Below are 112,064 nucleotides of genomic sequence, written 5' to 3'. Positions count from 1 at the left end.
CGCCGCAGCACTGCGCGCGGAGCTGTTCGCGGCCGGCTCGTCCCTGCACCCCGTGGAAGCCGCGCCGCCGACGGTTGTGACGAACCGGACGAACGGTGCTGCGCCCCGGAGCGTGACACTGGACGGGAGCGGTGAGCAGCACGCCACGACGGGGTCGGTCCGCTGGAGCGTCCCGCTGCACATCAGCGTCAGCCTCGACGACGACGCCCTGCACCCCCGGGTCGAATCGCCCGCTGCGGGACCGGCACAGCAGGCGATCACCCCCTCGTACGTGGGGTTGCCGGCCGGAATCGGAAGCATCGACGGTCAGTCGCCCGCCGCACGGGACCTGGCAGCCGCCATGGTCAACCTCGCGGCCTTCCGTGGCCGCCCCTACTTCGACGAGGCCGAGGACCTGATGGCGCGCGACGCCTACTACGCGGGCATTCACGTGGGCAACCCCACGAGCCTGCGCCTCGCGCTCACCGAGCACCTGGAGTCCACGCACCAGCGCCGGCCGTCGTACAAGCCGATGCGTCTGCTCTACCCGTGGGTGGACCTGCACCCCGACGAAAAGCTCCACAGCATCTACTCGGACAAGGGCTTCACTCCCCAAGAACTCATGGAGGCCGACGCGGCGGTGGAGGCCGCCCGCATCGGACGCTGGCAGGAGTTCATGCTCCACGAGAGTGCACCCGGCCGGGAGGCCATCGAAGCCGAGCTCGCCCTCCTGGAGGCGTCGCTGCCCTTCAACTGCGAACACGTCGTGCCCCAGTCCTGGTTCGACCAGAAGGAACCGATGCGTGGGGACCTGCATCATCTCTTCGCCTGCGAGTCGACGTGCAACAGCTTCCGCGGAAACATCCCCTATTTCGACTTCCCGGACTTCAACGAGGTCATTCAGCACGACTGCGGACGCCGGGATCCGGGAAAGTTCGAACCCTTCAAAGGCAAGGGGCCGGTCGCCAGGGCAACGCTCTACTTCTTGCTCCGCTACCCCCGCAAGATCGGCGACGAGGCCCGCGAACTCCAGCGGACCGGCCTCGAGACGCTGCTGAACTGGCACAGGGACCATCCGGTGGGCATCTACGAGCAGCACCGCAACGCGGCGATAGCCGAGATGCAAGGCAACCGCAATCCGCTGATAGACCACCCGGAGTGGGCCGAGGAGATCGACTTCGCAGGTGCCTGGCCCTGAGCCGGCGGTCTCGTCCGGTACGTCCCTCCCGCCCGTCCATTCCTCGCGCCCCTCGCGCCGGCTCCTCGTGGAGGAGCCGGCGCGAGGGATGAGACGGGCCGACGAACGGCCGTTACTCGGGACCTCCGCAGGAGGGGGCGATCCTTGCCCACTCGCGCTCACCGGCGATGAAGGATTCGACGACACCGTTGCTCATGCTGAACCTGATGACCCTGCCCGCGAACTTCGCAGCGACTGGCGCGAAAACGAGCTCCTCACCGCCGTGGTCGGGGGTCGTAGCGGCGATCTCTCCGCCGTAGGTACGGAGCACATCGTCTCGAGCGCTGCCGATGTGGACGCCCGAGCGCGTCGAGATCTTCGTCGCCGGTCGCATCACATAGATCGCGACGAGGCGGTCGGACGTGAAGCGCAGGAGGAGTCCCTCCGGCGCTCCTTCCACGCTGAAGTCCGTACAGACCCTTCGCCCTTCCTTTCCGGGGATCAGGGAGCCGATCGCCTTCGCCGCGTCGGCGCGGCTCATACCCAGCTTGAGAGGACCCATTCCGTTGACGGTGACGGGCTGGTGCCTCAGGTCGACCGCCGCGCCACGGTCCTCCGGACGCACATCGACCACGTGTGTGGTGAAGCGCCCGTCCCCCCACGTCCAGGTGACGTGGCGGAGCGTTGAGGGTCCACTCGCATGACTGTCTTCGGGTTCGTAGAACTTGACATCAGCGGCGATCCGCCCGTCCTTGACCACCAACGATTTCGGCTGATATTGGGGCGGCAATTCAGGGGTCTCAAAGGTGGCCGTACGGCCTATCTCACCACCACTGCCGGTGCGGTAGATGCGCAGTTCCTGCGAGAAGAAATTGCCCGGCTGCGGAGAACAACGGAAAAGCACAGCGGTCACTCCGCCGAGACGCGGCAAGCTGCCCTGGGCGATCTTCTGCACCTCGACGTCCCAGCGGTCGAAACCGCCGATATCGCCACCGCTCACGACCCCCTTGCCCTTGCGCATCTGCACCTTGACCGGATTTTCGACTACCTGGTCACAAGTGAGGTCGTACTTGCGATTCTCCCAGTCGACCGCTCTGTACGCCAAGGAGTTCGAGTACGCTTCAGGCCCCGGGACGTCACCGTGCCCCGGGGTGCGAGATGCCGCCGCTGCAGACGGCTCGGCAGCCAGCACAGAAGCCGCGACAAGAACGTAAACCACGCCCATGACGAGAGACGCGAACCGCCAAGAGGAACCCCACATGGAAATCGAACCCCTCTGAATCGCAAGGTCTGGCGTGGGTCACCCGACCCGGCCTGCTGGACCCCGCAGGCCGGTCACGTCTTGGTGTAGAAGCAGTCCCATGCGTCCTCGACGGTCTTCCCGTACACGTTGAACACGCGGTCGAGAGCGGACTCGTCGAACTGCCATGCGCAGACCCGATCCATGGGGATTCCCTCGAGCCTCGTCTTGGACGAGTTTGCGCAGAACCACCTGTAGGCCGGGTACCGATAGTTTTGGGTCCCCACCAACTGAAGCCCCCTGGACCCGCACCATCCCTTGAGGTCGGGAATCCCTGCGTACGAGCCGTAGTCTGCACATTGCCAGGCCGTGTAGGTACGTCCCATGGTGGCCAGTCGATCGGTTACCCGTTTGTCGCGGTAGGTGTCTTGGCAGGCCTGTGCCACAGAATTGTGAATGTCTTCACGCAAAGGGAACGTCTGCAAGCTCCCGTCTTCATTGACACAGCGTATGGAGTACGCGTCGCTCCCGATCAAAGTAACGCCCCGAGCATAGCCCTGCTCCTTGCAGGCGGCGTCGAATGTCTGCTTCGACATCGGGCGGAGCACGTCCGGATCCGGCTCCTTCACTGCCGAAGCAGCGGAGCCCTCCGGCATGGAGGCCGGCGTGGCCGATACGGGTGGGGGAAAAGTGAAAAAGAGGGCCAGAACGATGCCCGCGGTCAGTGACGAAGCGCGTCCACGCATGGTGACTCCCGACATGATGGTGGAATCACAGAATGGTTTCTCTCGCCCGCCAACCAGCACGGCATCTCACCACCAACCCTAGGGTGCATTGAACGAGCACGCATCCGCGTGGGGGCCCGTTGCTCTCGCCGCGACCCGCAGTGCCCCGTCGTCGAGCCGCCCGGGTGTGCGGCCACGACGCGGAAAGGTACTCCACAATTGACAGTTGGAGTCTGCCGGCGGCAGAGCCGGTGGATGATGACCGGACATGGCCGGAGCCCGTGCAAGGACGCGCCCGTGTCCGCAGCCCGAGCGGCCGGGCGGACGGTGGCTGCGGGCTGCCGTGTTCACGCTGTTCAGCTCGGTGTTGGCCGTCGTGGGCCATCGTCTGGCCTCGGGGGACCCGATCCCCTGGCAGCGGGCGGCGGGCGGCGCGGCGGTCGCCTTCACCCTGTCGTGGCTCGTCACGCGCACGCCCCGGCCCTGGTGGCACGTGGTCGCAGCGACCGGCGCCGCGCAACTCATGCTGCACCGGGCCCTGTTCGTGCAGCATCCGGTGTTTCACGGCCACGCCGAAGCCCACGGCACGTGGGCGATGGCGGCGGCCCACGGCATGGCCACCTGTGCGATGGCCCTGCTCATATACCACGCGGATCAGGCGCTCAGCCGTCTGCCCGAGACGGTGGACCGGTGGATCCAGAGGGCCGTCGCCGCTGCCGCCGCCGGCTTCGGCGCCCTCGGCCGACCCTGGCCGAGGCCGCGACCGCGGACCGCGCCCGTGCCGCGCAGCGGTCTTGCCGTGCGACGGGCGGTCGCGACGACGCTCTGTCACACGGTGGTGCGTCGGGGGCCTCCTGCCGCGTAGGCAGGAGACGTTCCCCCCGATCCGCTCGTACCGAGAGGTTCCTCCCCCATGACCGGAACACAACGCCTTCCTCGTCTGCGCAGCCTGGGGCTGGCGGCCGTCGGCGCCCTGGTGGTCCTCAGCATCACCGCCGGGCCGGCCGCCGCGCACGCCGGGGTCACCGCCTCCGACCCCCGCGCCCTCGCCGAGAACGTCACGCTCTCCTTCACCTCCGAAGCGGAGTCGGACTCCGCAGGCATCGCGGAGCTGCGGGTGGTGCTCCCGAAGGGCATCGCACCGGACGCCGTGGCCCTGAAGGACGCCCCCGAGGGGTGGAAGCTGACGGCCACCCCGGACGGGTACAGCATCGGTGGCACGGCCCTGGCCACCGGCACCGATGCCGAGTACAGCATCACGGTGCGTCAGCTCCCCGACGAGAAGGCCTTGGTCTTCAAGACGCTGGAGACCTACGGCGACGGCAAGGTCTCCCGCTGGATCGAGGTGCCCACGAACGGGGAGAAGGTCGACAACCCGGCACCCGTACTCGAACTGAAGGCGGCGGCCCCCGGGGCCAAGGCGATCGCCCCGAGCCCGTCACCGACGCCGACACCGACACCGACACCGACGCCGTCGTCGAACGCCGTCCCGTCCGAACAACCGTCGACAGCAGCTCCCTCCGCCCCCGATGCTGCCGCGAACAAGGCGGCGACGAACGCGAAGGCGGCGGGCAGCAGTACCGGAGCCGGAGCCGTCCTCGGCGTGGTCGCGGCCGTTCTGGTGCTGGCCGCCGGCGGCGCCTTCTGGTGGCTGCGCCGGGGCCGCAGCCGGGCCTGACCGGAGCGGCAGGGGCGGGTGCACGGCCCCCGCTGGGCACCCGCCCCTGCCCCTGCCGCCCAGTACCGTGCCGTGCCGTGCCGTGCCGTGCCATACGGTGCCACCGGCCCGTTCCGGGTCACCGCCGTACGCGCCGGAGCCAGACCCCGAACAACCGGGGCAATGTACAGGGGAGAACGCCCGAACCGAACCTCCGGTTCCCGGCTTTAGCCGAAGTTGCGCACCCGGCCCGGTGCACCGTCCACCAGCACTATCGTCCGCATCTCGTCGTCCGTTCGAGCCCCTTCGGAGTCCGCCGTGTCACCTCCGTGAGCCGCACCGTACGACCGCCCCTCCGCACGATCGAGTCCCGGGTGGCGATGGCCCCCCGCTCACGACCGCCACACCGGAGACCGCCCGTCATGCACACAAGATCACCAGGATCACCTCCTGCCAGGAAGCCGCTGACCGTCCTGGTACTGGTCGCCTCCGTCCTCGCCCTGCTGTTCGGCGGGGCCGCACCCGCCCTCGCGCACACCGCCCTCAGCGGTTCCGATCCCGCCGACGGAAGCGTCCTCGAGACGCCGCCCCGCCAGGTCACGCTCACGTTCACCGAGTCGGTCAGCTTCCCCGACGCCGCACTCAGGGTCCTGTCACCGGCGAACGAGCGCGTGAACCCCCGCCCGGCGCAGCATGCCGACGGCAAGGGGAACACGGCCCGGGTCGAGCTGGCCGACAAACTGCCCGAGGGCACCTACACGGTGGCCTGGCGGGTCATCTCCGCCGACGGCCACCCGATCTCCGGCGCGTTCACCTTCTCCATCGGCAAGCCCTCCGGGACCGCCGTCACGGTGGCCACCGGCTCACCGGACGACACGGCAGTCGGTCGCCTCTACGGCTTCTTCCGCTACGTCGCCTACAGCGGCCTCGCCCTCCTCGTGGGAGCGGCCGCGTTCATCCTCGTGTGCTGGCCGGCGGCAGCCGCGCTCCGCCCGGTACGGCGGCTGCTCGCCGGCGGGTGGGCGACCCTGGCCGTGGCCACCGTGGCCCTGCTCCTGCTGCGCGGCCCCTACGAGACGGCGGGCCCGCTGACCTCGGCGTTCGACCTGACCCAACTGGGCCGGACCTCCACGGCGAAGCCCGGAGTGGCGCTGACCGCCCGGCTCGTGCTGCTGCTCGCGGCCGCTGCGGTGATGCGGTGGCACCCGGCCGTGCGACCCGCCCGCGACGACGACGGATCGCAGCCGCCGGACTTCGGCGTACGGGTCCGCCTGGCCGGGGGGGTGCTCGCCCTGGGGCTGGCCTTCACCTGGGCCACTGCCGAACACGCCTCCGCCGGGCCCCAGGTACCACTCGCCATGCCGGTCGCCGCGCTCCATCTGGTGGCCATGGGCGTGTGGTTGGGCGGCCTGATCACGCTGGTGATCGCCCTACGGGACCGGGGGCCCGGCAGCCGCCCGCTCCCCGCGCCCGCGGTGGGCCTCTTCTCGACGCTGGCCTTCCGCGCGATCGCCGTTCTGGTCGGGACCGGGGTGTACCAGTCCTGGCGGCAGGTCGGTTCATGGGAGGCGCTGGCCACCACCTCGTACGGCAAGACCCTCGTCGTGAAGGTCGCCGCGGTGGTCCTCGTCCTGTACGTGGCGTCGTACTCCCGCCGGTGGACCGCCCGCCTCCTCCGTGAACCCGTACCCGCCGAGGAGGGCCAGACGACGCCCGTGACCGAAGAGGTGCGCGTGGCACAGTTGGTCGGCGCGTCCGGTCCCCCGGAGGCGACAGCCGGGAGCAGCGCTCCCGATGCCCCCGTCGAAGGACAGTCGGGCGACGGCTCGGCGGGGCCTTCGACCGTCGAGGAGAGCGAACGGCACCGGCGCGGCCTGCGCCGCACCGTCGCGGCCGAAGCCGTGCTCGGCGTGGTGGTCCTGGCGATCACCACCTTGCTGACCGGCACCCAGCCCAGCCGCGCAGCGACGGCCGAGTCCGCATCGGTCGCCGTCGGGCAGGAACCGCAGGCGAAAGTGGTCACCGTCCCGTTCGACATGGGGACGGCCAACCACCGCGGCCAGGTCCAGATCACCCTGGCTCCCGGTCGCGTCGGCGAGAACACGGTCGAAGCCGTGGTGTTCAGCGCGGACGGCGGCCTTGCCACCGTTCCCGAACTCCGCCTCACGCTCACCCAGCGCGAGCTGGGAATCGGCCCGCTCGACGCCAAGCTCACGAACCAGAAGGGGTACTGGGCCACCTACGACCTGCGGGTGCCCATGCCCGGCGAGTGGACCCTCGACATCACGGTGCGCACCACCGAAATCGACCAGGTCACCGTGCACGGGACCGTGCGCATCACGTAGCCGCCCCGCAGGTGGTGACGGCGTGCAGCCGACGAACCTGCGCCCCATCACCCCTGCACCGGCCACGAGAGGGAACCCGATGGACCAACCGCCCCGGCCGGCTCCTACCCTCGAGCCCGCATCGCGGCTACGTCGCGTGTTCGTCACGCCCGTCCTGGCCACCGCCTGTGCGCTGTTGACCGCCGGTTGCGGCGAAGGCAGCGGGGAGCCCGGGGCGGGCGGCGCAACCCCGCGCGTCACGACCGCCCCGTCCAAGACCGTGCAGCAACTGGCGTCCGCGGTCGGCTGTACGGCTGAGATCACGGTGCGGGCCGCCGACTACCGCCAAGCCACGTGCAAGACCGCCGAGGCGGACCACGTGTTCGTGGACTTCGACACCTCCGACGGACAGCGCGCCTGGCTGGACCACGCGAAGATGTACGGCGGGGTCTACCTGGTCGGCGACCGCTGGGCGCTCTCGGCGAAGTCCAAGGAGTACATGGAGTCCCTGCGGGCCACGCTGGGCGGAACGGTCGAGGAGCGGGGTGCCTCCGGCGCTGCTCCGCCCCCGAGCGGCCCGTAGCCGGCCGGCGGGTCACCGACGGGGCCCGGCCGCCCGCACGCCGGCTCGGAACGGGTCCCGGAGCGGTGGGAAACCGTTGGCGACGACGGCGCGGTGGATGACAAGGTGCGGTGCATGACGCCGCAGCATCAGATCCGCGCGGACTACGACGCCCGTACCATCGTGGTCTACCAGGCGTACCCGTCCGCGATCGCCGACGCCGCGCTACGGGCGGGGCGCTTCGTCACGCCGTTCTCGTTCCAGCGGATGACGTGGATCAAGCCCTCCTTCCTGTGGCTGATGCATCGCAGCAACTGGGCGCGCAAGCCGGGGCAGGAGCGCGTCCTCGCCGTGCGAATGACGCGGGAAGGCTGGGAACGGGCTCTGTCAGAGGCGGTACATACGACCGCGGACCCGAAGGCTGTGGCCGGGGCCGCCGTACACCTTCAGTGGGACCCCGAGCGCTCGGCGCGTGGAGCGGCTCTGAACCACTACAGCATCCAGGTCGGTATCGGTCGCCAGCTGATCCGCACGTTCGCCGAGGACTGGGTCGTCGGCATCACGGACCTCACCCCACAGGTCCGCAAGGCCGCAACGCTCGTCCGAAACGGACGCGCCGCGCAGGCTCAGCGCTTTCTGCCCGCAGAGCGCGTCTACCCGATGAGCCGGAGCATGGAAGAACGCCTTTCCCCCGATCACACGAGGTGAACGGCGTTCCTTTCAGGGGGTTGCGGGGCGCGCCGGCGCAGGAATGCGGCGGCACCGGTCAGGACGACGGCAAGGCTCGCCAGCACGCAGACGAGCACGTTGATGGACATTCCGACGTACTCCACCGTTGAGCCGTCGGAGTAGCTGCAGGCGTTGCGCAGGGGCCAGTACTCCTGATGCGTGCCTGCCCATTCGGCACCGGAGGCGTTCCGGTCCTCGCACAACTCCGGGAACGGGCCGCCCAACGTGACGGAGTACCAGCCGTAGCAGTACACGGCGACGGCCGAAGAAGAGAAAGTCAGAGCGAGAACCGCACAGAGTTTGGCCAGGGCCAGGGGTGGGTTCTTCAGCAGCAGGACGGTGATCACGATGCCCGCTCCCGCGGCGGCCACACCGAGGAGCAGCAGTGCGCCCATCAACGGCACCAACACCGTGCCCCCTTGTCTTCGTTCGTCTCAAACGCGCTGGTCTGAGCCGTATCCACGTGCATAAGTCAGTGGAGCCTTGCGGTGGTTGATCCTACAGGCTGGGACCGCCGGGCTGCGAGGAAAAGGCTGGTCGGGGACACGGGGCCGCCGGCGCTTCCATCAACCCGGCTTCCAGTACGCCCTGTTGGGGCATGCGTCCAACGGTCCGGGCTTCCGGGATCACGTGCTGATTTCTTAGCATCAGAGGCCAATATCTCTCTTGACTGTCGTCCGGACGACTACAAAGGACCGCATCGAACCGAACCCGGCACCGACGGGGTGATGAACCCGTCGTCGGAATATGGCGAAGGCGGTGATGTGCATGCGTGAATGCAGCAGGATTCAAGCGATTGCGGTCAGATCGGCCATGGGAAGCCCGAGTTCAGGAACTCTCTCCCGATAGGCCGGCCATGCTGATACCGATGCTGTTTTCCCCCGCGCTCGCCTCTGCCGACGAATACCGATCCCTGACGTCGACCATCCGGTCGAAGGCGCAAGATGCGCAGGGATTCTTCGGCGGAGCCGCGCGCAAGGAGGGCGAAATGCCCTTCCTTCCCCTCCACGTCCAACTGCGTGGTCTGTTCATCGAGCTCTACATCGAGCTCCGCCCACGCAATACGAGCCTCCGGATTGCTGGATTCCGGAACATCTTCGAGAACGGTCAGGCCCCGCCGGAAGCGTACGTCCGCCACGTGCGGGACGCCTCCGCGCCGCCGGGCCTGCGCCGAACGGAGGCCCTGCCGTTCGGCGGGGGCCGTGCCGACCTGGAGAAGGCCGCTGCGGTCCGGCGTTCGGGGATCCTTCTCGGGCGCCGGCCCCTCGGTGACGCGGTCGTCCGGCTGCACCAGAACCGCGATCCGCGGAGCACCGCCCACGGCTTGCTCGTGCTCTCGGAAATGCTCTGCGAGGCCGCGCGGTACCCCGCCCTGGCCGATGCGATGTCACGCATCTGGATGACCGGGGGACGACTGTAGTCCGCACCGGTCGTCCGACCTTCACACACCGCCCGTGCACCAGCACGTTCCGGCGCGCAGGGGCGGGAGCTGCGGGTCGCAGCGCGGCAGGAGCGGGTCTGGGGTGCCGGGGGGACCGTCGATCGGCGGTCCCCCCGGCTCTCCCGGCTCCCCCGGGATGCGGCGGACCCGGGTCCCGCCCGCTACGCCGGTGCGGGACCGGCACCCCGGCCGAGAACGTACGCACCGCCGCGCCGTACTGAGCCCCCCTGGACCACTGACCCGTCAGCCCGGTGTCAGGTGGCAGGCCAGGACGCGGCCGCCGGCGGTGCCCAGGAGGAGGCGTCCGGGGCCGGCGACGGTCAGGGCGGTGGGGATGACGGGGACGCCGCGCACGTGGACGTGGCCCCGGGCGCGGAGCGTGCCGGTCTTCGCGTCCAGGGCGATCATTTCGCCGCCCCTCAGGGCCACGAGGACCGTGTCGGTGGCGGGATCGATGTCGAGCGCGGTCGCCGTGTGGTCGACGCGGAACACCCACCGGGGGGTGCCCGAGGAGTCCTCGCCGATCGAACGACGGGTCACGAACCCTTGCTTCGGCTCGCCCACGTGCCCGTCGTACCGGACGGTGGCCATCACCAGGTCGCTCTCCCCGGTCCACACGCCGGGGCCGCCGGAGTGGGTCTCGCCGGGCTCCCAGGACCAGGGGAAGAGGCGTCGGATCCGTTCGACGTCGGGCCGTACGAGGCGTGTCGGGTCGGTGGTGCGGTCGGGGTCGACCACGGCCAACCACGGCTCCTCGTCCACGGGTTCGCACACGGGGCAGTCGCAGCCGCACGGGCAGTCCTCGTCGTCGTCCCAGGGGCAGTCGCAGGCGCAGGGGGGTCGCGGCAGGTACCGGAAGACCGCGCGGGGGCCGTGCCGGAACCGGCTCCAGGCCCGTTCCCCGTAGTCCGCGGGCATCGGCACGAGCAGGGGGCCTTCGGCGGTCGCGACGAGTGCGGCCGCCCCGGGGACGGTGTGCCGTTCGAGTGCGGAGCCGTCGGTCAGGGCGATCCGGAGGAACGCCCCGCCCTGCCTGAGCGAAGGGGCGCTGGCCTCCACCCAGGCGCAGGACCCGTCGGCGTCGGCGACCGCGAGCCGGCCGCCGCCCAGGTCGGGATCGGCGGGCACCGACCACCGGCGGTCGCCTCCCGGTGACCAGCGCTCCAGCAGGGCGTGGTCACCGGTGAGCAGGACGTCCCCGTCCGGCAGGACGGTCAGGGAGCGGATCTCGCCGGGTGGCGGCCCGTCCGGATGACCGGGCGCTGCGACGGGGTCGGGCAGGGGGGCCGGGACGCGGGGGCCGCGCAGGTCCTCGTGCCCCAGGGAACGGGCGGGGACGGCCCGCCAGTCGGGTCGGGTGAGGTCCACGCGGTGGCCTTCGGACCGGGCGGCCGGGTCCTGCCAATCGTCGTACGGGGCGAGGAGCAGTCGCAGGGTGTGGGCGTCAGTCCACTCCAGGGAACGGACTTCTCGGCAGCAGTCGTCCGCGAAGAGGTGCTTTCGCTCCCCCGACGCGAGGTCGAGGAGGACGAGCTCGCCCTCGAAGAAGTAGCCGCCGTCGTACGAGCCGGTGCCGAGGACCAGCAGCGGCAGGGTGGGGTGGAAGGCCGCCGCCCGCAGGGGCCAGCGCGTTCGGAGCCACTGCTGGGCCCGGACGTCATCTGCGGGGTCGAGGGCTTCGGCTCCCCTGACGGGCGCGGCGTAGACACCGATCGGGTACCCGTCTTCCCTGTCGGTCGGACCGTGGCCGCCGATGACCACGGGTGTGCCGGCGGGAGCCGGAACGGTGAGGACGGACCGACCGAACTCGGCGCGGGGACGATCGGCGAGAATCCGATCAACGGTGAGGGGGAAGATCACCAGGTCCAGCTTCCCCACTCCGGAGCGAACGGGCAAGGGCATTTGCGGGCTCCGGAGGGGTGCGGAGGGGGCCGGCCCCACACCAGAGCAGTGGGTGAGGGGGGGCGATCCGGCTCAGGTGTGGGTGCCGAGCCCGAACCCCAGTGCTCGCCGGGCCGTCGAGGGCTCCTCCTCGGGCGGGGCGGCCGGAGTCGGGTCCTCGATGGCCCGCTCGGCAGCCGTGCGGCCGCGTACGGCGCGCTGCTCCTGGTCCTCGCGGAGGGGAACCGGTCCGTGCCCGAGGGGGCGGCGCCTTGTGCTCATCACCGAAGTGTCGCAGCCCGCCTGATGAACCGTCCGGGGAGGGCCTCATTCGTGGTCGCGCAGGGAGAAGGTCGGGACCTCTTCGCGGGTCGGGTGGTTCGGCAGCGGAGCCGGTAGGAAACCCGGTGGCCGCCGTCCGCGTGCGTACGGGATGCTGCCCGGGTGAGAGGTCGAGACGAAGCGGTCCGGATGGTTGAGGAAGAACTGGAACGCAGCCACCGGCGGGAGCTGTCGGTCGGGCTGGACCCGATGCGCATGGCCGTGTCGCACGTGGAGCGGCACGAGCTGGCGTGGATCGTCTCCTGGACGACCGAGGAGTGCCTGCGCACCGGGAATCCGGACTTCAGGCCGGGCGGGAACGGGCCGTACCTCGTTGACCGCATCGACGGGAGCCTGCACCAGATCGGTGTCGTGTCCGCAATGACCGACGCGTGGGAGGCCGACTACCGGGCCCGTATCCGGGGGCAGGTCACACGGACCGCCGTGGACGATCTGCACGATGAGGTCCGGGCGGCGGCGAACACGCGCGGGAGGGTTCACGCCATGGTCGTCCTGCGCCGAAGGGTGCCGGTCCTCACCCACGACCAGATCGTCGAGTACGCGATCGCCTTGCATGAGGGCGATGCTCCGGCGCACCTCGTGGACATCGCCACCGGAGAGTTGGTGCCGCCCACCGACCCGGCTTCGTCCGTCATCACCCTGCGCGGAGCCGAGCACCGTCGAGCGCCTTGACCGCCGCAGCGCCGCGCTGCGGACGACGGCCGCTTCGACCGCCGCCGCCGCTGGGGCTCAGACCGATGGAGGCGGCTCCGTGCCGGCCGCCGGTGACGGCGCCGATTCCGCAACGGAGCCCGGCTGCAACCCGAAGCCGCTCGCAGCGCGGGACGACCCGGTAGCGCGGACGCGTTGCCGCCTGAAAGCCGGGACGCCCAACAGTCCGAAGCCGAGGGCCGCCGCTACGAGATGGCCGATGGTGGTGAAGTCCGGCAGCGGACCGGTCCATTCGGCACCACCGAGGGGCCATGCGAGAACGAAGGCGGCCCATGGGAGGCGGCCCCGGCGCGGCAGGGCGAGCGTGCCGATCGCCAGCACGGTCTGGGCTCCGTAGCTGACCCCGTAGTCCAAGGCCTGCCGGACGGCCGTCGGATACCAACCGTGCCGCAGCCCAACGGTGATGACGACTGCGGTGAGCAGCGTGGCCGCGACGTGCCCGCCCAGGAAGACGGCTGCGGCCCGCACCTTCCCCCACCGGTGCTCCACCCAGGCCAGGCAGCAGCAGACCCCCAGACCCAAGGTGATCAAGGTGCCCACGAAGTCGGTCGAAGTGACGTCCGTGAGCGTACCGTCGAAGAACAGCGCGCTGCCGAACAGTGCGGGCAACGGATGGTCCCGCAGGTTGTCCAGGTTGGTGCTGAGGTAGCCCAACACGGTGGCCGCCCGATCGGCGGACAGGCCGTACCCGACCCAGGCGTGACTGACCAGGAGCAGGCAGACGTAGGCGAGGGTCAGCGGCGCGCGGCGCGGGTACCCCCGCACGGCGCGGAGCAGTCCGCCCAGAGGACCCGACGGTGGCTGAGAGTTCATACCGCGGCATTCTCCAGGTCGAGTGGGAGGTGGGGGCCGGCGGGTGCCGGCAGCCATCGCGACCGGAGTCGCATCACCGGCCCTCGCCTCCGGGAAGCCCTCCCCCACGTCAGTCCTCCAGGCGGGACAGCCAGGTGGTGAGCAGTGTTTCGAGCACCGCCGCCTCCTGCGGCGTCACGAGGTCCAGTAGGCGGCGTTCGTTGCGCATGTGGTCGGTGAACGCCCGGTCCACGAGGTCGCGCCCGGCCGAGGTGAGGGCGACGATCCGGCCGCGCTGATCGTCGTCGGAGCGCCGCCGGGTGACGAGCCCGGACCGTTCCAGGCGGTCGATCCGCTTCGTCATCGCACCGGTGGTGACCATGGTGTGCGCGGCGAGCTCGCCCGGCGCCCGCTCAAAGGGCTCACCCGCCCGGCGCAGGGCGCACAGGACGTCGAACTCCCCTTCGCTGAGGCCGTAGCGGTCGTAGACGAGGTCGAGTTCTGCGCCGAGCCGGTCGGCGAGGCGGTGCAATCGGCCGATCACGCCCTGTGGGCCGACATCGAGGTCAGGCCGTTCGCGGCGCCAGTCGGCCTGGATCCGGGCCACCCGGTCCGCGGGTGGGCCGTGCTCTACGGTCGACACGTTTGCTTCCATGGAAGCTATATTACCTTCCATGGAAGCGAATATGCGCGGGGTGGCGCTGACGGCCGTGGCGCCGGTGGCCTGGGGGGCCAATTACTTCGTCACCCACGAATTCCTACCGGCGGACCACCCGCTGTACGGAGCCGCCCTGCGAGCGCTGCCGGCCGGCCTGGTCCTGCTGGCGTGGTCCCGCCAACGGCCGCACGGTGCGTGGTGGGGGCGGTCCGCCGTGCTCGGGCTGCTCAACGTGGGCGTGTTCTTCTTCCTCGTCTTCACCGCCTCCCAGCTGCTACCGACGAGCGTGGCCTCGACCGTCATGGCGGTCTCCCCCTTGACCATGATGCTCGCCGCCTGGCCCCTGGTCGCCGAGCGGCCCAGCATCGCCCACCTGGCGGGCGCCGTGATCGGGCTGGGAGGGGTGTGCCTCATGCTGCTCGGGAGTGCGGGCGCGATCAGCGTGCCGGGCGTCCTGGCCTCGGCCGCCGCGGTACTGGTGTCATCCGTCGGCCACGTCCTGGCCAAGCGGTGGAACACCAGCGCCGCCGGAGGCGGAGTGCTCGCCTCAACCGCTTGGCAGCTCACCGCTGGAGGCCTGCTCCTGCTGCCGGTGGCCGTAGCCGTGGAGGGCGCCCCGCCACCGGTGTCCCCGTCGTCCCTCCTCGCGTTCTGCTACGTCGGCCTGGTCGCCACCGCGCTGGCCTTCACGGCCTGGTTCGCCGGCCTGCGCCGCCTGCCCGCCGGGACGGTCGGTCTGATAGGGCTGCTCAACCCGGTCACCGGTGTACTGCTCGGGACGGCGGTCGCCGGGGAGGTGCTGACGGGCCGGCAGCTGTGCGGACTGGCACTCGTACTGGGCGGAGTCGCTCTGGGCCGGCCCCCGGGCCAGAGCCGACGCGCAACCCGCCCCGACCGGGCGACCCGGGTCGCCCGGAAGCGGTCACCCCGCTGATCGCGCGCCGGCGGGCCCGGGACCGCCGCTGCGCGCCACGCCGCCCCCTCCTTCGCGGCGTCAGAGTTCGGGCACGAGCAGGGTCAGGCGCAGCACGGCAGCCAGGGCCAGTAGTACCGGCAGGGCGGTCCACCACCTGTGCAACCACTCGGCCTTCGCGCACACCCACGTGAGCAGGGCCGTCACGAGGGCCAGGGCCAGTGCCAGGCCTGCTGCGATGTTGGAGTGGGCGACGGTCTCGCTGTCCCAGGGTCCGGCCGGCTCCGCCGCGTAGGCGAGCAGCAGGAGATAGCCGGTCACCAGACTGCCCAGGGCCAGAAGGACGGCGCCCGTGCCGACGCCGATACCACGGGAGGCGCTCGGTGGGTGCCGCTCATGGCCTTCGTCTCCTTCACCGCGGCGCGCTGGGTGCGCGTTCACCAAGTGGCCTTGACCATCGTTTCGATTGCGGGGTTGTAGATTTTGACGCTGCCGTGATCCTTGAACCGTTCGGTGCGCCAGGCGATGAATGCCGTAGCCAGCCGCTCCGCTTTCTCCTTGTCCGCGGAGCCCGTGTCATGAAGCTCGTGGTCGAGCCCGGTGACGATCCGTACGTCCATTGCGGAGTCATAGCCGTGCACGAACACATCGAAGAAGATGGTCGTGAGGTCTTTGGTGGCTTCATTCCCCAGTAAGAACCTGTGAAATTCCTTCGTGGTTCCACTGGGTTCCTTCCCCGGCAGCGCGCGGGGCGTCTCCAGGTAGGCAGCCGAAGGTTTGCCGCCCGGTCCGCCTTCGGCGGCATCGCAGCCGAGCAGAGCGACGAAGGAGAGGGCGATGACGGCTGACGCCGCCCCGTGCCGGCCACGGCGACTGCGCCGTGCCGACCGTTCCCCTCGTACCGAGGGAGTCGTGCGCGGGTAGGTGGCGTTCATGGGCTTCCCTTCCTTGACGGCTACTCCCGGAGGAGGACCGCACGCGCGCAGGGAGGGTTGCGTTCACTCTCCACCGGACGTCCGGCGGGCTCGGCGCCGCGATGGCCGACACCCAACGTCCGACGCCCAACGTCCGACCTCTGACGTCCGACCTCCGACGTCCATTCATATCGGCTGCCCAAAAGGTGATTTCGGGCCACGGGGTCACCGCAATGCGAAGCAGGACCAATAGCGCGCCGCTACAATTCGATCATGGGACCCCTGAAACCGAATCTCATTGAACTCATAGTCTGCCTCATCACCTTCTCCGTGGTCTTCGCCGCTCTGGCCAAGGTCCTCCTTCCGAGGATCAACAAGACCCTCGCCGAGCGCGAAGAGGCCACCACGGGCAGGCTCGAGCGGGCCGAAACGGTCCAGCGGGAGGCGCAGCGCGTTCGGACGGAGTACCAGGCGGAGTTGAGCGCCGCCCGTCACGAGGCCTCGCAGATCCGCCAGGCCGCGCACGAGGAGGGCATCGCCCTGCTCGCCGCCGTTCGCTCGGAGGGGCAAAGGGTGCGCGAGGAAATGGTCGCCGCGGCCACCGTGCAACTGGAGGCCGACCGCGTGATCGCCGAGGCAGAGCTCCGCGAGCACGTCCTCGGGCTGGCCACCGAGCTGGCCGGGCGCATCATCGGCGAACCGCTCAGCGACGTCGAGCGCGCCCGCGCCGTGGCCGACGCGTTCTTCGCCGAGGTAGAGGCCGACGCCAAGGGCTGAGCTCGATCGGGGCAGTTCCCGCGCACCGGGGGGCGATCGTCGCAGCGACCCCCTGGACCCTCACCGAGCCACCGCCGTAGCCCGCGGGGGGCGCTGACACTCGGGCCCGGTCGGCGCTCCCACCGATCTAGAGTGGGGGTCCCGAGCGGAGAGGTTGGCCATGACGAACCGTCACGCGGTGGTGGTCGGAGCCGGAATCGGCGGCCTCACGGCCGCCGTCGCACTGCACCGCCGGGGCTGGCACGTCACCGTCTGCGAACGCGCCCCCGAACCCCCCGTCACCGGGGCCGGCATCGGCCTCGCCCCCAACGCCCTGCGCGCGCTCGACGCCGTCGGCGTCGACGTGTCCCGCGCGATCGGCGGTGCCGTACCCGCGGCGATGGGCGTGCGCCGCCCCGACGGCCGGTGGCTCACCCGGACCGGCACCGCGGACATGGCGGCCCGCTACGGCATGGCGCCCCTCGCCGTCCCGCGCCGGGCCCTCACCGCCACCCTCGCCGCCGCGCTGCCGCCATCGGCCCTGCGATACGGCACCGAGGTGACCGGCGTCGACGGTGCCGAGGGCCGTCCGGCGGTCCGTACGGCGGCGGGCCCGGACCTTCCGGCCGATCTGGTCGTCGCCGCCGACGGCATCCACAGTCCGCTGCGCCGCGCGCACTTCCCCGCGCACCCCGGACTGCACTACATCGGTGAGACGGCCTGGCGGACCATCGTGGACGCCCCGGACCTGCGGATACCGGCGATGAGCGAGACGTGGGGGCGGGGGGAGCGGTTCGGGGTGACCCCGCTCGTGGACGGCCGCTACTACCTCTACGCCACCGCGGTCGTCCCGCCGGACACCCGCTTCGCCGACCCGCGCACCGAACTGCGGCAGCGCTTCGGCTCGTGGCACGACCCCATTCCGGCCCTGCTGGAACGCGTCGGGCGCCAGGGCGCCGCCGACGTCCTGCGGAACGACCTCTACGATCTGGCCGCCCCGCTGCCGTACCTGCACCACGGCCGGATCGCCTGGCTCGGCGACGCGGCCCACGCCATGGCCCCCAACCTCGGCCAGGGCGGCTGCCAGGCCATCGAGGACGCGGTGGTCCTCGCCCATCTGTTGCCCGCCGGGGAGCGCGGTGCCGGCGGGGACGGTGCCGTCGTGGCCGCCCTCGCCGCGTACACCGCCGCACGCCGCGCCCGCACCGATGCCGTGCGGCTTCGTGCCCGCCGCGTCGGCCGCCTGGGCGTCCTGCGCAATCCGGTCGTGGTGGCCGTCCGCGATCTCGCGTTCCGCGCCACCCCGGCCCGGCTGGCCCTGCGCGGCATGGACGACCTCTTCAACGGGTTCCGCCTCCCCGCGTAGCGCTGGGGCGGGCCGGGACGGCCTTAAGGGGCGGTGCGGGCCGGGAAGGAGAAGCCGTAGCCCTGCTCGGTGAGCCAGGGCAGGTACTCCTTCAGCGCTGCGACGGTCTCGCTGCGGTCGCCGCCCCCGTCGTGGAAGAGGACCGTCGGCTGCTGGGGGAGCTTGCCCTCCACGGCGGAGAGGATGGCCTTCAGGCCCGGCCTGCTCCAGTCCTTGGGATCGACGCTCCAGCCCAGCGGCCGCATCCCGCTCGCGGCGGCGATCGCGCGGCTGTCCGGGGTGAAGGCTCCGCCCGGCGCACGGTAGTAGGTGACCGGGACTCCCGGAACGGCCTTCTCGATCATGGCCTTGCCGTCGAGGATCTGCTGCCGCTGGTAGGCGACGGGCTTGTGGTCCATCGTGACGTCGTGATCGACGGAGTGGTCGCACAGCTGGTGACCGTCGGCGGCGACCGCACGCACCAGCTCCGGATACTTCTGCGCCTTGGTGCCGATCATGCAGAAAGTGGCCTTGACGTGGTTCTTCCGCAGCGTCTCCAGGACCTGGGGCGTCCAGCGGGGGTCCGGACCGTCGTCGATGGTGATCGCGACCTGGCGGCCCGCACCCTGCGCCAGCCGGGAGATCCCCAGCGGGACCCCGGAGGCGCCCTGGGCGGCGCCGGGGGCGGTGCCCTGGGCCTTGCCCGCGGTTCCGGCCGGCGCGGAGTGGCCGGAAGGGGGCGCGTCCGGCGTACGGACCACCGAGCCGTCGGTGGCGGCGTACGCCGGGGTGCCGGCTGCCGCCAGGAGGCCGACGAGGGCGGCCGCAGCGACGTACCCCGCCCGTCGACGACGTGCGGAACTGGTGGTGATGCGCATGGACGTGCTCTTCCTTTGCCCTCAGCCCCCGGATCTCGCTGGTCGGTCCAGGCTAGGTCATCCGTTCGGAGCCCCTCCTCGACCAAATGGCCCGTTTTGTGTGGTTTAGCGCACACCGATCCCCCGGCGAGGGGCCGACGACCTCGCAGCGCCAACGGCTGTGGCGGCTTCCGCACTGCCGCACCGCGTGTGAGCAGTTTCACGGCCCGCCGCCGCTGCAGGGCCGCGGGGACCTCCTCCCGGTCCCGCAGCGCGGCGCCCCGCAGCGGCCGCCCCCGGCCGCCTACGGCACCGTCGCGGCTCCGCAGTACTTCCTGACGAGCGCGTACGAGGCGATGCGGTCAGCGAGGTCGTAGACGGGCGTGGCCAGCATCAGCTCGTCCGCCCCGGTCTCGGCGGCCAGGTGCGCGAGCCGCGGCACGACGGTCTCGGGCGTGCCGACGGCCTGCTGGGCGCGGAAGCCCGCCAGCGCCTGCCGCTCCTGCTCCGTGAAGGGGTGGGTGGCCGCCTGCGCGGGAGTGGGGAAGGGCATCTGGCTCTCCCCCTTCAGGAGCCCGGCCTTGACGACGTTCATCGGCCCCGCACGCCGGACCGCTTCCTCCTCCGTCTCCGCGCACACCGTCTCCACGCACAGCAGCACCCGGGGCCGCTCGCACCAGCGGGACGGGGCGAACGCGGACCGGTAACGCTCCAGAGCCGCAAGGGTGTTGTCCGGCCGGATGTGGTGCGCGACGGCGACCGGCAGGCCGAGTTCCGCGGCGAGCGCGGCCCCCGCGGTACTGGAGACCAACAGCCACGGCTCCGGCAGCGGACCCAGCGCCACCTCGTCCACCAGGAACGAAAGGATCGCGGCCACGTCGGACCGGTACTCGGCATCCGTCGCCGGGTCGGCACCGCGGCGCAGCGCCCGCGCGGTGGCGTCGTCGAACGTGCCGGGACCGCGGCCGATGCCCAGGTCGATGCGGTCCTCGTGCAGGGCGGCCAGCGTGCCGAACTGCTCCGCCAGCGTGATGGGGGCGTGGTTGGGGGCCAGTACCCCGCCCGAACCGAGACGAATGGTCGAGGTCGACGCGGCGGCGTGCGCCGTCAGTACGACCGGTGGGAACGCGCCGATCGCGGGAGAGTGGTGATGCTCCGCGTACCAGATGCGGTGGTAGCCAAGGTCCTCCACTCCGCGGGCGAAGGCCGTGGTGTCCCGCAAGGTGTCCGCGGCTCGGGTGCCCGTCTGCACCATCGCGACTTCCAGCGCTGAAAGGGGTATGTCGAGCATGGCGTCAGCATAGGGAGCGCGGGTGGCGGCGCGGGCGAGCGTGATCGTTTTCGAGCCACGCCGCCACGCCGCCACGACCGAAGTCACCGCAGCCGGAGTCACCGCAACAGAAGTCGCCGCAACAGGAGTTACCGCAAACCAAGTCGATACTGCGGCTCAGTGCCCCTTGAGCAGGGCGCAGACGAAGTTCTCCTGCACGGTGCGCAGTCGGGCCAGCAGCGCGGGCTTGTTGCCCTTGCTGGTCTGGGTGTTGATCGAGAAGGTCAGCGACCGGGTGCCGTCGGGCGTGGTGGCGGCGAGCTGGGTGTACCCGGGGAAGTTCCCGGTGTGGCCGTAGAGCACTCCGCAGCGGGTGGTGTACTGGAAGATCGCCAGCCCGGCGGCGTTGGTGCCGGGTCCGGCCGGCTCCGAGGAGTCGCCGGGACGGAAGGTCAGTTGCTCCTTGCGGGTCTGCGGCGACAGCAGGGCGGGACCGCCGTAGGCACGGATGAAGGTGCCCAGTTCCCTCGGGGTGGAGACGATCCCGCCGGAGGCCCAGACGCCGGAGGCGCCCACGGCCTCGCTGATGTCCTCCGGTTCGGCGGGCGGCTGGACGTCGTAGCCGTGCAGGTACGGACGCGGGAGCCGGTAGCCCAGGGGCAGGCTGGTGCGGCGCAGCCCCAGCGGGCGGTACACGAGCTCCTTGAGGAGGTCCTCGTAGCTGCGGTGGGTGACGGCCTCGGCCATCAGCGCGACGGCGATGTTGTCCGAGTTGGAGTACTCGTACAGGGAGCCGGGGACGAAGCGCAGCGGCTCGTCGGCCACGAAGTCGAGGAGGGTGCGCGGGTCGAACACGTGGCGCGGGTCGGCGGTGAGGATCTCCAGGAACCCGGGGTCGGCCGAATAGTCCGGCAGGCCGCTCGTGTGCTGGAGGAGCTGGCGCAGCGTCACCGCGTGCCAGGCCTCGGGCTGGTCGGGCAGGAGCTCGCCGATGGTGTCGTCGAGGGAGAGCCGGCCCTGGTCGACGAGCCGGAGGGCGACGGCCCCGCTGAACGCCTTGGCGATGCTGGCGATGCGCATGTGGTCGTCGGGGTGCGGTGCGCGGCCGGTCTCGATGTCGCCGACACCGGCCGTGTACACCTCCGCGCGGTCGCCCCGGGTGAGCACGGCGATCGCCCCGGGAGGGCCGTCCTCCTGGGCGACCAGCCGGTCGAGTTGCCGCTGGAGGCCCTTGTCGTGACGCTGGCGGCCGTCGCCCGGTTGCGGGTCACCGGCAGCCTGCGCGGGCTGTAGGAGCCCTCCGAGTGCGGCAGCGGTCAGCACGGCGGCGGACAGCCCGGTGCGGAGACGGCTTCGGCGGGCGCGGGCACGGGCGCGGGCGCGGGCACGGGTCGGCATGTACGTGGCTCCTGGTCTGCGCGGGGACGGCCGGGGCGGGCGGCACCCGGCCCGGCCCAGCAGTAGCAGCCCGAGCGGCCCGCCGCGTCCGAGGCGCGCGCCGCGACCCCCCGGTTGGCTGCGTAAGTCACCATCGGACTCGGGTGGAATGCCGTACCCGGGTTTCCGCGCCGAACGCCCCGGGTTCGGTTTCCGGTCGTGACCACGAAGCGGGCTGGCACGCTCTTCGCAGCATGACACCAAGCAAATTGCGCGAAGCCCGCCCACCGGGAGGCGGGCCTTACGCCTGCCCGTGCTGCCGCTTCTTGACCCTCGTTGCCCCGAAGACCGGCAGTCGGTGGCCCGCGGCGACGACGGCGCGTGGTGGAGCGCGGCCCGGCAGGTCCTGCCCGCGGCCGGTGGAACGGACGGGTGAAGCCCGTTCGGTGCGAGGTGCGCACGACAGCTGTTCCCGCCCCCGCAGGGGTGGTCCCGGCGCGGGCCGAGCCCGCCGGAAGGACGGCTTCCGGGCACGGTCATAATCTCGCCATGAACATGCTTGCCGTACGGGCGTTCTTGGCGGCCCTGCTCGTGGGAACCGGCCTGAGCGGGTGTTCCTTCCTTCCCCACTTCGAGACGTGCGAGGGAACGGGTGCGGCCGTGGCCGAGCTCGACCGGCTGCCCGCGCTGGAGCTGCATCCGAAGGGGGCCGCCTCCGTGGACGGCGCTCCGTGGACCGGGGCGCATTGCGTCGACGACACCGCGGGCGCCTGGCTCACCGCGGAGCGGTTCTACGCGTACGGCGGGACCAGGAACGAAGTGCTGGAGTACTACGGCCGGGAGGCATCGGCGGCGGGATGGCGTCCGGTGGACGACCTGGACATGGGGTCCGACGGCCGGTTCGTCCTCTTCTGCTTCGAATCCGCCGACCGGCCGAGCCTCACCCTCTCCTTCACCTCGCCCGAGACGCTCCGCGAGTTCCACGGGACGCAACCGCACCCGGCGGAACTGCTCGGGGTGGACGCCAGGACCTGGTACACGTGGTCCACCGAGGCGACAGCCGACGGTTCACGCATGGACTGCTACTAGCGAGCGCATCGAGTCGTGATCATCGGATGGTCCTGGTGAGGTCTTTGATCCAGATCATCGAGGCGTGCAGGTGGAGACGAGACTGGCGAGGTAGCTGTCGGGAGTCTTGCCGTATCGGGAGTCTTGTCGTATCGGGTGTCTCACCGTCCCGGTTCCGGCCTCCTGGTACGTCACGCTCCGGGGCGGGTGAGGCACGTGGAGCCGACGTGAGCCGACCGGTGCACTGATGTCCGGGCGGGGACTCATGGGACACGGCCCGGCACCCGGCTCAGGTTCCGGGGAGGATACGGCGCGTTTCGTAGGCCCACATCGCGATCTCGACCCGGTTGCGGGCGCCGAGTTTGGCCATCAGGCTGGCCAGATGCGTCTTCACCGTGCTGAGGCTGATGTGCAGCGCGTCGGCGATCTCGGTGTTGGTCAGCCCGCGAGCGACGGCGAGGAGCACCTGCTCCTCGCGGGCGGTGACGGGGGAGACCGGCTGGGCCACGGGCCGGCCGGCGGGCAGGTCCGCGAATGCCTGGAGCAGACGGACGGTGACGCTGGGCGCGATGAGCGCCTCACCGTCGGACGCCGACCGTACCGCCTGCGCCAGAAGGTCCGGTCCCGTGTCCTTGAGGAGGAATCCGCGGGCGCCGGCACGCAGTGAGCCGTAGACGTACTCGTCGAGGTCGAACGTGGTGATGACGACCACGGCCAGCGGGTCGGCGACGCCCGGGCCGGCGATCAGCCGGGTGGCCTCGAGCCCGTCGAGTACGGGCATGCGGATGTCGAACAGGCAGACGTCGGGGCGTAGTTCGCGGGCCAGACGTACCGCTTCCCGCCCGTCGGCGGCCTCGCCGACCACCTCGATGCCGGGCTGGGCGTTCAACATGATCCGCAACCCGGTGCGGATGATCGTCTGGTCGTCAGCGACGAGGACGCGAATGGACACCGCTCTCGCTCCTCGCTCTCGGCAGTTCGGCGTCGACATGCCAGCCCCGGTCGGTACCCGGGCCGGCTCGTAGTGTGCCGCCGAGCAGCGTCGCGCGCTCGCGCAATCCGGTAAGTCCGTATCCGTCGCGACCCCGGCCGGTGCGCCGGCCGTTGTCGCGCACGCTCACCCGTACCGCGTGCCGTTCCGCGGCGACCCGAACGACGAGCTCGGTCGCGTCGACCGCATGGCGCAGCACGTTGGTCACCGACTCCTGCACGATCCGGTAGACGGCCGCGTCCACGGCCGGGGGCAGCGCGTCCAGTTCGCCGTCGAGCCCCAGGTCGACCCTGAGGCGACCACCCGGGGTGCGCACCAGGCGCTCCAGATCCGCGACTCCGGCAGGCGGCGCCAGCTCGGCGCCGACCCCGCGGTCGCGCAGCGCGGCGACCATGGCGCGCATTTCCTCCAGCGTCCGCGCCCCTTCCTCCTCGACCCCCTCCAGCGCCTCGACGGCGGCGGACGGGTCGGTGCCCGCGAGCACCCGGCCCGCCTGGGCGATGATCACCATGGCCGACACGTGGTGGGCCACCGTGTCGTGCAGTTCCCGGGCGAGCTGCTCGCGCTCGCCGGAGCGCACCTGCTCCAACTGCCGCTCGCGAGCGGTCACACGGAACCGCACGGCAGCCCCGACCACGCCGGGCAGCAGCAGGAAGACGACGCCCACGACGTTCTCGACGACCGGGGTCTCGTCCGTGACGGAACACAGCACGCCGGCCGCGAGGATCACCGCGCCGCCCAGCACGACCTCGCGCCCCGATCCCCACCGGGGCAGCGCGTACACCAGTACGAGCACGACCGCGCCGCTGTACAGGCCGACGGGCTCGCGCGGTGCGGCGACGAGCGAGGCCGCCTGAAGCAGGATCACCGAGCCGAACGCCAGCGTGACCATCGCCAGTGGGCGGGTCCGGCGCCACAGGGGCAGGAAGCACAGCCATACGGCGAACACCACCGCCACCGGCCGCCACACGACGTTCTCGCGCAGGGTGGCCTCCAGCGCCACACCGGCGAGGCCCGCGGCGAGCAGCGCCCAGTCCCGCCGCACCCGGGCGGGCGCGGCGGGCGGCCGGGGTTCGGTCCACAGGGTTCGCAGGTCGTCTCGGAGCACGGTTCTCAGCTTAGGGACCGCGGCGTGCCGCGCATCGGCCGAAAGGACGGGTCGTCACTCCGCCCCGGGACCGACGGATCCGCGGCCCGCGGGCCGATGCCGCGGAGCGCCGTGGCGACGAACCTCGACACCGGCGGCCGTACAAGAACGGCCGACGAGGTGGTTGGAGGACCCGATGCTCTCGAAAGCCCTGTTGCGCCTGGGTGGGGGCGCCGCCCGCCATCCCTGGCGGGTGATCGCGGCATGGCTGATCGCCGCCACGCTTGCCGTCCTCGCCGCCGTCGCCTTCGGCGGGCGGACCGCGGACTCGATGACCGCTCCGGGGCTGGACTCCGGGCGGGCCGCGGAACTGATCGAGCGGGCCGGCACCGGCCAGGAGGGGATGACCGCCCAAGTGGTCGTCACCCCCCGCGACGACGGTGCGACGTTCCTCGACGACGACCGCGCGCGCACCGCTCTCACGCGGCTGCAGACCGAGGTGAAGCGGCTGCCGCACGTGCTCGGCACGAGCGATCCGGCGGAAACGCTCAACGCACGCGGGGACACCGCCGTGCGAGGCGGCCTTGTCTCGGCCGACGGGCGGATCGCAGTCGTCCGGGTGCAGTACCCCGACCAGAGCCGGCTGTCGGCCGAAGACCTCGACGCCCTCGTCGGTCTCGGCGACCGGCTCCGCGCCGAGCTGCCGCTGCGCATCGAGATGGGCGGGAGCCTCTTCTACGCCTTCTCCGACCCCGACGGCGGCGCGAGCGAGCTGATCGGCCTCCTCGCCGCGGCCGCGATCCTGTTCTTGGCGTTCGGTTCGCTCGTCGCCGCCGCGCTGCCGATCGGCATGGCGGTCTTCGGGCTGACCATCGGAGTTGCCACGATGACGGTACTGGCGGGGGTGACGGACGTCCCGACCTTCGCGCCCGTCCTGGGCAGCATGGTCGGGCTCGGAGTGGGCATCGACTACGCGCTGTTCGTGCTCGCCAGGCACCGGGAGTACCTCGCGCGCGGGCTCGATCCCCACGAGGCGGCGGGGCGAGCGGTGGCCACGGCGGGGAGGCCCGTGGTCTTCGCCGGCGGCGTCGTCGTCGTATCGATCCTCGGCCTGGCGGTCGCGAACGTGCCGTTCATGACGGTGGGCGGACTCGCCGTTTCGATCGTCGTTCTGACCATGGTGGTCGCGTCGGTGACGCTTCTGCCGGCCTTCCTCGGCGCTGCCGGCCCACGCCTGGCCCGGGCCGGCCGGATCGGCCGGGCTCTACAGACCGGGAAGCCGGGCCGACTCGCACGGCGGCGGGAGACGGTGGCGGGCGCCGCTCCCGCCGCCGGGTGGCGTCGCTGGATCGGGCACGTCAGCCGGCACCCGGTGCTGTACGCGGTCGGCGCGGCGGGGCTGCTGCTGACCGCGACGCTGCCCGTGCTCGGCCTGCGCGTCGGCCTGCCCGACGACGGCTCACTGCCCCACGGCCGTACCGAGCGCCGCGCCTACGACCTCGTCGCCGAGGGGTTCGGCCCGGGCACCAACGGTCCCCTCGTCATCGCCGCGGACCCCGCCGGTGATCCGGGAGTGCTGGACCGACTCGTCGGGGCGGTCGCGGCGGATCCGGGCATCGCATCCGTCGCGCCGACGCACATCGATCGGGCCACCGGCATCGCGACCCTCGTGGTGTTCCCGACCACCAGCCCTCAGGACAAGGCCACGGCCGACACCATCGCCCGGCTGCGCACCGGCGTGCTGCCCACGGCGATCGGGCACGGCCCGGCCAGGGCCCACGTCGGCGGCGCCACCGCGAGCCTGTCCGATGTGGGCCAACGCACCAGCCAACGCCTGCCGGTGCTCGTCGCCACCGTGCTGGCGATGTCGTTCCTGCTGCTGATGCTGGTCTTCCGCTCGATACTCGTACCGCTCAAGGCGGTACTGCTGAACCTGCTGAGCATCGGCGCGGCCTACGGCATCATGGTCGCGGTCTTCCAGTGGGGCTGGGGAGGCGCACTCATCGGGCTGGAAGCGACGGTTCCGATCGTGTCGTTCATCCCGATGTTCCTCTTCGCCATCCTGTTCGGCCTGTCGATGGACTACGAGGTGTTCCTCCTCTCCCGCGTACGCGAGGAGTACCTGCGCACCGGCGACAACGGCACGGCGATCGTTGAGGGCGTCTCGCGCACCGCCCGGATCATCACCTCGGCCGCCCTCATCATGGTGGCGGTCTTCCTGTCCTTCGCCGTCGCCGAGGACCCCTCCACCAAAATGTTCGGGCTCGGCCTGGCCACCGCGATCTTCATCGACGCCACGGTCGTACGCATGGTGCTGGTACCGGCGACCATGACACTCCTCGGCCGGACCAACTGGTGGCTGCCGAGGTGGCTGGACCGGATGCTTCCCCGCGGCCCGGTCGGCACCGACGACACCGACGACACCGACGCGGAATCCACGGGTGAGGCCCCGGGGCCACGGCTGGTTGACCGTTGACTCAACTCCTACCCGCCCTTGGCGTCCGGCACCTCGGCGCGTCACCTAGGAGCATGTCGAGTCGTGATCATCGGGTGGTCCTGGTGAGGTCCTTGATCCAGATCATCGAGGCGCGCAGGTGGAGACCGGCGAGGTAGCTGTCGGGAGTCTCGTCCCCCACCAACCGGGCCCCTCCGCGAAAGCGCGGAATCCGCTGCACGATTCCGGAGCCTGCCGGCCAGGCCGCCCACCGCAAATGGCGAGGGAAGGCCGGCGGGCGGCCTCCGGCCTTCGACCGCGAGGGCTACGAGGCCCGGCATGCGGTCGAGTGCGGGATCGACCGGCTCAAGCGCCATCGGGTCGTCACCACCAGGTTCGACCAACTCGCGGTCCGCTTCGAGGCCACCGGCCCGATCACAGCCATCCACGAGTGGCTCTGACCTTGCTCGCCGTGCTCGGTCGGAGCGAAATCCGGTATCGCTGCAGGAAGCCGGGGCTTTAGCCTGCGGCCCATGCATCAGCCTCGAAGGCGCGACCGGCGCCCGGCTCGCCGCGTGTCGTCAGAGCCGGCCCGGCGGCAGCCGTTCCGACTCCCTGACGTGGGTGCCGATGTGGTCCTCGTCGGCTACTTCTCCGCGAAACAGAAGGACTTCGAAACACTCATGGCGTCGGCAGCCACAGAACTGGCAGCGCACGGCGCTCGGGTCGTCGCGCAGATCGTGCAACGACGGGGCGTCTCGGACGGCGGGGTCCGGAAGATGGGTCTGCCCTACTCCTCGCGAACCCTGCTGACCTACGGGAAGGTCCGCGAGGTGGCTCTGGTGTGTGAGCGAGCCAACGCTGACGCGGTGATCTTCGTCGCCTCCTTGACGGAGCGCCAGCAGCGCACGCTGACACACATGCTTGGCCACCCCGCCGTGAGTCTCTCTGACATCCTCACTGCCCACTGACGGCCCACTCGGAACGGGCTCCTGAAACGGACCCTAGGCCGCGGTGTCCGCGGACGGCGCCGGCTCCGCGGTCCGGGCGGACAACTCGGGCTGCGCCGGCGGCACGGCCCGGAGGTGCTGGGCGGCCTCGGCTGCGGTGTAGGCGGAGGCGAAGGTGAACGCGCGCGGGGACGGCCCGTGCACCCGCAGGTCGGCCAGCCGCTCCAGGGCTTCGGCGATGGTCGGCCGGTGCCCGGCGGGGACCCACCAGAGCACCAGGTGCGCCTGGACGTGCCGCGCGAACCATTCACGGCGCCGGCGCATCACTTCCAGGTGCCCGCTGCGGTAGGAGAAGTCCCATAGGGCCTCCTGGGTCTGCCACACCGACAGGTTGACGACGACGTCCTCCCCCGCCGGGCGCAGGCCGGTGGCGTCGGCCGCCCCCTCCTCGACGAGGCGCCACACGAAGCCGGGCGCGCCGTCGGCGGCGGCGTTGACCGGATCGAGCATCTCGACGAACGGCGCCATGCGCGGGTCGTCGAAGGGGTGGAGGAGCGTGGCGACGTTGAGCTGGGCGAGGTGGGTGGCATGCACGGATGCGGTCATGGCCTCATCCCAGCACGGCCACCTTTCTATGTCAATCATCGTTGTTTTTAGAACTCTCGATCACCACGCAGCACTCCCCGGGCCGGGCGTCCATGCGGGGGCGGACGGGACCGTCCGTACCGAACAGCCCTTCCAGCAGTGCGAGGTTCATGCCGCAGACGAGCGGCGGGAAGTGTTCGGCGACGGCGTGGAAGGGGCAGTTGCGCATGCGGACGACGCGCGGGGCCGTCCCGGTCACCGCCCCGGCACCTACGGCGCCCTGGGCACCCTCCGCCCCCTCACTGCCTTCCAGGTACGGTTCGTAGCCCCGGCCGGCCAGCATCTCCACGGCCTCCTCGAGCCCGGCACAGGGCGCCGCCGAACCCCTCAGGGCCTCGCCTCTGCGACTCGCGGTCGCGCGCAGCACTGCGTCCAGTCCCGCCTGCTCGGCGGCTTCGGCGAGCAACTCGGCGGCGGTGAGGTAGTCGCGGGCGGGCAACGACACCGACCGCTCGGCCCGCGCCCGCGTGTACACCTTGGCCGGACGGCCAGCACCCGGACCCGAGCGACCCGTCAGGCGGCGGCTGCCGCTCTCCAGCAGCCCGGCCTCGGTCAGCCTGTCCAGGTGGTGCGCGGCGAGGGTGCGCGCCACCCCGGCCGCCTCGGCGGCCTCGTTGCGGCCGACCTCCCGGCCCTGTGCCGCCACGTACTCGTACAGGCGGCGCCGCACCGGATCCTGCAACATCGCGATCGCATCGATATCCTTCACGCGACCATTCTAGGAACAACGCAGATTGGAAATAGAAAGGCGGGACCCGCCCTCGCCGGTGCGTCCGGCGACGGTCAGCCGGACCGGCGCCGTCGCCGGTGGCCGCGGCAGGCGCAGACCCGGACCGCCGGGCGTGATCGAGCCGAGGACGCTCGCGCGCCGGGCGCCCGTGCACGCGGGGACGGTGCCCGGCAGACCGTGCGCGGTGAGCCAGCCCAGAACGGCGAAGGCGTAGGCCTCCTTCGCCCCCGCGGGCAGGCCGAGTGCGTCCGAGGACCGCACCACGCACCCGCCGACCGCGCCGGCCCCATCGGCCCCGTCGGCCCCTCGGCCCCGCCGGCCCCGCCGGCCGCGCGCAGCTCTTCCCGCAGCCAGTCCATCAGCACCGGGTTGCGCGTTCCTCCGCCCGACGCGATCACCTCGGTCGCCCCGAAGGGCCTGATCGCGTCGGCGACGGTCCGGGCCGTGAGGCGGGTCAGCGTGGCGACGACGTCCTCGGCGGGCAGCGGCCCGCACGAGTCCAGCGCCGAGCGCAGGTACGGCAGGTGGAAGTGTTCCTTGCCCGTCGTCTTCGGCGCGGGTAGGGCGTAGTACGGGTCGTCGAGCAGCCTGCGCAGCAGTGGCGGGTGGACCGCGCCCCGCGCGGCGAGCGCCCCGCCCGCGTCCATCGCGTACGGCCGGCCCGAGGCGTCGTGCCCGGCCAGCGCGCGCACCGCCGCGTCGATCAGCGCGTTGGCGGGGCCGGTGTCGAAGGCCAGCGGTTCGCCTCCGGTCCCCTCCGCCCCGCCCGGCAGGACCGTCACGTTGCCGATCCCGCCCAGGTTGAGTGCGACCGGCACCCCGGGGCGTCCCCGCAGCCACATCACGTCGACGACGCTGACGAGCGGCGCACCTTGACCCCCGGCCGCCACGTCGCGGGTACGGAAGCCGGAGACGACGGGTCGGCCGGTCGCCTCGGCGATCCAGGCCGCCTCGCCGATCTGGAGCGTGCCGTGCACCCGGCCGTCCTCGGCCCAGTGGAAGACCGTCTGCCCGTGCGACGCCACCAGGTCGGCCCGCCCGCCGCACAGCTCCTCGTCCGCCCGCACCGCCGCCGCGGCGAAGGCCTGTCCGATGCGGGTGTCGAGCCGGCACACCGTGGCCAGGTCCGCCCCGGCGGGCGGCAGGGCCCCGGCCAGGTCCGCCCGCAGATCGTCGTCGTAGACCGTGCTGATCGTCCCCAGGGGCGTGAGCACCAGTGTGTCGCCGTCGAGGGAAAGGTCGGCGGCGGCCGCGTCGATCGCGTCGTACGACGTGCCGGACATCAGCCCGACCACGCGCAGGGCGCTCACCGCAGCGCCCGATCGTGGTCGTCGCCGCGCAGCGTCAACAGCGCGGCGACGCTGACCGCAGAGGTCGCCGCGGCGTAGTACCCGGGGACGTCGACGTTCCCCGTCCGCGCGACCACCTCGGTGATGACCAGTCCCGCACAGCCCGAGAACACGGCGTTGGACAGCGCGTACGCCAGTCCGAGTCCGGTGCAGCGCACCCTGGCCGGGAACATCTCGGCCAGCATCGCGGGTCCCGGACCCGCCATCAGGCCGACGCCGGCGCCCGCGGCGAACAGCGCCGCTCCCTTCGCGTACCCCGGCGCGCCCGGGTCCTGCACCAGGTGTAGCAGCGGGAGCGCGAGCACGGCCACCAGCAGGGCCCCCGCCACCATCACCGTCCGGCGGCCGATCCGGTCGCTCAGCCCGCCGGCGGGCAGGATGGACGCGGCGAACCCCAGGTTCGCCAGGACGGTGCCGAGCAGTGCCTGCTGGAAGGTGGTACCGAGCGTGCTCTGCAAGTAGGAGGGCATGACCACCAGGAAGGTGTAGCCGGCCGCCGACCAGCCCATCATCCGCCCGATGCCCAGCACCACGGCCCGGGCCGTCTCCCCGGGGCGCGGCCGCGGCCCGTCTTCGGGCCCGGCGCCGCCCTCGGCGCGGGCGGGCGGCGCGTCCGGGGGCAACCGCAGCCGCAGCCGCAGCGCGACGAGCCCCAGCGGCAGGGTCAGCAGGAACGGCACCCGCCAGCCCCACCCGTGCAGCTGCGACGCGCTCAGTACGCACGCCAGGACCACCGCCACGGCCGCGCCCGCGAGCAGGCCGAGCGCGACCGTGAACGACTGCCAGGCCCCGTACCGCCCCCGGCGGCCCGGTGGTGCGCATTCCGTCATCACCGAAACCGCCCCGCCGAACTCCCCGCCGGCCGAAAGCCCTTGCAGGATCCGCAGCAGCGTCAGGAGCCACGGCGCGGCCGCACCGATCGAGGCGTACGTCGGCAACAGACCGATCATGGCCGTGGCGCCGGTCATCAGACAGACGACCACGACGAGCGCGGGCCGGCGTCCCACCCGGTCGCCGAACCGCCCGAACACCGCGGCCCCGACCGGCCGGAAGAAGAACGCCAGGGCGAACGACGCGTACGCCTTGACGAGCCCCTCCACCTCGCTGCCGCCCTCCGGAGTGAAGAACTGCGCCGCGATGACGGTGGCGAAGTAGCCGTAGATCCCGAACTCGTACCACTCGATGAAGTTGCCGACGGATCCCGCCACCAGCGCCCGGCGCGCGTCGTCCGGCCGGACCGTCGCAGGAGGCCGCACCGGACCGGGGACGGGTGTGGTCATGGATCAAGCGTGCTGACCCGCGGGCGGCTCCACAAGTGACGTCCGCCATCTGCCGTACGCCGCCCCCGTCAGGGGTCAGGCGCGCCGGGCGCCCACCAGCCGGAAGGCGACGAACAGGGCGCCGCCGGCCAGGACCAGGGCCAGCGAGCTCTCGATGAGCTGGGTCGGCCAGTAGTGCGAGACCGGGTGGAAGTCCACGTACCAGCCGGTCACGTCCATGTCCGCCGGGCATCCGGTCCGGTTGTGGCTCTGCTCGAAGCAGGCGTACTCGGGCAGGCGCTCACCGGTGGAGGTGAGCAGCCCTGTGTCCATCATCAGGGCGGAGGCCGGCATGAGTTTCAACTGGTTCCCCTCCAGCGGCCCCGTGCCGGTCTGCACGGGGAGGAGCGACCATCGCAGCGCGCCGAGGCACAGCAGCACCAGGCTGGTGAGCATCCCGGTGAGCGCCATGGCCACCAGCGTCCGCCGGACCAGCTGGCCGACCAGGACGCCGAGGGCCACGCCGAGCAGGCAGTAGGCGGCGAGCACCGGGCCGGAGGCCTCGTACGTCCCGCGGTCCGCCCAGTGGAGCTGGTGGGTGCCGGCCACCCGCGCCCAGCCGAGGCGGTAGACCCCGGTGAGGGCGACCGCGCCGAGGACCGACACGACTGCCGCCACCAGGACCTTCGAGCCGAGCCAGGCCCTCGGGGTGGTCGACTGGGTGAGGGCGAGCCGCCAGGTGCCGCTCTCCAGTTCGCGGGCCGTCATCGGGCCGGCCACGAAGGCCCCCACCAGCAAGGGCAGGAAGAACAGGCCCGTACCCGCGTGCCCCACGAGGAGGCGCAGCAGCTCGTAGCCGTTTTCCGGCCACGCTTCGCCCGCCTGGTCGGAGTTCGGGCCCTCGGCCCAGCAGCGCAGGGCGACCACGGCGACGAGGGCGACGGCAGCGACGGTGGGCACCGCCCAGAGCACGTGCCGGTGCTGGCGGGCGGCGACCCAGTACGGACCCTTCAGCATCGTGCCGCTCATGCCCGCACCCCCGTCGTGGTGAGGGAGTCCTCGGTGGTGAAAGACGGGGCATCGGGGGACCGCAGATGGGCGAGCAGGATTTCCTCCAGGGTCGGGTGCTCCGTCTGCCAGACCCCGTCGTCGACGGGCCCGCGCAGCCGCACGAGGGCGGTGAGCTGCCGACCGGTCGTACGGGACTCGACGACGGTGTGGGCGGCGAGTCGGGCGGAGGCGGTGGCGGGGCCGGTGAGCAGCCGGTGGGCCTCGCTCACCACGTCGATGGGGCCGCTCAGGCGGATCCGGCCGCGGTCGACGAGCAGGAGGTGGTCGGCAGGCGCCCTCCAGCTCGGTCAGGATGTGCGAGGACATCACCAGGGACGTGCCGTTGTCGGCGGCATCGGCCATCAGGGTGCCCATGAGCTCGCGCCGGGCGAGCGGGTCGAGGTCGGCCATCGGCTCGTCGAGGAGCAGCAGGTCGGGGCGCTTGCCGAGGGCCAGGGCCAGGGCGACGCGGGTGCGCTGCCCGCCGGAGAGGGTACGGATCTTGGTACGCGGGTCGAGCTCCCCGGCCTCGACGATCCGCTCCGCCGTCGCCGCGTCCCAGCGCGCCGGGTTGAGCTCGCGGCCCATCCGCAGGGTCTCGCCGACGGTGAACTGCGGGTAGAGGGGCTTGTTCTGCCCGAGGTACGCGAGCGTCTCGCGCGGCACGGTGCGCAGGGTGCCCTCCGTGGGGAGCGCGAGGCCGGCGGCGAGGCCTAACAGGGAGGATTTCCCGGCGCCGTTGGGCCCGACGAGCGCGCACACCCGGCCTGCGGGGAGGCGGAAGGAGCAGTCGCGCAGCGCCCAGCCTCCCCGCCGTCCGTGGCGCAGCCCGAGGCCCTCCGCCTCGATCACGGTTTCCGTCATGCTTCGCCGTCCCCCTTGAAGTGTTGTTCCAGTACGGATGTGAAGAGTGCGGCCACGTCGTCGCGCTCCAAGCCGGCGTCCCGGGCCCGCTGCGCCCAGTCGGCGAGTTCGCCGCGCAGCGGGGACTCGGCCGGGGCGCTGCCCAGGGACTTGCGGATGAAGGTGCCCAGCCCCCGCTTCGCCTCGACGAGGCCTTCGCGTTCCAGTTCTCGGTAGGCCTTGAGGACGGTGTTCGGGTTGATCGCGGTGGCCTCCACGACCTCCCGCGCCGTCGGCAGCTTGTCGCCCGGCTCCAGCAGGCCGAGGCGCAGGGCCTGCTTGGTCTGCTGGACGATCTGGACGTACGTGGCGATGCCGCTGCGCCGGTCGATACGGTATTCCAGCACGCTTTGCACCACCCTTTCACTAGGTAAGTAGTGAAAGGGTGGTGCAGGGGCGGGACCGCTGTCAACTCAGCATGGAATCAGGACCGCTCGTCCCTCGTCCCGTCCTTCAGCCACAGCGGGTGCTCCCGCTCCGCCCAAGGGCGCTCGACGGACCCCGTACGCATGCCCCTGCGCGCCTCCGGGTCGGCGAGCGCCATCCTGATGTGCCCGGCCAGTACCACCCCCACGGCGAGGGCCAGCCAGTCGTGCACGAAGGTGGCGCTGGTGCGCCAGATCAGCGGTGTCAGGTGGGTGAACCACATCAGCAGACCGGTCGCCAGCATCACCAGGACAGCGCCAGCGATCCACGACGCGTAGACCTTCTGACCGGCGTTGAACTTCCCCGCCGGCCGGGACCCGCGCCGGCGGTCGCGCCGGCGCACCGCGCGCAGCCACGTCCTGTCGTGTGGTCCGAAGCGGTTCAACCTGCGCAGATCGGCCCGGAAGGCGGGCGAGGCGAGACCGGCCAGGAACGGCGCGGGCAGCAGGACGCCGGCCCATACGTGGACCGTCACCACGAGATGCCTGCGGCCGACCAGTTCCGCGAGCTGCGGTACGTACAGAGCGGCCGCCGTCGCCACGCACAGCAGGGTCAGTGCGGCGGTCGTGCGGTGGACCCAGCGCTCGGCACGGGTGAACCTGGCGACCCGTCGTGCCGGTTCAGACGGTGGGGGTGTCACTGCGCCCGTTGGACCCGCCGACCCAGGCGTCGACGTCATAGCCGAGCTCCTCCCAGTAGCCGGGTCGCACCTCGGACGTGACGGTGATCCCGGAGAGCCATTTCGCAGACTTGTAGAAGTACATCGGCGCGACGTAGAGCCGGACCGGACCGCCGTGCGCGTGGCTGACCGGCTCGTCCTGCATCTGCAGGCAGACCAGCACGTCGTCGCGCCGGGCCTGCGGGAGGGTGAGGCTCTCGCTGTACGTGCCGTCGAAGCAGGTGAAGCGGACCGCCTTGGCCTCGGGACCGACTCCGGCGGCGTCCAGCAACAGGGACAGCCTGACGCCGGCGAAGGGGGTCTCGGGGACCCGCCAGCCGGTGACGCACTGCACGTCCCGCACGACCCGGTCCTGTGGCAGGGCGCGCAGGTCGTCGAGGGTGTACGTCGCAGGGCGCTCGACCAGACCGTCCACGGTGAGCCGGTAGTTCTGCTCGTTCTTCCGCGGTACGGAGGTGGCGACCGAGTAGTAGCGGAAGCCGCCGCCGTTGGGGAGCAGCCCGGTGAGCCCGGTCGGGTCCTTGTCCGAGGCGGCTCCGAGGAAGGCCTCGATCCCGCGCTGTGCGTACGGTGCGGCAACGAGGCCCCCGGCGCCGAGCCCGAGCATGCCGAGCACCAGCCGGCGACCGACGGGGGTGCCCTCGAAGTCGGGGTGGTCTGTCGTCACCCCTCGATTCCAGCACCCCGGGGTGCGGGACACCAGGCTGACCGGCGTGACGTCAGACTTCCGTCACAGATCAGGGGCGGGACGGATCAGGGGCGGGCTCCCGGCAGGCGCCCTACCGGGCCCGGCGGGTTTCGGGGAGGATGACCCGGCGCACCGGAGGTCACCGCGGCAGTGGCCCCCGCCCGGTCCCGACCGCGATCCGGAGGTCCCAGTGGCTTGGCACGACGACCAGGCGCGGCGTGACGAGCTGTACCGCGACCCCTATCCGCTCTACGACCGTGCGCGCCGGACCGAGGGGCTGCTGTACGTCCCCGAGTTCGACGCGTGGCTGGTGGCGCGCGACCAGGACGTGCGGGAGGTGCTGCTGCGCGCGGAGGACTTCTCCTCGGCCCAGGCCCTGCTGCCGGACGTACCGCTCTCGGAGGCGGCGCTCGGCGTCCTGCCACGGGGGTTCGGCCCCCGGCCCACCGTCGTGTCCAGCGACGGCGCGGCCCACCGTCGGCACCGGGCCCCGCTGAACCGGGGGCTGTCCGCCTCCCGGGTGGCAGCGCTCCTGCCGTACGCCCGGACGTGCGCGGAGGAGCTGGTCGACGCCTTCGCGGCGGACGGGTCCGCGGAGTTGGTGGAGGCGTACGCCCGGCGGTTGCCCGGGATGGTGGTCGGACGGCTGATCGGGCTGGACCCCGCCGCCGTGCACGGCGGCTACCGGGCCGAGGAGCTGCTGTTCCGCCCGCTGTCGCCACAGGGGCAGGTGGCCGCCGCCGAGGACGTGGTCGCGCTCCAGCACCTGCTGGACGGGTACGTCCGCGAGCGGCGCGAGCGCCCCCGGGCCGACATGTGCTCGACCATGGTGGCCGCCCTGGCCCCCGGCGACGCCGAGCTCACCCTCGAGCAGCGCCACGAGCTGGTGACGAGCCTGCAGAACCTGCTGATCGCCGGGTTCCTCACCACGAGCGCCCTCATCGGCACCATGCTGCTGCACCTGCTCGGCGACCGGCGGCAGTGGCGGACGCTCCGCGCCGATCCGTCCCTGGTCCCGGCGGCGGTGGAGGAGGCCGTCCGCCACGACACCGCCATCCAGGCCTTCCGGCGGACCACCACCCTGCCGGTGACGCTCGCCGGGACGAAGCTGCCCGCGGCGGCCACCGTGCTGGTGGCGTTCGGCTCGGCCAACCGCGATGAGCGACGGTACGAGCGCGCCGGAGAGTTCGACATCACCCGCCCCGGGAACCGGCAGCACCTCGCCTTCGGGTACGGGGCCCACGGCTGCCCCGGTTCCCAACTGGCCCGCGAGCAGCTCCGCCTGACCCTCGAGCTGTTACTCCGCCGCATGCCGGGGCTGCGACTGGACCAGGACCGTCCGCGGCCGCAGATGCGGCCCACGCTGATCCACCGCTCACCACAGGCCCTGTACGTCACCTGGTGACGCCGCGCCGGGCGCCGGGCGCCGGGACGAGGGCGGGCTCGGCCGCTCGTTGCGTGTTGTTGCCGGAGTGTGGCGGTCCCGTGGCAGGGTTCGCGCGCCCCTGGTCGGGGCGTCCCCCGGTGCCTAGCATCCCCGGCACGGCAACGGCGTCCCCCGCCGCGCCTTCCTCCCCCTCCGCCAAGGACCAGGTCCGCCACGAGTGTTCCCCTCTCCCTCGATGTCAGCCAGGCGCACCCACGGCTGTCCGAGCTGACCGTCGTCGACGTCCGTACTCCGGCCGAGTTCGCGTCCGGCCACCTGCCCGACGCCGTCAACGTCCCCCTCGACCGACTCACGCGGAGCCTGCCGGAACTGCGGAGTGCCGCCGAACACAGGCCCTGCTCGTGGTGTGCGCCTCCGGTGCCCGTTCCGAAAACGCCGCCGGAACCCTGGTCTCGCGCGGCATCCCCGCGTCGAGCCTCACGGGCGGCACCCAGGCCTGGACCGCCGACGGCCACGTCCTGCACTATCCCGACTATCCCGACGGCTCCCGGAAGCGGGCCGTCTGGGCGATGGAACGCCAGGTCCGCTTCACCGCGGGCGTCGGTGTGCTGCTCGGCCTGGCCCTCGGGCTGCTCCTCCACCCCGCCCTCGCGCTGCTGTCCGCGGCGATCGGGGGCGGCCTGGTCTTCTCCGCGCTCACCCGTACCTGCGGGATGGCGGTCGTACTCGGCAGGCTGCCCTTCAACCGCCGGGGAGCCGGGAGCCCCCCGTGAGCGCGCGCCGCTCCGCAGGTACCGGTCCCTGCGGAGCAACCCCGCAGGGGCCCACGACGTCCTCACTCACGTACAGGACGCGCCGCCCGAGAGACGGTGCGCGTACCACTGAGAGGACCACGTGATGAGTGAGAAGGCCCGGCGCCTGTTCGACGCCCTCGACCTCGACCAGGACGGCACCTTGACCCGCGCCGAGGTCATCGGTGCCCTGCGCTCCAAGGGTCCGACCCTCGCGGCGCAGGGAGCCATCCCCTTCTGGGGCGTCGGAGACACCCACGACTCCTCCGCGCTGTTCGACGCGGCCGACCAGAACGGCGACCGCGTGCTGACGTTCGAGGAGTTCTCGGCCGTCGTCAATCGACGCTTCGGCTGGTAGCGGCACGTCCGCGGCCGGGGCCCGTAGCGGAAGACGGGGACCGGGCGTGGTCGGCGCCCTCGCGGTCCTCGACGCCGCGGCCCGAGCCGTCAACTCGCGCATTCGGCCGAGCGCTCCGGGGCGGGACCGGTCCCGGCATTGGGTACCCTCGCGGTTGACTTCGTGGCGCCGGAAGGTGCTGGACCGCCGCAACCAGAGACGGGTCCCCATGGGCAGCGCACCTTCCGCCGATTTCTTCCAGCCGCTCCGGGCGGACGACCCGGCCGTCGTGGGCGGCTACCGCCTGGCGGCCGTGCTGGGCGCCGGCGGCATGGGCAAGGTCTACCTCTCGTACACGCCGGGCGGCCGGCCGATCGCCCTCAAGGTGATCCGGCCCGAGTTCGGCGGGGACCCCGAATTCCGGCGGCGCTTCCAGCAGGAGGTGCGGGCCGCGGAACGGGTCCAGGGGCTCTACACCGCACCGGTCATCGACTCGGACACCGAGGGCGCCCAGCCCTGGCTGGCCACGGCCTACGTACCGGGCCCCTCGCTCGCCCACGCCGTGGCCCGGCACGGCGCGCTGCCGGTGCGCAGCGTGCTGTTGCTGACCGTCGGGGTCGCCGAGGCGCTGCACGTCATCCACGGCGCGGGCATCGTCCACCGGGACCTGAAGCCCGCCAACGTGCTGCTCGCCTCCGACGGGCCGCGCGTCATCGACTTCGGCATCGCCCGGGCCGCCGACTCCACGGCCCTGACGAGCACCGGCGTCAGCGTCGGCACCCCCGCGTTCATGGCGCCCGAACAGGCCTCGGCCGGCACGGTCACCCCGGCCACCGACGTCTTCGCCCTCGGGCAGATCGCGGCCTTCAGCGCGATCGGGGCGTCCGTCTTCGGCGACGGGCCCTCGCACGCGGTGCTCTACCGGATCGTGCACGAGGACCCCGACCTCAGCGCCCTGCCCGAGCAGCTGCGGCCGGTCGTGACCCGCTGCCTCAGCCGTGACCCCGGCGACCGGCCGACCCTGACCGAGATCATCGAGCTGTGCAACGCGGCCTCGGAGGTCCCGCTGCGCCAGGGCGGGGACTGGCTGCCGCGGGCCGTCGCCGGTTCCCTCACGGAGCGGCTACGGCTGCCCGCTCCGATGCCGGATCCAGCTCCGGCTCCGGCTCCGGCTCCGGCTCCGGCTCCGGCTCCGGCTCCGGCTCCGGCTCCGACCGAGGTTTCGCCGCAGCCCCCGGCTGCGGTACCCGCCGCGCCCGGGTACACGCCGACCGATGTGGCCGCCGCGCCGACGCAGGCAGCTCCGAGGGCCGTGCCGCCGGGCTACCGGACGCCGCCCCGTACGCACGGCCTTCGTACCCGCAGCCCTCGTACCCGCAGCCCTCGTACCCGCAGCCCTCGTACCCGCAGCCCTCGTACGCTCCCGGCCACAGCACGCCGCCGCCGTTCCACGCCCAGGGCTTCGTTCCCGGTCCGCCCGCTCCCCCACGTCCCAAGCGGACGGGACTGATCGTCATCGGGGCGGTAGCGGCGGCGGTCGTCGGGCTGGTCATCCTCCGGTCCCTGCTGCCTGACGGCTCCGACAAGGGCGGCGGCGACAAGGCTTCGGGCGCCGCGCAGAAGCGGCCCGACCCGCAGCCGGTCTCGTACCAGGGCATCGAGGTGCCCCAGAACCACCAGGTGATGTTCGCCGACAACCCGCCGCGCCCGGCCGAGGAGCCGACCGGCGCCGGGGTGCTCTACGGGCACGCCGACCTCTTCTACTACCGGGACACGCTGTTCGGGGACGAGAAGTTCGGCACCACGAACGGCAAGCTCGTCCTGCTGAACAACTCCGAGAAGGGCTCCCTGGAAACCTGCCGTGCCGTGACCCGCTTCACCGAGAAGATCGGCCTCGACCAGCTCACGGACGGGTCGCAGGTCTGCGTGCTGAGCAAGGCCGGCCACATCACGCTGGCGACCTTCCGCGGTAGGTCGGGCGTGAAGGAAGAGACCCGGTTCATCACCGTCGACCTGACGGTCTGGCGCAACGCCGAGGCCGCGGCGAAGGGCTAGGCCGTCTCTTTCGGATCTTGCCGGGCCCGCGACGCCCGGCACCGCACCTCGCCGCGTTGTCGGGGCGCCCGAGTACGTCCAGTACAGGTGCGCACCTCCGCCTTGCGATGCACGGCACCGGACGCCGCGGGCTCGGCCGACAAGATCCGAAAGAGACGACCTAGGTGTGTTGTCCGGCCGATCGCGCGAGCGGTCCGTCCGGCATGATGCCCGGGTGAGCAACATCGTTACGTTCTTCGTGGCTCCGGACGACACCGCGGCCGCTCTGGTCCTACAGACCGGCCCGGCACACGCATCCGAGTCGGTCTCCTTCGGCAACTTCGACCCCGAGGAGGCCGTCGTCGAATGGGAGGGCCTTCTCGCCGGCGGCAGCTTCGAGGAACTCGTCGAAGCCGGCGAGCCGCGCATCGTCGCCGGCGAGGACGACGGCGGACGTGTCGTCTTCGCCCTCTCGCCCGGCCTGTCCGCCGCACTCGCGGACGCCGAACCGTCCGGGTTGCGTGACATCGCTGCCTCGTGGGTCCGGCTCCGTGCGGCGGACGGCGAGTTCATCGACACGGAGATCGCCGACCAAATCGTGGGCGACCTGGCGGCTCTCGTCAGCGGCGCCCGTCGTCAGGACCGGGGCGTCTACTGCTGGGTCGCGTAGGAGTTCACGTCCGCAAGCAAGGGGCCACGGCCGCTGCGGTGTTGGTGCCTTCGGGCGGTGCCTTCGCCTCGACACCCGCCCCGGCCCCGCACAACGGGCTGCCGCATCGGAGAAGATGGGTCCCTTGAAGATCGGCAACGAGGAAGGGTGTCCACCGTGCGGGACATAGCGCGTCACGAGGTCGGCGAGGAGCGGACGGGTCGAGCCCTGGAGGACATCGACGGGCGGACCTTCGGCCGCTGGCACCGGCTTCGCTACGACGTCCTCTCCATCAAGGGGATCCAGGAGACGGGCGCCGAACTCCTGGACCACGTCGGCGCCCTCACCCTCCAGGATCCGCAACTGGAGGGCGCGCAGGGCCGGCTGGCCCTGCGGACCGCGGCGGAGTGCGCGCTCGGTGCCCTGACGCTCGGAACGTGCCCCGGCGGGGACTACGAGGTCTTCTTCCCCCTCATCGGCGAGGAGCTCAGCAGCGAGGACTTCGACTTCGGCGACTCGGTCGACCAGGCACCCACGGCACAGGTCTGGGTGGACGCCTTCACCCTGAGCGTGATCACCGGCCTCGTCTGGGAACAGGCCCGGGTGATCGGTCCCCTGCTGAAGACCGATTACGCGCCGATGTTCCACGCCGGACTGCCCTACTCGTCCCTGAGCTCGGTCTCCGACCCGGCTGAACTCGCCGAGATGGACGCGCTCTGCGCCTACCTCCACCTGGTGGAGACGACCAGGTCGCCCTGGGTCGCGTCCGGGGTGCCGCCCCTGCGCAAACCCGACGCGGAGGAGCGCGCCGCGGCCGCCGCGCGGCTCGACGGGGCGGGCGCGCTGACCGCCGACCAGCGGCTGCTGCGCGTACTCCTCGACGACGACCAGCCCGCGTTCGAGCAGGCCCTGACCAACCGTCTCCTCGAACACCGCGACGGCGCCGGTCCGGATGCCGCGCCGAGGACGCTGCTGCCGGTCACGGCCGTCGCCCTGGCCGCCCTCGCCGTACAGGCACACGGCTGGGAACTGAACGTGCGCTCCGGCTACCTGCCGGCGGACCTGCTGCGCGCCCCGGGCGAGTAGGGCCGACCGGGCCTCGCCCTGGTCGAACAGGGGTCGAACAGGGACAGTTGGGCTCCGGGGTGCGGCCGCTCGCGGCGCACGACGATCCGGGTACCGGCTGGGTAGCCGCTTGGATCGACCATGCCGGTCAGCTCGGACGAGGCCGGGCAGGACGCGTCCTGCGACCAGGGCGACGGGCATCCCCTCACCGATCTCGGCTGGCCTGCATCCAGGCGACCTCCCGAGCCGAAGCACGGGCCGCTTGCAGCGAAGCCAGTGCCCGCTCGTCGATGTTGGCGAGCAACCGCCGGGCCGTCGGTGTCGAGGCGACCGGGCCGAACACCTCGGCCCGGTCCCGCAGCACGGCCAGGTCCGCGATGGGCTCGCCGCCGTCGGCGAGCATCACCGCCAGGTCGGTGGCGATCCGTCCCGGATCACGTCCGGTCCCGCGTGGTCGAGATCCGCCAGCAACCGTGCTCCGGCATCACCAACGGCCCCCACCCCAGCAGCCGCCGCACCCGGGCGAAGCGGCGAGGTCAGCTCCGGGCATGCAAGGCGTGCGAGAGCGCACTCATGCTGATGTCGATGACCGTGCGGAGCTGCTTCTGGCTCGCCCTGGTCTTGCTCATCACGGCCAGCGACTGGTTGACCGCCGTTATGTGAACCGCGAAGTCGTCGGCATCGCCTTCGGTCAACTGCGCGGCGTTCAAGGCGGTCCGCAGCCGCGCACGCTGAAGGTCCAGAGCTTCGAGCGCGCGTGCGGCGATGGTGGGGCTGAGCGCCGGTGCCGCCATCGCGGTCTGGGCGATCAGGCAGCCATCAGGAACGTCAGGGTCGCTGATGCGCTGCAGAGTGACCTCGAAGAACGCCCGTACCGCCTGGAGCGGTTCCTCGGACGCGCATGACAGCGCCTGGTCGTACCTGTTTCCGTACCGCGCGGCGTAGCGGTCCAGGCAGCGCAGGTAGAGCGAGTCTTTGTCGCCGAACGAGGAGTAGATGGAACTGCGGTTCAATCCGGTCGCCCTCGAGAGGTCGTCGAGAGACGTGTCGGCATATCCGGCCCGCCAGAACTGGACCATCGCCGCATCGAGCGCGATGCCCACGTCGAACTGCTTCTTCCCGGCCATCACGCATGCACCTCGTTCTAGTACCAGCCGTCGTGGCCCTACCCATCCTATCTTGAACTGATCAGTTCAAGATGAAGTGGGCTCACACCATGATCGACGACGCCGTGGCCCCGAGCCGCTCCTGCGACCAGAACCCGGTCCCCGGGTTGCCGCTGTACGACCTTGCGGGTTTCACTCACCGCTGGGTCGACGCGGAAGGAATCCGACTTCATGCCGTGGAAGGCGGCCGGCCAGCCGGCCCCACCGTCGTCCTGCTCGCCGGATTCCCGCAGACCTGGTGGGCTTGGCGAAAGGTGATGCCGGGTCTTGCGGAGCGATTCCACGTGATCGCGATCGACCTGCCGGGGCAGGGCCACTCCGACCGCCCTCAAGGGGGCTACGACACGCACACCGTCGCTTCGCGCGTCCAGGCCGCGCTGACCGCGCTCAACGTGCCGAAGTACTGGCTCGTCGCCCACGACATCGGGGCCTGGGTTGCCTTCTCGCTGGCCCTGAAGTACGAAGAGCGCCTGCATGGTGTCGCCCTGCTTGACGCCGGCATTCCCGGAATCACCCTCCCGGGCTCCGTCCCAACGGACCCCGACCAGGCCTGGAAGACCTGGCACTTCGCCTTCCACTTGGTGCCCGAACTGCCCGAGACCCTGCTCACCGGCCGCGAGCGTGACTACGTCGGCTGGTTCTTGAAGGTCAAAGCCCTGTCCCCGAACACCTTCGACGGCGCCGAGATCGACCATTACGCCGCCGCCATCGCGGCCGAGGGAGGGCTTTCAGCGTCTCTCGCCTACTACCGCGACGCCGCGGAATCAGCGCGTAAGAATCATGACGCCCTCGAACGGGGACACTTGACCGTCCCGGTCCTGGGAATCTCCAGCTCCCACGGCTCGATCCCCGACATGGCCGCCTCGGTCAGTCCGTGGGCAGAGAACGCGACCGGTGTCGTCATCCCACGAGCCGGACACTTCATTCCCGACGAGCAGCCCGACGCAACTGTGGACGCGTTGACCGCGTTCATCGATCGCGAGCGCGTCGAGTAGTTCGCGACGCGCCGGTCAGTGCGGTGACGTCGGCGCGATCAGCCGGCAGCCGCGCCCCGGCATGACCCACCGCTCCTGCACCGTCGGCGGAGACATAACGCCAGGGACGCGAACCGATGCCCTTCCTGCACGGAGAAAGTGCCTTCCAGCCGGACCGAAAGAACCCCTCGACAAGGTTCATCGCCCCAGATCAGAAGGCACTTTCGCGTTCTCGGCCGCCAACCGGCCTCATGTCAACCGAAACGGCGACGTCAGTCCTGGTGGACGACGGCCACGGCGGCCGGGAGTACGGCGGGGCGGTCGAGGAACGCGAGCACGGCCCGCTTCTCCGGGAGGTACACCTCGGGCAGGTCGATCTCCGGGAGGGTGATCTCGCCCTGTCGGACGAAGCCGAGCCGGTTCAGCAGGGCAAGCGCCTTGGCGTTGGAGGCGTCGGGTTCGGCCACCGCGCGCAGGACGGCCGGGTCGCGGAAGGCGAACCGAATGAGCGACCCGATCAGGGTCCTGCTGAATCCGGGCCGGGGCCGGCCCGCCGCCGGGGCCAGCATCAGGTGGACGCCGATGTCGCCCTCGCGCGCCTCGTAGCAGTAGCTGACCCGGTCCTCGGTGGGCTCGTACGTCTGGAAGAGCGCCACGGGCTCGTCGTCCAGCCGGACCATGTACGCGTGGTGCGTGTCGCGGCGGTCCACGTCCTCGTAGATCTCCTGGACCAGTTCCCGGCTGGCGCCGTTCATGCCCCAGAACTGCGCGCGCTCCTCGACGACCCAGGAGTGCAGCACGGCGGAGTCCGCTACGGGGTCGACCGAGGTGAAGCGGACCGTACCGAAACCCTCGACGGTCTCGGTCAGGACGTCCGCGCGCGGGGAGACGAGGGGAGTGGACTCGGGTCTCATACGGGTTCCGTTTCTGCTCGGTCGGCAAGGAGCGGCGAGGGCGGGGAGCACTCGCACGACCCGAAGATTAGGGTGCCCTAACTATAGACGCCCCTAGAAGGGGCTCCGGAGGGACCCCGTACTTTTCCCCGGGTCGCCCTCCGGGCCGTCCCGGCCGCCGGACATCAGCCCGCCTGCACGTCCTCGCAGCCGCTGTCCACGGCCGCTTGGGGCGGACTGGTCAGGGCCTCCTGCCAGTGCTCCCGTTCCCCGGCGACGCCCCGTCGGGCCGGCTCGGCGTACCACGCCCACGCCGCGGTGCCTTCGGTGCCCGCAGTGCCCACAGTGCCCGCAGTCGATCCGGACTGGACCGCGATGACGTACTGGCGGCCGGGCTCCAGCACCGCGTTGCGGTCCGGGTCCTCCGTGGCGTACCGGCCCGGGGTGCCGCCGTTCTTCACGCCCTGCGTGACGCGGAGGACGTCACCGAACTCGCCCTTGAGGGGTTCCAAGGTCTTCACCCGGGTCGTCAGGTAGGCGCTGCCCCCGTCCTCCCGGTAGCTGGTGTTCTCGACGGCCTCGACGACGGCCACGGCCTTGGACTGCGCCGCGACGACCTCGTCGCGGCCGAGGTCGGGGCCGCACACGGCGTGCACGGTCCCGGCCTCCTGGGCGGCGACCATCCGGCGGGTGGCAGCGTCGTAGGTGTCCATGCGCGCCTTGTTGCAGCGGATCAGGTCCGTGGCCGCCGGATCTCGCCGTCGTCGACCGAGCTGTCCTCACGCGTCTCGGTGGCGTCGCTGCCGGACTTCGCGGTGCACGGCGCCGGCGGGGCGGCGTGCACCCGGGCCGGGGCGGGGGCGACGAGCAGCACGGCGGCGAGGGCCGCCGGACCTGCCAACAGGGTGCGCATCCCATCAGCGCTAGGGCAGCCCCGGCCCAGGACGATCGTTTCACCGCGGCGAGCGGGCGACGGAGGGTACCGGCGCCCTGGCCGGCAGGAGGCTGATCGTCATTTAAGATTCAAGGCGGCCGTTGGGCTGCGGCTCGTCGCTCTGCGCGGCAGCTGCGGAACGGCCGGGCCGACCGGTCAAGGAGACCAGCCCGAGTCAGGGCCCTGGTCCGGACGGCGACCACATGACGCTGATCATGAAGATCCCGGGGAATCGCGTGACCGCCGGCGTGCGTCTCAGTGGTGTGGGGCGCACGGCCCACCCGCCCACGAACAGAAGACCCCCAGGGAGAAGTGAGGTATGCCAGTGATCTGCGTCGGAGGCATGATCGGCATCGGCAAGACGAGTGTGGCGGAGCTGCTCGCCAAGGAGCTGGGCAGCGACGTCTTCTACGAGAGCGTGGATGACAATCCGATCCTCCCGCTCTTCTACACGGCGAGCCCCGAAGAGATCCAGGCGAAGCGCTACCCCTTCCTGCTCCAGCTCTACTTCCTGCAGACGCGGTTCGCCTCGATCAAGGAGGCGTACAAGCAGGGGGACAACGTCCTCGACCGGTCCATCTACGAGGACTGGTACTTCGCCAAGGTCAATCACGACCTGGGCCGGATCAGCTCCCTCGAAATGCAGGTGTACGAGGGGCTGCTGGGCGAGATGATGCGCGAGATCGACGGCCTGCCGTACCGCAAGGCACCCGATCTCATGGTCTACCTCAAGGCGGACTTCGAGACGGTGCTGCACCGCATCGGGCTGCGGGGCCGCGGCTTCGAACAGGACGAGAGCCTCGTCGAGTACTACCGGACGCTGTGGTCCGGCTACGACGACTGGGTGCACAAGTACTACTCGGCCAGCGAGGTCCTCGTCATCGACATGAACCACACGGATGTGGTGAACAACCCCGAGGACGCGGCCCGCGTGGTGCAGGAAGTCAAGGACACCCTGGCGGCGGTCGCACACCGGCGCTGAGCTCGCGAGCTCCGTTCACGGTCCGCCGTCGAACGGAGCTCGTACTTGGTCGAGGGCTCCCCGGTGCACCGCGCAGGCTCCGGGCGACGGCCCCGGGCGACGGTCCCGGGGCGAGCGGTTCGTACAAGACCGGTGCCGCCCGGGCGCCGGACACTGCGGTCATGACCCAGTCCAGCGAAACCCCCGGCCCCCGCCGTCAGCCCTCCGCGCCTCCCGCACCTCCCGGAGCCGCCGGGTCCGGGCCCCGCGACACCGCGCACGCGGTCCGAGCGTTCACACCCGCCGCGGGCCGCTTCGCCCCCACCAGCCTCTACGACCCCGTAGCCGCCCTGGTGCGCGAGCGGCTCTGGCGCGGCCTGTTGGCCATGCACGTGGCTCCGCGGCCGGAAGAGGTGATCGTCGACGTCGGCTGCGGCACCGGCTCCCAGGCCCTGCTCCTGCACCGCATCGAACCCGCCGCCCACATCATCGGCATCGACCCGGACCCCCGCATCCTGACCGTCGCCCGCCGCAAGGCCCGGGCCGCGGGCGCACCCATCGACTGGCGCCAGGGCATGGGCGACGAACTGGCGGACCGACTCGGCGCGGGCAGCGCGGACACCGCCGTCTCCAGCCTCGTCCTCCACCAGTGCCCGCTGCCGATGAAACGGGCGATCCTGGCCGCACTGCACACCGTGCTGCGGCCCGGCGGCCGGCTGGTCCTGGCCGACTACGGCCTCCAGCGCACCCGTCTGATGCGCACCGCGTTCCGCGTCGTCCAGCTCGCCGACGGTCGGGCCGACACCCAGCCCAACGCCGACGGCATCCTGCCCTCCCTCATCACCGAGGCCGGATTCGACCGGGTCCGCGAGGCCGAGGTCGTCTCAACCGTCACCGGGTCCATTTCGGTGTACGTCGCCCGGCGCGCCGGCGGCTGACGCCGACGACACCTGCATCACCCGCAGCACGGCCGCCGGAGTCATCCCGATCATCTCCCGCATCCGGCGGGTGAGGTGGGCCTGATCGGCGAAGCCTCCGGCGGCCGCGGCCTCGACCGGGCTGCGCCCCTCCCCCAGGGCCTCCGCGCTCCGGCGCAGCTTCAGCCAGATGCGCCGCCGCGCCAGCGGCATGCCCAGCTGCTGCCGGGCCAGGGCTCGAAGCCGCTGCGGCGACAGCCCCACCCGGGCCGCGACCAGCTCCATCGGGACCGGCTCCTCCTCGCCCGCCCGCCCCTCCAGCAGGGCCCCCGCGGCGAGCAGCCGCGGGTCCAGCCCGGTCGAGGGCAGCGCCGCCGCCCGACCGAGCTCGGCCTCGTCGAGCCGGCGCAGCTCGGGCACCGCCACGATCCCCGAACCGGAACCACACCGCCCGCGCAACCGGTCGGCCAAGGCCGAGTGCGGCTCGACGAAGACGGTGAGCAGGTCCCCCGCCGACAGCATCCGGTGCGCGGTCATGGGCGGGACGAGCAGCGCCGCTCCCCGCACGACCCTGCCGTCCGCCCCGGCGAGCGCCGCCTCGCCCCGGGGCGCCAGGACGAGCTGGAAGGCGGCGTGCCGATGGACGGACCCTCCGGGCGACACCCCCCGGTACCACGCGTACCCCTCCCCCACCCCGAATCCCGGCCCCAACTCCCGTCCCGCACCCCGCATCTGACCGTCCCCCGTCCCCATGCGCCCAGGGTGCCAGAGTCTGCGCCCACGCCCGGGTCCGATGGCGGGCACCCCTACGAGCGCGCCCGCCGTCTCCAAGTCCTTGCCGGGGCGGTCGAACTCGTCGACGATGCTTCCAAGCCACGGCCTTCCGGATCCCACCGGACCGGGCCGGGCAGGGGAGAACAGGGGAAACAGTGACAACGAACAGCACGCACTGCATTCCGAAGAAGCGCCCGATGGCCGCGGCGGCACTCATTCCGCTCTTCGTGCTCGCCGGGCTGCTACTGGGCCCTGCGGCAACCGCCTCGGCGGCCGCTCCGGCGGTCCGCCAGGCCCCGGCCGCCGCGGCGCTCCCGCAGAGCGGTCTCCTCGCCGGCGCCGGCGTGGCAACCGGTCTCCAGGCACCGACGTCGTCCCAGGTCCGGGCCACCACCGGGAGCAAGAAGGGCAAGAAGAGCAAGAAGAAGAGCGGGCTGTTCAAGAAGCTCTTGATCGTCGTGGTCGTCGTGGTCGTGCTGCTCGTCGTCCTGTACGTGGTCCGCCGGGCCCTGCGCCGCAGGTCCGCCTAGGAACGGCTCCTGCACGCTTCGGAAGTCCGCGCCGGCAGCGCTACGGCAGCGCGAGCACCCGATCGAAACCGCCCGGTAGTCGCCGTGCTCCGAGTGCCGGCGGTCCGCTGCCCCCAGTGCCGTGAGGCGTCCGTGGTGGTTGAGCGCATCAAGGGCGGCGGTGAACGTCCGCTGCCCCTGCCCCTCGGCGGCGTACTCCAGCACCGCAGGTCCTCGACCCAGCCACCCCGCGCGTGTCTCCGGCGTGTGCGCGCAACGGCCGGAGGACGTCGGCGACGTCCGGCTGCCGTGGTTCGCCCGGGGGATGGCCCCGACCTGCACGTCCCGGTAGGGCGCGACGAGCCGCTCCACGGATCCGGGCAGGGCGCGCGGGTCCCCGAGCCGGTCGACGTACGGGGCCACCGTGTGCCTGCACCGCCAGCAGATGCGCAGCCTTGCAGCCCACGTCGTCGTCCGGGTCGGCCAGCAGCCCGGCCGCCGGGGCAGGACGGCTGCTGCCACGGAGGGCCGGGACCACAGCGGTCGCCACGCCTCGTCCAGCGCGCAGCGCCGCCCGCGGATCCAGAGGGGCTGCGGCGATCACGGCCGCCACCCGCAGCACCGGGTCCTCGCCGGGGAGGAGACCGTCCGGCGCGGCCCGCACTTCGGCGTCCGTCGACTCCGAGGGTGCCTCGTGAGCGGCGGCCCGGCCCAGCGCCAACAACAGGGCCCTCGGACCGAGAGGTCCGTCTCCACGTGCCACCGCTCCAGCAGGGGTCCGGTCCGGTCGGCGATCAGCCGTGGCGCGGCGCGCCGTACCAGGATCCCCGTCGTCGAACAGGCTCCGGATGCGGGGCGGTTGCTGCCACCAGGCCCCCGCCCGTGCGGAGTCAGCCTCACCACCCCCGCTCCCGTCCCCGCCCTCCCCGTCCCCGCCACCGTCGCAGGCCAAGCACGTCAGCAGATCGACCGGTCCGGGCGGGCGACCGTACCAGGGTCGAGGGCCAGGTCCACCAGGAACGCAGCGCGGCCGTGCCGGCTCGCCGCGCGTCAGTCGTCGACCGGGCGGGGCAGCCGGCGGAGTTCGACCAGGGCAACCGCGATCTTCACTGCGGTGGAGATCGTCAGGGCCTGGAGGAACGGCATGCCCGTCAGCCACAGGGCCACCATCATGACCGTGAGCACCAGGAACGCCGGGATCAAATTGGTCCGCGTGATCGCGGCCCGCAGGTGTCCGGCTCGGCTCCGTTGCTGGTCCACCGTATCGATCGGGCGTGCGGCGACGCCCTCTTCTTTCGCATGCGGCATGGACTGCTGCCCTTCCTCGTTCTTGTTTCCCGAAAAGAGCCTCGGGTCCGCCCCGGCGGACCGCCACTGCTGCCACCCGCCCCGCCGCCATCCGACGTACGGGTTCACCTCACCGGCCCAGGTCCGCGGCGTCGCGCCTCCCCGCCGGACCGGGGCAGGGGCAGGGGCCGGGGGCCTCGGCGAGGAGCGGGTGCGCGCCCAGTAGCCTTGCGATCATGATCATGAATCAGTGCCGTGCGACGACGAAGCAGGGCGGGCGGTGCCAGATCGAGGCGCGACCGTCGGGTCTGTGCCACACGCATGATCCAGTGGTGCGGTGCCGGGTACTGAACGCCAAGGGCAAGCCCTGCGCGATCGCGACGGGTGGCGGTCCGTGCGACCGGCACGGGGGAGGACGACAGGCTTCCGTCGAAGCGGCCCTGGAATGGGTCACGCTCTACGAGTCGGCCGGAGCCGATCCCCTCTTCCCGGTCGAGGAGAACTCCTCGACCCCCGAGGCCGCGACTGCCGAAGAGCTGGTTCGGACCCGGTTGTCGCTGGCGTTCGTGGCCCGCACCATCAATCTCGGCTGAGCCCCACGACGGTCGGGGCGTGCTGCGGAGCGGCGTAGGGTCGTTGACGAGGTGCTGCCACCGAACGGGGGTTCGGGCAGGGGGAAAAAAGTGGGTCGACGGACCCACGGCGCGACAACGGGGGGAGACCGACGTGGCACTGGACATGACGGAACAGCCGGAGGCGGCCCGGTACCGGGCCCGGCACGAGCGGATGCTTGCGCTGGGCTGGACACTGCTGGGACTGGTACTGCTGGGGCTCTCCACTGCGGTGGGCAGCCTGATCACGGGTCAGATAGCCGAGGAGGAGGCGTTCCTGGGAGCCCGGCCGTGTGCCGAAGCGGAGGCGGAGGCGGTGGCGGAGGCGGAGGCGGTGGCGGAGGCGGTGCGCGGGACGGACGACTGCCTGCGCACGATCCGCGCCACCGTCCGCTCCGCTCAGGACGCCAAGAGCGGCCCCAAGGGCGCGGACGTCTTCCGGGTGCGGCTGCAGGCCCCCGTTCCGACTCCCGCCGATCGACCGTTCGATCTCCGTTCGAACGGCGACCTGGCGCATCTCGTCAAGCCCGGCGGAGAGGTGGAGGTCACCACCTGGCGGGACGTCCAGGTCTCCGTGCGCCAGGGCGGAACCAGCGAGACGCTCCCCGGGCTGCCCGACGAGGCCACCATGTACGTCGGGCTCACGCTGATCTGCGTCTGGACGACGGCGCTGGCCTTCATCGCCGCGTTCGGCAGTGCCCGCAGGGCCCGCTGCCACGCCACCGGGCGCCCCGTCACACCACGGGTCGACTTCGGCTGGGCGAAAGGCCTGTCCATCGTGGTCCTACCCATGGTCGTGTCGTACTTCTCCCTCACGCTCTGGGACGCTTGGACGGCAGCGGCCATGACGGTGGCCATCTGGGCACTCATCGCGTTCCCCGCCACGTTCGCCGCGCTGCGATGGGACCGTGACCGGTGAAGCGCCACCCCGCCGGGCCGCACTCGAACCCGAAGGCCGTGCACGACTCCACCGCTGCCCTGGAAGACATGTGGTTGCGCGGGGTCGCGGCCAACGCGGGAGCCCCGGCCGACGTCCTGCTGCGACTGCTGGACCCTGCCGCCGGGGAGGCCCGGCGGATCCTGTGCGAGCAGCGCTCCCTCCCCCAGGAGGTCATGGACGCGGCGATCGCGCATCCGGACGCCGGGGTGCGCCGGTCCTTCGCCCGCAACCCCCACGTCCCACCGGCCCAGCGCGCCCGTCTGGTCGAGGACCCCCACTCCCTCGTCCGCGCGCAGGTCGCCTCGGGACCCCGCCCGCGCCCGCGCCAGCCCCGGCCGCTGCCCGACGACGCCCTCGCCTTCCTGCTGACCGCCGAGGACGGCGGCGAATCCGGGCACCTCACGGCCAACGAGATCGCGTGGGAGCTCGTGTCCTCGTACCAGATGCCCCCTTCCTTCCGGCACCGGATGTTGGGGCACGCACACCCCGCACTGCGGGCCCTCGCGACCGACCTCTGGTCAGGGCTCACCCCCGAGCAGCGGAACGCGCTGCTGGCCGACCCCCACCCAGACGTCCGGGCGCGCGCCGAACACCATGTGCGGACGGCGGACCCCGCGGCCATGGAGGCGGAGCTTCCGGAAAGGGCCTGCCACCATCGGTGGTCGATCCTCAACAACTACGCGCTGTCGGACGCCGTCGTCGAGGCCTGCCTGGCCGATCCGGAGAGCCGGTGGTGCCTCGCCGGCAACCCGTACACGCCCCGCTACGCCCTGGTCCGGCTCGCCCGTGACGTGGACCCCGCGGTCCGCGTACGCGTCGCCGCCCGGGCCGACCTCGATCCCGCACTGTGGGCGGAGCTCGCCGAGGACCCCGACGCACGGGTGCGCACCCGTACGCGGGTACAGCCGCTCCCCCGCACCCGGGCACAGTGCGAGGCCGTCGACCACGAGATGGGCGAGGGCCCGCTCGAATGTTGCTGTCTGATCCTGGAACCGTACGAGACGCCGGACCCGGACTGGTACCGGGCGTGCGCGACGTCCGAGGAGGTGGTGCTGCGCCTGGCGGCCGCCCGCTGCCCCGCGCTCCCCGCCGACCTGGTACGACGGCTGGCGCGGGACCCGGACGAGGAGGTGCGTCACCGGCTGGCCTCCTGGCATCCGCTGGCCCCGGCCGCGATCGTCCTCGCGGCTTTCGTCGCCCGCCCCGACCAACGCCCCCATCTGCTGGCGCAGTCCCGGTTGCCGCGGACCGGGCTGGCCCACCTGCTCGGGCACGAGGACCCGGAGGTACGGGCGCTGGCGGCCGCCGATCCGACCGGACGGGCTCCCGCGGAACTGCTGACGGACCCGGACGAGCACGTCCGCCGGGCGGCCGCGGCCAACCCGCTCTTCTCCCCGGACACCCTGGAGACGCTGCTCCAGGACCCGGCGACGGCCGAAGGCGCGGCGGCCAACCCGGGGCTGGCGGGCGCACGGTTGCACGCCTTGCTGGACTCCGCCCGGCTGCCGCGCTGACCGACCGCCACGATGGCGGTCGGGGCCGGGAGGGGCCAGCCGTCAGGAGGACGTCGGCCCTTGGGCGCGCACGCCGAGGGCCGCGACGGCGGCCACCATCCGGTCCCAGAACGAACCGGTCTCCAGGGTCACGGCCACGCGCGCGTTGTCCGGGCGGCCCGTGGAGCGGTGCAGGTCCACCACGGTGGCGCCGCGCGTGTACCGGCCGTGCAACTCCACGGCGACATGGGCGTCCACGCAGTGCACCAGCCCGGGATCGATGACCCGGGCCACTGCTACGGGGTCGTGCAGCGGTGGGCTGGAGAACCCCCACAACTCGCGGTACGTGGACCCGAAATAGGTCAGCAGGTCCGCGCAGATCTGGCCGAGGGGCGTACCCAGGGCCACGAAGCGGGCCACCACGTCGGGGGTGGCCAGTGCCTGGTGCGTGACGTTGAGCCCGCACATGGTGACCGGCACCCCAGAGCGGAAGACGATGTCGGCGGCTTCCGGGTCGGTGAGGACGTTGAACTCGGCGGCCGGGGTCCGGTTGCCGCGCTCCGTCGAACCGCCCATCAGGACGATCTCGCGGATGCGGGAGGCGTCCTCGGGGTACCGCATCAGCAGCAGGGCGATGTTGGTCAGCGGCGCGGTCGGAACCAGGGTGACGGGCTCGGGGTGCTCGGCCAGCAGTCGGTGGATGAGGTCCACGGCGTGCTCCGGGACCACGTCCACGGTGGGAGCCGGGAACATCGGCCCGTCCAGTCCGCTGACCCCGTGCACGTCGGCGGCCACATCCAGCGGCTGGACGAGCGGCCGGTCGCAACCGGCTGCGACGGGGACGTCCGTGATCCCGGCGACCGTGCAGACCCGGCGGGCGTTGAGCGTGGTCTTGTCGAGGGTCTGGTTGCCCGCGACCGTGGTGACGGCCAGCAGGTCCACCGCCGGGTCCCCGGCGGCCAGCATGATCGCGAGGGCGTCGTCATGTCCGGGATCGCAGTCGATGATGATCGGGACGGGCACGTCACTCCTGGCGCTGGGGGCGTGGGCTTCCAGTGTGCCGCCGGGCCGGCGCCCTGACCACACTCCGTCCGGGCGACGCGGGAACGGAGGAGGCCTCGACCCCGGCCTGATGTGGTCGTGCGACGGGTCCGGTCCGGCGTTGCCGGTCAGTTCTCGCGCCGGGCGGCTCCTCGGGACGCGGCGGGGCCAGCTGCGCGTGGCTGCGGCAGCGTCGCCTCCGGAGTCGACGGTGTGGGACCGCTGCGGCGCAGCCACAGGAGGGATCCCGCCAGCAGGGCGGTACCTCCCAGCAGCCAGGGCACCGGTCCTGGCCGCAGGGCCCCGATGACCAGGCCGGTGAGCGCTCCCACCAGTTGCAGGGCGAGGGACTGGACGGACAGCGCGGTGGCCCGGCCGGCACGGGTGACACGGCGGTGCAGGATGTCGTTCTGGTTCGGTCCCGCCGCGCCGAGTCCGAGGTAGACCAGGCCGTAGCCGGCGGCCGAGAGCACCAGGGCGGCCGCTCCGGTGGACGTCGCCGTGGCGCCGAGCAGGAGCAGCCCGCTCGCTCCGGCGCCGAGGCTCACCATGACCGCACGCTCACCGCCGCCCGCCAGTCGGGCGGTCAGCGGCGCGAGCTGGCTGCCAAAACCGGAGCAGATGAATCCAGCGCAGGCCAGTACGGCGAAGAGCACCGCCCCCGACTCCGACGCGCCCGTGACGGCCGCAGCACGTCCCGGCACGAGCAGTTCGATCGCGACCAGCGCGCTGCCGGCCGCACCCGCGCTGAGGAACACCCGGCGGACCAGCGCGTCCCGACCGCCCAGACGCAGTCCGTCCACGACGGTGGCCGGGATGCCCCAGAGTACGCCGCGCAGGGCGGCCGGCGGTCGGGGCGGCTCGGACAGCGCGGTCAAGACGTACAGCACGAAGGCGATCTCGACCGCCGCGCCCAGCAACAGCGGGACGGACAGGGGCACTACCAGCCCGGACGAGGCTTCGGTCAGCCGAGCACCGAGGTCGGGGCCGACTCCGAGCAGCCAGGGAAGGGCGCCGCCGAGCAGGGTTCCCCCGGCGAGTGCGGCGGAGGTCGCGGAGGAGCCGCCGGCCAGGCCGGGGCGCAGATCGGCGTCGGGCCCGGAATCCGCGTGGACGGTGTCGACGTACCAGGCTTCGGCCGGCCCGCTGGACAGGGCGCGGCCGGCGCCCATCAGCACCATGCCCAGCGCGAGCAGCCAGGGCGCGGAGCCGAGCCCTACGAGGACCAGGGCGGTCAGGTTCAGCAGGCCGGCGGCCACCAGGACGACGCGGCGTCCCAGGACGTCGGCCAGTCCTCCGGTGGGCAGTTCCAGTGCTGCGGCCGTCAGCGAGTGCGCGGCGAACAGGCCCGCGATCGTCGCCATGGTCATGCCGCGCTCGGTCAGCAGCAGGATCAGGGGGGCGAGGCTCAGACCCAGTGGCAGCCAGAAGAGCGCGCAGACCGTGACGTAGCGGCGGCGTGCGGTGGGTGTGTCCAGCGGCCTGGTCATGACGGGTCCTCGGCGTCCGCCGGCGTCGCCGTGGACGTGGACGTGGACGTGGGCGTCGGCGTCGGTGCCGATGCCGATGCCGATGCCGATGCCGATGTGGTGCCCTGGACGTGCGGCTCCGCGGCGGGGTCACGTGGCGCGAGGGCCAGCCCTGCCATGAGGAGGACGACCTGCGCCGCGCGGGCATCCCCTGCGTCGCGGGCGGTCAGTTCTTCGAGCTTGAGGTCGAACGCCTCCCGGAGTTCGGTGAGCGACTCGGGTGTCAGACGGGGCATCAGGTCACTGATCCCGGAGGGCCCCACCCACTCCTGCGGCATCCGTCCGTCGGCGACGTCTGCCTCGTGCCGGACGAGAGAAGCCTCCAGGTGCTCGATCTGAGCCCTGCGGGACAGGCTGAGCAAGGCGCGGCTGCCCGGGGAGGATTCCATCGCCTCGTTGCTCCAGGCGGTCACAGAGTGCACCGCCCGCCAGCGTCGCTCCCGGCCGTCGCGGTGCTCGGCCTCGGCGACGAACGCGTACTTCGCCAGGACCCGCAGGTGATAGCTGGTGGAAGCGGACGACTCGCCGGTGCTGACCCCGAGCTCGCTCGCGGTGGCCGGGCCGTCCTGCCGCAACAGCCCGAGCAGCCGGATGCGCAACGGGTGCGTGAGGGCCTTCAGGGCTGCGGCGTCCCGCTCGGGGTCGAGTACGCGTCTCTGCTCTTCGCTGACCATGCAGGGAGGCTAGGGCCCCTCAGGAGCTTTCCAAAAGTATTTTTGCAGAACTTCTTTGGGAAATGGCCGATCTGCCGCAGTCACAGATGCCGGACCCCCGCCCCGGAGGACGGGAACGGGCCGCCACCCCGCCCGGAAGGTGGGGCCGCGCCCGGGAACTACCGGTACGACTGGGCGCGGCGAGACTGATGCTCGTCGACGGCGCGACCTTCCTCGACCCGGCCCCGGCAGCGTTCGAGCGATGCTCGCGCGGTGGACCACCCAAGCGCCGCACCGCGCTGACCGTCCCGGAGTTGGACCGGGTCGTTCCTGTCGTCCACCAGTGGGTAACGGAGGTTCGGCCGCTTTTCGCGCCAGGAAGCCATCCCGCGCTGTGCGACATCCTCGGTTGCGGCGGCCAGGAGTTGATCGAGGTGACCGTCGTCCAACAGGCCGTGCGCAAGACCTCCTGCCGGCACCGCAGGTTCCCACCGGGACGCCGACGGCACTGCTCGGCATGGTCGATCGGGTGGCGCCGCAGAAGGCACCGTTCTGGCTCCACCAGCACATCCAGCGCCACCCGGACGCCTTGACCAGCGGCAGCCCCATGCTGCCCGCAGCCATGTTCCGCTTGCTGACGGGGCTGGAGACGCACGGGGCCGAGCGGCGAGCCGCGGTGCTCCCACTGCTACGCCCGCCCCACACGCCGGTGCGCAAGCGGTGGCGAACTGCGCCCCACCAAGGCCAGGACAGACATCGGCCCCGTACGCGCCAGCTGTTACCGCTACCCCAAGCGCGAATGCGGAGGCCCGGGCCCGGGACGGACAGCCGGATTGGTGCGCCACCTGCGAGCCCCGCCTCGTGGCGACGTGCTCACGCTGGGGACGCGAGCGGCCGTGCCTCCGCGCACGGTCTGAGCGGCCGGTATGCCGCAGCTGTCGCGATCGTCCGGAGGCAACCTGCGTCCGGTGCAGTCCGTTGCGCCGATTCACGGCGCGTTGGCCTATGGGGCCCGTCTGCCCAAGCCGGTACACGGACGTCTGCGCTCACCCTGCGGAATGCGCCGCGTGTCAACAGCGCCGCCCGCCTATCGGCCACGATGCACGACGCCAGCCCGCCTGTGCGAACGATTTGGCCCGCTTGATGGCCCGCGTCGGTCTTGCCGCGCAGGACAACCGGCTGCAATGGCTCGCGGGTTCAGGGTCAGCTCAGTTTCACCTGCGGGCGTTCGCAGCCTCCGACGCACCTGCCGAGGAATGGCGCACGCCAGGAATGGGCGATCTCCGTCAGTACTACTTGCCGATGACCTTGCCGGTCCACTGGCCGGCGGCACGCTGCATCAGGGCCTCGTTGCTCAGGACCTGGGTCCCGGGGAGGGCGGTCATGCCGATGTCACCGGCCGGCGCCGCACCGTTGTGGGAGCCGACGGTGTTGTCGTGGCCGGCGTTGAAGACGTCGTCACCGGCCACCTGGCTCAGGTCGCCGAAGACGATCGAGTACGTGTTGCTGACCGGCGCGTAGACGGTGAAGGCGTCGTCGGCGGAGGCAGCGGATGCGGCGGAGGCGGCGGATACGCCCGCCAAAAGGATGCCACCGGCGGCGAGAGCGGTCAGGACGCAACGGATCGATCGCACGGGTACTGCCTTTCGTGGAAGGTGGTCGAGCAGTGCGAAGGTAGGCCGCCCTGCGCGGTGGGACCCCGTACCGGCCGCCGTACGGCCCGAGTCCATCCGTACGGCGCAGCCCCACCGGGGCGTCGGGGGCCGGGGCGCACGGGGTGGCCCGGCGGGCGCTGTCCGGCAGATCACGCTGCGGGGTCGGGGGTCCGGAGGTCATAGAGGTACGAGCGGTCGTTCTTGAAGCTGCGCCAGACGGTGGCCGGGGGTTCGGGCTCGTCGGCGTGACCGTCCAGGGGACGGGCGGTGACGAGGCCGTCGGAGACCTCGCAGTGCCAGCCGTCGGTCGGCGACCAGACGCACCACACCTTCCCGTCCGTCCGGCGGAAGGCGGGGCGGCCGTTGCGCTCGCCGTCCCGCTCGAAGTGGTAGCGGAGCCCGTCGAGGTGGCGCACGAAGGTGAAGGATGAGAGTGCCGTCATGGTTTCCGCACTATAGGGGGGCGCGGGTGCCGGAACTCCCGCTTCGGGAAAGCGTCTTGGGGCTGCCCCGAGGGAGGCGAGGGCGGACATCCGCAGGTTCGCGGGAGCCACTGCGTCAGGTTCTCTCGACCTGGTACTCGCTCTACTCGGCGGTCTGCGGTACGGAGCCGCCGGGCTGCTGATCGACCACGACCGGGTCACCGGCGAAGGTGGCCCGATCCTCACGAGGCGGAGGAGACCGGCCCGGCGCGTCGTCGGCCGGGCCCCGCGAGGTCGTTCAGTACAGCAAGATGCGGGTGACGATCACCCGGGGTGGGACCGCGTCCTTGGCGATCACGTACTCGACGATGCCCAGCGCCCCGTCTTCGCCGAGCGGCAGGAGCCGGCATTCCGGCCAGTCTTTCGCCGCTGTGCTTGCGGCGACGAGTCCTCGGGTCTCACCGATCTCCACCATCGCGGCCACGATCGGGCCGATGGCCCAGGGCGGCAGCGTCGGATCGACCATGAAGGCGGTGACGTCCTCGGACAACACGCACGGCAAGCCCTCCGAGCCGTCGTCGAAGGCCTCACTCAACGGGCAGTCCCGCCGCCCGTCGCCGGTCGAGCATGTCCTGCACGCCGATCGTAGGAATCGTCCCCGCGAGTGCGGCCTCGACCCGGCGCTGCCGGCCCGGATCGGATTCGAGCATCGCACGACCCCACCAGCGCAGCAGTACGCCCTTCGCCTCCTCGGGCCGGGCGGCCAGGAGTTCGGCGTAGAACTCCTTCGCGGCCTCCGGCGTCAGCGCGTCGGCGATGCCCCTCGCATTGCGCGGGACCCGCTCGGGCTCGTGCCGGTGAATCGGCTGTGCGGTCATCGCCCGCCCCTTTCCTTCTGCTCAGAGTCTGCCCTGCCGGCGCCCGCGCGGTCGACCGCCCGGGCGGTATCGGTGTCCTTCTGGCAGCCGGCCCGGGTGCGCCGACCAGGCGTCGCGTGGTGGACGTTCGTCCACAGAGACCGGTGCGAAGGTCGAGTCCGGCGTACGGTCGATCGACCGGCCGAGCCCCACCCGGCAGGGCCGGTCCTCCTCGACGTCTGACCCGAACGGGAGCCCGCCGATGCGCCTCTACGCACAGACTCCAGCACGTCGGAACCGCCAGATCCTCGCGGACCTCATCGCCGTGGTCCTGATCGCCGTGGCCGTGAGGTTCGCCCTGGCCGTGCACGGAGCCATTATGCTGCTGGCCGAGCCGGGCCGAAGGGTCGAGAGCTCGGGCGACAGCCTCGCCAACGAGCTCGACAACGCCGGCGACGCGGCATCGAACGTGCCGTTCGTCGGCGACCTCCTGAAGAAGCCGCTCCAGTCGGCCGCCGACGCCAGTTCCGGGATCGCCGACGCCGGGCAGTCGCTCCAGGACGCCGTCAGCCAGGTGGCCACCTTGACCACGCTGGCTCTGATCGTGGTCCCGGTGGCCGTCGTACTACTGCTGTGGCTCCCCGCACGCCTGCGCTGGATCCGACGCAGCGTCACCATGCGGCGCATCCTCGACGCACCCGGAGGCGCCGACCTGCTCGCCCTGCGCGCCCTCACCGGCCGCCTGGGCGACCTCGCGGCGCTCCCCGCGCCTCCAGGCGGTCTGGCTGACGCGTGGCGGCGCGGGGACCAGCAAGTCATCGCCGACCTCTCCGAGGTCGCCCTCAGGCGGGCCGGCTTGCGGCCCTGACCGGCGAAGAAGACCGGCGTCAGGCGCGGGGGTGTCCCGTGAGGGAACGGAGGCGGCGGTGTTCGAGGGCTGCGGCGAGGGCGTAGGCGCCGCCGCCCGCGACGGCCAGGACCCAGTAGAGGCCGGGCGCGGTGAGCGAGAGGGCCGCGGTGGAGATCAGGGCGAGCCAGATGCCGAGGCCGTAGTGCAGCAGGTTGCGGCGTACGGCGCCCTCGGCGAGGTAGAGCAGCCCGACGATCAGGCCGGATCCGGCGGGCCAGAGGACGGACTGGAGTTCCGGCTGGTCGAACACGGAGCTGAGGCCGGTGATGGCGAGGAACAGGGCGGTGAAGGCGGCGATCCAGGCGGCGCCGAGCAGCTTGCCGGAGAGGATCTCCGGTGGGGTGGCTCCTCGCTGCGCCCGCAGGGCGGCGGCGGTGGTCAGGACGATGCCGGTCGCGAGCCCGCCTCCGAGGAGCGTCGTAGGCAGCCAGCCGGGCAGGTCGAGCAAGGGGGCGGCGCCCTGGGAGACTGCGGCGGCGCCGTGGCCGAGTAGGTAGGCGAGTCCGAAGCTGAGGTAGGCCGCGCGGTTGTCGACCTCGCGCGGGCGACCGGTGGGGTGGGCACGGGCGGTGGGCGGCGAAACGGTTGCGGGGCTGGACAAGGTGGAGACCTCCATCGGGGGCGGGGGGCGGCGAGCGACTGGCCGTCGACGCCGGACCTCTGGTCGACGGTGAGCACGGACGTCGCTGCCGGTTCCCGTCGGTTCTTGTCGACTGTTGTCGGCTGTCGGTTGTCGGTTGTCGGTTGTCGGTTGTCGGCTCTTGGTACGGATCAGGAGGCGGGTGCGCGGTCGGCCGCCAGGCCCTGTTGGGGCGGTGCAGGGGATGCGGGCGTAGGGGGCGGGGCGACGCCGCGGCGGCCTGAGCGGCCGGACGCGCAGGTGAGTGGCACGGCGAGGAGTGCGGTGGCGGCGAGGACCGCGGCGGAGACCGTGAAGGCGGCCCGGTATCCCGCGGTGAGTGCTTCCAGTGGGGGCTGGCCGGTGGCCGCGTGGGCGGTGACCGAGCCGGCCAGGGTGGCGAGGGCGGCGAGTCCGATCGCGCCGCCGACCTGTCGGGTGGTGTTCACGAGCCCGCCGGCGAGCCCCGCGTCCTGCCGCGGCACTCCGTCCACGGCGAGCGCGGTGAGCTGGACGAAGGCGATGCTCAGACCCAGTCCGACCAGGACGCTCGGCCCGAAGACATCGACCAGGTAGCTCCCGTCCGCCCGCGTCCACGACAACCACAACAGGCCGGCGGCCTCGGCGAGCAGGCCCGCGGTGAGGGTCGCCGTGGCGCCGATGCGGCCCGAGATGCGCGGTGCCACCACCGCGCCGAGCATGTTCGCCACGGCGAGCGGGAGTTGGCCCGCCCCGGTGGCCAGCGGGCCCGCTCCGAGGACCTGTTGCTGGTAGAGCGGCAGGAAGAAGAACAGGGCGATCCATACGGACCCCAGCAGCGCCATCAGCAGGTTGCCCGCGGCGACCCGGCCGGTCGCGAACAGCCTGGGCGGGATCAGGGCGTCCGGCCGGCGGCGTTCGACCAGAGCGAAGAGCGCGAGCAGCACGACGGCCCCCAGGAGGGCGGTCAGCACCCCGGCGTCCGTCCAGCCGGCGCCGCGTGCGGTGGTCAGTGCCCACACCAGACAGGTCAGGGCGAGGGTGACGGTCGCGGTGCCCAGCAGATCGAACCGCCCGGATCCACGGTCCGCGGCCCGGGGCACGAGCGTCACCACGGCGAGGAGGACCAGCACCGTCCCGAGCGCGACGGCGTGGAAAACCCAGGGCCAGCCCCACGCCTGGGTGAGCACACCGCCCAGCAGCACGCCGCCCGCTCCCCCGGCGCCGGAAACGGCGCCCCACACGCCCAGGGCCCTGCCGCGGCCGGGGCCGGGAGGGAACAGGTTCATCGCGAGGGCGAGCGCGGCGGGGGCGACGGCTGCGGCGCCGACGCCCTGCACGGCGCGGGCGGCGATCAGCAGGCCCGGAGAGCCGGCCAGCCCCGCAGCCAGCGAGGCCCCCGCGAACACCGCGAGGCCGGCGAGCAGCACCCGGCGGCGACCGAGCAGGTCACCTGCCCGGCCCCCGGCCAGCAGCAGCGCGCCGAACGCCAGGCCGTAGGCGTTGACCACCCAGGTGGTTCCGCCGTCCGACAGGCCCACTCCGGACCGGATCTGCGGGAGCGCCACGTTCACGATCGAGGTGGCCAGCATCACGGTGAACTGCGCTGCGGCCAGGGCCGCGAGTGCGGCCCCTTGCCGGGGTGGGGCGGCGGGCCCGTCCTTCGTACGTCCAAGGTTCATGACGCACAGACTCGACGTGGACGGTGTCCACTCTCCATGCCCGGCGGGGGCGTTGACGGTTCAGTCCTGTCCGCCCCTGTCCACTCGTCGTGCACCGGCGCGCGCCGTCGGGGCGGTCGTCAACGGCTGGCACTACGGCGGGGACGGCATGCACCGGCCCCGCCGCAGTTTCGATGGCCCGAACGGGCTCCGGTCGCTCAGCCGACGCGTTCGATGCGTGCCCGCCGGATCAGGTTCTTGCCCGGTTCCCGCACCGTGTCGAACGCCGCGTTGTTCAGCAGCACGCAGCTACCCGACGGGCCGTTCACCGTCACGGTCGTCGACTGACCGTTGTCAAGATTGGTCACCTTCAACTTCGTCCCCACCGGGAACGTCCCACTGGACGCCGCCGGCGCACCCGCCTCACCCGACAACGTCACCGTCGACCCCTGACACACCACCTCACCGGTCGCCGGCGGCACCTGCACACCCGCCCCACCCGACGCACCCGCCGCAGGAGCAGCAGGGGCGGCAGGGGCGGCCGCGGCACCACCGCCACCGTCCACCCGCTCGATACGCGCCCGCCGGATCAAGTTCTTCCCCGGCTCCCGCACCTTCTCGAACGCCGCATTGTTCAGCAGCACACAACTACCCGACGGACCGCTCACCGCCACCGTCGTCGACTGACCGTTGTCAAGATTGGTCACCTTCAACTTCGTCCCCACCGGGAACGTCCCACTCGACGCCGCCGGCGCACCCGCCTCACCCGACAACGTCACCGTCGACCCCTGACACACCACCTCACCGGTCGCCGGCGGCACCTGCACACCCGCCCCACCCGACGCACCCGCCGCAGGAGCAGCAGGGGCGGCAGGGGCGGCCGCGGCACCACCGCCACCGTCCACCCGCTCGATACGCGCCCGCCGGATCAAGTTCTTCCCCGGCTCCCGCACCTTCTCGAACGCCGCATTGTTCAGCAGCACACAACTACCCGACGGACCGCTCACCGCCACCGTCGTCGACTGACCGTTGTCAAGATTGGTCACCTTCAACTTCGTCCCCACCGGGAACGTCCCACTCGACGCCGCCGGCGCACCCGCCTCACCCGACAACGTCACCGTCGACCCCTGACACACCACCTCACCGGTCGCCGGCGGCACCTGCACACCCGCCCCACCCGACGCACCCGCCGCAGGAGCAGCAGGGGCGGCAGGGGCGGCCGCGGCACCACCGCCACCGTCCACCCGCTCGATACGCGCCCGCCGGATCAAGTTCTTCCCCGGCTCCCGCACCTTCTCGAACGCCGCATTGTTCAGCAGCACACAACTACCCGACGGACCGCTCACCGCCACCGTCGTCGACTGACCGTTGTCAAGATTGGTCACCTTCAACTTCGTCCCCACCGGGAACGTCCCACTCGACGCCGCCGGCGCACCCGCCTCACCCGACAACGTCACCGTCGACCCCTTGCAGACGACGTCGGGGACGGCGGCGTTGCCGATCGCCACCGTGGCGGCGACCCCGCCGATCACCAGGGCTCCCGCGACGGCAGAGAGCACGAACTTCTTCTTGAGACTCATGGTCCGTTTCCTGGACACCTGACACTCCTCGATCCGATGGACGTTGCCCCCCTGACGTCCTGCATACGGCCGACTTCCCGGACGAGTTCAGACCTGTTGCCTTTTTACGAAACAGACCGTGATGAGGTTTGGGGCGCTGCGCCGCGACCCACCCCGGGGCGCGTGACTCAGGGAACTACGTGCAAAGAAGCAGGTCACGGCCCCAAAACTGAGAGGGGTCGATAGGTGTGGGGCACTCCTACCGCCGGGCTTGATCGACGCGGGGCGCGGGGACCACAGGCACGTTTAAGGTTCAGTTGATCTGCCCTTAACCCTGGTAGGGCGCCGCCGAGTTCGCGTGCGCGACGCATACGCGGGCCTTCGAAGCGAGTGATGCGGAGGTGCTCACGAGCACGGCGAATGGTGACGCTGCGTATATCCAGGCACTGGTTTCCGTCGAACAACAGTAGTCTTCGATCATGGCCCTGCGACCTGAAGAGTTCTACGCCCGCGCACGTGCCGCTGCGGATGACGAGCGCCGGCTCCCACTGGCCCGCATGACGGGGTGGGAGATCAGTCCGTTCGAGCCGGACGGCCTGCGCGTCGCGCCGCTGCACCCGCCGGTCCTGCCCGAACCCGCGCGGCACGGCGAGGATCCGTCGGACTGCAACGCGTGCCGCAACTGGGACGAAGGGATCTGGCTCAACGACCACTGGCGACTCACCCGCATCACGGGGGTCGGTGTGCCGCTGGTGCTGATGCTGCATCCGCGCGATCACTTCGACCTGGCGGACCTGTCAGACGAACTGGCGGCCGAACTGGGGGTGCTCACCACCCACATCGCCCGCCATGTGCAGGCTCTGCCGAACATCGCGCGGGCCCACGTCCATCGCCTCGGAGACGGTGGCGCCCATCTGCACGTCTGGTTCTTCGCCCGCCCCGAGGGACAAGCCCAGCTGTACGGATCGTGGATGGTGGTGTGGGACGACTTGCTGCCGGAGTACCCGGCGGACGTGGCCGACGCGGACGCGGCCGTCGTGGCGGACGCGTTGGTCGCCTCCTACGGGGGCCGTCGGTCGGCCGTCGACGAACCGTCGCAGGCCTGATCCACCGGGCCGCCGACGTCCCGTCGCGTTCCGTGACGGAAGGAGCGGTCGGCGGCCCGCCCGCGGCGGGCCCGCGGCCTGCGCGAACGTAACTGCTCTTGAAGCAAACGATCGCCCGGGAGCCACGGGCTCGCCCCACGACACGACGTTGCCGCTGGAACCCGGTCACGGCCGACTTAAACCGCGTGGCCCCGCCCGACGTACGGGGCGTTCGCCACCCGGGTGGCAGGCTCGGCCGTCACCCGGCCCCGGAGCCGAGATGCAAGAGCGCCCCGCGCGGCGCCTTCGGATTCCGCAACGTCGACGACCAGCGGCTACGGTCGCGCCACATCACCACCCGGCGAGCCTGCGGACACCTCCGCACCGCGCACCGCCCGCCGCGCACCGAGCACCGCCCGCCGCCCGCCGCGCACCGCCGAAGACGCCCGTACGGACCTCCGCATCCCTGCGGGACCGTGTCGGGCCAGCATCATCGTTTCTTCCCTTCCACCCCTGTGACCTGCAAGGTAACCGCATTCCACGTACGAGTGACTTGGTCGGGATTCGGTGGTTTTGGGGTACCGACTTCGGGATCATGGTGCCGGTTGGCACATGACGCCGGCATGAGGCCCTCGTCATGTGCATCCTGCCCCGCGCCCGTTTCGCGCCGCCCGTCGCGGCCTCACCGGTGACGCGGCTCGACCGCACCACGAATCAGAGGAGCCGGACCACATGTCCATGCCTGTTGTGAGCATCTGGGACAACACCATCCCGGGCGCCCAGCCCCACCACCCGAGGGCATCCGCGTGGGACGCCGTCTGGCCCTTCACCGGGGGAACCGCCTGGGTCTTCTACAGCAACCCGACCCAGACCCGGGTCAAGAAGCCGGTGATCCTCGCCGACGGATTCTCCTCCGGGAAGAGCGACCCCGACGCCCTGTGGAACGGCCTGGAGAACGGCGAGTACCCCTTCATCTCCAAGCTGCGGGAGGCCGGCTTCGACCTGGTCCTCCTGGGCTTCGACGAGCGGTCCGCGTCCATCATCGACAACGCCGCCGTGGCGATCCAGTGCATCGAAAAGGCGATCGCCGACCGCGAAGGGCGGGCCAAGCTGACGGTCGGCGGGTTCAGCATGGGAGGGCTGGTCACCCGGTACGCCCTCGCCAAGATGCACCACGACGAGGCCGATTCCCACGAGACCGCCACCTACCTCTCCTACGACACCCCGCACCGTGGCGCCTGGCTGCCCATCTCGGTTCAGGCGTTCGCGCACTTCGTGAAGGACAACTGGGGCGACCTCCCGGGATTCGGCGAGCTCCTCGGCAGCTTCTCGCGGATGGTCAACAGCCCGGCCGCCCGGGAGCTGCTGCGCTGGCACATCGAGACCGTCTCCGCGGAGGCCCGCCAGGACCGGGCCCGCACCGACTTCCTCGCGGAACTGGAGCGGGTCGGCAGCTGGCCCCCCGGCGTGCGACGGCTCGGGGTCGCCAACGGCACGGGCACCGGTGCCGGGAACAACATCCCGGCCGGCGTGACGGCGATGCGCACCACCGGTGCGGAGCTGACGGGCACCCGCCTGGACACGCAGGACACCGGAGAGCAGGTCGTCGCCGTCCTGAAGAAGAAGGGGGACGCCGAGATCCCGATCACCACCCGCGGTCTGCCCGACATCGACGGCGCTCCGGGCGGACTGTTCCCCGAAGCCCTGAACCTGCCGGGCCGGCCCGCCAACTTCGGAACCGCCGCCATGCTGGCCGGGCTCCTCGAGGGCGAGCCGGCGGAACTCACGTACAACGCGACCACGTTCGTTCCGAGCGTGAGTGCCGTGGCGGCCGGCGAGATCGACGACCGTGACGTGCTCCACAGCAAGATCGACCCCGACAGCAGCGAGCTCGACTACTTCATCTGTGCGAGCGACAACCAGGGACACACGGTCATCACCGTGGAACTCGGTGAGTGGATCATCGAGAAGCTCCAGGCCCCCTGACCCGCTGCCGCCACGATGAGCTGATCCCGGCCCCGCCCCACCGGCGGGGCCGGGAGCGTTACCGGCCGGGCCCGCGGCGGTGCCGACCGCTTGACCGATGGACCTGCGGCAACGTAACTTCGAGCGGACCGGACCGTGAACTGATGGAAGGAGGCGGAGTCGGATGTCGATCATCTCCGAACTGCACCGCCCCGCCCATCAGATCGCCTGGACTCCGGGTCTCGTAGCACACGGCTGCTGAACAGCCCTCTTCTCCGGCGTGCCCGTCTGTGGCCCCGGCATCTTTCGATTTCTCACACCGCCTGCGGCACGTCGTCGCGTGCCGAGTCGCGCCCCGGGGTTCTCCCGAGTTGCGCCAGCGAAATAGAAAGCCCCTGAAATGGCTACTAGCATAATCAGCTCGACCATGCACCGAAATGAGGATGTGCCATGGTAGCGGCGCGGATCACGGTCAACGGGAAAGAAACACCGCTTTCACCGGCTGCACCGCACACCACGGTGCTGGATCTCCTGCGCGAGCGCGGCCTCACCGGTACCAAGGAGGGCTGTGCCGAGGGTGAGTGCGGCGCCTGTTCGGTCCTGGTGGCCCGTCCCGGCGTGAACAAGCCCACCGACTGGGTGGCGGTCAACGCCTGTCTGGTGCCGGCCGCGGCACTCGACGGCCAGGAGATCATCACCTCCGAAGGTCTCGCCACGGTCGGCGAACCCGGTACGCCGCCCACGCTGCACCCGGTGCAGCAGGAGATGGCGGTCCGCGGCGGTTCCCAATGCGGTTACTGCACACCGGGGTTCATCTGCAGCATGGCCTCCGAGTACTACCGGCCCGACCGCTGCGCGCACGCGGAGCCTGCCGACGGCGCCGACGCCCACGCCCACGCCGACGCCGAGCACGGTCCGAACGGCTTCGATCTGCACTCGCTGAGCGGCAACCTGTGCCGCTGCACCGGCTACCGACCGATTCGCGATGCCGCCTTCGCCGTCGGTGCACCCACCGAGGACGACCCCCTGGCACTGCGTCGCGAGCAGTCCCCGCCCGAGCCCGCCGCCACCGTCTACACCCAGGACGACAGCACGTTCCTGCGGCCCGGCACCCTCGCCGAAGCGCTCGAGCTGCTGCGCGAGCGGCCCGAGGCCGTGGTGGTCGCCGGTAGCACCGACTGGGGCGTGGAGGTCAACATCCGCTCCCGCCGCGCCCATTGCGTGGTCGCCGTCGACCGGCTGCCCGAACTGCGGTCGCTGGACGTCGCATCCGACTACGTCGAGATCGGGGCGGCGCAGACGCTCACCGAGATCGAACGCCGCCTCGACGGTAGCGTCCCGCTGCTGGCAGAGCTGTTCCCGCAGTTCGCTTCCCGGCTCATCCGCAACAGCGCCACCCTCGGCGGCAATCTCGGTACCGGCTCCCCCATCGGTGACAGCCCGCCGGTGCTGCTCGCCCTCGAGGCGTCGCTGCTGCTCGCCGATGTCGATGGTGAGCGCGAGGTCCCGCTGGCCGACTACTTCACCGGCTACCGGCAGAGCGTGCGCCGTCCCGGCGAGCTGATCCGCGCGGTGCGCATCCCGCTGCCGCTGTCGCAGGTCACGGCCTTCCACAAGATCGCCAAGCGGCGCTTCGACGACATCTCCAGCGTGGCGATCGCCTTCGCGCTCGACATCGAGGGCGGGATCGTCCGCAAGGCACGCATCGGTCTGGGCGGTGTGGCCGCCACCCCGATCCGCGCCCTGAGCACCGAGGCCGCCCTGGAGGGCAGGGCATGGACGGCGGAGACCGCCCGGGCCGCGGCCCGGGTGCTGCGGGGCGAGGGCACGCCGATGAGCGATCACCGCGCCAGTTCCGTCTACCGTTCCGCCATGCTCGGCCAGAGCCTGCTGAAGCTGCACGCGCACACCACCGAGGCGGTGTCTTCATGAGCCATTTGTCCGAGCGTCCCGAGAAGCCTGTGGTCGGCCTCTCCATGCCGCACGAGAGTGCCGTGCTGCACGTCACCGGCGCCGCGCTCTACACCGATGACCTGGTGTACCGCACCAAGGACACGCTGCACGCCTACCCGGTCCAGGTCATGAAGACCCGGGGCAGGATCACCGCGCTGCGTACCGAGCCCGCGCTGGCCGTGCCCGGTGTGGTCCGCGTGCTGACCGTCGCCGACGTGCCCGGCGTCAACGACGCGGGCATGAAGCACGACGAGCCCCTCTTCCCCGACGAGGTCATGTTCCACGGCCACGCGGTCGCCTGGGTGCTCGGCGAGACCCTGGAGGCGGCCCGGCTCGGTGCGGCGGCCGTCGAGGTGGAACTCGACGAACTGCCCTCCGTGATCACGCTGAAGGAAGCGATCGCGGCCGAGAGCTTCCACGGCGCCCGGCCCGTGATGGTGACCGGTGACGTCGACGCCGGCTTCGCCGACTCGGCGCACGTGTTCACCGGCGAGTTCCAGTTCTCCGACCAGGAGCACTTCTACCTGGAGACGCACGCCGCGCTGGCCTACATCGACGAGGCCGAGCAGGTGTTCATCCAGAGCAGCACCCAGCACCCCTCGGAGACCCAGGAGATCGTGGCGCACGTCCTCGGTCTGCACAGCCACGAGGTGACCGTGCAGTGCCTGCGGATGGGCGGCGGCTTCGGCGGCAAGGAGATGCAGCCGCACGGCTTCGCGGCCATCGCCGCGCTCGGTGCCAAGCTCACCGGCCGGCCGGTCCGGGTACGGCTCAACCGCACCCAGGACCTGACCATGTCGGGCAAGCGGCACGGGTTCCACGCCGACTGGAAGATCGGCTTCGACGCCGACGGCCGCATCCAGGCGCTGGACGCCACGCTGACCGCGGACGGCGGCTGGAGCCTGGACCTGTCGGAGCCGGTCTGCGCCCGTGCGCTGTGCCACATCGACAACACGTACTGGATCCCCAACGCGCGGGTCGCCGGTCGCATCGCCAAGACCAACAAGGTCTCCAACACGGCCTTCCGCGGCTTCGGCGGACCGCAGGGCATGCTGGTGATCGAGGACATCCTGGGCCGGGTCGCACCGCTGCTCGGCCTGGACCCGATGGAACTGCGGAAGCGCAACTTCTACCAGCCGGGTCTCGGTCAGTCGACGCCCTACGGCCAGCCGGTCCCGCAGGCGGAACGTATCGCCGGTGTCTGGCAGCAGGTCGAGGACAACGGCGGCGTCGCCGACCGCAAGCGCGAGATCGCGGCCTTCAACGCCGCGCACCCGCACACCAAGCGGGCGCTCGCGATCACCGGCATCAAGTTCGGCATCTCGTTCAACCTCACGGCCTTCAACCAGGCCGGCGCCCTGGTGCTGATCTACAAGGATGGCTCCGTCCTGATCAACCACGGCGGCACCGAGATGGGTCAGGGCCTGCACACCAAGATGCTGCAGGTGGCCGCGACCACGCTGGGCATCCCGCTGCACAAGGTGCGGCTGGCTCCCACGCGCACCGACAAGGTGCCCAACACCTCTGCCACTGCCGCCAGTTCCGGGGCGGACCTCAACGGTGGCGCGGTGAAGAACGCGTGCGAGCAGCTGCGCGCGCGGCTGCTTCAGGTGGCCGCCAGCCAGCTGGGTTCGAACGCCTCGGACGTGCGCATCGTCGACGGTGTCGCCCGCACCCTGGGCAGCGACAAGGAGCTGGCCTGGGACGACCTGGTGCACACCGCGTACTTCCAGCGCGTTCAGCTGTCGGCGGCCGGCTACTACCGGACCGAGGGGCTGCACTGGGACGCGAAGGCCTTCAGGGGCTCGCCGTTCAAGTACTTCTCCTACGGCGCCGCCGCGGCCGAGGTCGAGGTGGACGGCTTCACCGGCGCGTACCGCATCCGCCGGGTGGACATCGTGCACGACGTCGGCGACAGCCTGTCCCCGATGATCGACATCGGTCAGGTCGAGGGCGGCTTCGTGCAGGGTGCGGGCTGGCTGACGCTGGAGGACATGCGCTGGGACACCAGCGACGGGCCGAACCGCGGCCGGCTGCTGACCCAGGCCGCGAGCACCTACAAGCTGCCGAGCTTCTCGGAGATGCCCGCCGAGTTCAACGTCACGCTCATGGAGAACGCCACCGAAGAGGGCGCGGTGTACGGGTCCAAGGCGGTCGGTGAGCCTCCGCTGATGCTGGCGTTCTGTGTGCGCGAAGCACTGCGGCAGGCCGCCGCGGCGTTCGGGCCCGCCGGGGTCAGTGTGGAACTCGCCGCCCCCGCGACCCCGGAAGCGGTCTACTGGGCGATCGAATCGGCCCGCGAGAAGAACGACGACGTGCGGGGCGGAAGCGGCCGCGCTCCGGGCGGCAGTGAGATCCGTACCGACACAAGCGCTTTGAGCAATGCCTGACATGACCTGGATCGCCGCGGTCACGCGGTTGCGAGCACGCCGGGAGCCCGGCGTGCTCGTGACCGTCGCGACCGTGCGCGGCCACGCGCCCCGTGGGGCCGGTGCCAAACTCGTCGTGGGACAGACCGAGACCTGGGGGTCGATCGGCGGCGGCAACATCGAGGCCGTCGCCATCGACCGGGCCCGCCAGCTGAACGTCGAGCCCGATCCCGAGCCGGAACTGATGGAGTTCGCCCTCAACGACAAGGTCATCGGCCCCCACGGCGTGCAGTGCTGCGGCGGCGCCGTCAGCCTGCTCCTCGAGCCCCTGCCGGTGGTCCAGGCGGTGGCCGTCTTCGGCGTCGGGCACGTCGGACTGGAGCTGGCCCGCATCCTGGCCCGCCACAACCTCGATCTGCACCTGATCGACACCCGGTCCGACATGCTCACCGAGGAACGACTCGGTGTGCTCGCGGATGCGGTGGCGCAGATCCACGTGCACCACGCACCGCTGCTTCCGGAGGAGGTGCTCGCGGAGCTGCCGCCCGGCGCCCACGTCCTGATCATGACCCACGATCACGCCGAGGACGCCGCGCTGTGCGACGCCGCCCTGCGCACCGCCGGTCTCGGCTCGATCGGGTTGATCGGCTCGGCCGCCAAATGGGTGCGGTTCCGCAAGCGCCTGGCCACCGAGGGCGGCCACGACGCCGCCACGATCGACCGGATCAAGACCCCGATCGGCATGACCGAGATCACCGGCAAGGAACCTGCCACGATCGCGGTGAGCGTGGCGGCGGACCTGCTCCGGACCTTCGAGCAGGACCGCCCCGGGGCACTGCCGAACACGGTTGCCGAGGCCCCCAAGGCCCCGACGGCCCCTGAGGTCCGCGAGGTCCCCGGGGTCCGTGAGGTCCCGAAGGCCCCCGCGGTCCGCGAGGTCCCCGGGGTCCGCGTACGCTCCGGTATCCGCTAGGACGCTGCTTCCGGATCGAGCCTGGACCGGCCCGATCCGGAAGAGGCGGCCTCGTGCGGGAAGCTGCCCGGGCGGGCTCGGCAGCGGCTCAGCGGTTTCGGCGGTTTCGGCGGCGGCGGACAACCGCATGGCTGTGTCAGTGGGTTCCTCTACGGTGCCCGGCATGATGCATTGGATACACGGCGCGCTCCCGCACCACGAGGAGACCAACGTCGTCTTCTTCCGAGGGTTGCCCCTGGATGCGCTCGTGCGAGGACTCCTCGGTCAGCGGCGCATGCCACTCGCGTACGGCAAGGGAACCGGCTGGGGGCTGATGATGCACGACATGCTCAGTTGGGACAGCGGCGATTACGGCCTCGCCCACTACCGGCGGCTGTGCCCGGACGGCGGCGAACTCGTCGTCTTCGTGACCGAGCCGTGCCGGGCGAAGGCCCACGGTCCCTGGTTCGAGTACTACCGCGACGGGAGCCTGATCACCGGCTTCAGCTTCGAGAATCCATCCGGCGGAGTGGGCGAGGAGCCCGATCTGCTGCTGCCCGTCCTCATGGCGGCGAATCTGGTCGGGCCGACGGCAGACCTTGACAGGGATGACAACGAGGAACGAACGGTGCAGGCGATCACCGACTTCTTCTCCTTGCCCGAACTCGAAATGCCTTGACCGAGGGTTCCAGAAGACTTGTGCGCGACGCACGCGTCATCGTTTCAGCAACACCCTTGTGAGGTGGTGCAGTTGCCGGCACCTGCGACAACGGTCCGCTCCGCGCGCCCGGCTCTTCCCCGGGCAGGACGAGCTACTGGAGACTCCAGCGGTGCGGATGCTCGGGATCGTTGGGACAGGCGAACACGTTGAGCTCGCCGCAGCGGCCCACGGTGACCGCCGTGGGAGTGGCGCTCCGGTGGGTGGGCTGGTTCCGGTCCTCCAGCGGTCTCCAGCTGCCGCTGCCGCCGTCCCATTCCGAGCTGTCGATGGTCAGCAGCAGGCGCATCGGTGTCGTGCAGGTCGGACAGTCCATGGGGTACGGGTCGGTGGCGTGCCAGGAGGCGAAGCCGCCCACGCGCCAACCGGGCGGGACGGACAAGTCGTACTGGTACCCGAGCGGCTCCGGCGCACTTGCGTCCGCCGCATGCTCGACTCCCGCCTCAAGGGCGTCCTCCCAGGCGTCGATCCGGGCGCACAGCCCCTCGGGCAGAAGGCCGGCGAACGGGTAGGTGACCACCTGCTCCGGGTGCAGCACGCAGGGCTCGGGCACGAAGCGATCAGATCCGACGACCAGGGGGCGCGGCGGCGCGGTCAGCACCTCGCCGACCTCCCACGACCGCCGCCAGCGCAGGTACAGCTCCAGTTCGTACCGGCCCGGACCGTGCGCGTCGAAGGGGCACCAGAAGATTTGGAGCAGATCGCTGTCGCCCGGACCCGTCGGTAGGTCGGGCACGTCCCGCCGATACAGCTGCGCGAGGCCGATCATCGGCAGCGGGTCGGTCTCGGACGCCCCGGGGATCCGGTGCTCCCGGTCCAGCTCGCCCAGGAGCTCGCGTTCCTCGTCCGTCGGGCCGGGAGTCTGCTCGCGGGCCCATGCGGAAGCCAGGAGCTGCCGTTGGCGACGGATGTCAGCCGGGCGTCGACCGCGCCCACGGCCGTGCGCCTCGGCGCACACCGGCCACGGCTCGTCCGTCGGCCACAGCATGGGACCGCCCACGGAACTGGCCGAAGGGGCCGGCCTGCCCGGCCGCGGATGGAGCCGCGTCGTCGTCCCCCGGAGGGTGGCCAGTTCCGGGAAGAGCACCTCGACGTCAACGGGGCGCGGGGGCGTGGTCCTCGTCATGGACGCGACCTTAGCTACCGGAAGTCCTCGCCGCCGCAGCGACCGGGGTGGCCCGGCCCCCAAAAGGTGCCCAATCCTGTTCGTGCCTCGGCCGCGTTCCGTGGTGGAGAAGGTCGGAACGGGTTGGCCGGTGCGGCGCATCCCCCGTGAGAGCTACCAGGGTTGTCCATCGGCGGGTGATTCGCGGACGTCTCCGGATTCCTAGCGTGGTCGTCAGGTCGCCGCCGGTGCGACCACCGCCACAGGGGAGGCCATCATGAGCACGACATCCACGGCGAAGCACGAAGCGGACCCCGGTCCGGACACCGAGCCGGTTGGTCGGGGCGGCCGTTTCGGCAGGATCCTGCGCTCCCCGCTCGGCTGGACGGTGACCGGCCTGCTCGGGGTCGGGCTGGTCGCGAGCGTGACCGCGACGGGGCCCGGTCCGGTGCCGGTGCTGGGTGCGGCCGCCGCGGTGGCCGTGTACGCGCTGGTGATGCGCCGGCTCGCGGGGCGTGCAGCGCCGGAGATCGCCCGGCCCGGCGCGCTGCGCGAGGCGCTGCTCGGCGGTGGGATCGGTCTGGGCTTCATCCTCGTGTCCCTGCTGCTGATCTCGTTGTTCGGGGGCTATTCCTTCTCCTGGGCCGGGAAGAGCTTGCTTCCGGTCGTCGGGTCCGCGGTCATGGTGCAGATCGGTACCGCGGTCACCGAGGAGCTGATGTTCCGCGGCCTGTTCCTGCAGGGCCTGGAGCAGCGGTGGGGCAGCCGGATCGCCATCGCGGTGACCGCGGTGTTCTTCGGTGCCGCCCATCTGGGCGGGGCGGGGGCCGGCCCGTGGAGCGCGCTGGCGATCGCTCTGCAGGCGGGTGTGATGCTCGGCGCCGCGTACTTGTGGCGGCGTAGCATCTGGTTCGTCGCGGGCCTGCACTTCGCGTGGAACACCGTTCAGCAGCTGGCCGGTGTTCCGGTCTCCGGGCACACCCCCGAGGGCCTGTTCACGGTGGAGGCCCACGGCTCGTCGCTACTGACCGGCGGTATCTTCGGTCTGGAGGCATCGGTCGTACCCATCCTCCTCAGCGTGCTGATCACCGTCCCGATGTTCGTCCTCGCCCGCCGGGTCGGTAACCTGCTGCCCCGGCAGCGGGCCCGGCACTAACACAGACCGACCGAAGGATACGGAAGTGACGTCCCGTCAGCCGCCTTGGGGCCTCTCACGGCTCCGGGCGCCGCTCAACTGGTGGAGGGAAGGGGCCGCGTCCTTCCAGGACGGCGTCCTGGCCCTGGTCCTCGCGCTGCTCGCCTTCGCACCGACCCTGTCGAACATCGGCGCGCAGATCGGCGATCTGCCCGAGGTGCCGGCGAGCGTGCTGAGCATCGCGCTGACCCTGGCCCAGACCCTGCCGCTGGCGGCCCGGCGCCGGTGGCCCGCCGTCTGTCTGGCCGTCGTCGCCGCTGCGTTCGCCACGCACCAGGCGCTGGGCTTCGCGACGACGTTCGGCAGCGTGGGCCTGTACGTCGCGCTGTACTCGGCCGGCGCCCATCAGGTCCGCTTCCGCCGGAGCACGGCGGCCGCAGCGAGTGCGGGCTACGTCGCCCTGGCCCTCGTCCTGAACCGTCTCGGCTCACCGCTGGGCATCGCGGACTTTTCCGCGTTCTATCTGACTCTGGCTGCGATCTGGCTGGTGGGGAGCAACGTGCGCGTGCGCAGGGCGCAAGAGGCGGAGCGGCGGCGGCTGGCCGCCGAGGTGGCCACGGCGGCCGAACGGGCCCGGATCGCCCGTGAGTTGCACGACGTGGTCACCCACCACGTGACGGCCATGGTGGTCCAGGCCGACGCGGCACAGTTCCTGATCGCTTCCGCGCCGGAGCGGGCCGAAGAGGGGCTGGTGGCCGTCAGCGACACCGGGCGGCGGGCGCTGAGGGAGCTGCGGTACCTGCTCGGCGTGCTGGAGGCGACCGGCGAGAGCGCGGCCGGAGAGGCGGCGCGTGCGGAACGCGCCCCGACCCTGGGGCGGGTGACGGACCTCGTCGAAGGGGCCCGCAGGTCCGGCCAGCCGGTCGAGTTCAACGAGCGGGGCGAGCGGTGGCCGCAGCCGGTGGACGTGGAACTGGCCGCCTACCGGGTGGTGCAGGAGGCGCTCACCAACGCGATGAAGTACGCGGCCGGGCAGCCGACACGGGTCTCGGTCCACCACGGCGGGGAACGCATCGTGATCACGGTGGTCACCGACGGATCCGCCGGCTCCCCGCAGGCCGCACCAGTACCGCACGGGCCGGGACCGCAGGGCGGGCGAGGTCTTGCCGGCCTGCGCGCCCGGGTGCGGATGCTCGATGGTCAACTGGAGGCCGGACCCCGGCCCGAGGGCGGATTCGAGGTCCGCGCCACGATTCCCACCGAACCCGTGCAGGAGTAGCCCCGTGAGCCAGAGCGACGCGCCGCCGCCGCCGATCCGCGTACTCGTCTGCGACGACCAGGCACTGGTGCGCACCGGCTACGTGACCATCTTCTCCGCGCAGCCCGACATGGAGGTCGTCGGCGAGGCCGAGAACGGGCACGAGGCGGTCCAGGCCGCGCGGCGGCTGCGTCCCGACGTGGTCGTGATGGACATCCGAATGCCCCTGCTCGACGGCATCCAGGCCACCTCGCAACTGGCCGGACCCGGTGCCGAGGACCCGCCGAAGGTCCTGGTCGTCACCACCTTCAACGTCGACGCGTACGTGTACGACGCCCTCAGGGCCGGAGCGAGCGGCTTCCTCCTCAAGGACGCACCCCCGGTCGAGCTGGTGGGCGGGATCCGGACGGTGGCCCGGGGCGAGGCCCTGCTCGCGCCCGCGGTCACCCGCCACCTCATCGGCCACTTCGCCGAGCACATCCGCCCCACCAACCCCGAAGGCGAGAAGGTCGTCAAGGCGCTGACACCGCGCGAGCTGGAGGTGTTCCAGCAGGTGGCCGAGGGCCTGTCGAACGCGGAGATCGCCGAAGCCCTCTTCATCGCCCCGGAAACCGTCAAGACCTACGTCTCACGGATCCTGGCCAAACTCGGCCTGCGCGACCGGGTCCAGGCGGTCGTCCTGGCCCACCGCGCCGGACTGGTGTCCGGCACCGCCTGACCGCCCGGCCCGGACCCGCCTGGAGCCCGATCCTCCTCAGAGGCCTGAATCGTCGGTCAGAGCAGCCGCGGTCAAGGTGAGGTGCTGGACCAGGAGCGCGGCTGCGGTGTCTGCGTCGCGGGCCAGCGCCGCCTCCTCCAGCCTGCGATGCTCCATGGCGCCGTCCCGGTCGGGGTTGCGGTGCGCCGACCAACGGCGGGCCAGCTCACTCGCGGTCCACAGGCGGTCGAAGGTCTCCAGCAGTGCGCTGTTGCCACACCCCTCCAGCAAGGTGCGGTGGAAGGCCCTGTGAGCCTCCGCCCACGCGCTCGTGTAGTACTCGCTCTCCTGCGGCACGTACGCCGGAGTGCGCACCAGACGATGGTGGGCGGCCCGCACGCGGGCTTCCCAGTCGACGTCGCCGCGTTCGATGGACATGCGCAGTACGACCGGTTCGACGGTCCGGCGGGCTTCCGCGATCTCCTGCCAGCGGCGGTCGGAGAAGGACGGGACCGCGAAACCGCGGTTGGGCAGCCGGTCGGCGAGCCCCTCGCCGACCACCCGCACGAGCGCCTCGCGCACCACGGCCAAGCTCACGCCCTGCTCCTTGGCAAGGTCCTGCGGCTTGAGGGGGGCGCCGGGAGAGTGGTCCCCGCGCATGATCGCGTCGCGCAGGTGCGCGTAGACCTGCTCGGAAAGCATCTGCTTCCCCGGCGGGGTGGAGGAAGGCGCCGTCTGAATCATGAGCCCATCCTAGACGATCCACTAAATAATCGATTATTAGTGTTACTGTCGATTCAGTAGCTGCTGATGACAACCCCTCGTCCAGAAAGGAACGACCGCCGCTCCCGCCGACGACCCTTCGCCCGTCTCCCCGAGAGCGCCGACGCCACCGGAACCGGCTCACAAGTGCTCGAGGGTGCCTACCAGTTGTCCAACGACGCCCGCGTGGCCCGCTACATCGGCGCAGCCCCGCCGGCCGGACACGACCCGCACCGTTCCTCGCCACAGGCGTCCGCCTGACAGCGCCTCCCGACTCCCCGGAGACACCACCGCCATGCACCTGGACGACCTTCCCGACTCCGCCCTCCTCGGCGACGGCCCGATGGACCTGAACGCCGTCCGTGACGTCAGCCGCGTCGTCAGCGCCGCCCACCTGTTCATCTACCTTGCCCCCGAGAGCGCCGAGGAGGCCGCCGGACTCGGCGTGACCGACCGCGGGCCGGCGTATCTGGCCTTCCGGACGGCCGCGATGGGCGCGGTTCCGTGGCACGTCACGCTCGCGGCCTTCTACAACTTCAGCCCGCGGGCGGTGCGGGCCATGGCGGGCGTGTGGGACGCCGCGCCGCCTGAGCGGTGGCAGGCCGCCCGTTTCCTGGCCGCCGGTCGGGCGATGCGGCGCGTCAACGTACACCTCACGGACGATCACCTTGCCGAGGCGCGCTCGCTGATCGACCCGGTCGTCGCCGGTGCCGACTACGCCGGCAAGGTGCTGGCCGCCGCGAACGCCTCGGTCGCGCTTCCGTCCGATCCTCTTGTCGCACTGTGGCAGCAGATCACGGTGGCGCGCGAGTGGCGCGGCGACGCCCATCTCGTCGTACTCGCCGACAACGGCCTCGGGCCGTGCGACTGCCTCGTCCTGCACACCGCAACCGGCCGCCTGCCGACAGCTCTCGCGCGAGCGACCCGTCAGTGGGACGACGAGGAGTGGAGCGCAGCGACGGCACGCCTCGTCGCGCGCGGCTGGCTCGACTCCCACGGCGTGGTGACCGACGCCGGCAGTGCGGCACGCGAGCGCATCGAAGTGGAAACGGACGAGCACTGCGCCGCGCTATGGGCGCCGATCGGCACCGCGGGTGCCCGCCGCTTTGCCTCGCTCATCGCGCCGATCGCCGACGCGTTCACCGCGGCGGGAACGTTCCAGCCCGTTCATGGACGGTCTGACCTCGCATGAACGGCATGAACGGCATGAACGGCCCTTTGCGCGAGCAAGATCAATCACGAGCCGCAGCCCCCGCCGATCCCGGATCCGATCGTGCGAGAAACGGGCCCATGACGGACCCTCAGCAGCTCTCCCCGGCCATCCTGCCGCTCGCGCAGCGGCACGGTCGCCTCCGCCGACCGAGGCCCGGGCCGGACTGGGTGGGCCGGGCGAACCGGATCCCGTGCCCGGCCAACTGCGGCGCTGGACGTGTACTCATGGGGCCACGGAAGGCAGCCGGGCCGGGCCGGCCCGGCCCCGACGGCCGACGGCGCCCGCGCCCCGAGGTCAGGAAGTGCGCTTCAGGGTCCAGGTGTTGGGGCTGAAGCTGGGGACGGCGGAGTAGCGACAGCCGCTCGAGTAGTAGGTGTTGGTGATGGTCCAGCCGGCGGGCGGCCACGTGGACGCGCAGGCGGCGACCTGGGTGCCCACCGGGTAGCCTCTGAGGTCCTTGATCTGCTTGGTGTTGGGCGTGAAGCCGGATCCGCACCCGCCGCTGTTCCACCACTGGGCGTCCACCCAGCCGTCCGGGGTGAGCGTGCTGGAGCACATGGTGAGCGTGTCGCCGGGTGCCGCCGAGGCGGGGCTCACGGCGACGGCGAGGGCGGTGACGGCCATGGTGGCCAGAGCGGCGGCGTGACGAATGCGGATCACGGGACGTTCCTTCCTGGGTGCCCTGGAATCGCTGCCGACCGTCGGCAGGTGTACGGGGCACCGGGTCATTGCTATCCGACCGGTTCAGACTCCAGAAAGTCACCTTTTGGGCATACCTCGGCGACGGTTTAGAGCCGCCGCCGTGCCCGGCCCCCGAAGCCGCGGTCAGCCGATGGGCTGGCGCATCTCGGCACGCACCTTGAGCGTCGTCTCGGCGGTCTTGGCGAGGTCGACGGACCCGGGCTTCTGCTGCGCGCTCTCCTCGCTGAGGATGCCGACCGTGGCGCCGGTGTTCTCGTCGACCCAGGCGCACATCGGCAGGGTGCCCTCGACCCCGTTCTGCCGCACCGTCAACACCTGGCAGGACAGCGTGACGTCGGAGCCGGTGGGCGTGATGTCCCGCGCGGGGACCGCCAGGGACGCGCCTTTGGAGTCCGCGGCGCCGCGCAGCATCTTCTTGCGGGCTCCCGCGGTGTCCTTGAACTGGCCGTACATCCCCGAGACGACGAGGGCGCCCGACTCCTTCGGGGACTCGGAGGCGTACTGACCGGCGGCCGGCTTCGGATCGCGGATCTTCGAGTCGTAGGCGCCGTCCAGGGCTTCCTTGCCCGCGGTGGCCGAATGATCCTGGACCAGCTCGTACTTGCCGTCCACCAGGGTCTTGGGAACGGTGAGCCGGTAGCGGGCCTCGGGGAAGCCGGATCCGCTCAGCCTGATTCCGATCGCGCCCAGCGCGCCGAGCAACAGCACTGCTCCGGCGATGATCCCGATCACCATGCCGATCCGGTTCTTGCGCGGCGGCGCGCCCATCGGGTGCTGCCCCCAGGCTCCCTGACCGGGGTGGGAATGCGGCGGACCGGGCTGCCCCGAATACGGCTGCCCCGGATACGGCTGCCCCTGGTACGGCTGGTGGTGCGCGGGTGCCTGTGCGGGTGGCTGTGCGGCGTACGGCTGTCCACCGTAGGGGCTCGGGGGCTGCGGGGGCCCGTACGGGCCGGGGGGTTGCTGGGGCGGCGGCGTGCTCATGCTCAAACGTTACGTCAGCCCCGCGCACCGTAGAGTTCCGGCCGTCCGTGGTCGCGGGGACCGCCCCCGGGATCCGTTCTCTCCGGGCCGGGCGTACGCGTGATCTGGGCCGGAACCCGCCCTGGAAAGTAGGATCAAGGAATGTCTGACACGACCGAAACTACGCCCGGCTGGCTGAGCAGCGACGAGCTGGAAATGGCCAGGGCCCAGATGCCCATCCTCTACGTCGAGGCCGTGCCCGTCCGCGTGGACGACACCGGCGAAGTCACCACCATCGGACTGCTCCTGCGGATCGGCACGGACGGGGCGATCAGCCGGACCCTGGTGTCCGGCCGTGTCATGCACCACGAGCGGATCCGTGACGCGCTCCTGCGCCACCTGGAGAAGGACCTGGGCCCCGTGGCCCTGCCCCGCATCCCCACTTCCCTCCAGCCCTTCACGGTCGCCGAGTACTTCCCCACGGCGGGCGTCACCCCCTACCACGACCCCCGCCAACACGCGGTGTCACTCGCCTACGTCGTGCCGGTCACGGGTGATTGCCGCCCCCGTCAGGACGCCCTGGACCTGGTCTGGTTCAGCCCGCAGGAAGCACTCTCGGCAGCCGTGCAGGGCGAAATGCCGGGCGGCCACGCGGCGCTGCTGAAGCAGGCGCTCGCGCACGTCGGCTACACGTACTGAAGTCGCCGCGCACCCCGCGCGACGCCACACGCCCGACTCCGGTCGCTGTCGACATCGGTAGCGGCAGCGACCGGACCGGACTCGGGAGGACGGACGCTCCCCGTCCCGCACTCCCCCGGTCCCTCCGGGCTCCCGCGGCTACGAGGTCTGCGCCGGGGTGAACTTCGTGAGGACCAGCAGGGTGTCGACGAGGTCCTCGGCGGGGGCGCCGGTCGCCAGGCGGCGCAGCTGCTGTCCGAAGACCAGGGCCACGGCCACACCGGCCAGGCGTTCGGGGTCCGGGACGCCGAGATGGGTCAGGATCCGGGTGGCCAGCAGGTCGTAGGCGGCGAAGCACTCGGCCGCGGCGGCACGCAGCCGTTCGTCCCGGCCGGCCTGGACGTACAGCTCGAACGGCGCGATGTGGCGGCTGTCGAAGGCGTTGCCGCCCGCCACCTGCGCCACCACCTCGGCCGCCTGCCCGATGTCGAACTGCTCGTCGGAGCAGTCGTCGGCGAGCGCCGTGAAGTGCCGGGTCTCCTCGGCCACGAAGTGCAGCAGACTCTCGCGCAGCAGCTCGTGCTGCGTTGCGAAGTGGTAGGTGACGGAGCCGAGGGAGACTCCGGCCTCCTTCGCGATCCGCCGGTTGGTGACGGCGGCGATGCCGTCCTGCCCGATGATCCGCAGTACGGCGTCGATGATGCGCTGGCGGGTGTCGGAAGCATGGGGCATGGCGTAATTCTGCCCCATCGGCCGGCTCGACCGCCCGGGCGGGACCGGGGAGTTGGGGACGACGAGGTGTGGACAGGGAGCGGGGCCGTCCCTACTGTTCGTTCGAACGAACAGTTGAAGGACTTCGCCAGCCGCACGGGAGTGGTCGTGGACATATCCGGATCGAACGTTCTCCTCACCGGCGCGACCGGGGGCATCGGCGCTGCCCTGGCCGCGCGCCTGACCGCGCAGGGGGCCCGCCTCACGGTCACCGGGCGGCGGGAGGAGGCCCTCAAAACCACCGCCGACACCTGCGGCGCCCGTACCGTGGTCGCGGATCTGGCCGTACGGTCCGATGTCGTCCACCTCGCCGAGCGGTGCGCGGAGACGGACGTCCTCGTCGCGAACGCCGCGCTGCCCGCCAGCGGCGACCTCCTGGACTACACCGAGGACCAGCTCGACCGCGCCCTCGACGTCAACCTCCGTGCGCCCGTCGTGCTCTCCCGGTTGCTCGCGGAGCACATGGTGGGCCGCGGCCGCGGCCACATCGTGCTGGTCGGCTCCATTTCCGGCAAGGCGGCCACCAAGTCGACCTCCCTCTACAACGCGACGAAGTTCGGGCTGCGCGGATTCGCGCTCGCCCTGCGCCAGGAGCTCAGGGGTACGGGGGTGGGGGTGTCCCTGGTCCAGCCCGGCTTCGTCCGCGACGCGGGGATGTTCGCGGCCACCGGTGCCACCACGCCGAACGGCATCAGGACCGTCACACCCGGCCAGGTCGCCGACGGCGTCGTACGGGCCGTCCGCCGCGACCGCTGCGAGGTCAACGTCGCGCCGCTGGAGCTGCGGCTGTTGAGCGCCGTCGCCGGGCAGTTCCCCGGGTTCGCCGAGCGCATCCAGGGCCGTATGGACCTCGACGGGTCCGTGCGACAGATCGTCGAGGCCCAGCGCTCGCGCCGTTAGCCGGAGCCGGCCGTTCCGGCATCCGCCCGCACCTTCGTACCCTTCGCGCCCCGCGCCCTCGCACCCTCGCACCCTCGCACCCTCGCACCAGCACGCACGCCTTCCCTGCCACCCCACGTGAACGGAGAGCACGGCTGTGCCGAGTGAACACCTCCCGAGCGTTGCGCCCGACCCGGCCCCCGACCCCGGCTCCGACCCCGGCTCCGACTCCGGCTCGGGCTCCGGCTCGGGCTCCGGCTCGGGCTCGGGCTCCGGCCCGCGTGTCGAGCGCCGGTCCCTGCTCCGCTTGGGGGCCCTGCTGGCCGCGGGCGGAGCCGCCGCGCTGGTCCCCGCGCCCGTCGTGCACGCCGCGACGCGGGGCCGGGGCAGCGACACGGTGACCACCACGTACCGCGGCCACTCCCCCTACGGCAACGACCAGTGGGCGTACGTCGCCTTCGACGTCCCCGCCGGGGTCCAGCGGATCTCCGTCGCCACCACCCACGACACCGCCGCCGGGATCCTGGACCTCGGCGCCTTCGGCCCGGCCGGCTTCCGCGGCTGGTCGGGCGGCGCACGGTCCGGCTTCACCCTGTCCGCGGCGGACGCCACCCCCGGCTACGTGCCCGGACCCGTCGAGCCCGGCGCCTGGTCGGTCATCCTGGGGCCGATGGTCGCCAGCGCCGGTGGCATGGCCTGGCAGGTCGACGTCACCCTGCACCACGGGGAACCGCTGCCCCGGACCCCGTACGACCTCCTGCCGGCCGCGGTGGCCGGGCGGGGGCCCGGCTGGTACCGCGGCGACCTGCACCTGCACAGCGTCCACTCCGACGGGCAGCGCACGGTGGACGAGATCGTCGCGGCCGCCCGCCAGGAGGGGATGGACTTCATCGCCACCTCCGACCACAACACCAGCTCCACCGGCGTAACCTGGCGCGGCAACGTCCCGACCGACCTGTTGGTCATCAACGCCGAGGAGGTCACCACCCGCCACGGCCACTGGCTGGCCGTCGGGCTGCCGCAGGGCGAATGGGTGGACTGGCGCTACGGGCCCGCGGACCAGGGGGCCTTCGAGGGCCAGGCCCGGCGCGTGCACGGTCTGGGCGGACTCACGATCGCCGCCCATCCGCTCACTCCGGCGGCGGGATCCTTCTGGGAGTTCGGCCTCGACCGCGTGGACGCGCTGGAGGTGTGGAACGGGCCGTGGACCCTGGACGACGCGGCCAACATCGCCGCCTGGCACGTGATGCTCTGCCTCGGCAAACGGGTCGCCGCCGTCGGCAACAGCGACGCGCACAGCCCGGCGGACGCCGTCGGCCGGCCCCACAACGTCGTGTACGCCGCCGGCCTGTCGACGCCCGCCGTACTGGACGCACTGCGGCTGGGCCGGTCGTACGCCGTCGAATCCGCGGCCGTGACCGTGGACTTCACCGCCCGCTCCGGCGGAGCGGTCGCGGGACCCGGTGAGGAACTTCCCCTGTCGTTCTTCGACGCCGTCGACGTGACCTTGAACGTGACGGGTGCTCCGGACAGCATCGCCACGCTGTACACCGAGTGGGGCATCATGGCCGCCACCTGCATCGACGGCAGCGGCACGGGACAGCTGCGCTGGCGCGGCTGGGGCAAGGCCTCCCTGTTCGCCCGGGCCGAGGTGCGCCGGCCCAAGCCCGCCTCCACCACCCTGGACCAACTGGTGGCCCTCACCAACCCGGTGTGGTTCTCCTCCGCGCAACTGCCCCCGTACGACGTCGAACGGCGGGTGCTCTTCCACACCGAGCGCCGCCCCGACGGGTCGTGGAGCGGCATGCGTCCACTGCCGGGGGCCGCCGGCGCCGGATCCGGCTCGGGCTCCGGATCCGGCTCGGGTTCCGGGTCGGTCTCGGGATCGGGCTCGTTCGCAGCGGTCCACAGTGCCGCGGCCGGCATGGCCGACGGCTCGGTCGTGGTGCTGGGCATCGCGCCCGACCACGGTCTGTGGCTGACCGTCGTACGGGGTTCGGACACGCTGCAACCCTGGCAGCGCGTCGCGGGACCGGACGGCTCGACCGGGTTCACCGTGCGGGAGGCGGACATCGCCGCCTTCCCCGACGGCACCTGCCAGATCGTGGTGACGGGCATGGACGGCACCGCCTTCCACCAGCAGCGTCGTGCAGACGGCGCGCTGCCCGGCTTCCGGGCCCTGCCCGGCTCCACCGCGAAGAGCCGCTGGGGCGCCACGAAGGTGTCGATCGCCGCCCTGCCCGACGGGTCGGCCCAGCTGCTCAGTTACGGCACGGACGGTGCCATGTACCACTGTGCGCGCGGGCGGAACGGTGCGTGGACGGCTTGGGGACGCCTGGCCGGCTACGACGGGGCCCCGACGTTCTCCGGTCCGGCCCTGGCGATCACCGGGATGCCCGACGGGTCCTCCCAGGTCCTCGCGATCGGTCTCGACGGCATGGTGTACCACCAGCTGCGGCGGCCGGACGGTTCGTGGACCGGCTTCCGGCCCCCGCGGGGCGTCATCACGGCGACCATGGGGGCCAGCGCCATCGGCATCGCCGGGACACCCGACGGCTCCGCCCATGTCGTGGCGGTCGGGCTCGACGGACGGATCTGGCACGACGTCAGGAGGCCGGACGGATCCTGGACGCCGTTCTCCCGGATACCCGGACCGAACAGGAGGGACCCCTTCCCCGCGGGACAGGTGCGCATCACCGCCCTGCGCGACGGCTCCACGCACGTGACGGCCATCAGTGCCGGCTAGACGGAGCGACCGCAGCGTGGTCAGCGGCGTGCTGACGGGCCCACCAGCACGCCGCCGCTGCGGCGAACACGGCTGCCCACAGCAGAGATTGACGCTTCGTCACTCCCGCAGCAGGCTCGTCACCAGCTCGCGCGGCAGCCCGTGGGTGTCGTGGAGGTAGTGGAAGTCCTCCCGGGTCAGCGGGCCCCGGAACCGGGGGCGGGCGAGCACCTGCCGCCCTCGTTCCAGGAGCCGGCGGAAGCGGCGCTCCTCCTCGCTCAGGATCCGGCGTACGTCGCCCGGGCCCATGTCCTGGCGGAAGTGGTCCAGCGTGTGCCGGACCAGTTCGTCGGGCAGGTCGTCGATGCTCCGCGAGGCGTCCTCCCGCCACAGCACGGTGAGCAGCCGGCGCACCAGGCGTCGCAGCACGTAGCCCTGCCCCGTGTTGGCCGGGCGCACGCCGTCGCCGAGCACCACGATGGCCGAGCGCAGGTGGTCGCAGACCACGCGCAGCGACCGTTCGTCCAGGGGCCACAGGGCCGGGACGAGGCTGCGCCAGGGGTCGAAGACGTCGCACTCGAACACGGACGACTTGCCCTGGAGCAGGGAGGCGAGCCGTTCCAGGCCGAGGCCGGTGTCCACGTTGCGCTGGGGAAGGGGCACCAGGGAACCGTCGTCGAGTCGACGGTGGGTCATCGTCACGTGGTTCCACACCTCCACCCAGCGGTCGTCGCGGGTGGGCGTCGACTCGGGCGGGCCGTCGCCGCTCCACAGGAAGATCTCCGAGTCGGGACCGCACGGTCCGACGGGCCCGTTGGACCACCAGTTGTCCTCCACGGTCAGTTCGACGGGGACTCCGAGCTCCTGCCACAGCTCCAGGGAAGCGGTGTCCGGCCCGGTCCGGTCGTCGCCGGCGTGGACGGTGGCGTACAGCCGGCCGCGGTCCACGCCCAGCCCCTCGGTGAGGAGCCCGTATCCCCAGTCGAGACTGAGCGGGCCGTCGTAGTCGCCCAGCGACCAGGTGCCGAGCATCTCGAAGACCGTCAGGTGGGTGGCGTCGCCGACCTCCTCCAGGTCCGTGGTGCGCAGACAGCGCTGGACGTTGACCAGCCGCCGGCCCAGCGGGTGGGGGCGGCCCTCCAGGTACGGAGTGAGGGGGTGCATGCCGGAGGTGGTGAAGAGGACGGGGTCGCCGGGCGGTGGCAGCAGCGTCGAGCCGACGATGCGGCGGTGCTCGCGCTCTTCGAAGTACTCGACGAACGTTCTGGTCAGCTGCTCGGTATTCATGGGGTGACTCCTTCGCATCGAGCGGAAGGGCACCGGAGAACGGAACCGTTCAGTCTCCGACCGGGGGCGAGCGCGCCGCGGCACAACCGACGGACCGTTGTCCGGTCGCCGGGGAGAGAGGGGAAGGTCAGGCGGCGGCAACCGGCGAGCTGGTCGCTCGCGCGGTCGCGGTGGTGCTGGGGCCGGTGACGTTCATGCGGCCAACCATAGTGCGAGCCCGCCGCCGGTGCTCGGGCTTTTCGCGCCGGCGGGGGGTGGGGGCGTCACCGCCTGCGACCCTCGGCCCGGAGGCCGCCACCCGTTCGCCGAGAGCTACTCCGTCGTGGTTTCCTTCCGGCCTCGAGGCGGACGGCGAGGCAGAGCACCAGCGCCGCCACCGTCAGGCTTCCGCCAGCCAGCAGGCGCTCGCTCGGCTGGTCACCACCGCCCGTGAGGACGGATCGAAGGCCATCAGCGCGCCGGACGTCATCCCGGACCGGATGAACAGCGACCCGCCCAGCGGGGCGGAGAACGCCACCGCCAGGCTCGCCCCGCGTGGCGCGGTGTGCAACATCCGTGCGTCCTCCGCGCCCTCAGCGCCCTGCACGTCCAGGCGGCCGCGCCGGCCCGCCGCGGACCCGATCGCGGCGCCCCTCTGGACGATCGGCCCTCCCTTCCCAGGACCAGGCCCGAGCCGATCGCGCTACGACTGCCCAGGAACTTCGCCGGCCGCGGCCGGAGCGTACGGGTTTCGGCCTCCTGCCGCCATACGGCTTCCACGTGCTGGATCCCCCTGCCCGCGCGGCGTGCGGCAACCGCTGGGCGATCGCGCACGCCACCGCGGCGCCCACCGCGGCGCGGACGACCGGGATCAGTCGGCCCGCCGCCCCAGCCCGGCTGCCGCCCGGAGGGCCGAGGCCGAACCGCGGCCCGTCGGCGTGCTCCGGACACCACCGGAACCCGCCGCCGACGAGCCCGACCAGAGCTCCCGCCACCCCCGCGATCACGGAGGAGCGGCCGGCCCTCCGCCGCTCATTCCTGGTGCTGGGGCAGGTGGGTCTTGGCATCGTCGTACGTCCCCTCGCCGGGTGCGGTGGCCACGGCGTAGAAGAGGTTCAGCACACCGGTCCGGAAGGTCTCGGCGGACACCAGTTCCAGCGGGATCGACGGCGCGTCCTCCTCGAACAGGCGCATGCCGTTGCGCACGGCGATCGGGTGCAGCAGGAGGTTCAGTTCGTCCAGGAGCCCGGCGGCCAGCAGGTGACGTACGACGGAGACCGAGCCGCTGATCCAGACGGGGGTGTCCGCACCCGGCTCGTGCTTCAGTGCGGCAACCGCTGTGGTGAGGTCGCCAACGAGCGGTTCGGAGTTCCGCCAGGTGAAGTCGTACGGACCGTTGGACACCACGATCTTGCGGGCGTCACCGAGCACCTTGGCGAACGGCGCGTCCTCCCCGCCGGCGGCTTCCCGGTCCGGCCAGGCGCCCGCGAAGCTGTCGTAGGTCCGGCGCCCGAGCAGCAGGGTGTCGGCCTTGCCGAGGGTCGCGTCGACGGCCGCCCCCATCTCCTCGTTGAAGTAGGGGAAGTGCCACTGATCGGGCGCCTCCACGACACCGTCGAGCGAGATGAACAGCTGCGCCTTGATCTTCCTCATAGCGGTCTCCGGGAGCTCGTGGTCGGTCCGTCCGCGTACGGCCCCATCCAAGGGCACGCGGCAGCCGTACGCCGCGCGACTCCCCGGCGGCTCCGTGCGGGGACACCGCGGACCGCGGCGACGACGTGGCCGGCCCTCGGGCTCGGCTCGGCTCGGCTCGGAGCAGCGATCGGGCGCCACGCCTGGGGGCGCCGCACCTGGGGGCGCGGCACCCGTCGTACGAAGGCGGCGTTGTAGGCCGGTGACAGACCAGCGGTGCAGGGTGGTCGACGGTGCGACCCCTCCCGTCGTTCCGCCGACCCGTGCACCGCCGTTCCAGGAGCCGCCCCCGTGAACGCTGACTCCGCGCTGCCCGACCTGCGCGCGCCCGGCCCCGGGGCGCCTCGCGAGGACGTACCGCGTCCGGAACCGGGCGGGCGCCGGAGTTCCGCCTGGCCCGGCGCGGCGGCGGCCCTCCACGGCGTCGGCGCGGTCACCGCCGCCCTGCTCGTACTCGCGGCCATCGGGGCGGTGATCAGCGAACCGGTGCTCGTACCGTCCCTCGCCGCCAGTGCCGGAGTCCTGCACAGCACCCCCACCCTGCCCGTGGCCCAGCCCCGGAGCGTCGTCGTCGCGCACCTGCTGGGTGCCGGAGCCGGGTACGTGGTCCTCGCGCTGGCACAGAGCAACCCCTGGAGTGCGGCGCTGGCCGGGGGGTTGACGTTCGCCGCGACCACCCTCGCCCGGACCCCGCACTCACCCGCCTGCGCCACCGCCGTCGTCGTCGTGCTACAGACCCCGGCACCCGCTCGGTTCGTGCCCCTGCTGCTCGGCTCCGCCGTGGTCCTCGTCCTCGCCGGTTTCGCAGCGTCCCGCGTACGCCGGGGAGCGGCCCGGTACCCCGTCCGCTGGTGGTAACAGCCGTGCGCCCGGAACCTGGCTGCGCCGGCTCGAACCCGAACTGCGGCGCCGGACCGCCGGTGGCCGGTCGGACAGCGTGCACGAGACGGCGTACGACGGTCTTCGACGGGGCAGCCTGCTTCCCGATGACGGGGCACTCGTCCGGCTGCTCCTCGGGTACTTCTCGCTCGACGACCTCGATGCGCACGGCGGATCGGTGCCCGAGCGGTACCGGGACCTCTGCACGGCCTGGTTCCCCGGAGGGGGCTCACCGTCGCTGCCGATGCCGTACGCGCACCGCCTGGACCGGTATTGAAGGTTCCCCCTCTGGCGTCACCCTCACCGGGGCAGGAAACCGAGGATCCTCGCCAGTGCGGCGGCCAGACTGAGGTGGGTGACGGTCAGGAGCACCCACTCCATGGGGCCCATGCGCCACCGGCTGCGGGCCGTCAGTCGCCATTCGTACACCACGGAGCCGACGGCGAACACGAACAATGGTGCCCAGAGGACGGCCCACCAGGACCAGACGTCGGTCAGACGGAGCACGAGGGCCAACACCGCGAAATACGTCACGGACGGGCCCCAGCCCGGCTTCTTCTTCTTCTCCTCCTCCTTGACTGCGGACGGCGATCCTGACGAGGCGTTCACGGTAGGTAGGTCCTCTCGGGTTCACTGGAGCCAGGGACACAGGGGATGCTGCGACCGCGGCTGCCGCAACGCCCTTCCGTTCGAACAGAGTTCAACCCTAACCGTCGGTGGATCAGCCGCGATCGGGTTGGTGCCGGCGAGCCCCGCCCTGACGACGGCAGGGCCGACCTGCGCCGAGAACGACGCGTCTTGCATCGATTTCTTCCCGATGGTCGGGTGTGAAGCCGCCCCAACTGGCGCAACCCGTGCAGCCGTTCCCTCGTCTTGCAGGCCGGACGGCCCGCCTGCCCGCCCTCTCGCGAACGCGAGGGACGGCAGGCGGCGTCCCGGCCGGAACCCCCTTCGGCCAGGACCAGGGCGCGGGCTTCGCCGACCCGTCTCTTGTTCCTTCCACGCGTCGCGCAGTTCGAGAGGTCTTCACCATGCCCGTGGTCGATACCGGTTTCAGCGTCCTGTCCGAGGACTTCGCCGCCGCCCCCTACCGCTACTTCGCACGGCTGCGGGAGCAGGCTCCGGTGCACTACGAACCCGCGATCGACAGCTACTTCCTCTCCCGCTACGAGGACGTGAAGCGGGTGCTGACCGACCACGAGGCGTTCAGCACCGAGACCCTGCAGGTACGCGCCGAGCCCGTGATGCGCGGGCCGGTCCTCGCCCAGATGACCGGGGCCGAGCACACCGCCAAACGAAGAATCGTGGTCCGGGCCTTCACCGGCCGTGCCCTCCAGGACCAGATGCGCGTCATCCGCGCCACCGCCGCCGAACTCGTGGCCCCCTTCCTCCCCCTCGGCCGGATGGACCTGGTCAACGACTTCGGCAAGCCCTTCGCCATCCACGTGACGCTCGACGTCCTGGGCCTGGACCGCAGGGACTGGCAGCAGGTGGCCGCCTGGCACGGCGGGGTGGCCGAGTTCATCACCAGCCTGACCCTCACTCCCGAACGCCGCCGCCACTGCACGGACTGCGCCGAGCAGTTGGAGGCCCACCTCCTCCCCGTGATCGAACAGCGGCGCCGCGACCCCGGCGAGGACCTGATATCGACGCTGTGCACCGCCGAGTTCGACGGCATCGCCATGAGCGATCGCGACGTCACCGCGCTGATCATCAATGTTCTGGCCGCCGCCACCGAGCCCGCGGACAAGACGCTGGCCCTGCTCTTCAAGCACCTGATCGACCACCCCGAGCAGCTGGCGCGGGTCCGCCGGGACCCGGACCTGTTGGCCGCCGCGATCGCCGAGACCCTGCGCTACACCCCGCCGGTGCAGCTCGTTCCCCGCCAGGTGGAGGAGGACACCGTGTTCGCCGGCACCACCGTCCCGGCGGGTGCCACCGTCTTCTGCATGATCGGCGCGGCCAACCGCGACCCGGGCGCCTTCACCGCCCCGGACACCTTCGACATCCACCGCCCGGACCTGGGCACCGCCCGCTCCTTCACCGCGGCCGCCGAGCACCTGTCCTTCGGTACCGGACTCCACCAGTGCGTCGGCACGGCCTTCGCACGCGCCGAGATCGAAACCGTCGCCGCGATGCTCCTGCCCCTGCTCGACCAGGTCCGCCACAGCCCCGGCTTCCGGTACCAGGAGGCCGGCCTGTACACCCGGGGCCCGCTCGCGCTGCCACTGGACTTCACCCCCGTCCCCTGACGCACCACCGGCGGTGACCGACGAGCACGACCGGCGTTCGTCCCGCCCCGCCCACCCCCGCCCTCCCCCGCCCTCCCGGGCACCGTCCTCCGCGGCTCCAGGAGCCCGGACTTCTTCCGTACACCCCCCACTCCCCCCAGGCGAAGACGACCATGACATCGACCGACATCACCCGAGCCATCAACGATCTGCTGTTCACCCCGGGCCTCGACCTCACCGAAGCCGTCGACCGGCACTTCAGCCCTGACTACCGCCAGCGCACGAACGGCGTGTGGAGCGACCGCGCCTCCTTCGTCCAGCACATGGCGCGCCTGCGCTCCCTGATCCGCAGCGGGCACATCGAGGTGCACGACGAACTGCGCGACGGACCGCGCTACGCCGATCGGCACACCGTCACCCTCCTCCACCACGACGGCCACACCTCCCGCACCGAGGTCTACCTCTTCGCCGAGCTGGCTCCCGACGGCCGCTTCCAGCGCGTCGAGGAGACCACTCTGCTGGTCGCCGGCCACGGCGACGACGAGAACCTCGGTCTCGTCACGTGACATGAACGGCTCCGCCACGTCGGAGCCAGGTGGTCCGCGCAGGGTCCCGGACCACGCGATCACAGTCCACTGCTGGAACAAAGGGATGGAGCCCGCCATGGTGTCCGTGGGGGAAAGACTGAGCAGAGCACGCGTACGGGCCTTCGTCGGCCGGGACGAGGAACTCGGTCGCTTCGGCGAGGCGTTGGCAGGAGATCCGCAGGCGCCGTTCGCGTTCTACGTGTACGGGCCGGGCGGCATCGGGAAGTCGACGCTGCTGCGGCGACTGGCGGACCACGCCCGGGCGGCCGGGCGGCTGCTCGTCGAGCTCGACGGCCGGTTCGTCAGCCGGGACCCGGCCGATTTCGAGCACGCCGCCGGACCGTTCCTGGACGTTCCGGGGACGGTCCTGTTCGTGGACTCCTTCGAACACTGCCAGTGGCTGGAGAGCTGGCTGTGGCACCACTTCCTGCCCCGCGCCGCGGACGACACCCTCGTCGTCCTGGGCGGCCGGCGCGCTCCGCAGCCGCAGTGGGCCGCCGATCCCGCCTGGTCCCGGCTCCTGCACGTGAGCGAGCTGGAGCCGTTCTCCGCGGAGCAGGCCCGGAGCCTGCTGGTGGCCGCACAGATCCGACCCGAACTGCGCGACCGGGTGCTGCGCTTCGCCGGGGGCAACCCGCTGGCGCTGTCGCTGGCGGCCGCGGCCGGATCGGAGGGCTGCGGCCGGGAGGAGATCTGGGCGCCGACGGCGGACGTCCTGCGCACCCTGCTGGCGGGTCTGATCGGGGAGGTGCCCACGGCGGCCCACCGCCGCGCACTGGAGGTGGCGGCGCAGGCCCACTCGACGTCCGAGGAACTGCTGGCCGCGGTCCTCCCCGGGGAGGACGTCCATCCGCTCTTCTCCTGGCTGCGGGACCTGCCCTTCATGGAGTCCACCCTGCGGGGCGTGTACCCGCACGACGCGGCGCGCGAGACGCTGGCCGCCGACCTGCGCTGGCGGGCGCCCAACGCCTTCGAGGCGATGCGCCAGCGCCTGGCGGACGAGTACCTGCGCATCCTGCGCGAGGCGCCCGAGGAGCGGGTATGGACCGTCACCGACGACCTCTTCTACCTGTTCCGGGAGGGTGCGACGCTGGCCCGGCTGCGCTCCTGGTCCCGCGAGGACGAGGTCCACGACCGCCCGCTGCACCCGGACGACATCGATGTCATCCTGTGCATGGCCACCGAGACGGAAGGGGCCGCCTCCGCGGACCTGGTCCGCTACTGGGCGCAGCGCCAGCCGCAGGCCTTCAGCGTGTACCGGCTCGTGAGCACGGGCCGGATCGTGGCGTTCACGGCGCGGCTGGCCCTGTCGTCCCCTCCCGATGCCCAGGACCTGGCCACCGATCCCGTCGTGGCCGCCGCGTGGCGGTACACCGAGGCCACCGCGCCCGTGAGCCCCGGTGAGCACATCGGCGTCAGCCGCTTCTCGATCTACCCCGAGCGGTACCAGGTGCCCTCGCGCGTCATCGACCTGAGCAGTTCCCGGGCCCAGGCCGAGGCGGCCCGCGCCCGCGGGCGCGCGTACGGCTTCGCCGTCTTCCGCGACGCCGAGACCTGGGCCGAGCGCGTCAAGGGCACCCTGGCGGACACGGGGGCGCGGCCGCGGGTCGGCGAGTACACGTACGGGGTGTTCGGCGTCGACTGGCGTCAACTGCCGGTGGAGTCATGGCTCATGCACTTCATATCGGCCACCGAGATGCCCGCCGCCCCGGCCGGCCCGTCGCCCGTTTCGCGCACCGCGTTCGACCGGGCCGTACGCGAAGCGCTGGCCCACTGGCGTGATGCGGACGCGTTCGCCGCCTGTGCCCTGATGCGCACCCGGCTCGCGGCGGACTTCGGTGATCCTGTCGGGGAGTTGCGCGCCCTGCTGCGCCGGGCCGTCGACGACCTCGGGCTCGACCCGCGCGGGGTGCGCGCCCGCGAGGCCCTGACGGCGGGCCACTTCTCCGGTGCGCCCACCCAGGAGGCCGCCGCCCGGCGCCTCGGCCTTCCGTACGGAACTTACCGTCGCCACCTGCGCCAGGGCCTGGACCTGCTCTGTGAGGCGTTGTGGCAGCAGGAGTTGCACGACCCCCGTTAGCGGCCGGCGGACGCGCTCCCTCGGCTCGAGCGGGTGGACAGGTGCGGACAGGAGTGGACAGTGGCCGCCCCCGTCGGGCCTGGAGAGTGAACACCGTCCGGGCCGAGTCTGTGCGGCATGAACGTTGCACTCACGCAGACGGGCCGGGCAGCGGGCCGGACCCCCGGGCCGGGAGCGGTGCTCGCCGCGCTCGCCGCGGCCCAGTTCACCGTCATGCTCGCCACCTCGATCGTCAACGTGGCGCTGCCGCAGATCCGTGCGGGGGCCGGCCTGTCGGACGGCGGGACCACCTGGGTGGTCAACGCCTACGGCCTGGCGTTCGGGGCACTGCTCCTGGCGGGCGGCCGGGTCGCCGACCTGCTCGGCCGCCGCCGGGTGCTGGCCGCCGGGCTCGCCGTGTTCGCGCTGGCTTCGGTGGCGGCGGGACTGACCACCTCCGCCGGCGTGCTGATCACGGCCCGTGCGGTGCAGGGCGTCGGGGCCGCCGCGATCGCCCCGGCCGCGCTCGCCCTAGTGATGGACCGGTTCCCGCCCGGCCCCGGGCGCGGCAGGGCCCTGGGCGTGTGGGGGGCGGTCTCCGGCGCGGGAGCGGCGGGCGGCGTGCTGCTGGGCGGGGCGCTCACCCAGGCGTGGGGCTGGCCCTGGATCTTCCATTCGGTGGCGCTCGGAGCGGCGGCGGTGCTGGCTGCCGTGGTGGCGCTCGTACCACGGGACGCGTCGGCGGAGGGCGGACGACAGGATCAGCGGCTGGGCGCGCGGCAGGGCGGACGGTTCGACCTGCTGGGCACGGTCACCGTCACCCTCGCCCTGACCTGTCTGGTGTGGGGGCTGACCACTGCACGCGGCGCCGGCTGGACGGACGCCGGGGTGCTGACCGCCCTTCTGGGGGCCGTCGTGCTGCTCGCGGCCTTCTGCGTGGTCGAGCGCCGCCGGCCGAACGCGCTGATCCCGCCCAGGCTGTTCGCGACCGGCCGGGTCGCCGCGGGCAACCTGCTGATGGCGCTGCTCGGGTCCGTATGGATCGCCCTGTTCTTCTTCCTGCCGCTCTACCAGCAACAGGTCCTCGGAGCGGGCCCCTTGATCACCGGGGTGGGACAACTCCCGCTCGCCATCGCCCATATGATCGGCTCCGCGCTCGCCCCGCGCATCGCCCGGGTCATCGGTGCCACCGCGACCGTCACCGCCGCCCTGTTGACCGAGGCCGCCGGCCTGTTGTGGTTGTCGTGGATGCGGGCGGACGGGAGCTACCTGGTCGATGTCTTCGGGCCGAGCGTCCTGGTCGGACTGGGTCTGAGCATCGCCTTCGTCCAGCTCACCGCGCTCGCCGTGGACGGAGTGCCGCGGCAGGACGCGGGGCTCGCCGGCGGGCTCGTGAACACCACCCGACAGGTCGGCGGCGCGATCGGACTCGCCGCCCTCGCCACCCTGGCCGGCTCGGTCACCGCCCACGCGGCCAACGGCCAGCCCCCACTCGAAGCACTCACCGCGGGATACCGGGCCGCCTTCACGGTCTCCGCCGCGGTCCTCGCCGCCACCGCACTCCTCGCCGTGCCACTCACCCGCCGGACCGGTGCGCCCTCCCGGACCGCCAACGCCGCCCGACCGACCACCGACCCGGGAACTTCCCCGCTCTCCCCCGCCCGGCAGAACCCATAGGGGGCGCCTTGTCGATCGTGCCGGGTCCGATCGACAAGACCCTCTGGCTCGGCCACAGCCGCACCACCGACAGATCTCATCCAGAAGGAAGTACAGCCATGGTCACCATCGACGAGACCGCCCCCGTAATCGTCCGCCTGAGCACCGTGATCGACGCGCCGCTCACGACCGTGTGGGCGCTGCACACCGACGTCGCGGCCTGGCCCGCCTGGAACACGGACATCGACCGGACGGAGGTCGACGGACCGCTGCTGCCCGGCAACTCCTTCCGCTGGCTCACCCACGGCCTGGACATCACCTCCACCGTGCAGGAGCTCGATCCCGGGAAGCGGATCGTCTGGGGCGGGACCGTCGAGGGCATCGTCGGCATCCACGTGTGGGCCTTCGAACCGTCCGAAGCCGGTGTCGTCGTCCACACCGAGGAGTCCTGGAGCGGCGCCCCGGTCGACGCCGAGACGGACGAACTCGGCAAGGCCCTCCATGACTCCCTGCAGGGCTGGCTCGCCCACCTCAAGAACCGTGCCGAACGGACCGTCTGACCGAGCGCCACGTCCACGCTTCCGCGCACCTACAGATCCGCACCTCCAGGTCCACGCGTCCACGCGTCCACGCATCCACGAAAGGGATTCCTGCCATGACGACCACGACCATCCCGCCGTACCTGACCGGCCACTACACCCCCGTCGCCGAGGAGGTCTCCGTCTCCGGCCTCACCGTCGAGGGCACGCTGCCGCCCGAGCTGACGGGCCGGCTGTTGCGCAACGGGCACAACCCGAAGCCCGGTGTCACCCCCACCCACTGGTTCAAGGGCAGCGGCATGGTCCACGGCATCCGGCTGCGTGACGGGCGCGCCGAGTGGTACCGCAACCGCTGGGTCCACACCCCCGCCCTCGACGGCGCCCCCTACATGACCGAAAACGGCCCCGACCTGACCGTCAGCGCCGCCGGCACCCACGTCATCGAGCACGGCGGCCGCCTCCTCGCCCTGTGCGAGGCCAACCTCCCCTTCGAGCTCACCGCGGACCTGGACACCGTCGGCGCCTACGACTTCGACGGCACACTGCGCACCGCCATGACCGCGCACCCCAAGGAAGACCCCGTGACCGGGGAACTCCACTTCTTCGCCTCCTCACCCTTCCCGCCGTTCCTGACCTACTACGTCGTCGACGCCAAGGGGGCCATCACCCATAGCGCCGAGGTCCCCGGAGCGACCGCCTCGCTCAAGCACGACTTCGCCATCACCCGCCGCCACGTCGTCTTCGTCGAGGGCAACGTCACCTTCGACCACGCCGAGAGCTCCGGCATCCCCTACAGCTGGAGCGACGAGCAGCCCTCCCGGATCGGCATCATGCCCCGCGGCGAGGACGGCGCCCGCCACACCCGCTGGTTCTCCATCGAGCCCGGCAACATGCTCCACGTCTCCAACGCCTACGAGGACGACCAGGGCCGCATCGTTCTGGAAGGCCCCACCGTCGACCGCGAGGGCTTCCGCCTCTCCTGGAACTGGTGGGTCGGCGCGCCCGAACGCGGCAGCGAACCCGTTTCCCGCTCCTACACCCGCCGCTGGATCCTCGACCTGACCGCCGGTACCGTCGACGAACAGATCATCGACGACCTCCCCGTCGAGTTCCCCACCGTCAACGAGGACTACCTCGGCTCCGAACACCGCTACCAGTACGCCATCTCCTTCCCCGACGAGAAGGGCTTCGGCGGCTACGGCGTCGTCAAGTACGACCGCACCACCGGCGCCCGCCGCATCCACCAGATCGGCGACGCCCGCATGCCCGGCGAAGCGGTCTTCGTCCCCGCTGCCGGCACCGCCCGGGAGGACGACGGCTACCTCCTCACCGTCGTCTCCGACCTCAAGCAGAACGCGTCACAGCTCCTCGTCCTCGACGCCGCCGGCCTCGACCGCATCGCCACCGTCCACCTCCCCCACCGCGTCAGCGCCGGCCTCCACGGCTCCTGGATCCCCGACAGCACCCTGGAGGGCTCCGCGGGCTGACCCCTGGGCGGGGATGCGAGCGCGCTCTGCCGCATCCACCCCCGCCCACCGAGAACGGCCCTCCCCCCGGGGCCGGTTGCCGGAGCCGCGAGATGTTCGCGGCTCCGGCTTTCCGCCGTGTCAGCGCGCCGACGCGTAGCCGAGGAGGAAGAGCGCCTCGACGAGGGCCATGGTGCGGATCTCGCTCGGATCGACGCTCTCGTCGGGCGCGTGGATCAGGCAGCGGGGCTCCTCCACCCCCATGAGAATGATCTCCGCGTCCGGGCAGGTTCCGGCGAGTACGTTGCACAGGGGGATGGAGCCACCCTGGCCCAGGAACTCCATCGGGCGGCCGTACGCCTGCTCCATGGCCCGTCCCATGGCCCGGTAGGCCGGCCCGTCGGTAGCCGCGCGGAACGGCGACCCGGTGCCCTCCTTCTCGACCGAGACGCGGGCTCCCCAGGGCGCGGCGGCCGTCAGGTGCGCGGTGAGGGCGGCCAGCGCGGCTTCGGAGGCCGTCCCCGGTGGCACGCGCAGGCTCACCCGGGCCCGCGCCTTCGCCGGTACGGCGGCGGCGGAGCCGACCACGGGCGGGCAGTCGATCCCGAGCACCGTCACGGCCGGGCGCGCCCAGAGCCGGTCCGCCACCGAGCCCGAGCCGGTGAGGCGGACCCCGTCCAGGACGGAGGCGTCGGCCCGGAACTGCTCCTCCTCGTACGGCACCCCGGTCCAGGTGCCGGTGCAGTCCAGGCCGTCGATGCGGGTGCCTCCGTCGGCGTCGCGCAGCGTGGAGAGCATCTGGATCAGGGCCGCCAGGGCGTCGGGGGCGGGACCGCCGAACATGCCCGAGTGCAGGTCGCCGCGGAGGGTGGTGACGGTGACGACGACGTTGGCGAGGCCGCGCAGCGCGGTGGTGGCGGTGGGGCGGCCGACGGCGGCGTTGCCGGTGTCGCAGATGAGGAGCGCGTCGGCGCAGATGTCGCCCGGGTGCGCGGTCACGTACGCTTCCAGCCCGCCGGTGCCCTGCTCCTCGGACCCCTCGGCGACGAACTTCAGCCCCACGGGCAGGTTGTCGCCCAGGGCCCGCAGTGCCGTGAGGTGCATGACGATGTTGCCCTTGCAGTCGGCGGTGCCGCGTCCGTACCAGCGTCCGTCGCGCTCGGTGAGCGTGAACGGCGGAGAGGTCCAGGCGGCTTCGCCGAGCGGCGGCTGCACGTCGTAGTGGCAGTACAGCAGTACGGTCGGGGAGCCCTCCGGGCCCGGCCGGTGGCCGAGGACGGCGTGGCTGCCGTCGGCGGTCTCTTCCAGGCGTACGTCGATCAGGCCGGCCTCGGTGAACGCGTCGGCCACCCACCGGGCGGCCCGCTCGCATTCCTCGGGAGGGAACTGCCGGGGGTCGGCCACCGAGCGGATGGCGACCAGTTCGGCCAGGTCGGACTTGGCGCGGGGCATCAGCGCGTCGATGCGCTCGGCGAGGGAGAGGGCGAGCGCGCGGGCGGCGGCGTCGGGGTCGGCGCCGGCCGTGTCGCGGGCGGGGTCAGCCATCGTCGCGCCTCACCGTCTGTTCGGTCTTCAGGTCGTTGATCTCGTCCTGGATGCGGTGCAGGGTGTCGGGGCAGTAGACCTTCAGCACGAGCGCCTCCGCCTGGACGGCCCGGCGGTCGACGATGACCGGGCGCTGGCCGGGTCCGGTGGCGCCGTTGGAAAGGTTGATCTTCCACAGGGCCGACTTGAGGGCGGACGCGGGGTCCTCGCAGACGATGCCCCCGTCCTCGCCGAGCGCGCGGGCCAGGGTGTGGGGATCGGGCCGGGTGAATCCGGCGGCGACCAGTTCGTCCGTGAGCTGGTTGGCCTTGTCCAGGGCCTGGTTGGTGGACCGTACGGCCTTGTACTGGATCAGCCCCACCACGACGAAGCCGACGAGCAGGACGATCGCGCCGATGTAGATCCACCTGTGCTGGGAGGCGAAGCGGGTGGGGCTCATGCCACGTCTCCCGTCGACTCCGCGGCCGCGGTGCGCCAACTGGGCTTGCGCATCCGCAGGCAGAGCCAGGGGATGACCACCCCGAGGAGCAGCAGGCCGCCGCCGACGATGGCGACGTAGCTCCAGACGCTGCCGCCGCCGAACTGCGAGGAGGGCACGAACCCGATGACCATGGCCGCGGCGGAGGCGAGGAAGCCGACCACGCAGATCAGGCTCAGGGCCGGGGCGCGGTATCCGCGCGGGTGGTCGGGGTGGGTCTTGCGCAACCGCATGGCCGCCAGGAACATCAGCAGGTACATGATCAAGTACACCTGGGTGGTGATCACCGAGAAGATCCAGTAGACGCTGGACACGTTGGGGATCAGCGCGTACATCAGCGCGATCACGGTGGTGACGATGCCCTGGGTGACGAGGATGTTCTGCTGGACGCCGTGGCTGTTGAGCTGTTGCAGGAACGGCGGCAGGTAGCCCTCTTGACGCGAGATCAGCAGCAGGCCCTTGGACGGGCCGGCCAGCCAGGTCAGCATCCCGCCCAGGGAGGCGGCCACCAGGGCCACCGCGGCGATCGGGGTCAGCCAGCCGATGTGGAAGTAGGAGAAGAACGCGTCGAAGGCCTGCATGACGCCCGCGGTCAGCGACAGCTGGTCGGCGGGGACCACCCAGCTGATGGCGAGGGCCGGCAGGATGAAGATCAGCAGCACCATCCCCATCGCGAGGAACATCGTCTTGGGGAACTCGCGCGGTGGGTCCTTCAGCGACGAGACGTGGACGGCGTTCATCTCCATGCCCGAGTAGCTCAGGAAGTTGTTGACGATGAGCACCAGGCTGGCGAGGCCCGTCCAGACGGGGAAGATGTTGGCGGCGCCCATCGGGGCGGCGGACGGGTTGCCCTGGCCGAGGAACACGATGCCGAGGACCACCAGCAGGGAGCCCGGGATGAGCGTGCCGATGATCAGGCCCCAGGAGGCGAGCCCGGACAACGCCTTCGTGCCCTGCGCGGACACCCAGACGCCCGTCCAGTAGAGGACGACGATCACGATGGCCGTGTAGACGCCGTTGGAGGCCAGGGCCGGATCGATGACGTACGCCAACGTACTCGCGACGAACGCCAGCAGGCTGGGGTAGTAGAAGATCGTCATGGCGAACTGGCACCACACGGCGAGGAACCCGAGCGGCTTCGACAGGCCCTCGCTCACCCACCGGTACACGCCGCCCGACCACCCCGACGCGAGCTCCGCCGAGACCAGCGACGTCGGCAGCAGGAAGACGATCGCGGGTACGAGGTACAGGAACACGCAGGCCAGGCCGTACACGGCCATGGTGGGCGCGGCGCGGAGGCTGGCGACGGAGGCCGTCGTCATCATCGCGAGGGTCACCCAGGTGAGCGTGGGGGTGCCGGTCCTGGCCGCTGCGGCCTCGGTCGGCACGCCCTGGGGGCGATCGTCCGGAAGGGGAACATCCATCGCGCTCAAGGGGGCCTCCGGGTCGACAGGGTCGATCCTGTCAAGACTCGCCCGGGCCCGCGCGGGGGGCGAGCCGGGTTCGGCCGTCCGGAGGAACCGGTGGACGTGGCGGACCTGCCGGCAGCACGCCGTACCGGCTGCCGGCGCGTCCGTGCGTCCCCGTGGGAGGGCCAAGGCCGATGCGCAACTCGCGGACTTCCCCGCCCGGCTGCTGCGCCTGCCGTTCCCGGTGCCGGGTACGGCAGGCGCAGCAGGTTCGGCAGTCGCGGCAGGCGCGCAGCTCAGGTCGGGAACGGATCAGGACTTGTGGCGGCTTTCTTCTTCGGCGGCGGCCATGGCTTCAGCTTCGCTTTCGAGCATGGCTATGGCGACGCCGAACGCTTGGGCTATGTGGCCCGCGGCCGACATGACGCGCGCGGTGCCCACGACGGGGGCGATCGCGACGAGCACGTCCTGCAGCTGCTCGACGGTGAAGTCGGCCTTGACCGCGGGGCTGATGTGCGCCAAGTAGGAGATGGCCGGGGCGTCCATGGCGACGAGGGCGGCGATGCGGGTGGTGATGAGCGTCTTCTCGTCCATGCTGCAGTGTTCGATGGAGTCGATGGTCATCGCGGCGAGCGTGTCGAGAACGGGAGCGTCAGACCTGGTGGCCATGTGGGAACCGCCTTTCGGTGCTGAACTGAGCCGGACGCGCCGTCCCCGACCGCGGGACCAGGGGCGTGTCGGCGGGTTGCCGTTTCAGCGTAGGCGCCCCCCGGAGCCCGCGCCCGTTGGACCGTCCGGGCGAACACCGGCCGCCCGGGCAGTGCGCCGACCGGCCTTCCGGACCCGCACGCGTGGGCATCATGGGACGGGCGAGGAGGAGCGACGATGGCTGAGCGCGTGATCGAGGTGGACGGCATCGGGCTGTGCACCGAGTCCTTCGGCGATCCGTCGGATCCGCCCGTCCTGCTCGTCATGGGCCTGGGTGCTTCGATGCTCTGGTGGGAGGAGGGCTTCTGCCGGATGCTCGCCGCGGGCGGGCGCTTCGTGATCCGTTACGACCACCGCGACACCGGCCGGTCGGTCACCTACCCGCCGGGCCAGCCCGGGTACACGACCGCGGACCTGGTCGCTGACGCCGTCCGCGTGCTGCGCGCCCACGAGGTCCCGGCCGCGCACGTCGTGGGCGTCTCGGCCGGAGGGGCGCTCGCGCAGCTGCTGGCGCTCGGTCACGCCGGCCGCGTCCGGTCGCTCGTCCTGATCAGCACGTCCTGCGCCGTGCCGGGCGGCCCTGAGCTGCCCCCGCCGACCGAGGAGTTCGTACGGTTCGTCTCGGCAGCCGACGCCGAAGAGCCGGATGCCGACGCGGTGGTGGAGCACCAGGTCGCCTACGCACGGGTGCTCGCGGGCGGGCGGCGCCCGTTCGACGAGGCCGCCGCCCGCGACCTGGTCCGCCGCGACGTCGAGCGCGCCCACGATTTCGGCGCGGCCCGCAACCACGACGCGCTCCCGGACGGCGCGATCGCGCAGGCTCCGCTGTCCTCGATCGCCGTACCCGCGCTGGTGATCCACGGGACCGCCGATCCGATGTTCCCGCTCCGACACGGCCGGGCACTCGCGGAACGGATCCCCGGGGGACGGCTGTTGGCCCTGGAGGATGCCGGGCACGGGGTCGAGCGAGCGGACTGGGCGACGATCGTCGCCGCGATCCTCGAGCACACCGCCGCGGGCCCCTCCGGCTAAGGGGCGCTCCTCGTCGGGGCCGCGTCCGCCGAGGTCGCGCCCGCCGGGGCGGCCCGGCCGCAGAGCTCCCGTACGGCGACCGTCCGGAAGTCGTGCGGCGGGCGGCCGGTGAGACGGTGGACGGTGTCCGTGGTGCGGTCCTCGGCGCCTTCGGCGATGGACCGGTCCATCCCGGCCAGCATCGTGGCGAACGCCGACGGCATGACCGCGGCCAGGCGGTCGCGCATGTCCTCGTAGGTGAGCTGGTGGTGCACCACCGGGCGGCCGGTGACCTCGGTGAGGAGTGCGGCGACGTCGTCGTGGCTCAGCGCCTGCGGCCCGGTGAGGACCAGGTCGGTGTCGGGCGCGCGGTCGTCGGTGAGGGCGCGGGCCGCGACGGCGGCGATGTCGTCGGCGTCGACGAATCCGACGCGGCCCGTCCCGGCCGCGGTCCGGATGACGCCGTCGGCGCGGATGCCGTCGGCGTGGGCGTGCGCGCCGGTGAAGTTCTGCATGAACCAGGAGGGGCGCAGTACCGCCCATTCGTCGAACAGGCCGGGGAGGGCCCGGTGCACCCGTCCGACCGCCGGGCCGCCCTCGGTGATCGCCGAGGAGCTCAGCAGTACGGCGCGGCGCACACCGCAGGCGCGGGCCCGTTCGAGGAAGGGCAGCATGACCGCCGCCGGGTCCGGGTCGCCGATGGGCGGGACGAGGTAGACCCGGTCGGCCCCGGCGAGGGCATCGGCGAAGCAGGTGGGGTCGTACCAGTCGAAGCGGACCGGATCGGCGCCCGGGAGCGGCGTGGCCCGGCGGCTGCCGGCCTTGACGCGCTGACCGGCGGCGACGAGGTGCGCCGTGGTGCGGCTGCCGGTGGTGCCGGTGGCGCCGATGACCAGGGTGGTGCGGGTCGGGGGCGTGGGGGCGGTGGTGGTCATCGGGCGCTGCTCCTCGTGGGGTCCGTCATGAAGGCCGCCCCGGGTTCGTGGACGGCGAGGGGGTTCCAGTAGTCGCGGTAGGAGGTGAACTGCCCGTCCTGGACGGTCACGACGGCGATGTAGGTCATGTCGAAGGGGCTCCCGGTGGCGACCAGGCGGCCCACTCCGCGCATCTCGACCACGAGGGTGCCCGGGTCGGTGGTCTCGTGGATCCGCAGGTCGGGGAAGTCGTGCAGGTCGATGTGGTCGGGATAGTTGCGCATGTAGGCGGCGATGGCCTCCCGCCCCTCCAACCTCCTGGGCCAGCCCGGAGGGGCGAAGGGGAACTCCATGGCGCCGTGCTCGGCCCACAGGCCGACCCAGGAGGCGATGTCCTTGTCCAGGAGCAGGCGGAGGCTGTGGCGGTACAGATCCGGGGGTGTGGTGGTCGCGGGCACGACGGTTCTCCGTCCATTACGATACGGACCGACGGTCCGCTTCTCTCCCCGCAAGATACGGACCGCCGGTCCGTTTTGCAACCGGAGGGAACCCGATGCCCGTCGAACGCAAGCCGCGCAAGGACGCGGTCCGCAACCGGGCGGCCGTCTTCGCCGCCGCCGACACCCTGTTCACCCACTGCGGGAGTCCCGAAGACGTGACCATGGCCGACATCGCGGCAGCGGCCGGCGTCGGCAAGGCGACGCTCTTCCGCGCCTTCGGCGACCGGGGCGGACTGATCCGCGCGCTCTACGAGGCACGGCTCGAACCGATCAGGGAAGCGGTCGAACGGGGCCCTGAGCCCCTGGGGCCGGCCACACCGGCGGCCCGGCGCGTACCGGCCCTGCTCGACGCCCTCTTGTGCTTCAAACTCGACAACCGCCACCTCGCCCTGGCCTTGGAGGGGAGCGGCGCGGACAGCCCCTACCGGACGGAGCACTACGAGCAGTGGCACACCCTGCTCCGGGACCTGCTGCGACTCGTCCCCGGTCCGGCCGACACCGACTTCCCCGCCCACGCCCTGCTCGCGGCCACCCGGGCCGACCTGGTGGCGCACCTGGCCGGCGAAAAGGGCGTACCCCGCGAGGAGCTCCGGGCCCAGCTGGCGGGCTTCACCGCGGCGGTCCTCGACGCCCGTGCGGGGCGAGGACCGGCCGCCGGGGAATGACCGCCCGCCCCCGCGGGCGCCGGCGCCTCCGTGAGACCGGCCGGTGTCGTGGGCGAGGGCCGCACGGAGCCAACAGCGGGTGGGCGTCGCGCGATCAGGCCGCGGCCCAGCGGTCCGCGATCAGCGCGGCCTGCTCCCGTAGCGCCCCGATCAGTTCCTGGGCGGCGCCGGCGGAGGTGGACCGCAGTACGGCGACGCTGATCTCCCGGGCGAGATCGGGCCGGGCGAGGGGGCGGACCACCAGGTCGGGCCTCGACTGTCCCAGGGCGAGCCGCGGAACGAGGGCCACGCCCGTCCCCGCGGCGACGAGGCCCTGGACCACCGCGTAGTCGTCGGTGCGCATCACGTGCAGGGGCTCGTACCCCTCCTGGCCGCACGCCCATGCCAGCACGCGGTCGCAGGGGTCGTGCGGGTCGGCCGCGCCCACCCACGCGGTGTCCCGCAGCTCCCCGAGGGACACCTCGTCCCGCGATGCGCAGGGGTGGTCCTCCGGCATGACCAGGAGCAGCGGGTCGGACAGCAGCGGGTGCACTTCGAAGTCCGCGTCGAGATCGAGGCTGTCGCCCGGCTGTGAGAAGACGAGGGCGGCGTCGAGCTCCCTGGCCCGCAACCCGCGCAACAGCAGGGGGAGCTCGCCCTCGGTGAGCGAGATGTGGACCCCTTGCCGGTGGAGGCGTTTGACCGCGGGGGCCAGCAGCAGGGCGCCCGCCGTGGGGAACGTACCGATGTGGAGGGTGCGCATGCCGCGCTCGGCGAGGTTGCGCACCTCCAGCTCGGCGTGGCGCAGCCGGTCGAGCACGGCTTCGGCGTGCGGCAGCAGGGCTTCGCCGAGCTCGGTCAGCGTGGCGCCGCGCGGTCCGCGCTGGACGAGCCGGGCGCTGAAGTGGGCTTCCAGGGCGGCGAGGTGGTGGGTGATCGTGGGCTGGCTGTAGTGCAGTGCGCGGCCTGCTGCGGCAAGCGAGCCCTCCTGCGCGATGGAGCGGAGCACCTGGAGCTGCCTGACGTCGAGCATATAGACATCGTATGGAGGGGTAACGAAAAGTCCATCGTTCCTCAATGGCTGGACGGCTGTCACGCTCCGGGGGTGAACATCAGAACGACCGATCACCGCACCCCCTCCCCCACTTCCGTCCCCGCCGCTGCCGTCCCCCCGCCCTCCCGCCCTGGCGTCGGCCAGCTGCGTGCCCCGTACGCCGAGGCGGTACTGGGCCATGCGGGACGGGACTGGTTGAGGCTGAACGTCCCCGGCCATGCCGCGACCCCCGGATCGGACCTCGCCGGGGTCTTCGGCCCGCGGATCACGGCGCTGGACTTCCCGCCGCTGCTCGACGGCATCGACCTCGGATCGGACACCCCGCTCGACGGGGCGCTGGCGCTGGCCGCCGAGGCCTGGGGCGCGCGGCGCACCTGGTTCCTGACGAACGGCGCCTCGCAGGGCAATCAGATCGCCTCGATGGTCACCCCCGCCCTGGGACGCACGCTGGTCGTGCAGCGCAGTGTGCACTCCAGCGTGATCGACGGGCTGGTGCTGTCGGGCATGGACGCCGTCTTCGTCCAGCCGTCCGTCGACCCGGAGCAGGGCATCGCCCACGGTGTGACGGCCGCGGACGTGGCGGCGGCGCTCAAACGCACACCGGACGCGGCCGCCGTGTACATCGTGTCCCCGAGCTACTTCGGCGCGGTGGCCGACGTACGCGCCGTCGCGGACGCCGCCCACGCCGCCGGGGTACCGCTGATCGTCGACGAGGCGTGGGGATCGCACTTCGGCTTCCACCCCGACCTCCCCGCGAACGCCCTCTCCTTGGGCGCCGACCTGGTGACCTCCAGTACGCACAAGCTGGCGGGCAGCCTCACGCAGTCGGCGATGCTCCACCTGGCGGAGGGCCCCTTCGCGGACCTGCTCGAACCGCTCGTGGACCGGGCGTTCCGGCTCGTGCAGTCCACCAGCGCGAGTGCGCTGCTGACCGCGTCGCTCGATCTCGCCCGAAGGAACCTGGTCACCGACGCCGACGCGACGGGCAGCTCGGTCGGGGCCGCGGACCGGGTGCGGGGCGCCGTTCGCGCGCTGGGCCGCTTCACGGTGGTGAGCGACGGGTTCCACGCCTTCCCCGACATCGTCCGGGCGGACCCGCTGCGCATCGCGATCGACACCCGCGCCGGCGGGATCACGGGCCACGAGGCCAGGCGCCGGCTCTTCCGGGACCATCAGGTCATGGTCGAAGTGGCGACCGACGCGGCGATCGTCGCCGTGATCGGCGCGGGGTCCGTCCCCGACACCGACCGGTTCGTGGAAGCGCTGCACACCCTGCCCTCCCCGCTCACCACCGACTCGGCCGGCGCCGGCGGCGCCGGCATGCTGCGGCTGCCGGCTCCCGGTGCCACGAAGCTCACCGCCCGCGAGGCGTTCCTGAGCCCGGCCGTGGTCGTGGCCGCGGAGGAAGCCGTCGGTCGGATCTCCGCGGACACCCTGGCGGCGTACCCGCCGGGCATCCCCAACGTCCTGCCGGGCGAAGTCATCACCGCGGAGGCCGTCCGCTTCCTCCAGCGGACCGCGACCGCGCCGAACGGCCATGTCCGCGGCGCGCTCGACCCGGGCGTGACGCGCCTGCGCGTCGTCGCCTGAGACACGGGCACGCCCGGCGTTCCACCCAGCGCCCCCTGTTCACCGAGCTGCCCGCGGACGTCCAGCAGGCCGGTGTCATCAAGGTCGGCACGGACGCGACGTACGCCCCGATGGAGTTCACCGAGAACGGAAGGATCGTCGGCGTCGACCCGGACATCACCGATGCGCTCGGCAAGCAGCTCGGCGTGAAGTTCGTCTTCACGACCGACGGCGGAAACGCCTTCGAGATCGTCGGCAACCAGATCGGGGCGGGCCCTTCGGAACGGCCGTGGCCAAGGACAGGACCGAACTGCGCGACGCCCTCAAGGCGGCACTGGCGGCGAACGTCAACGCCGGCTCCTGACCCGCACGCACCGCTGACTGGCCAACCACGGAGGAGGGGGGTACGGACCGCGGTCCGTACCCCCCCTCCTCCGCTCGGCCTAGCCGAGCAGTCGGCGCTTCTGCTCGGCGAACTCCGTCTCGGTCAGCACGCCCTGTTCCTTGAGGGTGCTGAGCTGCTTCAGTTGCTCGATCTTGGTGGTCATGTCGTCGGCCGGCGGTGCGGCGGCGGGCGGCGGGGGCGGCGGGGCCGCCGCCTGCTGCTGGGCCTCCTGTTGGGCCTGCTGCTGGGCGTCCTGTTGCGCCCAGCGGCCGCCCTGGCGGCGGGACACGCGGTTGGACACGGCGGTGGCGGTGCCCGCGATGACGGCGGTGCGGGCGACCCCGCGAAGAAGTCCGGGCATGGTGCTCATCTCCAGGCTGTGGGGGCTTCACTCTCCGGCGGGCGGTTCCTCCAGGGCGTCCAACGACGCCAGCAGGGCCTGCACGGGAATCCGTCCGGCGGCCACGAGCTGCGCTCCGCCGCGTCGCAGGGCACGGGCGAAAGGCGCTGCCCAGGTGTTCTCGTACACGATGACCCCGGCCGAGCTCCCGGGTTCCAGGGCGGCGGCGGCCTCCTGGATGTCGCCGCCGTCGAGCAGGCCGGACGAGGCCCCTTCGAAGACGGTGAGGTCGATCTCGCCGCCACCGAGGTCCTGGAGTTCCAGCGCGGTCACCGTGCCGTCCTCTTCCTTGCGGATGAAGGCGAAGTCGAAGATGCGGATGATGCCCCGGTCTACGAGGTCGACGAGGATCGGGAACCCCTCGCCCGTCATACGGTTGCCCGGGAACTCGACCACGATGTAGTCGACCGGGCCGAGTTCGTCGAGGTCGCCGATGTCGCCGAAATCGGCTCGCGGCTCGGTCTCGCTGCTCATGGCAGCTCCTGTCGGAGAGGGGGGAAGGTCTTTTCATTCCAGCACGCTGCCCGCTCCCCCGCACGTCTGGCCGGTCCCGCCGGCCGATCAGCGCCGGACGGTCAGCCGGTCAGCTGGTCAGCTCGTCAGCTCGTCAGCTCGTAGATGCTCTGCGCGGTCAGCCACAGGCCGAGCAGCAGGCAGACGAACACGATGGCCTCGTCCTTGTGCCTCTCCATCCAGGCGCGCATCCGCAGCAGCCGGGCCTGGGCTGCCTCCGGTGCGAAGACCATGTACAGCTCCGCGGCCAGCAGGCTGGAGCTGGCCAGCAGGCAGAAGCCGAACAGTGCGATGAAGGTGGTCGCGTGCGAGGTGTCGGCCTCGATCACGGTCGTCGCGCCCGCCGCGACCATGCCCCACGGCTGGATCAGCACGGCCAGGCCCGCCGCCGCCCACACCGAGCCCACGTCCACGTGCGAGGGCTTCGCGGTGGCGTCCCGGGCCGCCTTCTCCTTCCTACGGCGGTAGCGGCGCACCCCGTAGACCACCAGTCCCACCCCGATGGCCAGCTTGAGCGCGAGCGCCGCCACGCCGGGCGGGGAACGCGGCGACGGGGGCTGGCCGCCGGTCAGCGCCAGCACGATCGCGATCACCGCGACGAGGTTGGCCAGCCACGCCAGGATGAAGGCCAGCCCCTTCCACACGCCTTTGGGCGAGGACACCACGAGGATGAACGCCATCATGGGCAGCGGGTAGAGGGCGATGGCCAACGCGATGAGCATGAGGTCGAGGACCATGGCGCCCCAATCGTGCGACGACATACGACACTACGCACCGCACCGGGCTCCGACACCTTTTGCCCATCGAGATGCCGCCCTGGTCTTCGTCCACCAACCTGGACCAAGACGAAGGAGGCCCGCCATGACGACGACCCGGCATCCGCCGTCTGTCCCGTACGCCGCTGCGGGCCGCTGATGTGGTCGGAGCGGAAGGCACGGTGGCGCGCGCGCTCCCGGGAGCTGGCCGCGGCCGCCAAACGGACGCAGGTGCGGGCCGAGACCCGGTTCCCCGTGATCACCCATGTCACGGAGCGCATGATCGGCGTGAACATCTTCGACTCCGCCACCCGCCTGGCCGCCCAGTGCTTCTTGACCGCCGTGCCGCTGCTCTTCGTCGTCGCCTCGTTCGCCCCGGAGGGGGTGCGCGACCAGCTGGTTTCCTCCGTGCGCACGATGTTCGGTCTCACCGGGCAGGCGAGCGAACAGCTCGGCGACATGTTGGACGGCTCCGGCGAGGAGGACATCCGCAACGCCGTCGGAGCGGTCGGCGCCGTGATCGTGCTGCTGTCGGCGACCGCGGTGAGCCGTGCCATGCAGCGGCTGTGCAAGCGTGCCTGGCAGATCCCGCGGGGCGGCACGCGGGTCGCGATCTGGCGCTGGTTCGCCTGGATCCTCGCCTGGATGGTCCTGCTGATCTTCCAGGGGCCGGTCCGTGACGGTTTCGGGCTCGGCCTGTGGCTCGGGATCCCCCTCACGCTCCTCCTCCAGACGGCTGCCTGGTGGTGGAGCCAGCACCTGCTGCTGGGCGGGGTGATCGGGTGGCCCCCGCTGCTGCCGGGCGCGCTCATCACCGCCGCCGCCGTGACCGCGCTGTCGCTGGGAGCGCGGTTCTACATGCCGATCGCCCTCAACCGGTCGCTCGCCACGTACGGGTCCACCGGCTCGGTGTTCGTCATCTTGTCCTGGCTGATCGTGCTGTGCGTGGCGGTCGCCATCGGCATCACCCTGGGCGCCGCGCTGGCGCAGGAGCCGTACCTGGCCCGGCGGCTGGGCAGCCCGGTTCCGGGCGGGCTGCGCCAGGAGAGTCCTTGAAGGGACCGGGCGGGCGCCCGCGGGGCAGCGGTGTGGGGTGAGTGCCATGCTGGGAGACAGGGGTCCTGGTGGCCGGGAGGTCGGACGATGACGATGCGCGACACGACGGCGACCGCGGCCCCGACCGCGGCGGAAGGCGGTCCCGGGCTCTCGGCCGAGGACCGGGCCGTGAACGGCCGGGCCGCCCGGGCGGCGACTCCGCGATCCGCCCACGGGGACTTCGAGCCGTCGCCGGACCGGGCGGACCCGATGGACGTCATCGAGCGGCAGTCCGCCACCCGGCTGCAGGAGCTGGTGCCGAT

General features: G+C 71.8%; 106 protein-coding genes and 11 pseudogenes (2 of these 117 running past the window's edge). 58 read left to right on the top strand and 59 right to left on the bottom strand.

Annotated features, from left to right (window positions below; all coding sequences use genetic code 11):
* Positions 1-1,177: the 3' portion of an endonuclease gene (locus OG594_RS20225; RefSeq protein ID WP_266600879.1), read on the top strand. It extends 1,025 nt beyond the left edge of the window; only the last 1,177 of its 2,202 coding nucleotides appear in the window; its start codon lies beyond the left edge, outside the window; it ends in the stop codon at positions 1,175-1,177.
* A gap of 112 nt (positions 1,178-1,289) precedes the next feature.
* Here the strand turns inward: OG594_RS20225 and OG594_RS20220 are convergent, their stop codons facing one another.
* A complete protein-coding gene (locus tag OG594_RS20220; protein ID WP_266600877.1) occupies positions 1,290-2,261 on the bottom strand; it encodes a hypothetical protein in 972 nt (323 codons plus the stop codon).
* Positions 2,262-3,464: 1,203 nt separating this feature from the next.
* Here OG594_RS20220 and OG594_RS20215 point away from each other — a divergent pair.
* The 5 genes from OG594_RS20215 to OG594_RS20195 all read left to right on the top strand — a co-directional run bounded on the left by OG594_RS20215 (position 3,465) and on the right by OG594_RS20195 (position 8,372).
* Positions 3,465-3,986 carry a hypothetical protein gene (locus OG594_RS20215; RefSeq protein ID WP_266600875.1) on the top strand — a complete coding sequence of 174 codons (522 nt, stop codon included), beginning with the start codon at positions 3,465-3,467 and terminating at the stop codon, positions 3,984-3,986.
* Between the two features lie 48 nt (positions 3,987-4,034).
* Entirely contained in the window at positions 4,035-4,799 is a 765-nt protein-coding gene (locus tag OG594_RS20210) for a DUF1775 domain-containing protein (RefSeq protein WP_266600873.1), read from the top strand.
* A gap of 401 nt (positions 4,800-5,200) precedes the next feature.
* Positions 5,201-7,123, top strand: coding sequence for a copper resistance protein CopC (locus OG594_RS20205; RefSeq protein ID WP_266600871.1), 1,923 nt, complete (start codon positions 5,201-5,203; stop codon positions 7,121-7,123).
* 136 nt (positions 7,124-7,259) lie between these two features.
* On the top strand, positions 7,260-7,685 hold the full coding sequence (locus tag OG594_RS20200; RefSeq protein ID WP_266600869.1) for a hypothetical protein: 426 nt from the start codon (positions 7,260-7,262) through the stop codon (positions 7,683-7,685).
* A 114-nt stretch (positions 7,686-7,799) separates the two neighbouring features.
* Complete coding sequence (locus OG594_RS20195; RefSeq protein WP_266600867.1) at positions 7,800-8,372, top strand: DUF4291 domain-containing protein; 573 nt, start codon at positions 7,800-7,802, stop codon at positions 8,370-8,372.
* Here OG594_RS20195 and OG594_RS20190 read toward each other — a convergent pair.
* A complete protein-coding gene (locus OG594_RS20190) occupies positions 8,360-8,803 on the bottom strand; it encodes a hypothetical protein (protein ID WP_266600865.1) in 444 nt (147 codons plus the stop codon). The genes OG594_RS20195 and OG594_RS20190 overlap by 13 nt on opposite strands.
* Positions 8,804-9,249: 446 nt before the next feature.
* Between OG594_RS20190 and OG594_RS20185 the strand changes: the two genes are divergently transcribed.
* A complete protein-coding gene (locus tag OG594_RS20185) occupies positions 9,250-9,813 on the top strand; it encodes a ribosome-inactivating family protein (RefSeq protein ID WP_323185308.1) in 564 nt (187 codons plus the stop codon).
* A gap of 264 nt (positions 9,814-10,077) precedes the next feature.
* On the opposite strand, the gene OG594_RS20180 is transcribed toward OG594_RS20185, so the two are convergent.
* Entirely contained in the window at positions 10,078-11,736 is a 1,659-nt protein-coding gene (locus tag OG594_RS20180; protein WP_266600863.1) for a hypothetical protein, read from the bottom strand.
* A 72-nt stretch (positions 11,737-11,808) separates the two neighbouring features.
* Entirely contained in the window at positions 11,809-11,997 is a 189-nt protein-coding gene (locus OG594_RS20175) for a hypothetical protein (RefSeq protein WP_266600861.1), read from the bottom strand.
* Positions 11,998-12,159: 162 nt separating this feature from the next.
* Here OG594_RS20175 and OG594_RS20170 point away from each other — a divergent pair, with 162 nt between their 5' ends.
* Positions 12,160-12,729, top strand: a complete 570-nt coding sequence (locus OG594_RS20170; RefSeq protein WP_266600859.1) for a YrhB domain-containing protein — start codon at positions 12,160-12,162, stop codon at positions 12,727-12,729.
* Positions 12,730-12,786: 57 nt separating this feature from the next.
* Here the strand turns inward: OG594_RS20170 and OG594_RS20165 are convergent, their stop codons facing one another.
* Both OG594_RS20165 and OG594_RS20160 read right to left on the bottom strand, forming a co-directional pair.
* Complete coding sequence (locus OG594_RS20165; protein ID WP_266600857.1) at positions 12,787-13,581, bottom strand: rhomboid-like protein; 795 nt, start codon at positions 13,579-13,581, stop codon at positions 12,787-12,789.
* 109 nt (positions 13,582-13,690) lie between these two features.
* Entirely contained in the window at positions 13,691-14,215 is a 525-nt protein-coding gene (locus OG594_RS20160) for a MarR family winged helix-turn-helix transcriptional regulator (protein ID WP_266600855.1), read from the bottom strand.
* Positions 14,216-14,246: 31 nt separating this feature from the next.
* Between OG594_RS20160 and OG594_RS20155 the strand changes: the two genes are divergently transcribed.
* Entirely contained in the window at positions 14,247-15,152 is a 906-nt protein-coding gene (locus tag OG594_RS20155) for an EamA family transporter (RefSeq protein ID WP_266603059.1), read from the top strand.
* A gap of 60 nt (positions 15,153-15,212) precedes the next feature.
* On the opposite strand, the gene OG594_RS20150 is transcribed toward OG594_RS20155, so the two are convergent.
* A complete protein-coding gene (locus tag OG594_RS20150) occupies positions 15,213-15,572 on the bottom strand; it encodes a hypothetical protein (protein ID WP_266600853.1) in 360 nt (119 codons plus the stop codon).
* The gene (locus OG594_RS20145; protein ID WP_266600851.1) at positions 15,569-16,066 is read right to left on the bottom strand and encodes a hypothetical protein; all 498 of its coding nucleotides are present in this window, start codon (positions 16,064-16,066) and stop codon (positions 15,569-15,571) included. Before OG594_RS20145 ends, OG594_RS20150 begins: the two co-directional genes overlap by 4 nt.
* Before the next feature lie 252 nt (positions 16,067-16,318).
* On the opposite strand from OG594_RS20145, the gene OG594_RS20140 reads away from it, so the two are divergent.
* Entirely contained in the window at positions 16,319-16,822 is a 504-nt protein-coding gene (locus tag OG594_RS20140; RefSeq protein ID WP_266600849.1) for a hypothetical protein, read from the top strand.
* Between the two features lie 160 nt (positions 16,823-16,982).
* Positions 16,983-18,167, top strand: a complete 1,185-nt coding sequence (locus OG594_RS20135) for an FAD-dependent monooxygenase (RefSeq protein WP_266600847.1) — start codon at positions 16,983-16,985, stop codon at positions 18,165-18,167.
* A 23-nt stretch (positions 18,168-18,190) separates the two neighbouring features.
* Here the strand turns inward: OG594_RS20135 and OG594_RS20130 are convergent, their stop codons facing one another.
* From OG594_RS20130 to OG594_RS20120, 3 genes are all read right to left on the bottom strand, one after another.
* Entirely contained in the window at positions 18,191-19,024 is an 834-nt protein-coding gene (locus OG594_RS20130; RefSeq protein WP_266600844.1) for a polysaccharide deacetylase family protein, read from the bottom strand.
* Between the two features lie 283 nt (positions 19,025-19,307).
* Positions 19,308-20,294: an LLM class flavin-dependent oxidoreductase gene (locus tag OG594_RS20125; protein WP_266600842.1), complete on the bottom strand. Its 987-nt coding sequence runs from the start codon at positions 20,292-20,294 to the stop codon at positions 19,308-19,310.
* A gap of 156 nt (positions 20,295-20,450) precedes the next feature.
* Entirely contained in the window at positions 20,451-21,671 is a 1,221-nt protein-coding gene (locus tag OG594_RS20120; protein WP_266600836.1) for a serine hydrolase, read from the bottom strand.
* 528 nt (positions 21,672-22,199) lie between these two features.
* Here OG594_RS20120 and OG594_RS20115 point away from each other — a divergent pair.
* Complete coding sequence (locus tag OG594_RS20115) at positions 22,200-22,739, top strand: hypothetical protein (protein WP_266600834.1); 540 nt, start codon at positions 22,200-22,202, stop codon at positions 22,737-22,739.
* A 268-nt stretch (positions 22,740-23,007) separates the two neighbouring features.
* Here the strand turns inward: OG594_RS20115 and OG594_RS20110 are convergent, their stop codons facing one another.
* On the bottom strand, positions 23,008-23,670 hold the full coding sequence (locus OG594_RS20110; protein WP_266600833.1) for a response regulator transcription factor: 663 nt from the start codon (positions 23,668-23,670) through the stop codon (positions 23,008-23,010).
* The gene (locus OG594_RS20105) at positions 23,645-24,817 is read right to left on the bottom strand and encodes a sensor histidine kinase (protein ID WP_266600831.1); all 1,173 of its coding nucleotides are present in this window, start codon (positions 24,815-24,817) and stop codon (positions 23,645-23,647) included. The genes OG594_RS20110 and OG594_RS20105 overlap by 26 nt, the downstream gene beginning before the upstream one ends.
* 175 nt (positions 24,818-24,992) lie before the next feature.
* On the opposite strand from OG594_RS20105, the gene OG594_RS20100 reads away from it, so the two are divergent.
* The 3 genes and pseudogenes from OG594_RS20100 (at position 24,993) to OG594_RS20090 (ending at position 28,201) form a co-directional block, all read left to right on the top strand.
* On the top strand, positions 24,993-27,272 hold the full coding sequence (locus tag OG594_RS20100; protein ID WP_266600829.1) for an MMPL family transporter: 2,280 nt from the start codon (positions 24,993-24,995) through the stop codon (positions 27,270-27,272).
* A gap of 176 nt (positions 27,273-27,448) precedes the next feature.
* Positions 27,449-27,691 (top strand): annotated as a pseudogene (locus tag OG594_RS20095) (IS5/IS1182 family transposase); the annotation flags it as partial.
* Between the two features lie 159 nt (positions 27,692-27,850).
* Entirely contained in the window at positions 27,851-28,201 is a 351-nt protein-coding gene (locus tag OG594_RS20090; RefSeq protein ID WP_266600827.1) for a hypothetical protein, read from the top strand.
* Positions 28,202-28,234: 33 nt separating this feature from the next.
* On the opposite strand, the gene OG594_RS20085 is transcribed toward OG594_RS20090, so the two are convergent.
* From OG594_RS20085 to OG594_RS20045, 9 genes and pseudogenes are all read right to left on the bottom strand, one after another.
* Entirely contained in the window at positions 28,235-28,786 is a 552-nt protein-coding gene (locus OG594_RS20085) for a DUF3291 domain-containing protein (protein WP_266600825.1), read from the bottom strand.
* A gap of 31 nt (positions 28,787-28,817) precedes the next feature.
* Complete coding sequence (locus OG594_RS20080; RefSeq protein ID WP_266600823.1) at positions 28,818-29,534, bottom strand: metalloregulator ArsR/SmtB family transcription factor; 717 nt, start codon at positions 29,532-29,534, stop codon at positions 28,818-28,820.
* A gap of 9 nt (positions 29,535-29,543) precedes the next feature.
* Positions 29,544-30,856, bottom strand: a pseudogene (locus OG594_RS20075) (anhydro-N-acetylmuramic acid kinase).
* 5 nt (positions 30,857-30,861) lie between these two features.
* Positions 30,862-32,184 carry an MFS transporter gene (locus tag OG594_RS20070; protein ID WP_266600821.1) on the bottom strand — a complete coding sequence of 441 codons (1,323 nt, stop codon included), beginning with the start codon at positions 32,182-32,184 and terminating at the stop codon, positions 30,862-30,864.
* 75 nt (positions 32,185-32,259) lie between these two features.
* Positions 32,260-33,192, bottom strand: a complete 933-nt coding sequence (locus OG594_RS20065) for an ABC transporter permease (RefSeq protein ID WP_266600818.1) — start codon at positions 33,190-33,192, stop codon at positions 32,260-32,262.
* Positions 33,189-34,077, bottom strand: a pseudogene (locus OG594_RS20060) (ATP-binding cassette domain-containing protein). The gene OG594_RS20065 and the pseudogene OG594_RS20060 overlap by 4 nt, the downstream one beginning before the upstream one ends.
* Entirely contained in the window at positions 34,074-34,463 is a 390-nt protein-coding gene (locus tag OG594_RS20055; RefSeq protein ID WP_266600816.1) for a GntR family transcriptional regulator, read from the bottom strand. The pseudogene OG594_RS20060 and the gene OG594_RS20055 overlap by 4 nt, the downstream one beginning before the upstream one ends.
* 77 nt (positions 34,464-34,540) lie before the next feature.
* Positions 34,541-35,221, bottom strand: a complete 681-nt coding sequence (locus OG594_RS20050) for a cytochrome b/b6 domain-containing protein (protein WP_266600814.1) — start codon at positions 35,219-35,221, stop codon at positions 34,541-34,543.
* Positions 35,163-35,828, bottom strand: coding sequence for a molybdopterin-dependent oxidoreductase (locus OG594_RS20045; RefSeq protein ID WP_266603057.1), 666 nt, complete (start codon positions 35,826-35,828; stop codon positions 35,163-35,165). The genes OG594_RS20050 and OG594_RS20045 overlap by 59 nt, the downstream gene beginning before the upstream one ends.
* A gap of 271 nt (positions 35,829-36,099) precedes the next feature.
* Here OG594_RS20045 and OG594_RS20040 point away from each other — a divergent pair, with 271 nt between their 5' ends.
* The 7 genes and pseudogenes from OG594_RS20040 to OG594_RS20010 all read left to right on the top strand — a co-directional run bounded on the left by OG594_RS20040 (position 36,100) and on the right by OG594_RS20010 (position 42,193).
* Positions 36,100-37,314 carry a cytochrome P450 gene (locus tag OG594_RS20040; protein ID WP_266600811.1) on the top strand — a complete coding sequence of 405 codons (1,215 nt, stop codon included), beginning with the start codon at positions 36,100-36,102 and terminating at the stop codon, positions 37,312-37,314.
* A 240-nt stretch (positions 37,315-37,554) separates the two neighbouring features.
* Positions 37,555-38,069, top strand: a pseudogene (locus OG594_RS20035) (rhodanese-like domain-containing protein).
* 124 nt (positions 38,070-38,193) lie between these two features.
* On the top strand, positions 38,194-38,445 hold the full coding sequence (locus tag OG594_RS20030; RefSeq protein ID WP_266600809.1) for an EF-hand domain-containing protein: 252 nt from the start codon (positions 38,194-38,196) through the stop codon (positions 38,443-38,445).
* 208 nt (positions 38,446-38,653) lie between these two features.
* Positions 38,654-39,730 (top strand): annotated as a pseudogene (locus tag OG594_RS20025) (serine/threonine-protein kinase); the annotation flags it as partial.
* Between the two features lie 356 nt (positions 39,731-40,086).
* On the top strand, positions 40,087-40,479 hold the full coding sequence (locus tag OG594_RS20020; protein ID WP_266600807.1) for a hypothetical protein: 393 nt from the start codon (positions 40,087-40,089) through the stop codon (positions 40,477-40,479).
* A gap of 214 nt (positions 40,480-40,693) precedes the next feature.
* Positions 40,694-41,128, top strand: a complete 435-nt coding sequence (locus OG594_RS20015) for a hypothetical protein (RefSeq protein WP_266600805.1) — start codon at positions 40,694-40,696, stop codon at positions 41,126-41,128.
* A 156-nt stretch (positions 41,129-41,284) separates the two neighbouring features.
* The gene (locus tag OG594_RS20010; RefSeq protein ID WP_266600803.1) at positions 41,285-42,193 is read left to right on the top strand and encodes an Imm49 family immunity protein; all 909 of its coding nucleotides are present in this window, start codon (positions 41,285-41,287) and stop codon (positions 42,191-42,193) included.
* A 135-nt stretch (positions 42,194-42,328) separates the two neighbouring features.
* On the opposite strand, the pseudogene OG594_RS20005 reads toward OG594_RS20010, so the two are convergent.
* Together OG594_RS20005 and OG594_RS20000 are read right to left on the bottom strand one after the other, a co-directional pair.
* Positions 42,329-42,635, bottom strand: a pseudogene (locus tag OG594_RS20005) (IS1380 family transposase); the annotation flags it as partial.
* A gap of 73 nt (positions 42,636-42,708) precedes the next feature.
* On the bottom strand, positions 42,709-43,299 hold the full coding sequence (locus OG594_RS20000) for a TetR/AcrR family transcriptional regulator (protein ID WP_266600801.1): 591 nt from the start codon (positions 43,297-43,299) through the stop codon (positions 42,709-42,711).
* Positions 43,300-43,388: 89 nt separating this feature from the next.
* On the opposite strand from OG594_RS20000, the gene OG594_RS19995 reads away from it, so the two are divergent.
* Complete coding sequence (locus tag OG594_RS19995; RefSeq protein WP_266600799.1) at positions 43,389-44,333, top strand: alpha/beta fold hydrolase; 945 nt, start codon at positions 43,389-43,391, stop codon at positions 44,331-44,333.
* 251 nt (positions 44,334-44,584) lie between these two features.
* Here the strand turns inward: OG594_RS19995 and OG594_RS19990 are convergent, their stop codons facing one another.
* The 3 genes from OG594_RS19990 to OG594_RS19980 all read right to left on the bottom strand — a co-directional run bounded on the left by OG594_RS19990 (position 44,585) and on the right by OG594_RS19980 (position 46,118).
* Positions 44,585-45,226, bottom strand: coding sequence for a GNAT family N-acetyltransferase (locus OG594_RS19990; protein ID WP_266600797.1), 642 nt, complete (start codon positions 45,224-45,226; stop codon positions 44,585-44,587).
* Positions 45,227-45,390: 164 nt separating this feature from the next.
* The gene (locus tag OG594_RS19985) at positions 45,391-45,918 is read right to left on the bottom strand and encodes a hypothetical protein (RefSeq protein ID WP_266600795.1); all 528 of its coding nucleotides are present in this window, start codon (positions 45,916-45,918) and stop codon (positions 45,391-45,393) included.
* A gap of 20 nt (positions 45,919-45,938) precedes the next feature.
* Positions 45,939-46,118: a hypothetical protein gene (locus tag OG594_RS19980; protein ID WP_266600793.1), complete on the bottom strand. Its 180-nt coding sequence runs from the start codon at positions 46,116-46,118 to the stop codon at positions 45,939-45,941.
* A gap of 340 nt (positions 46,119-46,458) precedes the next feature.
* Between OG594_RS19980 and OG594_RS19975 the strand changes: the two genes are divergently transcribed.
* Positions 46,459-47,121, top strand: a complete 663-nt coding sequence (locus OG594_RS19975; RefSeq protein WP_266600791.1) for a deoxynucleoside kinase — start codon at positions 46,459-46,461, stop codon at positions 47,119-47,121.
* 161 nt (positions 47,122-47,282) lie between these two features.
* Positions 47,283-48,038 carry a class I SAM-dependent methyltransferase gene (locus OG594_RS19970; protein WP_266600789.1) on the top strand — a complete coding sequence of 252 codons (756 nt, stop codon included), beginning with the start codon at positions 47,283-47,285 and terminating at the stop codon, positions 48,036-48,038.
* Here OG594_RS19970 and OG594_RS19965 read toward each other — a convergent pair.
* Positions 47,985-48,770, bottom strand: a complete 786-nt coding sequence (locus OG594_RS19965) for an AraC family transcriptional regulator (protein WP_266600787.1) — start codon at positions 48,768-48,770, stop codon at positions 47,985-47,987. The genes OG594_RS19970 and OG594_RS19965 overlap by 54 nt on opposite strands.
* Positions 48,771-48,988: 218 nt before the next feature.
* On the opposite strand from OG594_RS19965, the gene OG594_RS19960 reads away from it, so the two are divergent.
* On the top strand, positions 48,989-49,321 hold the full coding sequence (locus tag OG594_RS19960; RefSeq protein WP_266600785.1) for a DUF6480 family protein: 333 nt from the start codon (positions 48,989-48,991) through the stop codon (positions 49,319-49,321).
* A 1,029-nt stretch (positions 49,322-50,350) separates the two neighbouring features.
* Here OG594_RS19960 and OG594_RS19955 read toward each other — a convergent pair.
* On the bottom strand, positions 50,351-50,608 hold the full coding sequence (locus OG594_RS19955; protein WP_266600783.1) for a hypothetical protein: 258 nt from the start codon (positions 50,606-50,608) through the stop codon (positions 50,351-50,353).
* Positions 50,609-50,823: 215 nt separating this feature from the next.
* Between OG594_RS19955 and OG594_RS19950 the strand changes: the two genes are divergently transcribed.
* The 3 genes from OG594_RS19950 (at position 50,824) to OG594_RS19940 (ending at position 53,652) form a co-directional block, all read left to right on the top strand.
* Entirely contained in the window at positions 50,824-51,180 is a 357-nt protein-coding gene (locus tag OG594_RS19950; protein ID WP_266600781.1) for a DUF5763 domain-containing protein, read from the top strand.
* A gap of 133 nt (positions 51,181-51,313) precedes the next feature.
* Positions 51,314-52,117 (top strand): hypothetical protein, encoded by an 804-nt coding sequence (locus OG594_RS19945; protein WP_266600779.1) that lies wholly within the window; start codon positions 51,314-51,316, stop codon positions 52,115-52,117.
* Positions 52,114-53,652 carry a hypothetical protein gene (locus OG594_RS19940; RefSeq protein ID WP_266600778.1) on the top strand — a complete coding sequence of 513 codons (1,539 nt, stop codon included), beginning with the start codon at positions 52,114-52,116 and terminating at the stop codon, positions 53,650-53,652. Before OG594_RS19945 ends, OG594_RS19940 begins: the two co-directional genes overlap by 4 nt.
* Positions 53,653-53,694: 42 nt before the next feature.
* Here OG594_RS19940 and OG594_RS19935 read toward each other — a convergent pair whose 3' ends face one another.
* The 7 genes from OG594_RS19935 to OG594_RS19905 all read right to left on the bottom strand — a co-directional run bounded on the left by OG594_RS19935 (position 53,695) and on the right by OG594_RS19905 (position 59,809).
* Positions 53,695-54,654 (bottom strand): nucleoside hydrolase, encoded by a 960-nt coding sequence (locus OG594_RS19935; RefSeq protein ID WP_266600776.1) that lies wholly within the window; start codon positions 54,652-54,654, stop codon positions 53,695-53,697.
* A gap of 146 nt (positions 54,655-54,800) precedes the next feature.
* Positions 54,801-56,162 carry an MFS transporter gene (locus OG594_RS19930; protein WP_266600773.1) on the bottom strand — a complete coding sequence of 454 codons (1,362 nt, stop codon included), beginning with the start codon at positions 56,160-56,162 and terminating at the stop codon, positions 54,801-54,803.
* Positions 56,159-56,875, bottom strand: a complete 717-nt coding sequence (locus OG594_RS19925) for a helix-turn-helix domain-containing protein (protein WP_266600771.1) — start codon at positions 56,873-56,875, stop codon at positions 56,159-56,161. The genes OG594_RS19930 and OG594_RS19925 overlap by 4 nt, the downstream gene beginning before the upstream one ends.
* Positions 56,876-58,146: 1,271 nt before the next feature.
* The gene (locus OG594_RS19920; RefSeq protein WP_266600769.1) at positions 58,147-58,488 is read right to left on the bottom strand and encodes a hypothetical protein; all 342 of its coding nucleotides are present in this window, start codon (positions 58,486-58,488) and stop codon (positions 58,147-58,149) included.
* 170 nt (positions 58,489-58,658) lie between these two features.
* On the bottom strand, positions 58,659-58,952 hold the full coding sequence (locus OG594_RS19915) for a hypothetical protein (protein WP_266600767.1): 294 nt from the start codon (positions 58,950-58,952) through the stop codon (positions 58,659-58,661).
* Positions 58,953-59,229: 277 nt separating this feature from the next.
* Complete coding sequence (locus OG594_RS19910; protein ID WP_266603055.1) at positions 59,230-59,484, bottom strand: hypothetical protein; 255 nt, start codon at positions 59,482-59,484, stop codon at positions 59,230-59,232.
* Between the two features lie 34 nt (positions 59,485-59,518).
* A complete protein-coding gene (locus OG594_RS19905; protein WP_266600760.1) occupies positions 59,519-59,809 on the bottom strand; it encodes a hypothetical protein in 291 nt (96 codons plus the stop codon).
* Positions 59,810-60,050: 241 nt separating this feature from the next.
* On the opposite strand from OG594_RS19905, the gene OG594_RS19900 reads away from it, so the two are divergent.
* On the top strand, positions 60,051-60,656 hold the full coding sequence (locus tag OG594_RS19900) for a hypothetical protein (protein ID WP_266600758.1): 606 nt from the start codon (positions 60,051-60,053) through the stop codon (positions 60,654-60,656).
* Positions 60,657-60,675: 19 nt separating this feature from the next.
* On the opposite strand, the gene OG594_RS19895 is transcribed toward OG594_RS19900, so the two are convergent.
* From OG594_RS19895 to OG594_RS19880, 4 genes and pseudogenes are all read right to left on the bottom strand, one after another.
* Entirely contained in the window at positions 60,676-61,299 is a 624-nt protein-coding gene (locus tag OG594_RS19895) for an ABC transporter permease (protein ID WP_266600756.1), read from the bottom strand.
* A gap of 170 nt (positions 61,300-61,469) precedes the next feature.
* Entirely contained in the window at positions 61,470-62,978 is a 1,509-nt protein-coding gene (locus OG594_RS19890; RefSeq protein ID WP_266600754.1) for an MFS transporter, read from the bottom strand.
* A 197-nt stretch (positions 62,979-63,175) separates the two neighbouring features.
* Positions 63,176-63,784 (bottom strand): hypothetical protein, encoded by a 609-nt coding sequence (locus tag OG594_RS19885; protein ID WP_266603053.1) that lies wholly within the window; start codon positions 63,782-63,784, stop codon positions 63,176-63,178.
* Between the two features lie 75 nt (positions 63,785-63,859).
* Positions 63,860-64,537: pseudogene (locus tag OG594_RS19880) on the bottom strand (hypothetical protein); the annotation flags it as partial.
* A gap of 458 nt (positions 64,538-64,995) precedes the next feature.
* Between OG594_RS19880 and OG594_RS19875 the strand changes: the two are divergent.
* The 6 genes and pseudogenes from OG594_RS19875 (at position 64,996) to OG594_RS19850 (ending at position 73,519) form a co-directional block, all read left to right on the top strand.
* A complete protein-coding gene (locus tag OG594_RS19875; protein WP_266600752.1) occupies positions 64,996-65,622 on the top strand; it encodes a hypothetical protein in 627 nt (208 codons plus the stop codon).
* A gap of 711 nt (positions 65,623-66,333) precedes the next feature.
* Positions 66,334-67,587 (top strand): triacylglycerol lipase, encoded by a 1,254-nt coding sequence (locus tag OG594_RS19870; RefSeq protein ID WP_266600750.1) that lies wholly within the window; start codon positions 66,334-66,336, stop codon positions 67,585-67,587.
* 429 nt (positions 67,588-68,016) lie between these two features.
* The gene (locus tag OG594_RS19865) at positions 68,017-69,498 is read left to right on the top strand and encodes a xanthine dehydrogenase small subunit (RefSeq protein ID WP_266600748.1); all 1,482 of its coding nucleotides are present in this window, start codon (positions 68,017-68,019) and stop codon (positions 69,496-69,498) included.
* The gene (gene xdhB / locus OG594_RS19860) at positions 69,495-71,909 is read left to right on the top strand and encodes a xanthine dehydrogenase molybdopterin binding subunit (RefSeq protein WP_266600746.1); all 2,415 of its coding nucleotides are present in this window, start codon (positions 69,495-69,497) and stop codon (positions 71,907-71,909) included. Before OG594_RS19865 ends, xdhB begins: the two co-directional genes overlap by 4 nt.
* 1 nt (position 71,910) lies before the next feature.
* A pseudogene (xdhC, locus tag OG594_RS19855) lies at positions 71,911-72,705 on the top strand (xanthine dehydrogenase accessory protein XdhC); the annotation flags it as partial.
* Positions 72,706-73,024: 319 nt separating this feature from the next.
* Positions 73,025-73,519 carry a hypothetical protein gene (locus OG594_RS19850; RefSeq protein ID WP_266600744.1) on the top strand — a complete coding sequence of 165 codons (495 nt, stop codon included), beginning with the start codon at positions 73,025-73,027 and terminating at the stop codon, positions 73,517-73,519.
* 133 nt (positions 73,520-73,652) lie between these two features.
* Here OG594_RS19850 and OG594_RS19845 read toward each other — a convergent pair whose 3' ends face one another.
* Positions 73,653-74,684, bottom strand: coding sequence for a hypothetical protein (locus tag OG594_RS19845; RefSeq protein WP_266600742.1), 1,032 nt, complete (start codon positions 74,682-74,684; stop codon positions 73,653-73,655).
* 256 nt (positions 74,685-74,940) lie between these two features.
* On the opposite strand from OG594_RS19845, the gene OG594_RS19840 reads away from it, so the two are divergent.
* From OG594_RS19840 to OG594_RS19830, 3 genes are read left to right on the top strand one after another with little or no spacing between them, the layout of a single operon-like run.
* Positions 74,941-75,819, top strand: a complete 879-nt coding sequence (locus tag OG594_RS19840; RefSeq protein WP_266600740.1) for a CPBP family intramembrane glutamic endopeptidase — start codon at positions 74,941-74,943, stop codon at positions 75,817-75,819.
* A 25-nt stretch (positions 75,820-75,844) separates the two neighbouring features.
* Entirely contained in the window at positions 75,845-77,077 is a 1,233-nt protein-coding gene (locus OG594_RS19835; protein WP_266600738.1) for a sensor histidine kinase, read from the top strand.
* A gap of 4 nt (positions 77,078-77,081) precedes the next feature.
* The gene (locus tag OG594_RS19830) at positions 77,082-77,774 is read left to right on the top strand and encodes a response regulator transcription factor (protein WP_266600736.1); all 693 of its coding nucleotides are present in this window, start codon (positions 77,082-77,084) and stop codon (positions 77,772-77,774) included.
* A gap of 36 nt (positions 77,775-77,810) precedes the next feature.
* Here OG594_RS19830 and OG594_RS19825 read toward each other — a convergent pair whose 3' ends face one another.
* Entirely contained in the window at positions 77,811-78,497 is a 687-nt protein-coding gene (locus OG594_RS19825) for a GntR family transcriptional regulator (protein WP_266600734.1), read from the bottom strand.
* Between the two features lie 153 nt (positions 78,498-78,650).
* Here OG594_RS19825 and OG594_RS19820 point away from each other — a divergent pair.
* Together OG594_RS19820 and OG594_RS19815 are read left to right on the top strand one after the other, a co-directional pair.
* Positions 78,651-78,752 (top strand): annotated as a pseudogene (locus tag OG594_RS19820) (YbhB/YbcL family Raf kinase inhibitor-like protein); the annotation flags it as partial.
* A gap of 58 nt (positions 78,753-78,810) precedes the next feature.
* A complete protein-coding gene (locus tag OG594_RS19815; protein ID WP_266600732.1) occupies positions 78,811-79,707 on the top strand; it encodes a hypothetical protein in 897 nt (298 codons plus the stop codon).
* A 315-nt stretch (positions 79,708-80,022) separates the two neighbouring features.
* On the opposite strand, the gene OG594_RS19810 is transcribed toward OG594_RS19815, so the two are convergent.
* Together OG594_RS19810 and OG594_RS19805 are read right to left on the bottom strand one after the other, a co-directional pair.
* A complete protein-coding gene (locus OG594_RS19810; RefSeq protein WP_266600731.1) occupies positions 80,023-80,388 on the bottom strand; it encodes a hypothetical protein in 366 nt (121 codons plus the stop codon).
* Positions 80,389-80,553: 165 nt separating this feature from the next.
* Positions 80,554-81,414, bottom strand: a complete 861-nt coding sequence (locus OG594_RS19805; protein WP_266600730.1) for a hypothetical protein — start codon at positions 81,412-81,414, stop codon at positions 80,554-80,556.
* A 141-nt stretch (positions 81,415-81,555) separates the two neighbouring features.
* On the opposite strand from OG594_RS19805, the gene OG594_RS19800 reads away from it, so the two are divergent.
* Positions 81,556-82,092: an NUDIX hydrolase family protein gene (locus tag OG594_RS19800; protein WP_266600729.1), complete on the top strand. Its 537-nt coding sequence runs from the start codon at positions 81,556-81,558 to the stop codon at positions 82,090-82,092.
* Between the two features lie 138 nt (positions 82,093-82,230).
* Here OG594_RS19800 and OG594_RS19795 read toward each other — a convergent pair whose 3' ends face one another.
* Positions 82,231-82,803 carry a TetR/AcrR family transcriptional regulator gene (locus tag OG594_RS19795; protein WP_266600727.1) on the bottom strand — a complete coding sequence of 191 codons (573 nt, stop codon included), beginning with the start codon at positions 82,801-82,803 and terminating at the stop codon, positions 82,231-82,233.
* A 147-nt stretch (positions 82,804-82,950) separates the two neighbouring features.
* Between OG594_RS19795 and OG594_RS19790 the strand changes: the two genes are divergently transcribed.
* Positions 82,951-83,742, top strand: a complete 792-nt coding sequence (locus tag OG594_RS19790; RefSeq protein ID WP_266600725.1) for an SDR family oxidoreductase — start codon at positions 82,951-82,953, stop codon at positions 83,740-83,742.
* Between the two features lie 136 nt (positions 83,743-83,878).
* Positions 83,879-86,467: a CehA/McbA family metallohydrolase gene (locus OG594_RS19785; RefSeq protein WP_266600723.1), complete on the top strand. Its 2,589-nt coding sequence runs from the start codon at positions 83,879-83,881 to the stop codon at positions 86,465-86,467.
* Between the two features lie 99 nt (positions 86,468-86,566).
* On the opposite strand, the gene OG594_RS19780 is transcribed toward OG594_RS19785, so the two are convergent.
* From OG594_RS19780 to OG594_RS19770, 3 genes and pseudogenes are all read right to left on the bottom strand, one after another.
* Positions 86,567-87,733, bottom strand: a complete 1,167-nt coding sequence (locus OG594_RS19780; protein ID WP_266600721.1) for an alanine--tRNA ligase-related protein — start codon at positions 87,731-87,733, stop codon at positions 86,567-86,569.
* A 379-nt stretch (positions 87,734-88,112) separates the two neighbouring features.
* A pseudogene (locus tag OG594_RS19775) lies at positions 88,113-88,379 on the bottom strand (chloride channel protein); the annotation flags it as partial.
* A gap of 365 nt (positions 88,380-88,744) precedes the next feature.
* Positions 88,745-89,365, bottom strand: a complete 621-nt coding sequence (locus OG594_RS19770) for a dihydrofolate reductase family protein (RefSeq protein WP_266600720.1) — start codon at positions 89,363-89,365, stop codon at positions 88,745-88,747.
* Positions 89,366-89,695: 330 nt separating this feature from the next.
* Here OG594_RS19770 and OG594_RS19765 point away from each other — a divergent pair, with 330 nt between their 5' ends.
* Together OG594_RS19765 and OG594_RS19760 are read left to right on the top strand one after the other, a co-directional pair.
* Positions 89,696-90,262 (top strand): HPP family protein, encoded by a 567-nt coding sequence (locus OG594_RS19765; RefSeq protein WP_266600718.1) that lies wholly within the window; start codon positions 89,696-89,698, stop codon positions 90,260-90,262.
* A 79-nt stretch (positions 90,263-90,341) separates the two neighbouring features.
* Positions 90,342-90,560, top strand: a complete 219-nt coding sequence (locus OG594_RS19760) for a hypothetical protein (RefSeq protein ID WP_266600716.1) — start codon at positions 90,342-90,344, stop codon at positions 90,558-90,560.
* A gap of 23 nt (positions 90,561-90,583) precedes the next feature.
* Here the strand turns inward: OG594_RS19760 and OG594_RS19755 are convergent, their stop codons facing one another.
* Positions 90,584-90,892: a hypothetical protein gene (locus OG594_RS19755; protein ID WP_266600714.1), complete on the bottom strand. Its 309-nt coding sequence runs from the start codon at positions 90,890-90,892 to the stop codon at positions 90,584-90,586.
* 422 nt (positions 90,893-91,314) lie between these two features.
* On the opposite strand from OG594_RS19755, the gene OG594_RS19750 reads away from it, so the two are divergent.
* The 6 genes from OG594_RS19750 to OG594_RS19725 all read left to right on the top strand — a co-directional run bounded on the left by OG594_RS19750 (position 91,315) and on the right by OG594_RS19725 (position 98,842).
* Positions 91,315-92,535, top strand: coding sequence for a cytochrome P450, cyclodipeptide synthase-associated (locus OG594_RS19750; protein ID WP_266600712.1), 1,221 nt, complete (start codon positions 91,315-91,317; stop codon positions 92,533-92,535).
* 152 nt (positions 92,536-92,687) lie between these two features.
* Entirely contained in the window at positions 92,688-93,080 is a 393-nt protein-coding gene (locus OG594_RS19745) for a nuclear transport factor 2 family protein (protein ID WP_266600710.1), read from the top strand.
* Between the two features lie 97 nt (positions 93,081-93,177).
* The gene (locus OG594_RS19740; RefSeq protein WP_266600708.1) at positions 93,178-95,181 is read left to right on the top strand and encodes an ATP-binding protein; all 2,004 of its coding nucleotides are present in this window, start codon (positions 93,178-93,180) and stop codon (positions 95,179-95,181) included.
* A 117-nt stretch (positions 95,182-95,298) separates the two neighbouring features.
* Complete coding sequence (locus OG594_RS19735; protein ID WP_266600706.1) at positions 95,299-96,837, top strand: MFS transporter; 1,539 nt, start codon at positions 95,299-95,301, stop codon at positions 96,835-96,837.
* A gap of 98 nt (positions 96,838-96,935) precedes the next feature.
* Entirely contained in the window at positions 96,936-97,376 is a 441-nt protein-coding gene (locus tag OG594_RS19730; protein ID WP_266600703.1) for an SRPBCC family protein, read from the top strand.
* Between the two features lie 95 nt (positions 97,377-97,471).
* Entirely contained in the window at positions 97,472-98,842 is a 1,371-nt protein-coding gene (locus tag OG594_RS19725; protein WP_266600701.1) for a carotenoid oxygenase family protein, read from the top strand.
* A gap of 120 nt (positions 98,843-98,962) precedes the next feature.
* On the opposite strand, the gene OG594_RS19720 is transcribed toward OG594_RS19725, so the two are convergent.
* From OG594_RS19720 to OG594_RS19705, 4 genes are all read right to left on the bottom strand, one after another.
* Positions 98,963-100,366, bottom strand: a complete 1,404-nt coding sequence (locus OG594_RS19720; RefSeq protein WP_266600699.1) for a dipeptidase — start codon at positions 100,364-100,366, stop codon at positions 98,963-98,965.
* On the bottom strand, positions 100,359-100,805 hold the full coding sequence (locus OG594_RS19715) for a hypothetical protein (RefSeq protein WP_266600697.1): 447 nt from the start codon (positions 100,803-100,805) through the stop codon (positions 100,359-100,361). Before OG594_RS19715 ends, OG594_RS19720 begins: the two co-directional genes overlap by 8 nt.
* Positions 100,802-102,277: an APC family permease gene (locus OG594_RS19710; RefSeq protein ID WP_266600695.1), complete on the bottom strand. Its 1,476-nt coding sequence runs from the start codon at positions 102,275-102,277 to the stop codon at positions 100,802-100,804. The genes OG594_RS19715 and OG594_RS19710 overlap by 4 nt, the downstream gene beginning before the upstream one ends.
* Positions 102,278-102,565: 288 nt before the next feature.
* Entirely contained in the window at positions 102,566-102,922 is a 357-nt protein-coding gene (locus OG594_RS19705) for a carboxymuconolactone decarboxylase (RefSeq protein WP_266600693.1), read from the bottom strand.
* 216 nt (positions 102,923-103,138) lie between these two features.
* Here OG594_RS19705 and OG594_RS19700 point away from each other — a divergent pair, with 216 nt between their 5' ends.
* Complete coding sequence (locus OG594_RS19700) at positions 103,139-103,993, top strand: alpha/beta fold hydrolase (protein ID WP_266600691.1); 855 nt, start codon at positions 103,139-103,141, stop codon at positions 103,991-103,993.
* On the opposite strand, the gene OG594_RS19695 is transcribed toward OG594_RS19700, so the two are convergent.
* Positions 103,990-104,907: an NAD(P)H-binding protein gene (locus OG594_RS19695; protein WP_266600689.1), complete on the bottom strand. Its 918-nt coding sequence runs from the start codon at positions 104,905-104,907 to the stop codon at positions 103,990-103,992. The two genes, OG594_RS19700 and OG594_RS19695, sit on opposite strands and share 4 nt — an antisense overlap.
* Positions 104,904-105,344, bottom strand: coding sequence for a nuclear transport factor 2 family protein (locus OG594_RS19690; RefSeq protein ID WP_266600687.1), 441 nt, complete (start codon positions 105,342-105,344; stop codon positions 104,904-104,906). Before OG594_RS19690 ends, OG594_RS19695 begins: the two co-directional genes overlap by 4 nt.
* Positions 105,345-105,439: 95 nt before the next feature.
* Between OG594_RS19690 and OG594_RS19685 the strand changes: the two genes are divergently transcribed.
* On the top strand, positions 105,440-106,051 hold the full coding sequence (locus tag OG594_RS19685; protein WP_266600685.1) for a TetR/AcrR family transcriptional regulator: 612 nt from the start codon (positions 105,440-105,442) through the stop codon (positions 106,049-106,051).
* Positions 106,052-106,145: 94 nt separating this feature from the next.
* Here OG594_RS19685 and OG594_RS19680 read toward each other — a convergent pair whose 3' ends face one another.
* Positions 106,146-107,063 carry a LysR family transcriptional regulator gene (locus tag OG594_RS19680; protein ID WP_266600683.1) on the bottom strand — a complete coding sequence of 306 codons (918 nt, stop codon included), beginning with the start codon at positions 107,061-107,063 and terminating at the stop codon, positions 106,146-106,148.
* 72 nt (positions 107,064-107,135) lie between these two features.
* Here OG594_RS19680 and OG594_RS19675 point away from each other — a divergent pair, with 72 nt between their 5' ends.
* Together OG594_RS19675 and OG594_RS19670 are read left to right on the top strand one after the other, a co-directional pair.
* Complete coding sequence (locus tag OG594_RS19675; protein WP_266600676.1) at positions 107,136-108,674, top strand: aminotransferase class I/II-fold pyridoxal phosphate-dependent enzyme; 1,539 nt, start codon at positions 107,136-107,138, stop codon at positions 108,672-108,674.
* Positions 108,675-108,706: 32 nt separating this feature from the next.
* Positions 108,707-108,880 (top strand): annotated as a pseudogene (locus tag OG594_RS19670) (transporter substrate-binding domain-containing protein); the annotation flags it as partial.
* Positions 108,881-109,096: 216 nt separating this feature from the next.
* On the opposite strand, the gene OG594_RS19665 reads toward OG594_RS19670, so the two are convergent.
* From OG594_RS19665 to OG594_RS19655, 3 genes are all read right to left on the bottom strand, one after another.
* Complete coding sequence (locus OG594_RS19665; protein ID WP_266600674.1) at positions 109,097-109,399, bottom strand: SHOCT domain-containing protein; 303 nt, start codon at positions 109,397-109,399, stop codon at positions 109,097-109,099.
* A 27-nt stretch (positions 109,400-109,426) separates the two neighbouring features.
* Positions 109,427-109,912 (bottom strand): DUF6325 family protein, encoded by a 486-nt coding sequence (locus OG594_RS19660; RefSeq protein WP_266600672.1) that lies wholly within the window; start codon positions 109,910-109,912, stop codon positions 109,427-109,429.
* A gap of 125 nt (positions 109,913-110,037) precedes the next feature.
* Positions 110,038-110,688 (bottom strand): GAP family protein, encoded by a 651-nt coding sequence (locus OG594_RS19655; RefSeq protein WP_266603051.1) that lies wholly within the window; start codon positions 110,686-110,688, stop codon positions 110,038-110,040.
* Positions 110,689-110,961: 273 nt separating this feature from the next.
* On the opposite strand from OG594_RS19655, the gene OG594_RS19650 reads away from it, so the two are divergent.
* Together OG594_RS19650 and OG594_RS19645 are read left to right on the top strand one after the other, a co-directional pair.
* Positions 110,962-111,762 (top strand): YhjD/YihY/BrkB family envelope integrity protein, encoded by an 801-nt coding sequence (locus OG594_RS19650; RefSeq protein WP_266600670.1) that lies wholly within the window; start codon positions 110,962-110,964, stop codon positions 111,760-111,762.
* Positions 111,763-111,849: 87 nt separating this feature from the next.
* Positions 111,850-112,064, top strand: the beginning of a protein-coding gene (locus OG594_RS19645) for a DUF2252 domain-containing protein (protein WP_266600668.1). 1,225 nt of this gene lie beyond the right edge of the window; the window shows 215 of its 1,440 coding nt (coding positions 1-215); the start codon lies at positions 111,850-111,852; its stop codon lies off the right edge, out of view.

The sequence above is a fragment of the Streptomyces sp. NBC_01214 genome (assembly GCF_026340975.1).
GTDB lineage: Bacteria > Actinomycetota > Actinomycetes > Streptomycetales > Streptomycetaceae > Streptomyces.
Note: the sequence above shows the minus strand (reverse complement) of the source record. Positions and strands in the feature narration are given on the sequence as shown.

What these genes read in the sequence shown, in the direction of transcription:
- OG594_RS20210 (WP_266600873.1), top strand. Translation starts at nt 4,035, where the DNA reads ATGACCGGAACACAACGCCTTCCTCGTCTGCGCAGCCTGGGGCTGGCG.
- OG594_RS20205 (WP_266600871.1), top strand. Translation starts at nt 5,201, where the DNA reads ATGCACACAAGATCACCAGGATCACCTCCTGCCAGGAAGCCGCTGACC.
- OG594_RS20195 (WP_266600867.1), top strand. Translation starts at nt 7,800, where the DNA reads ATGACGCCGCAGCATCAGATCCGCGCGGACTACGACGCCCGTACCATC.
- OG594_RS20185 (WP_323185308.1), top strand. Translation starts at nt 9,250, where the DNA reads ATGCTGATACCGATGCTGTTTTCCCCCGCGCTCGCCTCTGCCGACGAA.
- OG594_RS20180 (WP_266600863.1), bottom strand. Translation starts at nt 11,736, where the DNA reads ATGCCCTTGCCCGTTCGCTCCGGAGTGGGGAAGCTGGACCTGGTGATC.
- OG594_RS20175 (WP_266600861.1), bottom strand. Translation starts at nt 11,997, where the DNA reads ATGAGCACAAGGCGCCGCCCCCTCGGGCACGGACCGGTTCCCCTCCGC.
- OG594_RS20165 (WP_266600857.1), bottom strand. Translation starts at nt 13,581, where the DNA reads ATGAACTCTCAGCCACCGTCGGGTCCTCTGGGCGGACTGCTCCGCGCC.
- OG594_RS20160 (WP_266600855.1), bottom strand. Translation starts at nt 14,215, where the DNA reads ATGGAAGCAAACGTGTCGACCGTAGAGCACGGCCCACCCGCGGACCGG.
- OG594_RS20155 (WP_266603059.1), top strand. Translation starts at nt 14,247, where the DNA reads ATGCGCGGGGTGGCGCTGACGGCCGTGGCGCCGGTGGCCTGGGGGGCC.
- OG594_RS20145 (WP_266600851.1), bottom strand. Translation starts at nt 16,066, where the DNA reads ATGAACGCCACCTACCCGCGCACGACTCCCTCGGTACGAGGGGAACGG.
- OG594_RS20140 (WP_266600849.1), top strand. Translation starts at nt 16,319, where the DNA reads ATGGGACCCCTGAAACCGAATCTCATTGAACTCATAGTCTGCCTCATC.
- OG594_RS20135 (WP_266600847.1), top strand. Translation starts at nt 16,983, where the DNA reads ATGACGAACCGTCACGCGGTGGTGGTCGGAGCCGGAATCGGCGGCCTC.
- OG594_RS20130 (WP_266600844.1), bottom strand. Translation starts at nt 19,024, where the DNA reads ATGCGCATCACCACCAGTTCCGCACGTCGTCGACGGGCGGGGTACGTC.
- OG594_RS20125 (WP_266600842.1), bottom strand. Translation starts at nt 20,294, where the DNA reads ATGCTCGACATACCCCTTTCAGCGCTGGAAGTCGCGATGGTGCAGACG.
- OG594_RS20120 (WP_266600836.1), bottom strand. Translation starts at nt 21,671, where the DNA reads ATGCCGACCCGTGCCCGCGCCCGCGCCCGTGCCCGCGCCCGCCGAAGC.
- OG594_RS20115 (WP_266600834.1), top strand. Translation starts at nt 22,200, where the DNA reads ATGAACATGCTTGCCGTACGGGCGTTCTTGGCGGCCCTGCTCGTGGGA.
- OG594_RS20100 (WP_266600829.1), top strand. Translation starts at nt 24,993, where the DNA reads ATGCTCTCGAAAGCCCTGTTGCGCCTGGGTGGGGGCGCCGCCCGCCAT.
- OG594_RS20085 (WP_266600825.1), bottom strand. Translation starts at nt 28,786, where the DNA reads ATGACCGCATCCGTGCATGCCACCCACCTCGCCCAGCTCAACGTCGCC.
- OG594_RS20070 (WP_266600821.1), bottom strand. Translation starts at nt 32,184, where the DNA reads ATGACCACACCCGTCCCCGGTCCGGTGCGGCCTCCTGCGACGGTCCGG.
- OG594_RS20065 (WP_266600818.1), bottom strand. Translation starts at nt 33,192, where the DNA reads ATGAGCGGCACGATGCTGAAGGGTCCGTACTGGGTCGCCGCCCGCCAG.
- OG594_RS20050 (WP_266600814.1), bottom strand. Translation starts at nt 35,221, where the DNA reads ATGACGTCGACGCCTGGGTCGGCGGGTCCAACGGGCGCAGTGACACCC.
- OG594_RS20045 (WP_266603057.1), bottom strand. Translation starts at nt 35,828, where the DNA reads ATGCTCGGGCTCGGCGCCGGGGGCCTCGTTGCCGCACCGTACGCACAG.
- OG594_RS20030 (WP_266600809.1), top strand. Translation starts at nt 38,194, where the DNA reads ATGAGTGAGAAGGCCCGGCGCCTGTTCGACGCCCTCGACCTCGACCAG.
- OG594_RS20000 (WP_266600801.1), bottom strand. Translation starts at nt 43,299, where the DNA reads ATGGCCGGGAAGAAGCAGTTCGACGTGGGCATCGCGCTCGATGCGGCG.
- OG594_RS19995 (WP_266600799.1), top strand. Translation starts at nt 43,389, where the DNA reads ATGATCGACGACGCCGTGGCCCCGAGCCGCTCCTGCGACCAGAACCCG.
- OG594_RS19990 (WP_266600797.1), bottom strand. Translation starts at nt 45,226, where the DNA reads ATGAGACCCGAGTCCACTCCCCTCGTCTCCCCGCGCGCGGACGTCCTG.
- OG594_RS19985 (WP_266600795.1), bottom strand. Translation starts at nt 45,918, where the DNA reads ATGGACACCTACGACGCTGCCACCCGCCGGATGGTCGCCGCCCAGGAG.
- OG594_RS19980 (WP_266600793.1), bottom strand. Translation starts at nt 46,118, where the DNA reads ATGCGCACCCTGTTGGCAGGTCCGGCGGCCCTCGCCGCCGTGCTGCTC.
- OG594_RS19975 (WP_266600791.1), top strand. Translation starts at nt 46,459, where the DNA reads ATGCCAGTGATCTGCGTCGGAGGCATGATCGGCATCGGCAAGACGAGT.
- OG594_RS19970 (WP_266600789.1), top strand. Translation starts at nt 47,283, where the DNA reads ATGACCCAGTCCAGCGAAACCCCCGGCCCCCGCCGTCAGCCCTCCGCG.
- OG594_RS19965 (WP_266600787.1), bottom strand. Translation starts at nt 48,770, where the DNA reads ATGGGGACGGGGGACGGTCAGATGCGGGGTGCGGGACGGGAGTTGGGG.
- OG594_RS19960 (WP_266600785.1), top strand. Translation starts at nt 48,989, where the DNA reads ATGGCCGCGGCGGCACTCATTCCGCTCTTCGTGCTCGCCGGGCTGCTA.
- OG594_RS19955 (WP_266600783.1), bottom strand. Translation starts at nt 50,608, where the DNA reads ATGCCGCATGCGAAAGAAGAGGGCGTCGCCGCACGCCCGATCGATACG.
- OG594_RS19950 (WP_266600781.1), top strand. Translation starts at nt 50,824, where the DNA reads ATGATCATGAATCAGTGCCGTGCGACGACGAAGCAGGGCGGGCGGTGC.
- OG594_RS19930 (WP_266600773.1), bottom strand. Translation starts at nt 56,162, where the DNA reads ATGACCAGGCCGCTGGACACACCCACCGCACGCCGCCGCTACGTCACG.
- OG594_RS19925 (WP_266600771.1), bottom strand. Translation starts at nt 56,875, where the DNA reads ATGGTCAGCGAAGAGCAGAGACGCGTACTCGACCCCGAGCGGGACGCC.
- OG594_RS19915 (WP_266600767.1), bottom strand. Translation starts at nt 58,952, where the DNA reads ATGACGGCACTCTCATCCTTCACCTTCGTGCGCCACCTCGACGGGCTC.
- OG594_RS19905 (WP_266600760.1), bottom strand. Translation starts at nt 59,809, where the DNA reads ATGACCGCACAGCCGATTCACCGGCACGAGCCCGAGCGGGTCCCGCGC.
- OG594_RS19900 (WP_266600758.1), top strand. Translation starts at nt 60,051, where the DNA reads ATGCGCCTCTACGCACAGACTCCAGCACGTCGGAACCGCCAGATCCTC.
- OG594_RS19890 (WP_266600754.1), bottom strand. Translation starts at nt 62,978, where the DNA reads ATGAACCTTGGACGTACGAAGGACGGGCCCGCCGCCCCACCCCGGCAA.
- OG594_RS19875 (WP_266600752.1), top strand. Translation starts at nt 64,996, where the DNA reads ATGGCCCTGCGACCTGAAGAGTTCTACGCCCGCGCACGTGCCGCTGCG.
- OG594_RS19870 (WP_266600750.1), top strand. Translation starts at nt 66,334, where the DNA reads ATGTCCATGCCTGTTGTGAGCATCTGGGACAACACCATCCCGGGCGCC.
- OG594_RS19865 (WP_266600748.1), top strand. Translation starts at nt 68,017, where the DNA reads ATGGTAGCGGCGCGGATCACGGTCAACGGGAAAGAAACACCGCTTTCA.
- xdhB (WP_266600746.1), top strand. Translation starts at nt 69,495, where the DNA reads ATGAGCCATTTGTCCGAGCGTCCCGAGAAGCCTGTGGTCGGCCTCTCC.
- OG594_RS19850 (WP_266600744.1), top strand. Translation starts at nt 73,025, where the DNA reads ATGATGCATTGGATACACGGCGCGCTCCCGCACCACGAGGAGACCAAC.
- OG594_RS19845 (WP_266600742.1), bottom strand. Translation starts at nt 74,684, where the DNA reads ATGACGAGGACCACGCCCCCGCGCCCCGTTGACGTCGAGGTGCTCTTC.
- OG594_RS19840 (WP_266600740.1), top strand. Translation starts at nt 74,941, where the DNA reads ATGAGCACGACATCCACGGCGAAGCACGAAGCGGACCCCGGTCCGGAC.
- OG594_RS19825 (WP_266600734.1), bottom strand. Translation starts at nt 78,497, where the DNA reads ATGATTCAGACGGCGCCTTCCTCCACCCCGCCGGGGAAGCAGATGCTT.
- OG594_RS19815 (WP_266600732.1), top strand. Translation starts at nt 78,811, where the DNA reads ATGCACCTGGACGACCTTCCCGACTCCGCCCTCCTCGGCGACGGCCCG.
- OG594_RS19805 (WP_266600730.1), bottom strand. Translation starts at nt 81,414, where the DNA reads ATGAGCACGCCGCCGCCCCAGCAACCCCCCGGCCCGTACGGGCCCCCG.
- OG594_RS19800 (WP_266600729.1), top strand. Translation starts at nt 81,556, where the DNA reads ATGTCTGACACGACCGAAACTACGCCCGGCTGGCTGAGCAGCGACGAG.
- OG594_RS19795 (WP_266600727.1), bottom strand. Translation starts at nt 82,803, where the DNA reads ATGCCCCATGCTTCCGACACCCGCCAGCGCATCATCGACGCCGTACTG.
- OG594_RS19780 (WP_266600721.1), bottom strand. Translation starts at nt 87,733, where the DNA reads ATGAATACCGAGCAGCTGACCAGAACGTTCGTCGAGTACTTCGAAGAG.
- OG594_RS19770 (WP_266600720.1), bottom strand. Translation starts at nt 89,365, where the DNA reads ATGAGGAAGATCAAGGCGCAGCTGTTCATCTCGCTCGACGGTGTCGTG.
- OG594_RS19750 (WP_266600712.1), top strand. Translation starts at nt 91,315, where the DNA reads ATGCCCGTGGTCGATACCGGTTTCAGCGTCCTGTCCGAGGACTTCGCC.
- OG594_RS19745 (WP_266600710.1), top strand. Translation starts at nt 92,688, where the DNA reads ATGACATCGACCGACATCACCCGAGCCATCAACGATCTGCTGTTCACC.
- OG594_RS19740 (WP_266600708.1), top strand. Translation starts at nt 93,178, where the DNA reads ATGGTGTCCGTGGGGGAAAGACTGAGCAGAGCACGCGTACGGGCCTTC.
- OG594_RS19735 (WP_266600706.1), top strand. Translation starts at nt 95,299, where the DNA reads ATGAACGTTGCACTCACGCAGACGGGCCGGGCAGCGGGCCGGACCCCC.
- OG594_RS19730 (WP_266600703.1), top strand. Translation starts at nt 96,936, where the DNA reads ATGGTCACCATCGACGAGACCGCCCCCGTAATCGTCCGCCTGAGCACC.
- OG594_RS19725 (WP_266600701.1), top strand. Translation starts at nt 97,472, where the DNA reads ATGACGACCACGACCATCCCGCCGTACCTGACCGGCCACTACACCCCC.
- OG594_RS19720 (WP_266600699.1), bottom strand. Translation starts at nt 100,366, where the DNA reads ATGGCTGACCCCGCCCGCGACACGGCCGGCGCCGACCCCGACGCCGCC.
- OG594_RS19715 (WP_266600697.1), bottom strand. Translation starts at nt 100,805, where the DNA reads ATGAGCCCCACCCGCTTCGCCTCCCAGCACAGGTGGATCTACATCGGC.
- OG594_RS19705 (WP_266600693.1), bottom strand. Translation starts at nt 102,922, where the DNA reads ATGGCCACCAGGTCTGACGCTCCCGTTCTCGACACGCTCGCCGCGATG.
- OG594_RS19700 (WP_266600691.1), top strand. Translation starts at nt 103,139, where the DNA reads ATGGCTGAGCGCGTGATCGAGGTGGACGGCATCGGGCTGTGCACCGAG.
- OG594_RS19695 (WP_266600689.1), bottom strand. Translation starts at nt 104,907, where the DNA reads ATGACCACCACCGCCCCCACGCCCCCGACCCGCACCACCCTGGTCATC.
- OG594_RS19685 (WP_266600685.1), top strand. Translation starts at nt 105,440, where the DNA reads ATGCCCGTCGAACGCAAGCCGCGCAAGGACGCGGTCCGCAACCGGGCG.
- OG594_RS19680 (WP_266600683.1), bottom strand. Translation starts at nt 107,063, where the DNA reads ATGCTCGACGTCAGGCAGCTCCAGGTGCTCCGCTCCATCGCGCAGGAG.
- OG594_RS19665 (WP_266600674.1), bottom strand. Translation starts at nt 109,399, where the DNA reads ATGCCCGGACTTCTTCGCGGGGTCGCCCGCACCGCCGTCATCGCGGGC.
- OG594_RS19660 (WP_266600672.1), bottom strand. Translation starts at nt 109,912, where the DNA reads ATGAGCAGCGAGACCGAGCCGCGAGCCGATTTCGGCGACATCGGCGAC.
- OG594_RS19655 (WP_266603051.1), bottom strand. Translation starts at nt 110,688, where the DNA reads ATGGTCCTCGACCTCATGCTCATCGCGTTGGCCATCGCCCTCTACCCG.